The 89,478-nt window shown below is 39.4% G+C and carries 79 protein-coding genes, 1 tRNA gene, 1 other RNA gene and 2 pseudogenes (1 of these 83 only partly in view); 22 read left to right on the top strand and 61 right to left on the bottom strand.

Going from position 1 to position 89,478, the window contains the following annotated elements; all coding sequences use genetic code 11:
• The 7 genes and pseudogenes from D0T18_RS05540 to D0T18_RS05510 form a co-directional block, all read right to left on the bottom strand.
• Nucleotides 1-193: pseudogene (locus D0T18_RS05540) on the bottom strand (hypothetical protein); the annotation flags it as partial.
• Nucleotides 194-255: 62 nt separating this feature from the next.
• The gene (locus D0T18_RS05535; protein WP_240318295.1) at nt 256-483 is read right to left on the bottom strand and encodes a hypothetical protein; all 228 of its coding nucleotides are present in this window, start codon (nt 481-483) and stop codon (nt 256-258) included.
• A gap of 54 nt (nt 484-537) precedes the next feature.
• Entirely contained in the window at nt 538-1,269 is a 732-nt protein-coding gene (locus D0T18_RS05530; protein WP_116440627.1) for a hypothetical protein, read from the bottom strand.
• Nucleotides 1,259-2,353: a hypothetical protein gene (locus tag D0T18_RS05525; RefSeq protein WP_116440644.1), complete on the bottom strand. Its 1,095-nt coding sequence runs from the start codon at nt 2,351-2,353 to the stop codon at nt 1,259-1,261. Before D0T18_RS05525 ends, D0T18_RS05530 begins: the two co-directional genes overlap by 11 nt.
• Before the next feature lie 533 nt (nt 2,354-2,886).
• On the bottom strand, nt 2,887-3,654 hold the full coding sequence (locus tag D0T18_RS05520) for an ABC transporter ATP-binding protein (RefSeq protein ID WP_116440626.1): 768 nt from the start codon (nt 3,652-3,654) through the stop codon (nt 2,887-2,889).
• Nucleotides 3,655-3,701: 47 nt separating this feature from the next.
• Nucleotides 3,702-4,028: a hypothetical protein gene (locus D0T18_RS05515; RefSeq protein ID WP_116440625.1), complete on the bottom strand. Its 327-nt coding sequence runs from the start codon at nt 4,026-4,028 to the stop codon at nt 3,702-3,704.
• 344 nt (nt 4,029-4,372) lie between these two features.
• Nucleotides 4,373-4,600 (bottom strand): annotated as a pseudogene (locus D0T18_RS05510) (hypothetical protein); the annotation flags it as partial.
• A 411-nt stretch (nt 4,601-5,011) separates the two neighbouring features.
• Between D0T18_RS05510 and D0T18_RS05505 the strand changes: the two are divergent.
• Nucleotides 5,012-5,719, top strand: coding sequence for a cell wall hydrolase (locus tag D0T18_RS05505; RefSeq protein ID WP_116440624.1), 708 nt, complete (start codon nt 5,012-5,014; stop codon nt 5,717-5,719).
• The gene (locus tag D0T18_RS05500; RefSeq protein WP_240318293.1) at nt 5,646-6,995 is read left to right on the top strand and encodes a hypothetical protein; all 1,350 of its coding nucleotides are present in this window, start codon (nt 5,646-5,648) and stop codon (nt 6,993-6,995) included. Before D0T18_RS05505 ends, D0T18_RS05500 begins: the two co-directional genes overlap by 74 nt.
• Nucleotides 6,996-7,235: 240 nt before the next feature.
• Here the strand turns inward: D0T18_RS05500 and D0T18_RS05495 are convergent, their stop codons facing one another.
• From D0T18_RS05495 to D0T18_RS05440, 15 genes are all read right to left on the bottom strand, one after another.
• Nucleotides 7,236-7,481: a PHP domain-containing protein gene (locus D0T18_RS05495; RefSeq protein WP_116440623.1), complete on the bottom strand. Its 246-nt coding sequence runs from the start codon at nt 7,479-7,481 to the stop codon at nt 7,236-7,238.
• A 15-nt stretch (nt 7,482-7,496) separates the two neighbouring features.
• A complete protein-coding gene (locus tag D0T18_RS05490) occupies nt 7,497-7,739 on the bottom strand; it encodes a helix-turn-helix domain-containing protein (RefSeq protein WP_116432030.1) in 243 nt (80 codons plus the stop codon).
• Nucleotides 7,726-8,661 carry a hypothetical protein gene (locus D0T18_RS05485; protein ID WP_116440622.1) on the bottom strand — a complete coding sequence of 312 codons (936 nt, stop codon included), beginning with the start codon at nt 8,659-8,661 and terminating at the stop codon, nt 7,726-7,728. Before D0T18_RS05485 ends, D0T18_RS05490 begins: the two co-directional genes overlap by 14 nt.
• A 139-nt stretch (nt 8,662-8,800) precedes the next feature.
• Nucleotides 8,801-9,118 carry a hypothetical protein gene (locus tag D0T18_RS07130; protein WP_431306497.1) on the bottom strand — a complete coding sequence of 106 codons (318 nt, stop codon included), beginning with the start codon at nt 9,116-9,118 and terminating at the stop codon, nt 8,801-8,803.
• Between the two features lie 15 nt (nt 9,119-9,133).
• Nucleotides 9,134-9,418, bottom strand: a complete 285-nt coding sequence (locus D0T18_RS07125) for a hypothetical protein (protein ID WP_431306496.1) — start codon at nt 9,416-9,418, stop codon at nt 9,134-9,136.
• A gap of 83 nt (nt 9,419-9,501) precedes the next feature.
• On the bottom strand, nt 9,502-10,299 hold the full coding sequence (locus D0T18_RS07120) for a hypothetical protein (protein ID WP_240318292.1): 798 nt from the start codon (nt 10,297-10,299) through the stop codon (nt 9,502-9,504).
• The gene (locus D0T18_RS07115) at nt 10,284-11,453 is read right to left on the bottom strand and encodes a helicase-related protein (protein ID WP_240318291.1); all 1,170 of its coding nucleotides are present in this window, start codon (nt 11,451-11,453) and stop codon (nt 10,284-10,286) included. Before D0T18_RS07115 ends, D0T18_RS07120 begins: the two co-directional genes overlap by 16 nt.
• A gap of 48 nt (nt 11,454-11,501) precedes the next feature.
• Nucleotides 11,502-11,735, bottom strand: coding sequence for a hypothetical protein (locus D0T18_RS07110; RefSeq protein ID WP_205411952.1), 234 nt, complete (start codon nt 11,733-11,735; stop codon nt 11,502-11,504).
• Nucleotides 11,736-11,759: 24 nt separating this feature from the next.
• The gene (locus D0T18_RS07105) at nt 11,760-12,527 is read right to left on the bottom strand and encodes a DEAD/DEAH box helicase family protein (protein ID WP_205411951.1); all 768 of its coding nucleotides are present in this window, start codon (nt 12,525-12,527) and stop codon (nt 11,760-11,762) included.
• Between the two features lie 63 nt (nt 12,528-12,590).
• Complete coding sequence (locus tag D0T18_RS05470) at nt 12,591-15,167, bottom strand: ATP-dependent Clp protease ATP-binding subunit (protein ID WP_103014021.1); 2,577 nt, start codon at nt 15,165-15,167, stop codon at nt 12,591-12,593.
• Between the two features lie 151 nt (nt 15,168-15,318).
• Nucleotides 15,319-16,707, bottom strand: coding sequence for a DUF3027 domain-containing protein (locus D0T18_RS05465; RefSeq protein WP_103014020.1), 1,389 nt, complete (start codon nt 16,705-16,707; stop codon nt 15,319-15,321).
• Nucleotides 16,708-16,724: 17 nt separating this feature from the next.
• Entirely contained in the window at nt 16,725-17,114 is a 390-nt protein-coding gene (locus D0T18_RS05460) for a cold-shock protein (protein WP_012914139.1), read from the bottom strand.
• Between the two features lie 191 nt (nt 17,115-17,305).
• A complete protein-coding gene (locus D0T18_RS05450; protein ID WP_012914138.1) occupies nt 17,306-19,252 on the bottom strand; it encodes a sensor histidine kinase in 1,947 nt (648 codons plus the stop codon).
• Nucleotides 19,253-19,254: 2 nt separating this feature from the next.
• Nucleotides 19,255-19,995: a response regulator transcription factor gene (locus D0T18_RS05445; protein WP_004111521.1), complete on the bottom strand. Its 741-nt coding sequence runs from the start codon at nt 19,993-19,995 to the stop codon at nt 19,255-19,257.
• Nucleotides 19,996-20,073: 78 nt separating this feature from the next.
• On the bottom strand, nt 20,074-20,979 hold the full coding sequence (locus D0T18_RS05440) for a hypothetical protein (protein WP_102703073.1): 906 nt from the start codon (nt 20,977-20,979) through the stop codon (nt 20,074-20,076).
• Between the two features lie 51 nt (nt 20,980-21,030).
• On the opposite strand from D0T18_RS05440, the gene D0T18_RS05435 reads away from it, so the two are divergent.
• The gene (locus D0T18_RS05435) at nt 21,031-21,324 is read left to right on the top strand and encodes a WXG100 family type VII secretion target (RefSeq protein WP_004111519.1); all 294 of its coding nucleotides are present in this window, start codon (nt 21,031-21,033) and stop codon (nt 21,322-21,324) included.
• Between the two features lie 106 nt (nt 21,325-21,430).
• Here the strand turns inward: D0T18_RS05435 and groL are convergent, their stop codons facing one another.
• A complete protein-coding gene (groL, locus tag D0T18_RS05430) occupies nt 21,431-23,056 on the bottom strand; it encodes a chaperonin GroEL (protein WP_012914136.1) in 1,626 nt (541 codons plus the stop codon).
• A gap of 200 nt (nt 23,057-23,256) precedes the next feature.
• Entirely contained in the window at nt 23,257-23,925 is a 669-nt protein-coding gene (locus tag D0T18_RS05425; RefSeq protein WP_116440621.1) for a LytR C-terminal domain-containing protein, read from the bottom strand.
• Nucleotides 23,926-24,052: 127 nt separating this feature from the next.
• On the opposite strand from D0T18_RS05425, the gene D0T18_RS05420 reads away from it, so the two are divergent.
• From D0T18_RS05420 to D0T18_RS05365, 12 genes are all read left to right on the top strand, one after another.
• A complete protein-coding gene (locus tag D0T18_RS05420) occupies nt 24,053-24,769 on the top strand; it encodes a uracil-DNA glycosylase (RefSeq protein WP_004106746.1) in 717 nt (238 codons plus the stop codon).
• 90 nt (nt 24,770-24,859) lie between these two features.
• The gene (locus D0T18_RS05415; RefSeq protein ID WP_410310447.1) at nt 24,860-25,984 is read left to right on the top strand and encodes an AAA family ATPase; all 1,125 of its coding nucleotides are present in this window, start codon (nt 24,860-24,862) and stop codon (nt 25,982-25,984) included.
• Nucleotides 25,981-26,922 (top strand): DUF58 domain-containing protein, encoded by a 942-nt coding sequence (locus D0T18_RS05410; protein WP_004111506.1) that lies wholly within the window; start codon nt 25,981-25,983, stop codon nt 26,920-26,922. Before D0T18_RS05415 ends, D0T18_RS05410 begins: the two co-directional genes overlap by 4 nt.
• A gap of 1 nt (nt 26,923) precedes the next feature.
• Nucleotides 26,924-27,451, top strand: coding sequence for a hypothetical protein (locus D0T18_RS05405; RefSeq protein WP_004111504.1), 528 nt, complete (start codon nt 26,924-26,926; stop codon nt 27,449-27,451).
• The gene (locus D0T18_RS05400) at nt 27,451-28,587 is read left to right on the top strand and encodes a vWA domain-containing protein (RefSeq protein WP_116440619.1); all 1,137 of its coding nucleotides are present in this window, start codon (nt 27,451-27,453) and stop codon (nt 28,585-28,587) included. Before D0T18_RS05405 ends, D0T18_RS05400 begins: the two co-directional genes overlap by 1 nt.
• Complete coding sequence (locus tag D0T18_RS05395) at nt 28,584-29,699, top strand: vWA domain-containing protein (RefSeq protein ID WP_004111501.1); 1,116 nt, start codon at nt 28,584-28,586, stop codon at nt 29,697-29,699. Before D0T18_RS05400 ends, D0T18_RS05395 begins: the two co-directional genes overlap by 4 nt.
• Nucleotides 29,696-30,286 carry a DUF6466 family protein gene (locus D0T18_RS05390; RefSeq protein ID WP_102155209.1) on the top strand — a complete coding sequence of 197 codons (591 nt, stop codon included), beginning with the start codon at nt 29,696-29,698 and terminating at the stop codon, nt 30,284-30,286. Before D0T18_RS05395 ends, D0T18_RS05390 begins: the two co-directional genes overlap by 4 nt.
• A 110-nt stretch (nt 30,287-30,396) precedes the next feature.
• On the top strand, nt 30,397-30,585 hold the full coding sequence (locus tag D0T18_RS05385; protein WP_041160494.1) for a hypothetical protein: 189 nt from the start codon (nt 30,397-30,399) through the stop codon (nt 30,583-30,585).
• A gap of 1 nt (nt 30,586) precedes the next feature.
• A complete protein-coding gene (locus D0T18_RS05380; RefSeq protein ID WP_116440618.1) occupies nt 30,587-32,194 on the top strand; it encodes an alpha/beta hydrolase in 1,608 nt (535 codons plus the stop codon).
• Between the two features lie 62 nt (nt 32,195-32,256).
• Nucleotides 32,257-33,699 (top strand): adenylosuccinate lyase, encoded by a 1,443-nt coding sequence (gene purB / locus D0T18_RS05375; protein WP_116440617.1) that lies wholly within the window; start codon nt 32,257-32,259, stop codon nt 33,697-33,699.
• Nucleotides 33,700-33,714: 15 nt separating this feature from the next.
• Nucleotides 33,715-36,150 carry a lysylphosphatidylglycerol synthase transmembrane domain-containing protein gene (locus D0T18_RS05370; protein ID WP_004111489.1) on the top strand — a complete coding sequence of 812 codons (2,436 nt, stop codon included), beginning with the start codon at nt 33,715-33,717 and terminating at the stop codon, nt 36,148-36,150.
• Between the two features lie 206 nt (nt 36,151-36,356).
• Nucleotides 36,357-36,638 carry an HU family DNA-binding protein gene (locus D0T18_RS05365; protein ID WP_004119480.1) on the top strand — a complete coding sequence of 94 codons (282 nt, stop codon included), beginning with the start codon at nt 36,357-36,359 and terminating at the stop codon, nt 36,636-36,638.
• 89 nt (nt 36,639-36,727) lie between these two features.
• On the opposite strand, the gene D0T18_RS05360 is transcribed toward D0T18_RS05365, so the two are convergent.
• From D0T18_RS05360 to D0T18_RS05350, 3 genes are all read right to left on the bottom strand, one after another.
• On the bottom strand, nt 36,728-39,079 hold the full coding sequence (locus tag D0T18_RS05360) for a RelA/SpoT family protein (protein WP_103014015.1): 2,352 nt from the start codon (nt 39,077-39,079) through the stop codon (nt 36,728-36,730).
• 122 nt (nt 39,080-39,201) lie between these two features.
• On the bottom strand, nt 39,202-39,681 hold the full coding sequence (gene dut / locus D0T18_RS05355; protein ID WP_004111486.1) for a dUTP diphosphatase: 480 nt from the start codon (nt 39,679-39,681) through the stop codon (nt 39,202-39,204).
• On the bottom strand, nt 39,682-39,975 hold the full coding sequence (locus D0T18_RS05350) for a DUF4193 domain-containing protein (protein ID WP_004111484.1): 294 nt from the start codon (nt 39,973-39,975) through the stop codon (nt 39,682-39,684).
• A gap of 158 nt (nt 39,976-40,133) precedes the next feature.
• Between D0T18_RS05350 and sepH the strand changes: the two genes are divergently transcribed.
• Nucleotides 40,134-41,342, top strand: coding sequence for a septation protein SepH (gene sepH / locus D0T18_RS05345; protein ID WP_004111481.1), 1,209 nt, complete (start codon nt 40,134-40,136; stop codon nt 41,340-41,342).
• 133 nt (nt 41,343-41,475) lie between these two features.
• Here sepH and D0T18_RS05340 read toward each other — a convergent pair whose 3' ends face one another.
• The gene (locus D0T18_RS05340; protein ID WP_004111479.1) at nt 41,476-42,735 is read right to left on the bottom strand and encodes an alkaline phosphatase family protein; all 1,260 of its coding nucleotides are present in this window, start codon (nt 42,733-42,735) and stop codon (nt 41,476-41,478) included.
• A 161-nt stretch (nt 42,736-42,896) separates the two neighbouring features.
• Here D0T18_RS05340 and D0T18_RS05335 point away from each other — a divergent pair, with 161 nt between their 5' ends.
• Complete coding sequence (locus D0T18_RS05335) at nt 42,897-45,560, top strand: DNA gyrase/topoisomerase IV subunit A (RefSeq protein WP_064621594.1); 2,664 nt, start codon at nt 42,897-42,899, stop codon at nt 45,558-45,560.
• Nucleotides 45,561-45,596: 36 nt separating this feature from the next.
• Here D0T18_RS05335 and D0T18_RS05330 read toward each other — a convergent pair whose 3' ends face one another.
• Nucleotides 45,597-47,165: an InlB B-repeat-containing protein gene (locus D0T18_RS05330; RefSeq protein WP_410309483.1), complete on the bottom strand. Its 1,569-nt coding sequence runs from the start codon at nt 47,163-47,165 to the stop codon at nt 45,597-45,599.
• 205 nt (nt 47,166-47,370) lie between these two features.
• On the opposite strand from D0T18_RS05330, the gene D0T18_RS07035 reads away from it, so the two are divergent.
• Nucleotides 47,371-47,586 (top strand): hypothetical protein, encoded by a 216-nt coding sequence (locus tag D0T18_RS07035; RefSeq protein WP_116440616.1) that lies wholly within the window; start codon nt 47,371-47,373, stop codon nt 47,584-47,586.
• 4 nt (nt 47,587-47,590) lie between these two features.
• Here the strand turns inward: D0T18_RS07035 and D0T18_RS07030 are convergent, their stop codons facing one another.
• The 8 genes from D0T18_RS07030 to D0T18_RS05285 form a co-directional block, all read right to left on the bottom strand.
• Nucleotides 47,591-47,785 (bottom strand): hypothetical protein, encoded by a 195-nt coding sequence (locus D0T18_RS07030; protein ID WP_116440615.1) that lies wholly within the window; start codon nt 47,783-47,785, stop codon nt 47,591-47,593.
• Nucleotides 47,786-47,905: 120 nt separating this feature from the next.
• Entirely contained in the window at nt 47,906-48,133 is a 228-nt protein-coding gene (locus D0T18_RS05315) for a DUF3791 domain-containing protein (protein ID WP_004111475.1), read from the bottom strand.
• A 6-nt stretch (nt 48,134-48,139) separates the two neighbouring features.
• Complete coding sequence (locus D0T18_RS05310) at nt 48,140-48,634, bottom strand: DUF3990 domain-containing protein (RefSeq protein ID WP_012914120.1); 495 nt, start codon at nt 48,632-48,634, stop codon at nt 48,140-48,142.
• Nucleotides 48,631-48,873 (bottom strand): DUF3791 domain-containing protein, encoded by a 243-nt coding sequence (locus tag D0T18_RS05305; protein ID WP_012914119.1) that lies wholly within the window; start codon nt 48,871-48,873, stop codon nt 48,631-48,633. Before D0T18_RS05305 ends, D0T18_RS05310 begins: the two co-directional genes overlap by 4 nt.
• A 144-nt stretch (nt 48,874-49,017) precedes the next feature.
• Nucleotides 49,018-50,205, bottom strand: a complete 1,188-nt coding sequence (locus tag D0T18_RS05300; protein ID WP_116440614.1) for an MFS transporter — start codon at nt 50,203-50,205, stop codon at nt 49,018-49,020.
• A 116-nt stretch (nt 50,206-50,321) separates the two neighbouring features.
• Nucleotides 50,322-52,733: a DNA gyrase/topoisomerase IV subunit B gene (locus tag D0T18_RS05295; RefSeq protein WP_116440613.1), complete on the bottom strand. Its 2,412-nt coding sequence runs from the start codon at nt 52,731-52,733 to the stop codon at nt 50,322-50,324.
• 106 nt (nt 52,734-52,839) lie between these two features.
• Entirely contained in the window at nt 52,840-54,309 is a 1,470-nt protein-coding gene (locus D0T18_RS05290) for an RNA polymerase sigma factor (RefSeq protein ID WP_410310451.1), read from the bottom strand.
• Nucleotides 54,310-54,438: 129 nt separating this feature from the next.
• Nucleotides 54,439-55,305 (bottom strand): hypothetical protein, encoded by an 867-nt coding sequence (locus D0T18_RS05285; RefSeq protein ID WP_012914115.1) that lies wholly within the window; start codon nt 55,303-55,305, stop codon nt 54,439-54,441.
• Between the two features lie 194 nt (nt 55,306-55,499).
• Here D0T18_RS05285 and D0T18_RS05280 point away from each other — a divergent pair, with 194 nt between their 5' ends.
• Nucleotides 55,500-56,606, top strand: a complete 1,107-nt coding sequence (locus tag D0T18_RS05280; protein ID WP_004111463.1) for a polyprenyl synthetase family protein — start codon at nt 55,500-55,502, stop codon at nt 56,604-56,606.
• 97 nt (nt 56,607-56,703) lie between these two features.
• Nucleotides 56,704-59,094 (top strand): Stk1 family PASTA domain-containing Ser/Thr kinase, encoded by a 2,391-nt coding sequence (locus D0T18_RS05275; protein ID WP_012914114.1) that lies wholly within the window; start codon nt 56,704-56,706, stop codon nt 59,092-59,094.
• A 117-nt stretch (nt 59,095-59,211) separates the two neighbouring features.
• Here D0T18_RS05275 and D0T18_RS05270 read toward each other — a convergent pair whose 3' ends face one another.
• A complete protein-coding gene (locus D0T18_RS05270) occupies nt 59,212-59,919 on the bottom strand; it encodes a lysophospholipid acyltransferase family protein (RefSeq protein ID WP_012914113.1) in 708 nt (235 codons plus the stop codon).
• 75 nt (nt 59,920-59,994) lie between these two features.
• On the opposite strand from D0T18_RS05270, the gene D0T18_RS05265 reads away from it, so the two are divergent.
• Complete coding sequence (locus D0T18_RS05265) at nt 59,995-60,663, top strand: hypothetical protein (RefSeq protein WP_116440612.1); 669 nt, start codon at nt 59,995-59,997, stop codon at nt 60,661-60,663.
• Nucleotides 60,664-60,745: 82 nt separating this feature from the next.
• On the opposite strand, the gene secA is transcribed toward D0T18_RS05265, so the two are convergent.
• Entirely contained in the window at nt 60,746-63,541 is a 2,796-nt protein-coding gene (gene secA / locus D0T18_RS05260; protein WP_102703059.1) for a preprotein translocase subunit SecA, read from the bottom strand.
• A gap of 187 nt (nt 63,542-63,728) precedes the next feature.
• Nucleotides 63,729-64,400: a ribosome hibernation-promoting factor, HPF/YfiA family gene (gene hpf / locus D0T18_RS05255; RefSeq protein ID WP_004106803.1), complete on the bottom strand. Its 672-nt coding sequence runs from the start codon at nt 64,398-64,400 to the stop codon at nt 63,729-63,731.
• Between the two features lie 211 nt (nt 64,401-64,611).
• Between hpf and rnpB the strand changes: the two genes are divergently transcribed.
• An RNA gene (rnpB, locus tag D0T18_RS05250) (RNase P RNA component class A) lies at nt 64,612-64,985 on the top strand.
• 19 nt (nt 64,986-65,004) lie between these two features.
• Here the strand turns inward: rnpB and D0T18_RS05245 are convergent.
• From D0T18_RS05245 to eno, 21 genes are all read right to left on the bottom strand, one after another.
• Entirely contained in the window at nt 65,005-65,685 is a 681-nt protein-coding gene (locus D0T18_RS05245) for an HAD family hydrolase (RefSeq protein ID WP_004111448.1), read from the bottom strand.
• The gene (recN, locus tag D0T18_RS05240; RefSeq protein WP_116440611.1) at nt 65,669-67,453 is read right to left on the bottom strand and encodes a DNA repair protein RecN; all 1,785 of its coding nucleotides are present in this window, start codon (nt 67,451-67,453) and stop codon (nt 65,669-65,671) included. The genes D0T18_RS05245 and recN overlap by 17 nt, the downstream gene beginning before the upstream one ends.
• Nucleotides 67,454-67,507: 54 nt before the next feature.
• Nucleotides 67,508-68,431 carry an NAD kinase gene (locus tag D0T18_RS05235; protein ID WP_116440610.1) on the bottom strand — a complete coding sequence of 308 codons (924 nt, stop codon included), beginning with the start codon at nt 68,429-68,431 and terminating at the stop codon, nt 67,508-67,510.
• Nucleotides 68,432-68,521: 90 nt separating this feature from the next.
• Entirely contained in the window at nt 68,522-69,325 is an 804-nt protein-coding gene (locus D0T18_RS05230; protein WP_076002808.1) for a TlyA family RNA methyltransferase, read from the bottom strand.
• Entirely contained in the window at nt 69,322-70,422 is a 1,101-nt protein-coding gene (locus D0T18_RS05225; RefSeq protein ID WP_076002807.1) for an HAD-IIA family hydrolase, read from the bottom strand. Before D0T18_RS05225 ends, D0T18_RS05230 begins: the two co-directional genes overlap by 4 nt.
• A 144-nt stretch (nt 70,423-70,566) precedes the next feature.
• Nucleotides 70,567-72,195: a tetratricopeptide repeat protein gene (locus D0T18_RS05220; protein WP_116440609.1), complete on the bottom strand. Its 1,629-nt coding sequence runs from the start codon at nt 72,193-72,195 to the stop codon at nt 70,567-70,569.
• Nucleotides 72,196-72,348: 153 nt separating this feature from the next.
• Nucleotides 72,349-73,668: a tyrosine--tRNA ligase gene (gene tyrS / locus D0T18_RS05215; RefSeq protein WP_116440608.1), complete on the bottom strand. Its 1,320-nt coding sequence runs from the start codon at nt 73,666-73,668 to the stop codon at nt 72,349-72,351.
• 166 nt (nt 73,669-73,834) lie between these two features.
• Nucleotides 73,835-75,352 (bottom strand): argininosuccinate lyase, encoded by a 1,518-nt coding sequence (gene argH, locus D0T18_RS05210; protein ID WP_116440607.1) that lies wholly within the window; start codon nt 75,350-75,352, stop codon nt 73,835-73,837.
• A 37-nt stretch (nt 75,353-75,389) separates the two neighbouring features.
• The gene (locus tag D0T18_RS05205) at nt 75,390-76,604 is read right to left on the bottom strand and encodes an argininosuccinate synthase (protein WP_012914101.1); all 1,215 of its coding nucleotides are present in this window, start codon (nt 76,602-76,604) and stop codon (nt 75,390-75,392) included.
• Nucleotides 76,605-76,880: 276 nt separating this feature from the next.
• Nucleotides 76,881-77,420, bottom strand: coding sequence for an arginine repressor (locus D0T18_RS05200; RefSeq protein WP_032842537.1), 540 nt, complete (start codon nt 77,418-77,420; stop codon nt 76,881-76,883).
• Nucleotides 77,421-77,676: 256 nt separating this feature from the next.
• Entirely contained in the window at nt 77,677-80,298 is a 2,622-nt protein-coding gene (pheT, locus tag D0T18_RS05195) for a phenylalanine--tRNA ligase subunit beta (protein ID WP_004111426.1), read from the bottom strand.
• A gap of 5 nt (nt 80,299-80,303) precedes the next feature.
• Entirely contained in the window at nt 80,304-81,371 is a 1,068-nt protein-coding gene (gene pheS, locus D0T18_RS05190; protein WP_162861145.1) for a phenylalanine--tRNA ligase subunit alpha, read from the bottom strand.
• A 70-nt stretch (nt 81,372-81,441) separates the two neighbouring features.
• Nucleotides 81,442-82,350 (bottom strand): TrmH family RNA methyltransferase, encoded by a 909-nt coding sequence (locus tag D0T18_RS05185; RefSeq protein WP_116440606.1) that lies wholly within the window; start codon nt 82,348-82,350, stop codon nt 81,442-81,444.
• A 112-nt stretch (nt 82,351-82,462) separates the two neighbouring features.
• Nucleotides 82,463-83,437 (bottom strand): cation diffusion facilitator family transporter, encoded by a 975-nt coding sequence (locus D0T18_RS05180; RefSeq protein ID WP_410310497.1) that lies wholly within the window; start codon nt 83,435-83,437, stop codon nt 82,463-82,465.
• A gap of 291 nt (nt 83,438-83,728) precedes the next feature.
• Nucleotides 83,729-83,812: transfer RNA gene (locus D0T18_RS05175), tRNA-Leu, on the bottom strand.
• Between the two features lie 42 nt (nt 83,813-83,854).
• Nucleotides 83,855-85,531, bottom strand: coding sequence for a DUF501 domain-containing protein (locus tag D0T18_RS05170; RefSeq protein WP_049762351.1), 1,677 nt, complete (start codon nt 85,529-85,531; stop codon nt 83,855-83,857).
• 111 nt (nt 85,532-85,642) lie between these two features.
• Nucleotides 85,643-86,116: an FtsB family cell division protein gene (locus D0T18_RS05165; RefSeq protein ID WP_076002800.1), complete on the bottom strand. Its 474-nt coding sequence runs from the start codon at nt 86,114-86,116 to the stop codon at nt 85,643-85,645.
• A gap of 190 nt (nt 86,117-86,306) precedes the next feature.
• Complete coding sequence (gene folP / locus D0T18_RS05160; RefSeq protein ID WP_004111416.1) at nt 86,307-87,446, bottom strand: dihydropteroate synthase; 1,140 nt, start codon at nt 87,444-87,446, stop codon at nt 86,307-86,309.
• A gap of 53 nt (nt 87,447-87,499) precedes the next feature.
• Complete coding sequence (folK, locus tag D0T18_RS05155; protein ID WP_004119382.1) at nt 87,500-88,000, bottom strand: 2-amino-4-hydroxy-6-hydroxymethyldihydropteridine diphosphokinase; 501 nt, start codon at nt 87,998-88,000, stop codon at nt 87,500-87,502.
• Between the two features lie 258 nt (nt 88,001-88,258).
• A complete protein-coding gene (locus D0T18_RS05150; RefSeq protein ID WP_033888758.1) occupies nt 88,259-89,173 on the bottom strand; it encodes an L-lactate dehydrogenase in 915 nt (304 codons plus the stop codon).
• Between the two features lie 194 nt (nt 89,174-89,367).
• Nucleotides 89,368-89,478: the 3' portion of a phosphopyruvate hydratase gene (gene eno, locus D0T18_RS05145; protein WP_004111411.1), read on the bottom strand. 1,185 nt of this gene lie beyond the right edge of the window; only the last 111 of its 1,296 coding nucleotides appear in the window; its start codon lies off the right edge, out of view; its stop codon occupies nt 89,368-89,370.

The raw sequence follows: 89,478 nt of genomic DNA, 5'->3' as shown, positions 1-89,478 counted from the left end.
CAATCCAACCAGAGCATGGCGAAAGAAAATCGGCAACCGTCATAAAAGTCTTACGAAAACCAATCACCCAAGCCGGCAAACCCACAATAATAATAGAAGGCAAAACCGATCCTTCATACGCTTGATTACCAAGCATAGAAAAATTGTCTTTTACTGGAGCAAGCGCTTCCAAGACTTTACCTTGCTTTTTCAAAGTTTTTTCACGATTTAACCGTTCGCGTTCTTCTCGCTCTGCACGCAATTGTTCTTCGCGATTCACTCGCAATTGTTCTGCTTGCTGCGATATCGTATAGCCTGATTGCCATTTTCTTGCGCTTGAGCGCGCGCTTGTTCATACTGCGAGCGCAATTCGTTAAATTCGCGTTGACTTACGCCATTAGCGCCTTGCGTTCCAGAGTTGTGCTTAACAATAGTCAACACAATAACAGCGGTTATTGCTACAGCAACCACCATTAAAACAAGCATCACAATATTATCGAACATACGTTCTGTTAAACACTATTGAGTTGACTTTTGAAATATAATTAGACACGTCTTTTAAGCGCGTTCAAAATAAAGCAATCCACGTCCACACGTGCCGCTCCATAGGCAAACTGCAATTATAGTAAGCACAACAATGACGTATAACAATATGGATTGTCCAGGAATTACAGGCAAAGTTCCAGAAGGATACCATCGCAAAATCAATCCAATTTTACTTTGCAAACCTTGTGTGGCAATGTTCATCACCGCTAAAAAGACACCAAATGCAAGGCCGTAAAACCTTCCAAAACAGGCTAATCCAATCATTATGAGCACAATATCAATCCAAGCATTACCTAAAATCATCTGCAATGTACTCAATAACTGCAAGTCAATTATACGAACAATTAACACTGAAGCGCCGAATGAAACAAACAAACACAATAAAGCAGCACTCAATGCATATATTCGCAGCCTTTTCATCACGAAACGTTCCCACGATACCATAATCGGAGCAAGGCAAACGAATGCCGCGGTAATAAGCCCAACTACAATAACTTCATACAGAGGAACAACAAAATTAACAACACTACTACCAGATTGACATTGGAACGTTATACCTTCTACCGCATTATGCACATTAGCAGAATCTGGCAAACAAATATAACCAACATAAACTGGCAACTGCGTTACAAATGATCTGAATATAACAAGCATTAAAGAGGGAAGGACTACGGACAATAAAATTGCAACGATTGCAACAATATAATGCCTACCTTCAAGCCAAGCGCGAAAATTATTTTTCATGCTTATCACCAAGTTCCGATAAGACTTGTTGTGGAGTTATGAGGCATTGATTAAGTTCTTTAACATGATTTTTTACAAATTGTTTCAGCTTAGCATCATCAGCATTATTAATACTCATAGCCACTTTATCGTTTGCTTCACCTGTAATAAATCCATATGACCCATACACATCATTACTTATACGAGAAGGAAGCTGAGCAAGCAAAAATGCTGTAACAGAAGCGTTTGAATCAAGATTCTTTTTTACATATACTTCTTTCATAGCGCTTGATGCACATTTTGCAGGCACAAATCTTTGTAACACTTCTTGAGCGATACCAGTCATATCACCATATTTCTCAGAACGCCTAACAAATGTATCTGTTTGTTGTTGAATAACAGTAGCTTTAAGATTACGTAACTTTATTAAACCACTATTAGTAAGATTCCAAGATTTTTCAGTATTTGTTGGAGTAAACGCATTTCCAAGCACAAGCACAATTCCTTTGCCTTGCGAATCTCTCTGATTCTTAGGAAACCAAGAAGCAACAGTTTTCAGATGTTTAACAGCACGAAGTTTACGAATATAAGCTTCTTCAGGATGTACACAAACAGAAAAAGCAGTATCTTTAAACGTCGTACACTGAGGCACAAAAGGTCCAGAGCGAATCCAAGGTTTTGGACCCCACATAGCTATACAACAAGCGCATACTATTGGCATAATTAAAGAAATACTTATTGCTTTTATGCACCAATAAGATCCCTTTTGCCAAAAATATCTAATATGCGCGCAACAAAGAATGCATGAAACAATAACAACACACACAAAGAATATGCGCAAACCCACCAACCATGGGTTCATACGCAAACCAGGCTCAGCACCAATACCAGCATCCGACACTGGAAGTATTGCATATAAACTACTACCCCAATATCTAGGAAAAATATCTCCCTGAGGTATGGCGCCATTACGCATTATTATGACGCCATAAATACAGCACCAAATTATTGCAAAAGATAATAAAGCTGAGAATACAATTGCCCAACGATTGCCAATAATTACTCCTAAAGTAAAACCAATTGCAAAAAATGCACTTGGCGTCACACCTCCACATAATAGTGGAAAATACGGAAAATTTGTAATATTTACATCACTCTGAATTACTGTTGGCAATATACTTACGCAATATAACAAACTGCACAGTATAGCGCCTTTTAGTATAGGAATAGCGTAACGACTGGTTGATTTTCCTGCACACCACGCAGGATTAACCAAACATCTAGGCGAGCAAGCTTTACATGAACACCATGCGCCAAAAATGCAAGCAACAATATCAGACAAACAATGCATCCATGTGACATCAATTCTTAACCAAAGCGCATAATTATTATTATGCGCTAAAAAATTTGCCACACCCAAAAAAATAGGATATGCAATCAAAAATAAGCTAAAAATACAACTGCTTACTAGAGATAATGGGGACATAATATGTGAAACAATTGTGCACTTCTTATGACTTTTCGTAAAAAATCCGAATTCAGTTAAAAAGTTAGAATATTGACGCATATTTAATCACACCCCTACTTGCTACCACATTAACGAAATAAGAAACTATACATATCCAGTTACTGCTATTACTAATTTTTATGAAATTTAGATAGCAAATGTCTATACCCTGATTCCCATGGAGTTACCATAAGATCTTCACGATTAGCATATTGAAGAAGATTATCCATTTTCCCATCAAGCAATATAATTCCTTCATTAAGAACTATAACCCGATCCGCAATTACTGCTAAATCTTCTACTAAATGTGTACTGACAATAACAGTATGCTTTTGCGAATAAGACTTAAGAAAATTACGAATATCAATACGCTGCTCAGGATCTAAACCAACAGTAGGCTCATCAAGTATTAGTACTGCAGGCTGACTAGCAATCACACAAGCAATACCAGCACGCTGACGCTGACCTCCTGATATTTTAGCAACGATGCGATGTGCTTGTTTTTCCAAGCCAACCTGTTTGAGAGCATTCCAAGCAGCTTGATACGCAGCACTCCACGATAAACCTCGCGCCCATGCGGCATATTGAACATTTTTTAACACACTCGATGCATTCATAAGTTCAAATGATTGTGGCAAATAACCAATATTTGACCGAGCTTTAGCCCTTTCCGCACAATCAGTTACGTCAAAGCCATGAACAAAAAGTTTCCCACTAGAGGGAGCACAAATCGTCGCTATAACGTTAAGCAGAGTAGTTTTCCCAGCACCATTTGGCCCCAAAAGACCACATATGCCAAAAGATAAATCTATAGAAAGATTATGCAAAATTTGTTTTTTCCCATACGAAAAATTCACATTAACAAGTTGCACATCTGAGCCCGTATATGATTCTTGCATATCTCCCCACTTAACGTTATAGCAATTTGATATTTATACCAACTAGACTAATTACTTCCAACTTCCATGGTGACAGGGTTGCCACTAGGAGTATCATTAACCCCAAAAATACAGCCACCAGAATATTCAACGCCATCTTTTATCCAATTAGTAAGTTGATCTGGCCAAAAACGGCAAGCTATTCTCGCACGCACAAATTTTGGAGAATGATGGCATACCAACTTTGCTTGATTATTATGAACACTAGCCGTACAAGGTATACTTTCTCTGTCTATTCCAACTACAGAACCACTCATCTGAGCATAAGCTGACATTGGCATAGCATAAACAATAGCAGCAAGCGCAACTATTGCAAATCCTTTCTTTGCGAACATATTCGTATCTCCATTTTCAATCTGCTTAATAACGTATTCAGCCCTGAATACGTGATGCTTATTATATAATAACAATCTTGCTATATCAAGCTTAATTTTGGGAGTACTAGCTTTTCTTAATTATCCTTATGTCGGCAGTTATGACGTAGCATGCGTAGTACTTTGCATCATTTCATTACTTGGCGTAAAGGTCTTAATTTATTTTTCAAATAAAAAAGAATGTAATTTGCACAAATCTTTTTGTTTTCAATTATTCAGATATAAAAATAGCGTGCTGTCTACTGGGGAATAATCCAATAAACAGCACGCTTTGTTTTATTTGACTACATTAAAGAATGCAGGCACTACGCAATCTTTAGGGTCACATGGTCGCTAGTATTCTCACAATCCGCGATTACGCGAGCGCCATCATGCATCTTTCCAGAAAGCAGCAACTGCGCAAGCTGGTCGCCAATTTCTGTTTGAACCAATCTGCGTAACGGACGAGCACCATAAACTGGATCGTAGCCATGCTCCGCAAGCCAAGCGCGAGCAGAGTCACTCACATCCAAGCTAATGCGTCTTGCGCTAAGGTTGTAAACTTTTGTTCCATATCTACCTCACTTCCACGAAAGCTGTAAAACACATTTCAGTTAAGTCAAATCGCTGCAACTTTTGTTGCAACCTTTATTGCAACTCTCGTTGCAATTTCAAGCTTTTTGACGATACTTTCGAGTTCTAACGAGCTTTCACTTTCATGTATCTGATACGTATAACAGATTTTCCTATAACTTTATTCCTAAAACTTGAGTGTACTAGACTCAAGTTTTGAAATCAAGATTAAGGGCTATTTCCTAAAATCAATCACATGTTGCATATTTAAGGTGAAATTGCAATGTTTTACGAATATTTTATAGACTGACTTCTGCAAATAATATACAATATAAATATGTCGTCGGCGACATATTACAGGTAAAATTATCCACAATAACAATGAGGCTATTATGAATAAGAAACTTTTCAAAACAATTACAATTGCAGCTGTTTTATGCGTACTATGGCCTACATCTTCCGCTTTTGCCAAAGAATCATATGATGATAAATTATCAAATTTTGCAAATGCGTTACCTTATTACGTAAATAAAGAAAAGCTAGATAAAAGCGTGCAAGAAATAGCTCAATATCATCATTGGAGCAAAGAAAAAGTGCTCGATGCAGAAATGGAATTATTGCAAAATCCAAATATCAATAAATACCAACAAGATAAATCTTCCAGCCCAGCAACTATAGCGCTACCAAACGCTCAACATCGTGGTGATTTTTATTTCACTCCTGCAGGACTACATGGTCACACAGGCATTTACTCGCAAAAAAATAAAATTGTTGAGGCAGTAGGATCAGGAGAAGTAGCTAGAGAAAAACTAGCTTTCAAGACTCTTGTAGCTCCAGGAGCAATAATACGTTCTGTTAATACATCTAATGCCAATAGAGCAAAAGCTGCAGATCGAGCTCGAACTTATATCGGTCGTGGATATAATGATGCTTTCTGGCAACCGAATAAAAACGACTGGGGAGGACTACATTGCGCGCAATTAGTCTGGGCTTCTTATAAATATGGCGCTGGAATAGACATTGACGATGGCAACGATGAACTCGTCTGGCCTTGGGATCTTGAAAAAACAACAAAAGCCACAACATACAGAAAGCTTTGATGACAAGATGAAACAATTAAGCAAGAAGATAATTATTGTTTTACTATGCTTTTCTGCCGCCGTCATCGCATCAGCTATATTGTTTCTACTGTTTTGGCAGCAGATGCCTACACAAATTAGTTATAAACAAGCAAATCTTTCACATGCCGTTGGCGCTGTGGCAATAGGTGACATGACTGCCGGCAAAGAGAAGAAGCGAGATGGATTCATCGTATTACTCAACAACGATGGAACTTCTCAAACTATTACCACTTATGCCATTGAATCTCCTAACATATTATGGAACACTGATGGTTTGTATTTCGTAGACGCTAAATTTGACTATTTCCTTGCCCAAAAAAGTAACATGCGTATTGCAATTAAACATCACAAAAAATTACCTGCTGCACAAGCTGGAATTTTTGAAAATAATCAGCACGAAGTTATTAGTGTTCTTGACCACGGTTTTACTCGCACTAGGAAAAATCAACTCGAATTCAATAGTATTACCCTTGGCAAACCGCGAAATACAGATATTATGCAATCACGTATATATGATGTATCGAGCGCTTGCGGGAGTGGCACGTACACCATTAGCCCCAGCGACAATGGAACTAATAGTTTTAATGGAACAAATGGATTCGTAATAAAAAAACTCCAAGATTCAATACCCATAAAACATATACTCAAAAATTCTGAAACGACGGTACATAGTTTTTCTACGATAGGAAACGACACAGCTCCTTGCATTCGCAACACCATCATTTCGATTGGAGACACAACGGAATATAAAAAAGACAATCCTGAATTCACTTTCACCACGTACGGTATTAATCGGTGGAATACGCAATCAGGAAAATTCGATTTTATACCGCTAACCTTGCAAAATAAGCGCATAGCCTATAACTATGGGGAAAAACACGATTTTGAAAATATTTCATATGGGAATAGGACAATGCTCAATGATCGCGAGCTCTTAGCACTCGACCAAGGCACAGGCGTGCTGTATAAAATTAATACAATTACTGGGAAAACGCAAATTACATTTACCATCCCAGTAAATACTTCAAGCAAGTTCAATCCAAAAAGATATTGGATGCAAACCACTAAAAATGCTATAGCAATTTTAGATAACGCAAATGGAGAAAAGACACCACAATCTACATTGTATTTTCTTAACAAAAAGAATTTTAAACTACAACAAACCGTGCATTTTGATAACACAACAAGTAATCTTCTTGCTGGGAAAGTAGATGGATGTCATTTCAGCGATTTTGCAATTAATCCACAAATGTAGACGATTTGCCAAATTACAGTTTGACGAACTGAAAAATTGAATACTAAATTTGTAAGACGATAGAAAAAAGAAAAAATCTATCGTCTTTTTTCTTGCCTAATTTCCCTATGTTTTGCGATCAATAAATAGAGAAAACTCACTAATTAGCGAACTAGTATTTCATCATACTGTGCATTAATCGTGCTTAATTAACATTTCCCACTTCACCAGGTGTGTGCAAAGTGGGTGCACCTTTTAACGTTAACATCCTGTGCACTCGACCCTAAAGTGTACATTCTTATACCTTCCAGTTTTTATTTTACTGTCTAACTTATTACATAACTCAACATTAAATCTGTTGTGGTCTGTGATAGAAAATAATCCGACTTCATTTTCATCTAACTTGTTTAATAAAACTTCTGCATTATCTATGGTAGAATTACCCACAATACCATCACTCTCTTTATATTTACTAGCAATGGAATGGATATGTAAATCAAATTTCATATATATTTTCCTTTTCTAAATATCATTATTATTTTCTGTATCAAACTCACTTTGTATCTTAATGCACTCCACTATTTCATCAATGTCACAATCTAAAGCATTGCAAATTCTAAGTAAAACATCTGTAGTTACATTTTGCCCATTCTTCATTTTATAAAATGTACTTTTACTTACCTTCGCTTTTTTCATCAGCTCATTGTTTTTCATCTCTAAATCAATGAGTTTTTTGAACAGTCTTTTATAGCTAAATACCCTCATTTGTATTATCATCCTCTATAATTGCATTTAGAACCACATATGGCTCTTTTAGTTTAATAAAATCGTCTAATTTTGTTCTTCTTCCAAGATATAAAAAGTCCATAATATCATTAAATTCTTTTATTTCTTCACTATCCTCATCTATAATTCCATATTGCTTGTAATACGGCAATGCACTTTCAAAATCAATATATAAATGACCTTTCAAATCTATTTCATTTCCGATTTTCATAATTTTATCAATACACAACTCATACATATTGGGTGAACTAAATCTAATAAATTCTGCGATTTCTATCCCTTTATTTTTTGCAACCTCAGCAAATACTTTATCTGACATTGTGTCTAAATTAATCAAGTTGTTTTTTTCTTCTTCAACCCATCTGATTGCTTCTTCTTTATCAAATGCTTTAACAATAGCTAATGCCAATCTATCAATAACATGAATGTTATTGTGATATTTTTTATATAAAAATATTAACACCTTGTATCGCACTATTGGAGGTAACAATGAAAATGAGCGTAAAACATCACTTCTTGATCCAAATTCATAAGTTTCAAAATAATTTATAAGCATAAATGAAAGCATATCCAAAAGCTTATCCACAATTTTGTCAAATTCATCAGATGTAACATCTCCTAAATACTCAGTGTGAGTACATTGGTTGCCATCTTGTTTAATATCCTCTAATGCTTCTTTTAAAAACTTACTATTGTTAAGCTCCTCAATTTTTTCAGATATTTTTTTCGCTCCAACTGTCACTTTTTCACTTGAATCAATATCTAAAATTTTTCTCACTATTACTTCTGCGTATTGGCGAATAGTAGCAATTTTATTCCGATTAGATGTCTCTGAATAAAAAATATCCCCCATTAAATCTTTTGCTAATATTTGATATTTTTCATTATCAAATTTTTTCATTCAGCAACCTCCGTTCGAGAAAACTATTTTATTATATTATACCATGAAATATACTTCATTCATAAAAATATTCTCTTTAATCGAACTTTCACAAGTAAAAAAGAGCCGGTGCAGTCCTAAGACCACACCGACCATAAGTTTATCTCTCAGCTCCTTTTGATGTTTCTTTCTTTTCTTTAGGCTTTTCCTTATCTTCAGCCTGATATTTTTTGATAGCTCCAAGTACAGATTCTTTCTTTTCTTCTTGTCTTTTCATCTGTTCTTTTGCCTTTAAGAGTTTTGAAGAAAGTATTCTAATGTTAGTATGTTCCTTGCCGTTATCGTCAACGGAAGTTCTGATCTGTCCAAAGAGTTTTACAAAATCTCCCTGCTTAAAGTCTTTTGGAATATCACCCTTTTCTCCGTATGCGGAGCAATTATGATATACCTTATTGCCCTCATCATCTTTAGATGCCACAGAGAAGTTTACCACTTAAAAGGCTTCGCCGTTCTTATTTTCTCTTTCAACTACATCGATCTTTCCTACAATATTTCCAACGATATTGACAAGATTATCTTTCTCCTCTTGAACATAAGGAAGATCTTTAATCTGCCCCTGTTCTCTTAAATCTTCAATCATGTAATCAAATTCCTCATGCAGTAAATTAACGGTGTCATTGTCCATATAAGCCTCATAGAGCTTATCCAAAGCACTTTCATCGTTGATACCTTTTTTCCATGCTGATAACCGCCTTAACAAAGTCCTTGTGATTATCACTTACCATATCTTCTATCTGATTTCTCATTGTTTTGTAATCCATGTTTTTTCTCCTTTCATGGTAAAAGGGAGGTTTCCCTCCCTTATCGTACATATTCCTGTTCTTTTGCAGTTTGTTTTTCTTCTGTTTTACTTTCTTCCTGATAGGCTCTTATCTGTCCTAAGATAGATGATTTATCACCCGTTTTCTGTGCGGCTTCCTCTTTGGTATGCAAATTATCTTCAACATCATAGGTTGACTCAAAATAATCGCTGTCCTTAAAGTCATTGTCATATCCGTCAACAATTCCATCATTATCAAGTTCTTTAGAAAGTGGATCATAGAAGTTACCTTCATCATCAATTTCAAGTCCAATTGCTTGCTTTAATTCTTCTTCATCTACCGAAACAAAGGTATTAAACTCTCCATTTTCCATTTCAAATTTTATGACATCAAGAGCCTTTTCAACACTTCCATTTTCCTTTACATAATCATAATGACTTACTACAACATCATTTACATATTGAGTTGCTGTATAATTCTCAAGGTCTAACTCAAACTCTATGCCATGTCTTTCATCCGGTGTATCAGTACAAGCAATTCCTATGTGCTTTAAATCAGGATATAGAGCGTCAAACTCATCATAACTATGATTTTCTTCATACTCTCTGTTGCAGAAGTCAATGATGGCTCGTTTTACATCTTCTACAAGGGGATTATCATTTCTCTTTTCTTCCACTTCTCCCATATCAAGGAGCTTATTCAGTTCTGCCAAGCGAAGCACCTTATTCTTTAGTTCATCAGCTTTTTCAAAAGGCTTTTGTAATTCCTCTTTGGCATTTTCAAGCTGTTCTTTTGTGCTGAAGAGCTTTTCTTCAAGCCTCTTTAATTTCTCAGGCATTTTCTCAAGAGCATTATCAAGCCTTGTAATATATTACCGTCCGCACTCGTTCCAAGCTCTCCTGAATGCTTTGCGGCACCGTTTAAGCTGAAGTTATGCTCATTGGTGAAGAAGTTGTAACTTACCTCTAAATCCATGTTTCTATACTTACCGATAACTTTGCTTTCATTGATCTTTACTTTAGAAATAGCTTCAAGCAGCTTTTCTCCGGCTAACTTTTTGTCTAATATCTTCTCACCACCGATAGTAATAGAAGCAAACTTTTCCTCTCCTTCAGCTTTTGCTTCTACATCTTTAATATCTTTCTTTACAGTCTCAATAAGCTTTTCTGTTCTTGAAATTTCTTCCGGATAGTTTTTAGCAACCTTATCCTCTAATCTGTAACGGTTGGACTTATAGTTTGCTTCAAGCATTTTAAGTTTTGTAACCTCATTATCCAAATCCATCTTTTCCTTGATTTTCGGATCACCTGTAGCAAGGGCTTTAATCTCTGCATAGTTTAAGCTGCTTTCGTCCACATCTTCCGCCACTCTTACAGGAGTTTTACTTGTCATAATCTGAGAAATGAACTTCTGTTTATTCTCGATGGTCTGCCAAAGGTACGCATCAAAGGTATTCTCCGTTACATATCTGTATATGCTGACTTCTTTGTTTTCATTTCCCTGTCTTACAATTCTTCCAGCTCTCTGCTCAAGGTCGGCAGGACGCCATGGGACATCTAAATCATGAAGTGCAATCAGCTTGTTTTGCACATTCGTTCCGGCTCCCATTTTCTGTGTAGAACCCATTAAAATACGAATCTCACCTTTTCTTACCTTTGCAAAGAGTTCATCCTTTTGCTTATCAGAATTTGCTTCATGGATAAAGGCTATTTCTTCTTTCGGTATTCCCATTGCCACAAGTTTTTCTCTAATATCATCATAAATATTAAACTCTCCATTTCCTTTTGGAGTTGACATATCGGAGAAAAGAAGCTGTGTGGACTTATTTTCTCTTGTCTTATCCCAAATGGAAAAGACATTTTTCACGCACACATTGACCTTGCTGTCAGGATTGTCAGGAAGTAAAGGATTGATTAAACGCTGATCTAAGGCGAGTTTCTTACCGTCATTGGTAATTTTAAGCATATTATCTTCGTCAGGCTCTACTACCATGTTTCTCACATCATCAGCTCTTTCCGATAAGCTCTTTAGGATTTCCTTTTACTCTTCACTTGGCAAAGTTTTAATAACTTCATAGTGTGCTTCAGGTGTTGGAAGATTTAGCATATCTGCTGTCTGAATATCCGCAACTTCTTTAAACATACTCATTAGTTCAGGAAGGTTATAGAACTTGGAAAATCTTGTCTTTACTCTGTACTCTGTTCCCTCCGAAGATAATTCAAAAGCTGACTGCGTTTCACCAAAGGTAGAAGCCCAGCTATCAAAATGCTCCAAATTATTCTTTTTAAGGCTTTCATACTAAAGATAACGCTGCATAGTATAAAGCTCTGTCATCGAGTTACTGACAGACGTTCCTGTGGCAAAGACAATACCTTTTCCACCTGTCATTTCATCCATGTATCTGCACTTCATAAACATATTGGAGGACTTAAAAGCTTCAGACTGCCCAATACCTGCTACATTTCTCATTTTTGTATAAAGGTAGAGATTTTTGTAATTATGTGCCTCGTCAATAAAGAGCTTATCTACACCTAATTCTTCAAAGGTAATGACATCGTCTTTTTTAAAATCATCGTTTAACTTTTCAAGCCTTGTTTCCAGCTTCTTTTTCGTTTTTTCAAGCTGCTTTACCGTAAAGTTCTGATTTCTGTCATGCTTATATTCCTCCGCATAGTTTATAATTTCATCAATCTGATCTTGGATATGCTTCTCCTGATATTCCTTACTCATCGGGATCTTTTCAAACTGTGTATGCCCGATTACAACGGCATCATACTCTCCTGTGGCAATTCTTCCGATAAATCTTTTTCTGTTTTTCGGCTCAAAGTCTTTCTTATCTGTTATCACAATATTTGCCGACGGGTAAAGCTGCATAAACTCTCTGCCGATTTGACCTGTTAAGTGATTCGGTACTACAAATAAAGACTTGGAACAGATCCCAAGCCTTTTAGATTCCATTGCAGAAGCCACCATTTCAAAGGTCTTGCCACTGCCTACCACATGGGCAAGAAGCGTATTTCCTCCATACAGACTTCTTGCAATAGCATTTTTATAAAATTTATTCAAACAAAAAGCCCGACGAGTTTACGCGCCGGGCTTTTAGTGTATTCAGTTAGTTATTGTGTAACTTTACTTATTCTTATTGCTATCTTCTTTAGCTGCGCTATCTTCAGACTTATTATCCTCAGATTTATTTTCTTCAGTAGCAACAGCAGCAGTTGTGTCTATTGTCTCAAACTTTTCGCCTTTAATTGTGAACTCCCCCAGCAATCCTTCGCCTTCAGCATCCACCTTAATGTGTTCGCCGTCAGAAAGTTCACCAAGCAAAATCTTTTCAGAAATAGTATCCTCAATATCTCGCTGAATTACGCGACGCAACGGACGTGCACCAAGCAAAGGATCGAAGCCTTTCTGTGCAAGCAAATTCTTAGCGGCATCCGTAATTTCTAGAGACATGTGACGATCAAACAGCCTGTCGTTAAGCAACTTCACGTCCATGTCAACAATTTGACGAACTTCTGGCTCCGTAAGCTGACGGAACACAATAGTGTCGTCCAAACGGTTTAAGAACTCTGGACGGAAATGACGCTTAAGCTCAGAATTAACCTGATCTTTCATACGCTGATACGTGGAATCAGCGTTATTTCCAAGTGTAAAGCCAGTGTTTGCAGCCTTCGCAATATCGCGAGTACCAAGATTGGTGGTAAGAATAATAATCGTATTCTTAAAGTCCACTTTTCTACCCTGACCGTCTGTTAAGTGACCGTCATCGAGTACTTGCAAAAGCGTGTTGAAAATATCTGGATGAGCTTTTTCAATCTCGTCGAAAAGCACCACAGAGAATGGCTTTCTGCGAACTTTTTCAGTAAGCTCGCCACCTTCTTCATATCCAACATATCCAGGAGGAGCACCGAAAAGCCTAGACGCAGCATACTTTTCTGCAAACTCTGACATGTCAACTCTGATTAAGGCATTATCGTCATCAAACAAGAAGTTTGCAAGCGCCTTGGCAAGCTCAGTTTTACCAACTCCAGTAGGACCAGCAAAAATAAACGATCCAGAAGGACGTTTAGGGTCCTTCAAACCAACTCGAGCACGACGAATCGAGCGAGCTAAAGCAGACACAGCTTCATCTTGACCAACAATACGCTTGTGAAGTTCAGATTCCATTTGAAGAAGCTTCTGTGATTCCGCTTGAGTAAGCTTTACTACAGGAATGCCTGTAGTGCTTGAAACAACGGAAGCAATCATGTCTTCATCAACAACCATCTTGACATTAGACTCGCCTTCTCGCCAAGCCTTTTCCTTCTCTGCAGCTTCATTCTCAAGCTTTTCTTGATCGTCGCGAAGATTGGCAGCTTCTTCAAAATCTTGCTGCTTGATTGCTTCATCTTTCTTTTCAGAAATCTTAGCAATCTTATGGTTTAATTCTTTGAGCTCAGGCGGCTGAGTCAAGCGCTTAATACGCAAGCGCGCACCAGCTTCATCAATAAGATCAATAGCCTTATCTGGAAGGTGACGATCTTGAATGTAACGATCAGAAAGCTCAGCAGAAGACTGTAAAGCTCCATCGGTAATAGTTACATGATGGTGATTTTCGTAGCGAGAACGCAATCCTTTAAGAATCTCGATAGTTTCAGCAATTGTAGGTTCTGGAACTTGAATCGGCTGGAAACGACGCTCCAAAGCAGCATCTTTTTCAATATACTTGCGATACTCGTCAGTAGTAGTAGCACCAATTGTCTGTAGCTCTCCACGCGCAAGCATTGGTTTAAGCATATCGGATGCACCAAGAGCTCCATCAGCAGAACCTGCTCCAACAATAGTGTGAATCTCATCAATAAAAAGCACAATATCGCCGCGTGTTTTAATTTCTTTAAGCACTTTTTTCAAGCGCTCTTCGAAATCGCCACGGTAGCGAGATCCTGCAATCATTGAACCTAAGTCTAGAGAATAAACTTGCTTATTTTTTAACGTTTCCGGCACATCGCCTTCAACGATTTTCTGTGCGAGACCTTCTACAACTGCAGTCTTACCAACTCCAGGCTCTCCAATAAGCACAGGATTATTCTTCGTGCGTCGGCTAAGTACAACCATAACGCGTTCAATTTCTTCAGAACGACCTATAACAGGATCAAGCTTTCCTTCTTGAGCTTCAAATGTTAAATTGCGTCCAAATTGATCAAGAAGAGCAGAGCCGGATTGATTTCGCTTATCTTGCACACTTCCAGCATTAGCTAACTCGCCCTTCTCGCTACCATTAGGAGCATTATCTCCACGAATTAAATCAACAGTAGTGCTTCGCAAGTCTCCAAGATCAACTTCCATCTTTATAAGTACTTGCGTGCCCACACCTTCGCCTTCGCGTATAAGCCCTAGCAAAATATGCTCAGTACCAATATAACTGTGACCAAGCTGAAGAGCTTCGCGCAAACTCAGTTCAAGCACTTGCTTAGCGTGAGGCGTAAAAGGAATATGACCAGCAGGCGAAACAGTGCCTTTGCCGATCATCTCTTCAACCTGTTTGCGAGTGCCTTCTAGGCCTACGCCTTTTGAGCTTAACGCTTTCGCGGCAATGCCCTCACCTTCGCGAATAAGCCCGAGCAAAATATGCTCAGTACCAATATAATTGTGCTGAAGTGAGCGAGCCTCTTCCTGAGCTAGCACAATCACGCGTCGTGCGCGATCAGTGAACCGTTCAAACATAACTACCTTCCGTTCTTTTCTTTCATTCCATGGTAACGAGTCGCCATGACGCGAAGCGTCGTATATATTTATTCATTCGTACAGCATTCCATAGCATCACAATAATCATGAATGATGAACCTAAATATTCATATTCTCGTTTCTTGCATAATTACTTATGTTGTCTGCGAGATTTTCTTTTATATAATCGCATTGATGTGGATGCTGTAGTTTTTGAAGTGTCTTCAGATTCTTGTGACTCTTCCACTTTTCCTGTTAACGGTATTTCTTCTGTAACAGAATTTTCGTCTACTAAGTTTACTTCTGAAGAATCAGGATAATCTGTATCTTTTTGGGATTTTTCAAATTTTTCAGATTCATTAGCTACAGTCTCTTCAATTTTTTCAGTTTGATTTTCAACTTCAATTTCGCGATTTTTGTCATCATTATTTTCATATGATTTTTCGTCAATAGTTGAATTGTCTATTAAATCAGATTCAGATAAATTATTTTGTTCATCTTTGTCTGTTGAGGCTTCTTTTTTGTTGCGCAATTTTGAATCTAATTTTCTGCGCTTACGACGATGCATCTTACTGTCTTCGATTGCTTCCTCAATAAGCTCAACGTCTGCTCGCTCATCTCGTGGAGCTTGTTGCAAAATGTCAATATGATAATCGTCGTATGCAGGTTCAGATTGAATCCAAAGCTGCGATGGCTCAGGTGGTTCAATGTCAGAATGCTCACCACAAGCATGATCAAGCGATACAACTCGCCCATCGTCTGGGCTCCACATGTTTGCGCATACGCCAAACATAGAGCCTAAACTTCCAGCTAGAGGAATGAGGAATCCGCATGATGAACATGCTTTGCCATCGGCAATTTTTGTAGATAACGACTTTGGGCCATGTTGACCTGCGTACCAGCGTTTAGCTGTTTGTGAAATTGCTTCCGCAGTCATTACTCGTCTGCGAGACAGTCTTAGCGTTGAAACAGCTTCTTCAAGATCTTCGTCAAAATCATTATTTGCATCGCAAGATTCTTGATTTTGATTAATATCTTTTTCTGCGTTTGCGTTTGTGTCTGCATCTTCTTCGCTAGTATTAGCTTTAGCGTCATCTTCAGTTTTAGACTCAGAATGATCATCTGAATTTGTTGATTCTATATTCTTTTCAGAATTATTATCATCAATATTATTTACTTGGCGGAAGCCATCTTCTAGTCGAGAATCGTCTTCAGATGTGCCAATAGAGTCCATTACAGAAAGATCACTTGGTTTCAAGCGGTCTTTCCACGGAATCCATGGTGGTGAAAGCAAAGAATTTTCAGTAGGAACAAGCGTTGATTCGTTCACGGTCCAACGTTGCGTTTCTTCATCATGATACAACGTAACTGACCACTGCCAGCCTTCATACCCAACTAAATTGCTTACGAAACGAAAGTCTGTAACTCCGTTGCCAAGCTCTATAGAAGATACAAAATCTCCTACTGCATCAGTACGTTCTGAAGTTTCCACAGCTATACTTCTAGCTAGTTCTTGTGGATCCATCACTTCATCAGTCATAAATAATATTCCAGACACTATTCCTGAACGTCAAAATTATCTGCCACTGCACGCAACAATGTAGCAAGTTTTTTGCTTTCAGCAGTTGATGGGTAATGACGTCGACGCAAACCATTACCAGCAGAATCAAGAAGCTTAATAAGATCTTCTACAATAGCTGCCATATCTTCGGCTTTAGGACGAGTAGCCTTTACAAGCGATGGTGCTGTTGCAATAACATTCAAGCCCATAGCCTGTGGTCCTTTGCGACCTTCAATTACAGAAAACTCAACTCGTGTACCCTTGTGTAAACTTTTTACAGTAACTGGCAATGCTGCTGCTGGCAAGAAAACATCCTTACCATCATCTCCAACAATAAAGCCGTACCCCTTCTGCGTATCGTACCAACGCACGCGCCCATTGGGCATAACACACCTCACTCCAAATAATTCTCATTTCGCACGCTGAAGTGCACAAGGCATAAAGTATCAGCATATGCGATAGGTTTATAGATAGTGTACCAAATATTGTTATTACTTGTTTCCTTATTACATTGTAGCGCATACACGCGGGCAATAAAATTTTTTTAACCTACGCAAGTGTTGCTAATGCCAATATTTTAATCGCTAACAATTTTAGAAGGCTCATCGATTTCATTAACTGGCAGAACTACAGTAAGAGTTAGGCCATGAGCTTTAACATCTATTTGCTCAGACCCATCCATAGTGTCATCAAGATTAGTTTTAGAATTGGTCGATGCTTCTAATGGAGAAGATATAGTTGCGCAAATAAAACCATGATGTGCTTTTACTACAGATTGCGCAATTGCCATGCCCAAGCCAGTTCCACCTTTTTCTCTAGCTCTTGATGGGTCAGCAATATAGAAACGCTCGAAAATTCTAGACAATGATTCTTCTGGAACTCCAGGGCCATGGTCAACAACTCGAATTACAGCATACTTATGACCCGTATCAGTAGATTGGCTGACTTCCGCTGCTTCCAAAAACTCCTTCAGTGATTCTTTTACAGAAGGTAATTTAGATAATTCATTTGGAGTTATAGACGCCTTCATAACTCCTACTGCAATTTCTACAGGAGAATCAACAGGGGTGTATCTATGAATATTTCCTACGATATTTGTCATTACTTGGCGTAATCTAGCACCATCACCGAGTAGCGTAACAGTTGGAAGTGTACCAACATGGAATTGGAGCTTACGCTCAAAATCGCAATTTGTGCAACTCATAAGCTTCCACTCATCCGAAATAGTTAAATAGCCTTGTTGAACGGATCTAGCAGGATCAAGAGCATGTAGATCATTAGCCGCGTCAGAAAGTATTGGAGATAAGCTAACTTGCTGTGAAATATTAATTCCACGACCCTCATCAAAACGCGCCAAAGAAAGCAAATCTTCTACTAGTTCAGTCATTCTCTCGCTAGAAGCCTTAATGTGGGCAATAGAGTCATCTGCTCTCTCCTGCTCTCCTGGCATGTTGCGCCACATTGTATATAACTCAGCATATCCATGAATTGCAGCTAATGGAGTACGTAATTCATGACTTGCATCTGAAACGAATCGCTTCATTTTTTCTGTCATATCTTCTTGCTCATTAAATCCTCTTTCAATACGAGCAAGCATAGAGTTAAGAGAAGCTGCTAAAGATCCAACCTCAGTATTTTCAGGAGCAGATGGAACTCGTTTGCTTAAATCTCCAGAAGCAATTTTTGAAGCTGTTTTTTCAATTCGTTTTAACGGTCTTAAAGCTGATTGAATAATAATTGCTGAAAATACTGCTCCAAACAAAATAACTGCAATACTCACCATTATACAGTAACGAGTAAGTGTGCTAACGGTATCAATTTGATCGCTAAGAGATAAAGCAATATAGACATAACCGCTAACACTTAACTCTGAATTATAGCTATTTTTTTGACCCCACGTTAATACTAAAACTCTCCATGGAGCTGTTGCAGCCTTTTTAGTGATTGCATCGACTTTATTAGTATTCCCCTTGACGATTGCAGGTGCTGTGTAAGGCTTGTGGGTAACAATTTTTTTACTATCAAAACCGTCTGCAGGAAGTTTAGGAACCGAAACAACCGATCCTTTAATTGGTATTAATGGAGTAGAAATAATTTTATTATGCGTATCTCTAACTTGCATAAAGTAATTATTTGGACCTACTGAAGATTGATTTGAGTTTTTCATGCGCAATGAATCAACATTGTCATAAACAAATTGCGCTTGACTTGCTAATTGTACATCAGTTTTTTCTAGCAAATAATTTCCTACGAGCTGCTGAATTGATAGTGATATGCAAAAAGCGGCTACAGTTAAAATAGCGAGAGTACATGCAACTAAACGCGTACTCAGTGGTATTGCATTTATGCGACGACGTAGCCAGCAGGTTTTACGAGGCTTTTTGTTTTTTTTGTTATTTTCACTTAGCTCTATCGCAACACTTTTTCCAGCAGTTCTAACATCTGAATCATCTTTAGAGTTATTATTTGTGCTGTTGCTAATAGTTGATTCAGCGTTATTGTAGTTATTATTACTAGATTGCATGATCAGGCTTGACCTGCCTTAGGCTCTCGAATCATATAACCGATGCCACGTTTAGTTTCAATAAGAGGAACTACTTTTTGCTGTTTTCCTGAATCATCAGTAATTTCAATGCCATCAATCTTCTTTCTTAAATAAGAAATATAAGATTCAACGATTGCTGCGTCTCCGCCCCAATCGTACTGCCATACGTGATTCAAAATCTGGCTTTTTGACAGAACTCGACCTTCATTGTCCATAAGATAATGAAGTAGTTTGTATTCAGTTGGGCTAAGTTCGATTGGCACGCCACATCGAGTTACGTCATGAGAATCCTCGTTAATCTCAAGATCCGCAACTTTTATAATATGAGTTTCTTCATCAGGTTCTTGTGTTCTGCGAAGAATTGCTCGTATTCTTGCCACTACTTCTTCCAAGCTGAATGGCTTTGTAACGTAGTCATCTCCACCAACGGTTAGACCCATAATTTTATCTTGTGTATCGTCTCTTGCAGTTAGGAACAATACAGGAACTTTAATTCCATTTTGACGAATACGCCTCGTAACAGTAAAACCATCAATATCTGGGAGCATAACATCCATAACGATAAGATTTGGATTTACTCGTTCAATTACTTCAACAGCTTCTGAGCCGGATGCAGCAGTTTCTACTTCAAACCCAGCAAAATGCAAAGATGCTACCAAAAGTTCACGGATTGATGGCTCGTCATCGACCACGACAATAGATGCTTCAACGTTCTTACTCATATTGATTAGCATCACTTATCAAGCTGAATGTTTCCTGAATAATTGCTGAAAATAAAACAAGTTATCGAATATTTTTGTCTACCTGTGACGAGCGTGCCTTCTACGAGCTTTTCTAACACCAGCAAGTATTTGACGTTGTATGCGATTCTTTCTAAACAGAATAATCGCGACTATTGAGAATAATGCCAACAATATTAATAGCATAATAATTGTAGAAATAAGACTTGCAGAAGAAGTTGTTGACGTACGTTTTGCACGCATTATTTGTTTCATCATCATTATTGCAGATTGATCCCAATGCGTTCCAGTTGTGCTTACTAATGGCTTATAAGCTGCATCGGATAACGAGTCTACAGTATTTTTATTTTTGAGCCATTCATCGGAATTAGGCGAAACAGCTACAACTAATCTTCCATCATGAGTTGCTACTGCAAGCAGCACAGTATTTTTAGCTGGAAGCGTACTAATCAACAAATCACTAGCCCATTTTGATGGATTTTTTGTATTTCCAAAAGTAGACAAATATAAGAGCCTAACATTTACTCCTGTACGCTTTTTTGTTGTCTCAATCATGTCAGCAACTTTACTGACAGAATCCCCAAGCAAATTTTCTGTGTCTGTTATTGAGTCTGTTGCAACTATTCCAGAATTTTGCTCATTACTTTCAGCATATGCATTAATTGTATTTACTCTATTTAAAGGTAAAAATATGAGCGAATTTATTGGAAGAGTTGGAAGAATAAAAGAAAAACTAAATAAAAATGCCATTAATAAAAGCAATACGCGTTTAGCTAAAAATAGTTTTGAATGAGAATGCTGGTAGTTAAAATTTGCAATACGCGTGCAAGTTAAGCTTTTAACCACATTGGTGCATGAATCTTTTTCGTAGTTTTTTGATGGCATATATTCATAATAGCGTGACATCACACAAGTAAAAGTAGCATTATAAAAATCCTTGCTTAATTTATTTGGAATGTTTCGCAAAATAATTTATAAAAAGCGTTTATTTAGACGCAAAACAAATGGAGGGGAAATATGGCACAATTTCGAGTTGATTCAGAGCAAATTCAGCAGGCTGCGGCAGCCGTTGGAACCTCGGTTAGTGCAATTAGAGATGCAGTCAACGGGATGTATACCAATTTACAGCAATTGCAGAGCGTGTGGACTGGATCGGCGGCTACACAATTTGCGTCGACCGCTCAGCAGTGGCGAGCGGCGCAACAACAAATGGAACAATCATTAGAAGCAATTCAGCAAGCTATGCAACATGCGTCAGGAGTGTATCTTGATGCGGAAGCTCAAGCTACTTCCCTATTTGGAATGGGCTGAATAGTCTGAATAATCTAATGAAATATAAATGGCGGTATACTTTACTTGTGAGCATACCGCCATTTACTATGAGCTATTCAGCTATAAAATTTTTACAACTTTTAATTTAGTAGCCCATGTCGGCACCAGCTTGTGGTGCTGCAGCTGGTTTTTCTGGCTTGTTAGCAACCACAGCTTCAGTGGTTAAGAACAAACCTGCAATAGAAGCAGCGTTCTGTAGAGCAGAACGAGTTACCTTAACTGGGTCAGTAACGCCAGCAGCCATCAAATCTTCGTAAGTGTTGGTTGCAGCGTTGAAGCCTTCGCCTTCTGGAAGCTCACGCACCTTGTTGAGCACAACATCTCCAGAAACGCCAGAGTTCTGAGCAATCTGCTTGATTGGAGCTTCTACAGCGCGGAACACGATTGCAGCACCCGTCGCTTCTTCGCCCTTAAGCTCTGTGATTGCTTGAGACTTTTCAATCTTTGCAGCAGCCTGAACCAAAGCTACGCCACCGCCTGGAAGCAAACCTTCCTCAATAGCAGCCTTAGCGTTACGAACTGCATCTTCAATACGATGCTTACGCTCCTTAGCTTCAACTTCAGTAGCAGCGCCAACCTTAATAACAGCAACGCCGCCAGCAAGCTTAGCAAGACGCTCCTGAAGCTTTTCGCGATCGTAATCGGAATCAGTGTTCTCGATTTCTGCGCGAATCTGAGCCACGCGAGCATCAACATCTTCCTTAGATCCAGCACCAGAAACGATAGTTGTTTCATCCTTAGAAACAATAACCTTAGCTGCGTGACCAAACACAGAAGCGTCGATAGAATCGAGCTTTAAGCCAAGGTCGTCAGAAACAACCTGTGCACCGGTCAAAATAGCCATATCTTGAAGCATAGCCTTACGACGATCGCCGAATCCTGGAGCCTTAACAGCAACAGTGTTGAAAGTGCCACGAATCTTGTTCAAAACAAGTGTTGGCAATGCTTCACCATCAACATCTTCAGCAATAATAAGCAATGGCTTGCCAGACTTCATAACAAGCTCAGCGATGTGGACGATATCCTGCTGGCTTGAAACCTTGCCAGAAGTGAGCAAAATGTATGGATCTTCAAGAACAGCAGTTTGATCGTCAGCGTTAGTGACGAAGTAAGGGGAAATATAGCCCTTATCAAAGCGCATACCTTCAGTGAAGTCCAAGTCAAGACCAAACTTGTTGTTGTCTTCAACTGTGACAACACCATCCTGACCGACCTTATCCAAAGCTTCAGCAATCTTTTCGCCAACTTCAGGATCAGCTGCAGAAATCGTAGCAGTAGCAGCAATCTGTTCCTTGGTCTCAACATCCTTTGCAGAAGCAAGCAATTCCTTGACGATTGCTTCAGCAGCCTTTTCGATGCCGCGGCGAAGAGCGATTGGGTTGCTTCCTGCAACAACATTCTTCAAACCTTCATGCACCAAAGACTGTGCCAAAACAGTAGCAGTTGTAGTACCGTCGCCTGCAACATCATCAGTCTTCTTAGCTACTTCCTTAACAAGTTCGGCGCCAATACGCTCGTATGGATCTTCAAGATCGATTTCCTTAGCGATAGAAACGCCATCATTTGTGATAGTTGGTGCACCGTAAGTCTTATCTAATACAACGTTGCGACCCTTTGGACCAAGTGTAACTTTAACAGTGTCTGCAAGCTTATCCAAACCGGCGAGCATACCCTGACGGGCGTCTTCCTGGTAGGCAATAATCTTTGCCATAGTTCCTCCACATACGTTATTTATGAACTTTTCACTGCAATCTTGAGTAATAAGCCGTCAGCTGCTTATTATCACTCTCAAGGCTTGAGTGCTAATTTGAAGATTAGCACTCTATGTACCCGAGTGCCAACTTTTTTGGCGTTTATACATAAAAACCGGTTAGAAAATAATTCTAACCGGTTATTTTTATGCTAAAAATATTACTTGCAAAGCACAACTACAATCGGAGAAACGATTTGTTTTTCATTTTCGACAGCACTAATACCTAAAGTCTTTGCAATATCTTCAGCTGCAGCTTTTTGTGAATCGTCTTTATACCAAACAACAGACTCGCCTGGGACTTTACCAGTTGGATTCCCAGCTGTCACATTTGCGTATCCCGCTTGCTTTAACTTATCTGCTCCAGCAGCAGCATGACCGCTTATCTTGGTTGCGTTAAGAACTTTCACAGCAACTGATTTATCTAGTGAAGTTTGCGTCTTAGAATCATTTGCTGAATTATCCTTAGAGTCACCAGCATCTTTCCTATCTGATTTATTTTCTTCAGATTGATTATCGTCGTCATCTTCGCCTTCAGAAGATTTATCTTCGTCGCTTTTAACTGACTTTTTGTTTTCAGAAGTCTTAGAAGGCGATGCTGATTGAGATGATTGTTGCTGATGATTCCAAGGCAACGGAAGATGTGAGATTTCGCCAGAAGCGATAGCCCAAACTAAAACACCAACAACCGCTGCAACAATTAATGCAACAAAATAAGGAAGTATTACGGCATACCACGCAGGATTTCCACGATGAACTCCAATCGGTCCCTCTGGTGGCTCATCAAAAGCATCAGGCGTATACGACACGTTCTGATTATTTCGCGCCATAATTGCACTCCTTATAAAATCATTTAAACAATAATGAATCTATACTATCTAATGCTTAGCACAAAGCACAAATTTAGAAAATTTGATTGATTTCCTTTTATGGTATGCCTTGACATACAGTAGCAATATGAATCCTCAAAATATTAAACCCTTAAACGAGCTAATGGATCCTGATTGGGCTGAAGCATTAAAGCCAGTTGAGCCACAAATACGCGCAATGGGAGTATTTTTGCGAGAGCAGATAGAAAGCGGACATCATATTCTTCCTGCTAGCCACAACATTTTGCGTGCTTTTTCTATTCCACTAAAAAGCATTAAAGTTTTAATTGTTGGCCAGGATCCATATCCAACGCCGGGCCATCCAGTAGGCTTAAGTTTTTGCACAGCTGCAAAAGTGCGCCCACTGCCAAAAAGTCTCATAAACATTTATAAAGAATTAGTAAACGATTTAGGTGTAGAAACTCCAAAAAGTGGAGATCTAACACCGTGGACCAGGCAGGGTGTGATGCTTCTTAACAGATGTTTAACTGTTGAGGCCGGTAAGGCAAATAGCCACCAAGGAAAAGGTTGGGAGCCTGTAACCGATGCAGCTATTCGAGCATTAAACAATAGAACTGATTGCAATGGTAATCCATTGCCGCTTGTAGCTATTTTATGGGGTCGTAATGCGCAAAGTTTGGCTCCTTTGCTGACGAATGCAACTCTTATTACATCAGCGCACCCAAGCCCTCTTTCTGCAATGCGAGGATTCTTTGGATCGCATCCATTTTCAAGAGCTAATCAGGCCTTAATTAATATGGGAGTTTCGCCAATTAATTGGTCCCTAGATTCTCAAGAAATCTAATTGTCTTAAATATTGCAAATTATCTTATAAAGACAATAAAAATGCCATTTTTGAACATGTCAGTACTGCATATCGGTTAAAATGTCTCTTATGGCATTATTTCCACCGCAACCACAGAAGAAACCGTTAACCGATAAAACTTCAATTGCTTCTAAGCTTGGCATTGGATCAGCTGTACCTCAGCCGTCTGCTGTTTCTAATACAAGTGCGCAAGTCACTGCAACTATTTCGAGTGATGACATACGTCGTTGCCAACAAATTGCAAATATTTTGCGCGCACGTTTTGCACAAACCTTAGTCGGTCAAGACGCTTTACGAGAGTCTCTTATTCTTACTCTTATTGCAGGCGGACACATTCTTATTGAATCAGTACCAGGTCTCGCAAAAACTACTGCTGCTCAAACTCTTGCAACAGCTATGTCAGGTAGTTTCCGTCGTGTGCAGTGTACTCCGGATTTAATGCCAGCAGATTTAGTTGGTACTCAAGTTTTTGATTTTGCTTCCCAACATTTTACTACGCAAATTGGTCCTATCCATGCAAATGTTATTTTGTTGGATGAGATTAATCGTTCAAACGCAAAAACTCAATCTGCAATGCTTGAAGCTATGGCAGAAGGAGCAACAACTATTGGAGGCGAAAGAATTCCTCTGCCTCAACCATTTATGGTTATTGCTACGCAAAATCCAATTGAGGAAGAAGGAACATTTAATCTTCCAGAAGCCCAGATGGATCGTTTTATGGTAAAAGCAGTTATGACTTACCCTAATCCTGACGAGGAAGTTCGTATGCTGCAATTACTTACTCAACGAGGATCGGATGTCGTTGATCCTTCAAAGCTAAATACTCAACGCATAAGTTTGCAAGATGTTGTTTTTATGCGTACTGCAGCGCGTCACATACACGTTTCTGAAGCAGTTATGAAGTATGTAGTTGATCTTGTTGCCACTTCTCGCGGTGAAGGTACGCATCCACTTCCTACGATTAATTCATTGGTTCGTATGGGAGCTAGCCCTCGTGCATCAATTGCACTTATTCGTATTGCTCAAGCTCACGCTTTACTTTCTGGACGCGATTATGTGATACCTGAAGATATTAAATTGTTTGCGCATGAAGTGTTAAGGCATCGCATACTTTTAACTTTTGAAGCTTTAGCTGATTCTATTACTACAGATCAAGTAATTGATGCATTAGTTAAGACGGTTCCTGTGCCATGATGCGTACGAAGCGGTTAGTATTATCTGAACCTGCTAAAGCCGTGCGTCGCAAAATTGAGCTTTTGGATCAGCGAATTGATTTGCCTATTGCGCGTAAAGCTTTAGGCTTATTAGAGGGAGACCATCCTTCGCACAGACGTTTTGGCACAGGTGATGTTATTGACATACACGCGTGGCAGCCAGGAGATGAAGCTCGCATGATGAATTGGTCTGCGAGTGCTCGAACTGGACAACCTATGGTGTCTTCTAGAGAGCGTACTTCGTCTTCTCATACTTGGATTGCTTTAGATACAAGCATCAATATGAATGGAGCTTGTGTTTCTGGAGAATCTCTGTATGAAGTTGCGTCTAACTCTGCATGCTTTTTTGCATCTTTGAGTTTAAAACGTCATGATGCTGTTTCTTTGTTGTGTGCAGATGGAAAAAACGTTATCAATGTTCATTCTGCTAGTAATCTTTCTGATTTTGAGCGAAATCTAGATTATACGTTGCTTAATACTCGTAGGAATACCAGAGACATTGATGCGTTGCTTACTTCGTTACTAAAAAATATTGACAATAATGGTCTGGTAGTTTTAATAACTGATGAGTATGCATTACAAGCTCATAACTCTGAATCTTTGCGTAAAATTACGCAAAATCATAAGCTTGTAGTTATTGTTGTCTCTCCTATTAATCCTTTTGATTCTGCAATTGATTTGCAAATATTTGATGGAATTACTTTACGTAAAGTACCGGCGTTTTTGAAAAAAGAATCAAATAAAAATGAAGTCGAAGCTCGTAGAAATTTTAGAATAAACGCTTTATACGATATGCTGCTTGGTGTTCAATCTTCAATAATTTATGGTTCTTCAAGTGAAGAAGTTTTCCATATTTCTGCACAAAAAGTGAGCCGTACAAATTATCTTGCTGACTCATTTAACAAGGAGGTTGAATAGAATGAGCCTGGAAGATATTCAAAAGCCTTTACATGATGAAACGCTTTTTTTAATACTACTTTCTGCATCGCTTGTTGTTATCTTTATTGCTTTTGCGGTTTTATATTTTTCTTTTAAAAAGCCAAAAAAATTAACTGAAAGTAGCAACTCTACAGAAGCAGTTCACGTTCATAATGTAAACAAACAAGCTTGGCGTAAAGATATTGATGCGATTGTTGAGAAGTATCATAACAATGAACTTACTAAAGATCAGGCTTGTGCAGAATTGGCTTCTATTGCTAGATCTTATGTTTCGAAGATGAGCGGTGAAGATATTCAAACTCACACTTTGGGAGAATTGGCTTCTTTGCGTTTGAAATGGCGCAATAAAAAAGGTGCTGATATGTTACGCCAAACAATATCTGCTTTGTATCCTCCAGAATTTGCTGATCGCAAAGCAAACGAGCAAGCGCGAAATACTACTGTTGAGCAGGCTGCTGAATGGGTTTTAGTATTGCTTGAAGGCTGGCAAACGAAGGACAAACGTTGATGAGTAATAATGTTTGGGAATACATATGGCCATGGAGATGGCAATGGCCTTTGCTTTTTGTTGCAGGCGTTGTTATTTCTGTAGCAATTTTTGCTATCTTACTAATTTTAGATTCCATTCGTAGCAATATTTTAAAAAAGAAGTATAAGAGTCAAACTAGTAATATTACGCGAAAATTCTATACTTTTACTTTTGACAATGATCTACAAGGAACTACTACTAGTCATTCATGGTATATGTGGCGAATGTTTAGAAGGTTTGCTGCGGCTGCATTGGTAGTATCTTTATGCAGTTCGCTTGCTGTTGCTTCTAGACCAGCCCGAGTGTTTAATGCGAACGAGCAAGTTAGTTCTAGAGACATTGTTTTATGCTTAGACGTTTCAGGTTCTGCTTTACCATATGATCGCGAAGTAATTCAAGCGTATCTTAATTTTATTGAGCATTTTCAGGGTGAACGCATTGGATTAAGCATTTTTAACTCCACATCTAGAACAGTTTTTCCACTGACTGACGATTATCGACTAGCTAAAAAACAATTGCAATATGCTGCAAATTTGCTTGGCGGAGTTCAATCGCAAAGTCGTATTAATCGTTTACAACAACGCCAATATCAGGAAATTTCTGACTGGCTTGAAGGAACTCAAAATCGCAAAAACGCAACATCTCTTATTGGAGACGGTTTAGTTAGTTGCGCAGCAATGCTTCCAGGTTTTATTTATGGTTCTGCTCATAATAACCATAAAATACAAAGCCGTTTTAATAGAAGTGCTTCCATTGTTCTTGCTACAGATAATGTTGTTTCTGGAAAACAAACTTACTCATTAAAGCAAGCTTTAGATTTAACAAAGCAAGCTAAAATTACTGTCGACGGGTTATATTCCGGCGCAAAACAGAATGAGAATGATGATGCTACGTTAGAAATGAAACAGCTTATTGAATCTCATGGTGGAATTTTCCTTTCTCAACGCAATTCTGATTCTGTTATTAATTTAGTAAAAGAAATTGAAAAAAGACATACTGCAATTCCTCAAGGCACTGCTCAGTCTGCATTTAGCGACGATCCTGGTCTTTGGGTTTTGCTTACTGTGTTTAGCGTTGTGATTTGGTTAGCTATTGCAAAGAGGATGAAGCGATGACAACAACACTATTTTCTGCTACTACCCTACTGTTTGCACACGCTAAAATTGAAGCTTCTGACACTTCTCAAGCAGGTCAGTTGGTTTTTTCTCCATCATATGGCTGGATTATTGCGATTATTGCAATATTAGTTTTGTTGGCAGCAATGTTTTTTGAAATTGTGCCTATACGTAGGAAACCAGGATCAAGTGATGAAACTTTTTGCATGAGATTAAGACGTATTGGCATATGCATAATGCTAATAATTTGCGTGCTATCTCCAAGTATTATGCGTTCAACTTTACAAAGAGCAGTAAATGCAACAAACGTGATTATTGCTCTAGATATAACAGGTTCAATGAGAGCAAAAGACGCTGATTATGCAAAAAATAGTAAGATTGAGCGTATTGATGCAGCAAGGAATATTATTCGTCAAATAACAAAATCCTATGCTAACTCAAGTTTTGCTGCTATTTCTTTTGGTGCTTCTACGTCTGTCGATGTTCCATTAACGCCTGATGCTAGAGCAGTTGACAATTGGATAAATACTTTACGAACTGAACCAACTAGCGTAGCTACTGGAACTAGTCTTGACGCTCCTATAGATCAAACTTTGCTTACTGCAAAAGCTATACATGATGCTCATCCAGATGATACAACAGTTTTGTATGTTTTAAGCGATGGTGAGGAAACAACACAACGAAAGCGCCGCACATTTTCATCGCTCAGAGCTTATATTACTAACGCATTTGTTATTGGAATAGGCTCATCTAAAGGAGCTAAAATACCTTTGGAAAAAACACAGCTGCAACTTGACGACTACAGCGAAGACAATACCTCTAATCAATGGGTTATTGATCCTGCTACAGGAAATCCTGGGATTTCAAAGCTTGATGAAAAGAACTTGCGAAATATTGCCGATGAGCTTAGCGGCAAGTATATGCACTCATCTTTAAACGTAACATTTGGAGACGAAGCAAAACCAATTCTTTCACACCAATGGAGAATGAACGAGACAGCAAAACCTCGTTTGAGACCTGAACCAATTATTTGGCCGTTTGCAATATTTGCGTCGATACTTTTAATTTGGGAATTAATGTCGTGGTTTATAACTTCAAGGAAATTAGTATGAAGCACATGTCTAGTCGCACAATTATTCGCATTGTTACATTCTTGTTCTTGATTATTGCGATATTCGTAGCGTATTTTGCTATCGTAAATTGGAGAGCACAATACGCGTATAATACTGCTACGGATAGCCTTATTTCTAACATAAAATCTGCTAAGAGTATCGATAGCGACAAGAATGTGCTTTTAACTCAGCAACAGCAAACTGATGCGCAATTTGATGATGCTAAATCTCAAGAAATGATACTGCTTCCTCAACTTCGAAATAGTATTGACAAAAATGCTGAATTATCACGAAAGTTAACAGAAAAATTAAAGCAGAATCAAAACAATACTAATAAGCAACAGAAACCGAAAAAGCATAACAATCATTTTAAAAACGATAATTCTAACAATTCTTCTAAAGATAAAAAGCAGTCAGATTCGTCTAAGCCTCAATTGAGCAATGCTCAGCGCAATAAAGTTGAAAACTTGCTAAAACAGAACGATCATGTGGATTCTCAATCTTCACAGAATCAAGAAGACCAGCAAGGTTTAGAAAAGACAGAAAAACGTACTAAAACTGATGAAAGCAGCAATAAGCCTTGGTAATTAAATCTTCAACGATTATCTATAAGCGAAGCAATAAGCATTAATAACCTTTTAACCACATTGAATATTTTTTAGTGACTTTTCATTAATAAACGTGTGTAATAACGATTATGCACACATATTACGAATGGCAATGGCTTATACAACGCACTCAAGAGTGCGCTCGCTGCGTTATGGCAGAATCCGCAGCGACTGAATTAGAAGATTGGCAAGGGCTTGCAGCCGAACATTTTCGTCATAGTATGAAAAATATTTCTGCACAAGCGTATGCGTTATATAACATTCGCGGAGGAATATAGTATGTCTTGGAAAGTTAAGTCCTCTGTTGTAGGTGGAATGACGCTTAGCGTTGCTGATAGAGAAGCGTATATTAGTTTTTCCAGAAAACTCAATAATATTGCTAAAGAATTACTTACGCTAAAAAATTTATGGCTTAATGCAGCGATGGTTATTGCCGGTCAAAATTATGGTATACAAAAAGAATCAGGAGCATATATTCATGATTCTTCGCAATCATTTTTAACTGAAAGCATATGTCATGAATATGCTCATAAATGTTATTTAATGTCTCAAAATTTAGAAAATCTTGCTTTTCTTATTGCAAGAGCAAATAATTTGTATGAAGATGCAGAATTTCGTGCAAAAGACGAGTTAGACAATAAAATTTCTTTCTTGGCTCTTGCAAACCCTATTTTTGCTTTACATGTTTTATTGTCCGCAGGTCTCGCCGTTAATCAAGATAATAAAAATCATTCAGGTTTCCAAAATCTTGCTAGATGGTCCTACACAACTAAGAATATACAACAAGGAATTATTCGAGGTTTATCGCAGCACCTTATTTTAAATCCTATTACAAGTTTGCCAATATTTATTGCCGGAAATGCGAAAGGCCCCATAAATAAAAAAGAGCGTGAAACCTCACTAAACTTTTTATCCAATGCTCAAAAATATTTATCACAAGCTATTCCATTTATTTCTAGTGCTCTTAGCTTCGTAAGCGCGCCTATTAATGATCGAAAGCAAGGTAATAATTTACTTCTCACTAAAGTAAATGAGATGTGGAGAAAACCTGGATCTGTTCTTGCTAGACCTGGACGTAATCTGCTTGAAACTTTAGAAAATTTAACGGAACTTGGAAGCGAAAATTTGGGCGTTAGACCACCACTTGTTAATCCAGATGCTGCTACTATTGCAATTCAACGTTTTAGGCGCAGCGATGGCAGTTCGTCATGGTTAGTAATAATTCCAGGAACTGACGGTAAAGCACACTCTCCTTTTGGTTGGGCACAAAACGCAGAAGTAATGAGTCATAGTTCTTTAGTTAGAAAACAAGCTGATAGCACTCGAATGGTTGTAGAAGCTATGAAACGTTCTGGAATTAAATCTAACGAGCCTGTTGCTTTAGTAGGACATTCTCAAGGAGGTATTGTTGCAGCAAGCATTGCAAGCGATTACGCTAAGCAATACAACATACAGCATGTTGTTACTGCTGGATCTCCTATTGCAAATCATCCAATTCCTAAGAAAACTTGGGTTACCAGTATTGAGATGGACGATGAGATTGTGCCTTCTTTAGATGGCAAAGAGAATCCTCGTAGAAATAATTGGGTGACTATTCACGGTCATGCAATTCATGTTAAAGAATCTAAGTGTTCTTTACCTCCTGGAGTCACGCGTTTTTCTGGCAAACAATATTCGACTAAAAAATTCGATAATGACGGAATATTCGTTAATGACGTTCCAGAAGAAGGAACTTTAACTCATGATTTGCATTACCATACTGCAGCTTATGAAGATGCTCTTCAACTCGGATCTAAAAGTGTGCGCGAGCAAGATCGACATTTTCAGAATACTATTAATGGCAAATTGCAAAGTACTACATTGTGGCAAGGAGTAATGAAAAAATAAAATAATTAAATTCTTATTGAGTAAAATTAAGCTAATTCGCAGCATGATGTAACCTTAAAACTATGAAGCTTACCGATATTTCTCCTGCAATAGCTCTGACTCCTCTCGATGGGCGTTATCATAATCAAACATCCGCACTCGTTGAATATTTAAGCGAACCTGCGTTAAATCGCGAGCGCATGCGTGTAGAAGTTGAGTGGATGATTCTTCTCGCAAATGGTTATGAAGCTAATCAATTCCAGCCAATTGTTAAGGGTGTTAATCCTTTAACTGATGAAGAATGCTCATATTTGCGTTCTATTCCTGAAAATTTTGATGCTGAAGGAATTGCTCGTCATGCTGCGCATGAGGCTATTACTCATCACGATGTTAAAGCTGTTGAATACTACATTGACGATGCGTTAGACGAAGCAGAAAATAAGCTTGGTCGTGCTACTGAGCTTTCAAATTTAAAAACTTTAGTACATTTTTCATGCACAAGTGAAGATATTAATAATCTTTCTATTGCGCGTTGCGTAAAGCAAGCTGTTTTAAACGTTTATCGTCCGAATTTAGAAGCGATAGTTGATTATTTAGTTAAGAATGCTAACGAATATAGAGATTTATCTATGCTTTCGTTAACTCATGGCCAGCCTGCTACTCCAACTACTTTAGGCAAGGAATTGGCAGTGTTTGCATATCGTTTGCGTCGTCAACTTCGTCATCTTGATAATCAAGAGTATTTAGGAAAGTTGAATGGTGCTACAGGAACTTTTGGAGCTCATTTAGCTGCTTTCCCAGAAGTTGATTGGATTAGCGTATCTCAAGAGTTTGTTGAAAATAGAATGGGTATTCAATGGAATCCATTAACAACTCAAATTGAAAGCCACGATTGGCAGGCTGAACTTTATAGCACTGTAAGTCACATAAACCATATTCTGCATAATCTTGCAGTTGACGTATGGATGTATATTTCTAGAGGTATTTTTGTGCAAGTTCCTGTGAAGGGAGCTACAGGATCTTCTACTATGCCTCATAAGGTTAATCCTATTCGTTTTGAGAACGCTGAAGCTAATCTTGAGATTTCTTGCTCACTGTTTGACACATTATGTGCAACTCTTACTGAAAGCCGCTGGCAGCGTGATCTTACAGATTCTACTACTCAAAGGAATGTTGGCTCAGCTTTCGGTTATGCTCTTCTTGCTTTGAATAATCTTTTAGGCGGTTTGAAGTCTATTCATCCTAATAAAGAATTTATGGCAAAAGAATTAGACGAAAATTGGGAAGTTCTTGGAGAGCCAATTCAAACAGCAATGCGTGCTGAAGAAATTGCTGGCGTACCTGGTATGGAACGACCATATGAGCAAGTAAAAGAATTAATGCGTGGTCACCATATTTCACAAAGTGACGTAGAAGAATTCATTAAATCTCGTAACTTTGATGCCAATACTGCAGCTCGTTTGCAAGCAATGACACCAGAATCTTACACTGGATTTGCTTCACAATTGGTGGACTTTATTGATTAAGTAGACGGTAAAGCCATGCAATCTAGCATAAATCCAAATCTTGTTATTGAAGATACTCAGCCTAGCTTAGTACGTAGTTGGGCTGATTTGTTGTATGCAATATCATCAGTTGTAATTGGCGTTTTTACTTTGTTGTCGTCAATGTGTTTATCAGCAACGGCTGATGCTATGAAGATTGATGCACGAAGTGCTACTCAAATTATAGGATTATCTTTTAATAATCTTTCATTTGTTCTGATACAGCAAGGTCTTACTCTTATTGTTGTTGCAGAAGTTATTGCACACATGGTTTCTGACAGGCGTTGGATTGATACCGCTATTTCTGTTATTACGCTGTTTATAAGTTATGGTTCAGTATGGCTGTTATCTATTGCGATATTTTCTACACACAATATAGCTTTGATTGAATCTTTACAAATGCGGTCTAATAACACTTGGGCTGATTTGCTTCCAGACATGTATGCTGTTCTGGTTGCTTTTCTTACAGTTAGTGGTCCTAGACGCGAATATAAGCATGTAATGTGGGGCTGGAATGCTTTATTCATTGTTACAGCAATACTTCTATTTTCATCTTGGGATTCCTACTCTGCTATTCTTGTATCATGTTGCTTAGGAAGAGCAATTGGTACGCTTATTCGTTTCGCAAAAGGCACACGCAGTAAGGGTGCTTGGGGTGACGATATTGTTCTTGCTTTAAAAAATATTGGCATAGATAATCTTACTCAATTAACTCGTAGAACTCAGCAAGCTGATCATACTGGAGTTCTTCGTTCAAGTCTTGATGACGATTTAATTGAAAATTCAAGATTGTATGATGCAACAGACATCCACGGCATACGTTATGTAATTTCAGTATTAGATAATCAAGTTCATTTACCAGGTTATTTAAATCAATTATGGCAGTGGGTGCGTTTAGTAGATATACCAACTCGTAGAGATCGTTCTGCTAGACATTCTGTTCATCACCACCTTTCTATGCTTCTTGTTTTACGAAATATGCATTTGCCAACAGCGAATGTTTATGGAGTAAGCGACAGTGATAAATCTTCAATAATGGTTTTTCACGCTTCTAACGCTCTACTGCCTTGCAATTTGAACACTTTAACTATTGATGATGCAGCAAAATTAATGCGTTATGTAGATGCTGCTAACACTCGCGGTATTACGCATAGACGCATCACTCCTGAAACTATTGCTAGGCTTGAAGACGGAACACCAGTTATTGCAGGTTGGCAAAACGGCGACGTTGCCAGCGATGATACAAATATTGCACTTGATAAAGTTCAGCTTTTAACGCTTATTGCATCTTGCACAGATATTGACACTGCTCTTAAAGCTGCTATTAACACATGGGGTGCAGAAAAGTTATCTGCACTATTGCCTTTTATGCAGAAAGCTGCTATTCCTGCTTCCACGAGATCTTTGCCATCTTGGAATAAAAAAGTTTTCCAAAATCTTTGCAATAAGTTAAGTCAAATAGTTGCTTTACACACAGATGAAGAAGATTATGATACTGTGCGTTTAGCGCGCTTCAATATACGTTTCTTTGTTAGCTTGGTTCTTTCGATTGTTGCTGTCGCTGTTATTGCTACACAGTGGCATCCTCAGGAAGTATTTGCTGCCTTGCGTCACGCAGATAATGTAATGGTATTTATGTGCTTTGCTTGCAGCATGTTTGCTTGGATTGGATCTGCAATTACTCTCGGCTCATTCATGGATGATCAAAAACCTTCTGCACATGTTTTGTTTGCATCTCAAGCAGCTACTGGTTTCACAGCAGTTTCTATGCCTGCTGGTGTTGGTCCTGCATTTGTAAATATGCAATTATTAAAGAAAAGCGGGTACACTTCAGCTCAAGCTACAGCAATTACTAGTGCAGTATGGCTTATTCAAGCATTAATGACAACTTTAGTATTACTTTCTATAGGCGTTTTCACTGGTAAAAATGTGCTTTCTGGAATGATTCCTACTCATATGCTCATTACTTTCATTGGAATAATCACACTTATAGTTTGTGTTTTAATGGTTATTCCGTCCGCTCGTAAAGCAATTCGAAAGCATTATTTGCCAATATTATCTGATTACGGCCATCAAATTAAGGAACTTATTTCACATCCTATGCAACTTATTGCAGGCTCTTTTGGTGCTATTGTGCTTGTTTCATGCATTGGATTGGGTTATTGGATTTCTTTGCTTGCATTTGGATATTACGCAAATCCTTGGGAAACAATCTTACTATTCTTACTTGCTAACGCTGCTGGATCGGCAGTGCCTACGCCAGGCGGCTTGGGTGCTGTTGAAGCTTCTCTTACTTTCGCATTTACATCTGTAGGTGTTCCTCCAACAGTTGCTTTGTCTGCCACTCTTCTGTATAGGCTTATGTTCTACTGGTTGAGAATTCCGTTAGGCGCGTTTGCAATGAAGTGGCTCAGCAATAATGAGCTTATATAAGTGAGATTTACAAACATTTGTGTATTTTTATTAGCAAATATCGTATCTGTTTCTATGCAAGTGCGTTTTAAATAAAAAACAGCAAAAAATAAATAAAAAATATTAAGAAAAAATGCAAAAATGGCTACATTTGTAGGGAAAATGTACTAATATCTAGTATGAACGTGACCTTTGAAGAGAAGGTCCCCTGACACAAAGGATGCTGCATGGCATACAACAAGTCTGATCTCGTTTCTAAGATCGCACAGAAGTCCAACCTGACCAAGGCACAGGCCGAAGCCGCCGTCAACGCATTCCAGGATGTGTTCGTTGAGGCTTTACAGTCCGGTGAAGGTTTGAAGCTTACTGGTCTGTTCTCCGCAGAACGCGTAAAGCGTGCTGAGCGCACTGGCCGCAACCCGCGTACCGGTGAAACCATCAAGATTCCAGCTTCTTACGGTGTACGTATTTCCGCTGGCTCCTTGTTGAAGAAGGCTGTTACTGCCTGAAATTAAGCGTTTTTCGTATTTATTACATTAAACAAATACTATTTGCGCAAAAACAAAGATGGGCACTCCAAAGCTGGGGTGCCCATCTTTTATAGATTTCCTCGTTCCATTTTTCGCAAACGCGGCTCTGCGCTATCTTTTGCTCCCGTAATGCGGTAAACGTCAAAAACGCCTTCAATTTTACGGATAGCAGCAAGTAGAGTTGCTAAGTGCTGAGGATCTGCCATTTCAAAGGTAAATTGACTTGTTGCAACACGGTCATCGCCTGTAGCAATAGTTCCGGAAAGAATATTTACTCCATGATCTGAAAGAACGCGAGTAACATCCGAAAGAAGATGTTGTCGATCCAATGCTTCAACTTGGACCTTAACCAAGAACAAGCCTTTATCGCTAGTCCATTGAACAGGAATAACGCGCTCTGATTGAGTTTTTTGCAAATCGAGCATGTTCTGGCAGTCAGTCCTATGCACAGACACACCTTGGTTTCGTGTTATAAAACCAATAATCATATCTCCTGGAACTGGCATGCAACATTTTGCAAGCTTGACCCAAACGTCTCCAACACCCTTAACTGATACTCCCAAAGCACCGTTAGACTTATGGCTGCGCTCAACATGGCGTAAAGGCAATGCTTCTTGTTCTACTTCTTCTGCAACTTCATCAGCGCCCGCATCTTTTACTAAACGCGAAATAACATTCTGTGTAGAAACTTGACCTTCGCCAATAGCCGCATATAAAGACTCAACATTAGTAGGCAAATTCAATTCATCAGCAACGCCAATTAATGCCTGCTGCGTCATCAAAGTAGTTAAAGGCAAGTTACGTTTACGCATAGCGCGAGTTAGCTCATCCTTGCCCTCTTCAATCGCCTCAGAGCGGCGTTCCTTGCTAAACCATTGACGTATTTTATTTCGAGCACGAGGAGATTTTACAAAACTCAGCCAATCGCGAGATGGTCCAGCTGTATCCGACTTTGAAGTAAGCACCTCTACAGTGTCACCGTTTGAAAGTTTCGTATCAAGAGGAACCAAGCGTCCATTTACACGCGCACCCATCATGCGGTGACCAACTTCAGTATGCACAGAATATGCAAAATCAACAGGAGTTGCATCCTGCGGAAGCGCAACAATACTCCCCTTTGGAGTAAAAACATAAACTTCAGAAGCACCAAGATCTTGTTTTAATGAACCTAAGAATTCATCTGAATCTGGAGTCTCACTAGTCCAATCAGCAAGCTGTTGAATCCACTTAAGATTATCTGCTTCGCTAAGCTCTTTTTTGTCATCAATATTATTTTCGCGTTTTAAATCATCATTATCAGGCTTACTTAAAGCGCGACCAGCCTGACCATTAGCTTTGTACTTCCAATGAGCTGCGATGCCGAATTCAGCACGCCTATGCATATCCCATGTGCGTATTTGAATCTCTACTGGCTTTCCACCAGGGCCTACAACTGTAGTATGCAAGCTTTGATACATATTCAACTTTGGAGTTGCAATGTAATCCTTAAAACGTCCTGGAACAGGGCTCCATCGAGCATGCACTGCACCTAATGCTGCATAACAGTCACGAATAGAATCGACTATTATTCTCACACCAACTAAATCGTAAATATTAGCAAAATCATGACCTCGAACGATCATCTTTTGGTAAATAGAGAAATAATCTTTTGGTCGACCTTTTACCGATGCTTTAACATGTTGTTCTGCAAGATCTGCATTAATTTCTTCAAGAATTTGTCGTAAATAAACTTCACGCTGACCTGCTCTACGAGCAACTAAAACAACAATTTCATTATAAATTTTTGGATACAATACTTTAAAACTCAGCTCTTCAAGTTCAGTTTTAATTGCATTCATGCCTAAACGGTTAGCAAGAGGCGCATATACGTCAAGAGTTTCTCTTGCTTTTTTATGTGAACTTGATGGCTTAACATACCTCCAAGTACGAGCATTATGCAAACGATCCGCAAGCTTTACTACAAGCACTCGCACATCGCGGCTCATTGCAACAACCATCTTACGAATAGTTTCTGCTTGAGCACTTTCGCCATATTCCATGTTGGATATTTTTGTAACACCATCTACAAGACCTGCTACAGTATCGCCAAATTCAGCTCGACATTCTTCTAGCGTGTAATCTGTATCTTCTACAGTGTCGTGTAATAATCCTGAAGCAACAACAATTGGTCCCATTCCAAGATCTGCAAGAATTTGAGCTACAGCAAGAGGATGAATAATGTATGGCTCACCAGATTTGCGTCTTTGACCTGTATGCTGCTTTACAGCACGATCATAAGCTCTATGAAGAATGCTCATATCCTCATTAGGATGATGCCATTTGCACATGCTCAATATTGGCAATAATGGATTTTGAGAATCTTCGCTGATTTCACATCCGAGCCTATTGGATCCTTTTATATCCTCTTGAAGTTCACCCATTTGGCACCTCCTAGTACTTTTTACTATCCTACCTGCAATTCGCTCAATACACTACCAAAACAAAAAATACATACAATAAATCCGACTCAGTTTTAAAAACCGGTCGGATATTTATAAAAAGATTATTGTACGCCAGTGGAGCCAAAACCTTTATCAGAGCGATCAGATTCAGGTAATTTAGATGCGGGAATAAATCGTGCTTCTACATAACGTTGTATAACCATTTGAGCGATACGATCACCTTTATGGAATTGCACTGTGTTCTCAGGATCTAAATTAATAAGAGGAACCTTAATTTCACCACGATACCCGGCATCAACTGTTCCAGGTGCATTTAGCACAGTCACACCCTGTTTTGCTGCTAAACCAGAACGAGGATGCACTAAAGCAACATAACCTGCAGGTAAAGCTATAGCAACTCCAGTAGGAACAAGCGCTCTCTGGAAAGGACGCAAAGTAAAATCTTGGGTAGTTCTTAAATCGGCACCTGCATCACCTGCATGCGCGTAGCAAAGCGGCTGTAATGTAGATGTTTCATCATCGAGATACTTAATTAATACCTCAACCTGTTCGGGGCCAGTATAGGTCTCGTCATATGCCATTTAAGCTGCGCACTCCTTGCAAACAGGCTGACCATCAGCATTAGTTTCAGCTAACTGGCTGCGATGCTTAACTAAGAAGCATTCAGAACAAATAAATTCATCGCCTTGCATAGGGATAACAGTTACGGATGCATCTTCGTTACTTAAATCAGCACCTGGCAACTCGTAGTCTTCAGCAATAGCATTTTCATCATCGTCAATATCGCTGTTTGAATTTTGAGAACCTTTACTCAAAGCTTCCAACGACTCTTCGTCCTCATCTTTGCTACGAGGAGAATCATAATCCTGTGCCATTATGGTCCTTTCGTTTTTAAAGCTACTTACGCGCATAGCATACACGAATGCTACCCCGTATATTACACATTTTTTATTTTAAATAAAATGGTAAAGAATGCAGTGTATGGACTAAAGTATATAAATAGTATTGTTAAAAGCGAAGAAAGTGGTGCATAATGCTTGAAAATCCGCCAAAAGAGGCGAGTTTCGACCATATTGACGCAGACGGTAATTTGATTTTCATTTGTGAAAACACGCCGTTACGTATTCAAGTGGACGACACGCTGGAACGCGCCATCGCTGGTTCACATAAAATTACGAGTAAAAACAGCGATGAACATAACTCAGCAGATGCTGGCACAAATTCTATACAATCTAATGCAACATTGCCTATTTCGCAAATTCAGGCATTGATTCGCGCAGGAGTTGCACCTTCACATGTGGCGCAAAGATACAACGTTAGTGAAGCACAAGTTAGGCGTTTTTCTGCAGGCGTTGAAACCGAAAAGCAGTATGCAATTGAGCAGTTCCTTCTAGTACCTGCTCCTAAACAAAGCAATATGCGCACTATTGCAGATTTAATTGAAAGAACATTAGCTAAAGCACATATTGGCATGGAAACAGTGCAATGGAAAGCAACGCGCAGAGGATTAGAGCCATGGCGAATTACTGCTACTTTCAAAACTGCTACTCGCACTATTAAAGCTGAGTGGACATGGAACATGCATGACAACTCTGTTACATGCGCGAACCCTTCGTCTAGATTATTGCTTGGTGAAGATGTTAATGCAGCGGATACTTCTAAACAATCTCCATATGGTGGAGCTTATAGAGATACTGTAAGCATTAATTTCCCATTCAACACTGAAGAGCTTCCAGGAAATTCTATTCGTTCTGCCAGAATCGAACGAGCTGTTTCTCAATGGGAACTTAGAAACAGTGACAAACTTGCAGATGCACAAGCCCAATCTTCCTTCGAAAATCAGGACAATAATTCTGACATACAGCAAGTATTAGAAAAAGGCTATTCTAAGCGTTCTACTGAAACAAATACGCAATTTATTAAAGAAGATAATCCTCAGCAGACTTCGCTAATACAACCAGATGCTGAATTTATTAATAGAAACGAAACGAATAGCAAAATCGTCAATGCGTCTAATGAAGCACAAAAATCATTGGCTGCGAAAGTTCAAAATGCTGAAAAAGCAGATATTGTTAGTACGAATTTGCAAAAAAATGCTGCTGAAAGTAATCAAAATTCTGCTAAAAATAATCAAGAAATTAATACTAATGGCCAAGAAAAATCATCTTCTGAGCACAATAAACGTAAAGCTGGAAGAGCAGCAGTACCAAGCTGGGATGAAATATTATTTGGCGAAAGCTAAATAAGAAGTTTAAAAATAAATTTTTCGCTTATTAACAATATGTGTGACACTCTTAGTAAAATTTGAGTGTCACACATTTTATTTGCTAAGTTACGATTTATAAAATATTTTCAATAATAGAAGCAAAAATCGCTTACACTAAATCTATGAGGCACGGAATATCCATTTCCATATGAGTCATCGATCCATGAACGCTAGGTAAACTCATAGCTTTATCAGATTGAATGCGAGAATCAACAATTGTGTAAGCTCCACAAGCTTGCACAATAACATCGCCAATAACATCCTCTGCCCTGTTGTTTACTAAACCAAAAATACCATCGTCAATGGCTTGTTTTTTACTGCGTACAATTGCATTAGTTCCAAAATATTCACGCCAACGGTAAATAATATCTTCAGGATTTGCGTCACTGTTAGCATACAACATTACAGAACGAGGTTCACCGCCAACCATCGATACGCCTTTTATCAGCTCATCATGTTTAGCAATATCAATTCGCTTATTGGGATCGGATTTAATCATCCCATGATCTGCAGTAATAACAATTAATGTTCCAGGAGCACAATTTGCTCGCAAAAGACGCAACTGCTCGTCAATTTGCTCAAAAACAGAAACCCACTGCTGAGAATCCCAACCATAATTATGACCGGTTTTATCAGCGTCACGTAAATACATATAAGTTAAACCTGGAGTTTTACTGTTATTAGCAGCCTTAAGAATGCGAGCTCTAGGAGTTCCAGCAGTAATATAATTTGCTCCACGAAAAGCAGCTTTGGTAAGAGGAGTATTTTCAAACTTTGGTAATCCCACGCTATCTGCACGGACTCCATTAGAAACTAAACTTTCAAATATAGTCGGCTCTTGCTGCAAAACTAGCGGATCAGGCGCATCATTAAATTGAATAAGCTGCGCAAGTTTACCAGTTTGAGAATTCTTTTGCGTGTAACCGGTCATGCAAGTAAGACCAGGACATGTGCCTGTTCCAAAAGTAGCCATTGCAGCAACAGTTGTGCTTGGAACGCACGTGCTAATTGGTCGTTGATTTATTGATTCGTTAAGCAAGGATCGTAAATAAGGAGCGTGACCTTTGCGCATAAGAATATTCCAGTATCCTAAACCATCTATTAACACTACAATTGCAGAATTAGATTTAGGGAAACCAAGACTTTCTCGCAAAGCGTGTGGATCGTTATGAATAGCTGTTTTAACAGGAGCATCTATTGCATCACTTAAAGCTGGAAGAACCGAAGATATATGTAACGCTCCACCAAGATTTTTTTCATTAAAATCGTAAGAAAAATTTTCATTAACTGCGGAATTAGAAAAATCACCGTACTTAACATTACCAACAAATTGCAAAAGATCATTTTCAGACGGTATTTCAGCACTCATACTTACTATTGAACCACTTATATTGCATTGAACAAAACGCGAATAACAAATATTTATATAAATAACTAGTCAAATTGCTGAAAAATTCAGCAAAAACATGCTGTTTGTGCATATAAATTGGTAAGATTGATAGCCGTAATGTCATTCAAGGAGTTCTAAATATGCCCTCACGCCATCACTCAACACAGCAAGCTTTCGACCCAAGAAAAGTTAAAGAGCATATTGTTGAAACACCATTAAACGAAGAAATGAGCAAATCCTTCTTGGAATATGCTTATTCAGTTATTTATGCTCGAGCTTTACCGGACGCACGAGACGGAATGAAACCAGTGCAGCGACGCATTGTGTATCAAATGGGCAATATGAATTTGAGTCCTGATCATGCTTATATGAAATCAGCGCGTGTTGTTGGTGAAGTAATGGGTAAACTTCATCCTCACGGTGATTCTGCAATCTATGAGGCAATGGTTCGTCTAGCTCAACCATTTTCCCTACGCTTGCCGCTTGTTGACGGACACGGTAATTTTGGCTCTCTTGACGACGGTCCAGCAGCTTCTCGATACACCGAAGCGCGTTTAGCTCCTGCATCACTAGGTATGAACGCGGATATCAACGAAGACACAGTTGATTTTGTACCAAATTACGACAATAAACTAAAAGAACCTACTGTGCTTCCTGCAGCTATTCCAAATCTTTTAGTAAATGGCGCTTCTGGAATTGCTGTAGGCATGGCAACAAATATGGCAACGCATAATCTAGGCGAAGTAGTTGCTGCAGCAAAATATGTTATGAAACATCCTGATGCAACCCTAGATGATCTTATGAAACTAGTTCCAGGACCTGACTGGCCTAGCGGAGGAATTATCATTGGTCGAAGTGGCATTCGCGAAGCTTACGCAACAGGTCGCGGAGCATTCACTACAAGATCTACAACACATATCGAAAATATTACTGCTCGCAAAAAAGCTATTATTGTTACAGAACTTCCGTTTATGGTTGGCCCAGAGCGCGTTTTGGAAAGAATTTCTCAAGGAGTTAAATCAAGAAAATTAGACGGTATTTCAGGTGCTATTGATTTAACAGATCGACATAACGGAACTCGTATTGTTATTGAGATTAAGACAGGTTTTGATCCTAACGCTGTGCTTGCTCAACTTTTTAAGCACACTCCTTTGCAAGAGAGCTTTACCATTAACAATGTTGCACTTGTTGACGGTAGACCTCACACAATGGGCTTGCGAGAGCTATTAGACGTTTGGATTTCTCACCGCAGAACCGTGGTACGCAGACGCAGCGAATTTAGGCGCAAAAAAGCTCAAGAACGCTTACATTTGGTTGATGGCTTGCTTCTTGCACTTCTTGATATTGATGAAGTAATTCAGGTCATTCGTTCATCTGAAGATGCAGATAGTGCAAAAACTAAGTTAATTAAAGTATTCGATCTTGATGAAATTCAAGCACAGTATATTCTTGACTTACGTCTTCGCAGACTTACTAAAATGAGCCGAATAGAGCTCGAAGCTGAACGCGACGATTTGCTCAAAAAAATTGAAGAGCTAAATCAAATATTAAGTTCTGAAGCTAAACTCGACAACGTCGTAATAGCAGATATGGATTCTGCAGTTAAACAATGGGATACTCCACGCAGAACAATTTTGCTTGACGAAAATGAAGATGGTAGTTTTACTCCAGTAGCCTCCAGCATAAATAAAAACAGTGAGGATATTGCGATTAAAGCCGTTCAATCAGCAAATAAAATTACTTCAACTCAAGCAGATTTGGCTGCAGCAGCTAATGCAGCTCGTAAAACTGGAGAAGCTGACGCATCTTCTGTTGCAATGCAATTAAGTGACGAACCTTGCGCAGTAGCATTAAGCACTTCAGGGTTAATTGCCAGAACAAGCATTGCAGTGTTAGAACATTGGAATTCGCACAACAACAACGTATTTAACACTCCTTGTAAAACAATGTTTGCAACAACAACGCGTTCAACTTGTGCTCTTGTTACTTCATCTGGTCGACTAGTTCTAGCTCATGTTGCAGATTTGCCACAACTTAACTATGAAGAAGGAAAACCTGCGCTGCTCAACCACGGAGTAAAAGCACAAGAACTGCTAACTTCCACGCAAAGCACGGATCCAGTAAGAGGAGAACGCGTAGTTTCAGCAATAGCATTTGATGCCTCACAAAACGCTACTCCACTTGCAATTGGAACACGAAACGGTGTAGTTAAAAGATGGAATTTTGAAGCTCCAACTACCATGGATTCATGGAGCATAATTGACTTAAAAGACGACGACACCGTTATTGCCGCAGCTCCAGCAAAAGACAACGACAGACTCGTGTTCATTAGTAGTGATTCTTCATTACTTGCCTTTGACGCTAAACAAGTTAGACCACAAGGACGCACAGCAGGCGGAATGGCAGGCATTCGTTTAGCAGAAGGTGCTAAAGTTGCAACCTTCGCAGTAGTGCCAGAAAAATCAATAGAGTGGCATTACGAAGAAGGTGAAAATGGTTTATTCTCCGCTTCTGGAACAGTTGTATTCACCGTTGCTGGAGACAGTGAAGCTCTTCCTGGAACCGAAAACGGTTCTGCAAAGATTACTCCATTTGACATGTACCCAACAAAAGGTCGCGCAACTGGTGGCGTGCGCTCGCAAAGATTCCTTAAAGGTCAAGATACGTTGATACACGCATATGTTGGATACTATCCATTGCAAGCAGTTACGGAAGGCGGAAGCAATGTTGAGTTACCTAAACCAGATATGCGTAGGGACGCTTCTGGAACTGAGCTTGTTTCCCCAATTGCACATATTGGGTAGTAATGTTTTTGCTTGCTAGTTTTACATTTTTTAAAGCTAGTTTTTGCGAGCATGCTTGGAATATCTGCGAAGTGATTTTCTAGCTTCTACAAGTGCAAAAATTCCTGCAGTCACAGATGCAAACAAATAATTTATTACCATAGCTACTGAAGAGCCAGTTTTAGGAAGATGCTTAACAACGCGCTTAGCTTCCGGTTGCTCGGGTTGCGAAAGAGCTGGAGCGGACTCAGGTTCTGTCTCAGACTCAGAGGGTGTCAGAATCGGACCTGGAGCGACAGGGGTCGGCGACTCAGGAACTGGAACAGGAGTTGGAGTTGGCTCCGGCTCCGGCGCAGGAGCTGGTGGAGTTGGAGGCGTTGGCTTCTTATTAACAGTTACTGTTGCAACTGCTGTTGCAGTAGCACCGCCATTGTCCGTTACGCTAAACGTGATAGTGTAAACGCCTGGAACATTGTTATTAAAACCACCGTCACTAATACGCCTAACCTTAGTTGTTATAGAATTATCCTCAATATCACTAACAGACACAACAAGACTATTCAAATCGAGTGAATCACCCTCAGTAATAGTCTTATTCTGAACTGTAATAACTGGTAAGTAATTCTTAAAAATGGAGTAAACTTTCAAATTTTTGTTTACACTAGTGCTGGCAAGGAACACTGCACCAGTACCGTCTTGATCTTCATTCCACCCTTCAAAAGTGTACCCAATCTTCGTAGGATCTTTAGGCATCGACTGACTATCAACACTCTTATCGTTTATGCTCTTGCCTTCCTTAACTTGCACAGAAGCATAATGAGAATTAGCGCCATTTACAAAAGTAACTGTGTAAATCGTAGCTTTAGGAACAATGTTGTACGTAAAATGCGATCTACCAATCATCCTAGGCACACGCTGAACAAAGTCATAAAAAATGCACTGACCTTCAAGTGTGCCAGTTTTTACAGCTACATATTTGCCATCAGCATTTTTCTTAAAATATGGTGAGAGGTCAATCGTTACAGGATTTCCATTCTCCTCAAAACCCTCCATAACACTGATTGTATGACCAGCGCTTTCTTGCGTAATTTTGATAGGACTTTTGTATTCCTCTCCCACTTCAATAGTGAAAGGTCCAGGATTTTGATTGTCAAACGGTGAATCATTTTCCCCTGAGCGAAACTTATATTGTCCTAAATTACCTTTTACGACAATATCAGAAATTTTATTACCTTGGAAAGCAACACTACCAACTCCAGCAAGATAATACGGATTAGTATCTGTATCGTGCTCTTTTCCCTTATCATCAAGCACGCCTTCAAACACAACTTTTTCAATTTCATTAGCAACAAAGGCTGCATCGCTTACTGAAACCACATTTTTTGGAATAACAACGGTTCCTTTAATCTTATTCCAACCGAACGCACCGTATTCTATGATTTTAAGAGACTGCGGAAGAGTTACACCCTCAATATAAGTTTCGCCATCAATGTGCTCATGCTTATTCCCAACCTGCTTTGCACTTCCAGTAAAAGCACATTCATGAATAACTTCAATACCTTCAGGAATAACTATGTGATGATTTTTCTTAAGCTTTTCCTTGCCTTTGGCGCTAAGTCCATCCACATATTCATTTACTGTTTGATTCGTTTCAGGATGATAAACATCTTTCCTGCCACCAACAGTTTTACCATCGGCAGAAATATTAAAGTCGTCCTTCGTCCAAGTTAAAGATGCATCATCTGTAGTACCCGAATCAGTTGATGCTGCTTTAGATTCTGCAGATGCGTGTACGCTTCTATCTTCACGATTATTTGTTTGAAGATTAGTATTGCTTACATCTATAAGAGTTTGTGTAAGTCTAGCATTTTCAGAATTTTCAGCATCAATTACAGATTCAGAAGCTTTAGAAGATTTAGTAGATTTTGTGGTTTCGGCAGTTTTTGCAGTTTCGCTAGACTTGGAAGATACAGTATTTCCAGAAGGTTTTGCGGAAGTGCTATCTAAAGCAGACCCCCCAATGGGCGTATTAGAAGCTGCGTTATAAGAAGTTACGGAAGAAGAACCTTCTGTAGAGGAAGTTTCTCTGTATTAGAAGCTGTGGTAGAAGAATTTACAGTCGTATTAACACCAGAAGAAGCTGAAGTTTCGGCAGCATTCGCACTTTGTGCCATGCAGAAAGCACAAGCAGCAGTAGCAATACCCATCATAGTGCTAGTCAACATAAGACCAGTTCTCTTATTCATTTACCCTCTTAAAAAATAGATAACGAGATAATGTAAAAACGTATACACATTGTACGCTTTATAGTCGAAATACAAATGCAAGCATGGTATATCACACAATCGTTTAATTTATTACAAAAGTCATGCATTAACACACATTTTAGAATTATGCATCTCATCAAGCAAATCTTGAACCAAATATCCGTCGCTCATACAATGCATATCCGAAATACCATTACGCATCAAATCGTAAGTAACAGAATGGTAAAACACGTCAAGCGCCTGCTCATAACTCAACCCAGCACGCTCAGCCAGAAGACTTACAACCCTAGCATACTTCTTTTGCAACAAAATAGGATTCGCCTTCAAAATCCATCACTCCCCTAAAAACTTACTATTTACACACTCGCTTTTTATGTATGTAAGACACAAATCAATAGCTTTTTGACTTCTAAAACATATTTGATTATTAGGTTTTTCATATTTTAGTCTGCCTAAAGCTTCAGACTTAGTAATTAAATCATCAAAAAACAATTCAAGTGTGTTATAAACCTTATCGTTTGCTACACCGCCAATTACTACATCAAAACTGCTTGTATCATTTCCAGAACGAGCATTAAGTATGAAATTAAGCCATTCTTCAGAATATGAATCAAACTTAAGAACAGATAATTCATTAAGAACATTATTGTCAAAATTATAAGAAGAAACAAAAGCATCTTTGTCCTTGCGAATAAATTTCTTCGCCCAATTATCAGCCTGACTACGTATTGATGTAACGTAGAATCCTGCGCCAAAATCAACATCTTTACGCGAATGCAATACATCTGGAAATTCAACAGGCATAAAAGAACCGTGATAAACAATCATACTTTTACACCTTTTTCGCGCATGAAGGAAATAATATCGTTTGTAATATACTCTTTGCCTTGAGTGTGCAAAACGTCATAAGATGGAACAATATAAGACATAAGAATATTACTCTTCTTAGTCAAAGCATCATACGTATCGCGAGGGTTTTGATTAAGCTTCTTAGCAACATTTTCAATACAAAATATTGCAAAATCAAGCTTATCTTTGTCAAAGACTTCTTGCTTAATATCATTCATAACCCCTCCTTTTGTAAAAACATTATTAGAAATACATCTACTAGATAATGCGTATACAACAAGTTCTAACACACCTAGCACACATAACACATCTAACACAAGTCTACATCAAAAAAATATAAGCAATCGCGCACACAAATGCTTTCAGACTCGAGTTACGCAAGTTCGAAGCAAGCGCACGTGCATAAAAGTCATTACAGCGAGAAGAATAAGCAAATAAGCCGGAAGAAGCACCATAGAAACATTCTGCGCAATTAGTCCAAAAATCGCAGGCATTACCATAGACCCAATATATGCGCTTGCCATTTGCATGCCAACAATAGCTTGAGACTTATCTGCACCAAAATAATGCGGCGTGGAATGAATAATGCATGGGTAAACTGGAGCGCAGCCTAGTCCAATAATTACAAATCCTGCAATAAGCTCAATATGATTCAGCAAAGGCAGCAACAATACCAGAATGCCCATAAGCATTACGCACTGCCCAATACGAATCATCGTTGCATCGTTAAAACGCATAGTAAGAAATCCGCTTACAAAACGACCAACTGTAATGCCAACATAAAACAAGCTTGCCCAACCTGCCGCAACAATGCGGCTAACTCCTCCATGCAAAACCATGTAACTACTAGCCCACAATCCTGCAGTTTGCTCCAACGCACAATAGCAAAAGAACATAATAAGAATATTCTTAGCTCCTGGAATGCGCAAAACTTCTGCGTAAGATAGCATCCCAGAAGATTGTTTCTTTACCTCAGTAAGATTATGCGTCTCTGCCTTTTTATTATTATTTTTCCACAGCGGCAAACTTATGAATAACACAAGAGTGAGAGCAATTTGTATAACAGCAATATACTGGTAGCCTGCAGGCCAGCGCTGACCGTGAGAAAGTGCGAAACCCATAACATAAGGACCTGCGGAAGCACCAATTCCCCACATGCAGTGAAGCCAGCTCATGTGCCAGCTTTCATAGTGAATTGCAACGTAATTATTAAGAGCCGCATCCACTCCTCCAGCACCTAAACCGTATGGTATAGCTAGAAAAATAAGCACAAGATAATTCGGAGCAAAAGAAAAACCTAGTAACGCTAAAGCTGTTAAAGCAACTGAAATAAGCGTAACCTTCCCAGGGCCAAACTTATGCGTAAACCTATTAGATAGCAGCGCAGAAACAATTGTTCCTGCAGAAATAACCATTGATATTCCACCAGCCCAAGAAATTTGCGCACCAATATCATGACTCATCGTAGGCCACGCAGCTCCAAGAAGAGCATCCGGCAAACCCAAGCTTATAAAAGCAAGATAAATAACAGCAAGAAGAAGGTTAACCATAAAAATTCCCCAACACTAGTACTTCATATTTGTAATGCCAACGCGACTTTATAAAGCAATATAAAGGAATACAAATATACAAGGCGACATAAAGCGACGCGAGCGGCATACCGATATCAGGTATCGATTTTGGAACGATCGAAGTCGTCTGCGTTATCAACAATAAACTGCTTGCGCGGAGGAACATCATCGCCCATTAGCAAATCAAATACTTCACTCGCCTGCTGAGCATCTTCCATACGAATCCTTCGAAGCATACGAGTTCTAGGATCCATGGTTGTGTCTGCAAGCTGATCTGCATCCATCTCACCCAAGCCCTTGTAACGCTGAATATCGCTGTTAAAATCAATGCCTTTAGCTTGCAAATCATCAAGCTTTCCAGCCAATTCGTCGTCTGAATACGTGTAAATATACTCGCCCTTGCGCTTTCCAGCGAGCGCAATCCTGTGAAGAGGCGGCACTGCAGCATAAACATGGCCGTGCTCAATAAGCGGACGCATATAACGATAGAACAGCGTTAGCAGCAAAATACGAATATGCGCGCCGTCAACATCTGCATCGGTCATCATAACAATCTTGTTATAACGCGCTTGCGAAATATCGAAACTTGCGCCAGATCCTGCTCCAACAACCTGAATAATTGCAGCGCACTCTTTGTTGGAAAGCATTTGTGCAAGACTTGCCTTTTGCACGTTCAAAATCTTACCGCGAATTGGAAGAAGAGCTTGGAAAGCAGAGTTTCTAGCAGCTTTTGCAGTGCCAAGTGCAGAATCGCCCTCGACGATGAAAAGTTCTGCAACATCGTCGTTTCCAGGCTGGCAGTCAGAAAGTTTCGGCGGCATTGAAGCAGACTCAAGAGCGTTCTTTCTGCGGGTAACTTCCTTAGTTTTACGCGCTTGAATACGCGCATGCATTTCGGAAACTATTTTTTCCAAAACTCTAGAAGACTGCTCTTTGAATCCTCTCTTAGAACCGGTAATCATCTCACCGAATTGAGCGTCAGTCATTTTGGTAACGATTGGCTTAACTTGAGCAGTTCCAAGAACATCCTTAGTTTGACCTTGGAATTGAGGCTCAGCAATGCGAACAGTTACGACTGCTACCAATCCTGCCATAATGTCATCGCGCTCAATTTTTGTGTTGGCGTCTTTAAGATTTACTTTAAGCTTTCTAGCATTATCTTCCACGGCTTTACGAATTTGCTTAGTTAATCCCTGCATAAAGCCGTCAACGTGCATACCTCCGCCAGAAGTTTCAACAACGTTTACGAAACTAATAATCGTTGAATCGTATCCGTTTACCCAGCGCATTGCAATATCAACACCGCATTTTCGAGTTACTTGCTGCGCGTGTAATTCACCAGAAGAGTCAACGGCTTGCGTTTCTTCTATATAAGTATCTTCGCCAGAAATGCGCCAAATATCGGATACTGCTTCACCTTTTGAAAGAAAATCAACGAAATCTTTAACACCACCGTTGTGCAAAAACTCAATAACGCGAGGGTGACGCTTATTCTGCACTGAGTTAGCAGACTCAGCATTTGCAATAGATTGTGCTGTTGATTCTTCAGATTTATTGTCTTCAGACTCGCTATCTTCAGACACATACTCAGACTTATCTTCATCTTCTAATGCTGTTTCAGATTCTAATTCTTCAAATTCAGGCACAGAGTCATCGATATTATCAGGCTGATTTTCAAGAAGATTATTTTCCGCAATATTATCTTCTGCAATATTATTTTCTGCAATATTATTTTCTGCAACATCATCTTTAGTAGAATCAATTTCTTCAATATTTGCAGATTCACCTTCAGGAACATGCTCGTCAATAACAGTAATTTTTAAGCCTGGAACCAGGAAACTTGTTTGACGCACGCGAGCAATAAGCTGCTCATAGCTGAAATGCGCAGTCGAATTAAAAATTTCTGGATCCGCCCAGTAGCGTACACGAGTTCCGGTAGTTTTTGGCGAAACAGTGCCAATAATTTCAAGCTCAGTAGGCTTGTTCTTACGCGTACGCTTAAATGGAGAGACTGGAGATGGATGCTCTGGGTCAGCATCGCTATACACACCAGGATGCCCTTGATGGAACGCCATATGATGCGTTTTACCGTCTCTATCAACTTCAACATCTAAACGCAAGCTTAAAGCGTTTACAACAGAAGATCCAACACCATGCAAACCGCCTGCAGCATTATAAGAAGCGTTACCAAACTTTGCTCCAGCGTGAAGCTTAGTTAGAACAACTTCAACGCCAGTGAGCTTTGTTTTTGGCTCAACATCTACTGGAATACCACGACCGTTATCTGCAACTTCAATAGATCCATCATCGTGAAGAGTAACAATAATATGGTCACAAGCACCAGCCAAAGCCTCGTCAACCGCATTATCAATAATCTCCCAAAGGCAATGCATTAAGCCTTGACTGTCTGTAGTGCCAATATACATGCCTGGACGCTTTCTTACAGCATCCAAGCCTTCAAGCACAGTCAAGCTATCAGCATCATATTGCTCTTTATGAGAGACCACTTCTACCCCTTGCACTTATTAAACGTACAACCGATTATTTTAAGCAATAAGTGTCGTACTATCGCAAAAGCAACAATACGACACTTTGTAATATAACTTCACACAATCACTGATCTAAGAAGTCACGCAAAGTTTGCGATCTAGAAGGATGACGCAGCTTAGACATTGTTTTAGACTCAATTTGACGGATACGTTCACGAGTAACACCATAAACGCGACCAATATCGTCTAAAGTTTTTGGCTGACCATCTTCCAAGCCGTAGCGCATCTTAATAACTCCAGCCTCCCTAGGAGCCAAAGTTTCCAAAACTTGCCTGAACTGTTCTTGAAGGAGCGAGAACGCAACAGCATCAGACGGTGCGATTGCGTCAGTATCTTCAATCAAATCACCGAACTCGGAATCACCATCCTCGCCCAGAGGAGTGTGCAAAGAAATTGGCTCACGACCGTATTTTTGTACTTCCTGAACCTTTTCTACTGGCATATCTAGTTCGCGAGCAAGCTCATCCGGCGTAGGTTCACGACCTAAATCTTGAAGCATTTGACGCTGAACCCTAGAAAGCTTATTAATAACCTCAACCATATGCACTGGAACTCGAATAGTACGAGCCTGATCTGCCATAGCACGCGTAATAGCCTGGCGAATCCACCAAGTTGCGTAGGTTGAGAACTTAAAGCCCTTCTTCCAGTCGAACTTTTCAACTGCACGAATCAAACCAAGGTTACCTTCCTGAATTAAATCAAGGAAAAGCATGCCTCGACCGGTATAACGCTTAGCAAGAGAAACAACAAGACGCAAGTTTGCTTCAAGAAGATGATCTTTAGCTTTCTTGCCATCTGCTGCAGCCCACTTAAGCTCACGTTTACGCTTAAACTCCATTTGATCAATTTGAGTATCAAGCAAATGCTGAGCATACAATCCAGCTTCAATACGCTCTGACAAATCAACTTCTTGCTCAGCATTAAGCAAGCTAACTCTACCTATCTGCTTTAGATAATCCTTAACAGGATCCGCAGTAGCACCTGTAGCAATTACACGACGCTTAGGATTACCAGATGGAGTTAGATTATCGTCATCGTCATCATCACGTACAACAAATGCGCCTTTTGCTTGTGGCACTTGCGGAGCATCATGCTTAATTTCGTCGTGATCATCAATTTCATCAAGATCTTCAGACTCTTCATCATCAAGATCATCTGCAACGTCAATATCGCTTAAATCGTCAACATCAGATATATCTTCTGGCTGAATATCGTCCAAATCATCAAGATTCAAATGTTCATCATCAACATCAAGATGTGAATCGTCATCTAAAGAATCGTCAATAGATAATTGATCTTGAGATTCAATGTCTACGCTATCTTCAGTTTCGTCATGTTCAGCATCAGCCGATACTGATTCAGTATCAATCTTGTTGTCTTCAGTTTTCTTTGAGCGAGAACTGCGCGTCTTGCTATCAGCTGACGAAGTTCGAGTACTGGTTTTACGCGCAGCGCTAGCCTTGCGAGTTTTTACAGGCTTAGTATCATCTTGCATTTCGTCGCTGTCGACCGTTAATCCAACTTCACTCGTCAAACTGTTCCTCCTGTATTATCCCCTTGTAACGCATATAGGCATAGTTCATGCAAGGGCAAGTTTTACCTTAAGTAGTAAACCATTTAAGCAAGACGATTATTCCACAACTAATTTTTGCGGCGTGGCGAATTATTCAATCCATGCTGGCTCAAGACCATTTTCGAATGCTCCACACACTATTTTTGCCATAGAACAATCAGGATCAATGCGCAATGCACAATCACAATAATATTTTACTTCTCCGAGCCTAAACCACCAGCTGATATAAGCTAACAAAGCGTAAACTTGCACAGATAATTTTGGAATGCTTCTAGTAATAATAGCCATAGATTTTAAAATTTTGCACGCGAAAATAGCTCTCTTTATATCAGGCTTATTATTTGTTTGAGTGAATTTTGCTTCTAAACAATGCCGCAAATTACGAGATACTTCAGGTGTATGAGGGCACCAAGCAAATTCCGACAAAGTTTTTTCGTCATACCATTCTTGATTTTCATCCAGAATAGAAATAAGCATTGCATCACGAACATTAATATTATGCAACATTGCTATTGGCAGATTTACTAAATCATATCCAAACATTTTTTCATCGTAAGCAAACATGTTGTACCATCGCATAAGTGCTCTGCTTGCAATATCTCTAATAGCATATTGCTTGCCATTTTGATCAACATTTTCTATAAAAGCTTCCGAAACTGCCGGAACCCAATATTCTAATCCTTTAATCCATTGCGCACTATCACTACAGTTGTTGTAAATATATTCCTTAGAAAAAGTCATAAAAAAACTGCACTCTTTGGAAGGATATATAGTCCCATTAATATCTGAAATTTCTCTTCCAGCAAAACTTTCAAAATCTTCTGAACCTGCAAAATCTAAACAACCATTAAAAGAATTAGCACTTTCACCATAAATTTGCATAAGACTTTGCATATCAAAGTCATCAATACAATTATGCGATATCTTCGTTTTCAAATCATCCTCTACAATTTCCATGCATACTCCCCCTCATTTTTTACATGATTCTTTATTTTGATAATCAAACTATGCAATAGCATTTTTGATATATTGAAGTTTCTCAAGATATGAGTCAGCATTCAATAAAAAACTATTTCCGCGGTGAAAAGCTTATTAAACCATAATAATAACTGCGTTTTGTAATGTTCAGCCCTGTGGATAACTTTCATAATATGAGCACATTTATAGGCAACAATTACAGTCTTAACGATATTGAATCTAGAATTACTTTTTTAATTTCTCAGCAATTTAATACGGGATTAGAAAATAATCTTTCATCCACATGTGCGCAAATACTACAGCAAGTAATAAAGCAAGCTATTGTTTCAAGCGAAGGCGGAAAACGTCTTAGAGCTCTTCTTACGATTTCAGCATTTTACGCTGCATCAAAAGAAACCAATATTCAAAAAATCCATGAACAGTCTGTATTTGACATAGCTTGTGCTCTAGAAGTATTTCAAACAGCTGCATTAATTCATGATGATATTATTGACGAATCTTATTTAAGACGTGGAAAGCCTAGTGCGTATTGTGCATTAAGTAAAGTTTGCAATAATAAGCATATTGGCACAGGCTTAGGTTTAATGCTGGGAGATCTACTTGCCACAGAAAGTTTCGATATTGCAAGAAATCGTGCGAAGAATTTTACTTATGGCGAGGAATTGTTAGCAGCATTTGCGTCTATGCAAAGAAATGTTGGTATTGGTCAAGTATTGGATTTGTCAATAGAAATGATGCAACTAGATAATCCAATACAACTTGCGGAATCATCTTTGAATGTTTTTAGATGGAAAACAGCCAGTTACACTACTGTTGCTCCATTAACTCTCGGCTTTCTTGCAGCAAATATGCAACCAACTGAAGCATACAATCTTGCTAATTCTATTGGCAATTCGTTAGGTGTTGCTTTCCAAATTGCTGATGATTTGCTTGATATTGTTTCAGATAGCAAGATTACAGGTAAGCCTATTGGCGGTGATATTAGAGAAGGTAAGCGTGCGGTTCTTCTTGCAGATGCTTTGCAATACGGAAACGATAACGAAAGAGAAATACTATTAAAAGCTTACACGAGTAGTACTCGAAGCGAAGATGATGTAAATAAAATAATACAGATTTACCATACTTCTGGTGCTATTGAAAAATCAAAAAAGCGAATTGAGAATCTGTGGAATGATTCACAACAAGCAATCGAATCAAGTACATTGAGCGACAGTGGAAAAGCTATTTTGCATGAAATTAGCAAACGATTTATACCTGAAGCATGGCGTAATGTACAATAATATCTAGCAAATAACGCTCGAAATTAGCTTTCTTTACTATCTTGCTTGTACACTCGTAAGTAGTAAAAATGGTTTTACGCGTATAAGGATTGTGACAATGGATGAAGCTACGCAGGCGCAGCCAGGTATGCGCATTGAAAATCGCTATCGCATTGTGCGCAAAATAGCTCAGGGTGGCATGGCTACTGTGTATCAAGCAGAAGATGAACGCCTTGATAGACCTGTAGCAATTAAAATCATGCACACTCAACTTGCTCAAGGGGTGCATCGCCAGCAATTTATTGCTAGATTCCGCAGAGAAGCAACTTCTGCTGCAGCAATTGCAAATCCACATATTGTACAAGTTTATGATACAGGCGAATATGACGGGCTCGATTATCTCGTAATGGAATATGTTCATGGCGTTAATTTGCGTTATGAAATGAATATGCAAGGCACATTCAGTGTGCGAGATACGCTGCGTCTACTTGCAGAAACTTTGGATGGTCTCGCTTCTGCACATAATGCTGGAGTTGTACATAGAGATATTAAGCCGGAAAATATTTTAATTAACGATCGAGGTCATGTTCAAATTACTGATTTCGGTTTAGCTAGAGCAATTTCGCAAGCAACACTATCTTCTACAGGATTACTTCTTGGCACAGCAGCTTATCTTGCTCCTGAACTTATTGAGCATAATCTTGCAACTCCTCAAGGTGATTTGTATTCAGCAGGCATGATGGCTTGGGAAATGCTTGCAGGAAGAGTGCCTTTTACTGCAGATAATCCTGTTACGCTTGTTTTCAAGCATGTGCATGAAAACACTCCTTCAATTGCTACAGCTTGCCCTGGAATTAGCGAAAAAGTTGCACAATTCATAGCAAACCTCACTGCTCGCGACATGAACGAACGACCTAAAGATGCAAGTGAAGCATTAGCAAAATTACGTGCACTTTCTACACAATTAAACTCTGAAGATTGGCAATACAAAGCAGAAGAACCACAAGAGTTTTCAGAAGAAACAGACTTTTCTCCTATTAATAATTTGCTTGTTTCCCCTGAAGCAAATTATTCGGACAAATTGAATCCTAATAATGACTCAGATGCTACACGAGCAATAAATACTTCAGGCTCTAATTTTTCTGCTAATTCCAACTCTTTATTGCAAAATGCTACAGACGAAACTGTTGCAATACCTAGAAATAATTCTGTAAGTGAACTCGATTCACACAAAAATAATGATTTACATAATCCTGAAGTCAATAATGTAGCAATAGACAATTCACTAGCGAAGTCCGACAGTGCTTTCGATGCGAATAATCTTCAAAAAACACAAGCTATGCAATGGAGTGCTGCTAATGCAAAAGATGTGTCATACAATTCGCAAGATAATTCTTTAGAAGAATTTGACGATAGCAATATGCCAACAATTGCTATTAGCTCTCGCAATTTTAACAACAACTTAAATGCAGCAAAACCGTTTGGCATGTCAGATAAGGAAAAAAACTTAGGAAACAAGCCTAATCGTTCTTCTAAAAAGCGTGTTTTCCTTATTGCAGGTTTAAGCACAGCTGGAGTATTAGCAATTGCTGCTATTGGTGGTTTTTGGTATTTCTTAGGTCCTGGCAGTTATTGGACGCTGCCTAAGCCCGACGACCTTCAATGCAAAAATTATGCATCTTGCAAAATAACTGATGTCAATTGGCAACAATATGAGCACACGCTTAAAATTGCTGGAATTCCTTACAAAGTTTCAAAAGATTATAGTGACGATGTGCCAGAAGGAAAAGTAGTTTCAACAAATCCTGATGTCGTCGGCAGCCATATTCAAAAGCACAATAATAGCACTCTTAATGTTGTGATTTCGCGTGGAATTCGTAAGGCTACAATCCCGGACGATATTACAGATCCAAAGACTTACAATGGCAAAAATCCTTTGAAAACATTGCGTAAAGCAGGATTTACTAACATTGTTCACGATAAGTCAGGAGACACGTATTCTATAGACATACCAGCTGGCAGCTTAATTGATATTAACCCTAAACCTGGCACACGCATGAACCATAACGAAGAAGTAAGTGTTTTACTTTCCAAGGGACCTAAGCCTGTGCAAATGCCAGATATTGTTGGGAAAACAAAGAGTGAAGCTGACTCAGCTTTAACTGACGCTAAGCTGGATGTAAAGTACGAAGAAGAAAATAGCGATACTGTAGCAAAGGGTAAGATTATCCGCGCTTCCGTTGAAGCTGGTTCTGACTTACATTGGGGCGATAGTGTTAAAGTTGTTGTTTCTAAAGGTCCAAAAACTGTTACATTGCCAAACGTTTGCGGAAAGAACAGTGATGAAGCTAAAAGGATTATTGAAAATCTAGGACTGAAAGTTCGTATTTCTGCTCCACTTGGTGATTTAATGCACGTAGTGCGCTTCCAATCCCCTGGAGCTGGAAGTGAAGTACCATTGAAGGATTCTAATGGAAATCCTTCTATTATCACTCTTACAGTAATATAAGCGTGTTTTAAGTATTATAAAAGCGGCGGAAGCTAAATAACTTTCGCCGCTTAAATATTTGAATATAAATAAAATTTAAATATCTAATAACGCTAGCCTAATAGCATTAGAATTATATTATTTATTTTCATTACTTTCTTCACGTTTTTTACGCATACGTTCTTTTACAGTTTGAGCATATTCATCAACGTATTCTTGACCACTCATTTGCTGAATAGACTTAGTTACTTTATCTGTAATTTCACGTAAACGCTCGTGGGTAATCTCGCTTTCGTCACAAACACGCTCTACTTGAATAGGCTCGCCATAAATTGCCTTAGTTTTACCTTTTGCAGGAATAACTTGACCATGCACTTGCAATTCTCTAGTTCCAATAATTGCAACTGGTATAATCGGGCAACCTGTTTCAAGAGCAAGACGTGCAGCACCAGTATGACCGCGATATAAACGACCGTCTGGACTTCTTGTACCTTCAATATGAATACCAAAAAGCTGACCTTTTTCTAATATTTCACGAGCATGATTCAAGGCGCCAAGCGATTTTGCGCCTCCAGAACGATCTACAGGAAAAACGCCAACAGAAGTAAACCACCACTTCTTGAAACGACCCTTTAAACCTTTGCCTTCAAAATATTCTGCTTTACCCATAAAGTGAATCATACGAGGACAAGTCAATGGCAGAAGCGCGTCATCAATAACAGCAAGATGATTTGCAGCAATAATAGCTCCACCCTTTTTAGGTACATTTTTAACACCTTGCGCTGATGGATGAATCCTCATGCAGGCAATACCCCCAAGTCCCTTCACGAAGAACCAGTACAACATACCATATCCTTTCTTGCAAGTCCAATTTCGAACATTTTAAGCATAGAATCAGGAAGACTTGCTACAGTATAGTTCATGACTTCTTCTAAGAATACCAACGACCCTCGCCGTGATGACGAGTTAACGTCAGAATCATTAAAGAATAATCAAAAACAAAACAATAGAAATTTTGATGATGATTGGTCATCTTTTATTGCAGAGCATTCTGACGATATGAATGATATTGCTAATTCACGTAGCGCAAAAAGCTTTGAAAAGCACGCTCAGAAAGAAGAAAAAAAGAAAGAACGCAACAGTATAGCAAGCGATAATAATTCTAAAAATCAAAAAAATGCTATAAAAAATAAATTTAGCTTAAACAATCTAAGCAGCCATAAATCCTATATTATTCCTACTAGAATGCAAGACCCTCACACGATTATAACTGCTAAAGGTCCTCGTGATAACGCACGCACAAGTTGGCTTGATTTAGATAAGACTATGGAAGACTATGGAGATGATTTTGTGCCCCCAAATCCACAATTTTATAACGTATCTTTAGTTAATGTAGTTTTGTGGATTCTATTTGTTATAGGTATCTTCGGTGTTATTGTAAGTGCTTTTATTCCTGCTATAGCAAACATTGTTGGTATTATATGCGGCCTATTAATGCTACTTAGTGGAGCAGGATTACTTATGAATCGCAAAAAACCTGATCCGTATAAAGAAGATTACAGCGATTATGGAGATGGTGCTCGAGTATAGCTAATAATCAATCGAATATAATAAAAGGCGGCATGATTATAATCACACCGCCTTTTATTTATTTTACTTAGCAGCTTTCAAGTTACTCAGCTTCATTTTCAGATTCGTTTTGACCATGGCAAAGCTTGTACTTACGACCAGAACCACATGGGCACTCTTCATTCTTATTTGTTCCTGGGAATGTACGACCATCAGACCATGGAGTCTTCCATTCTTCATTCTTTGGTCGCATGCTCAACGGAACATCTCCCTCAGCATGACTCAAAGGTGCAGGACCAACAATACCAGCAGCCTGATCTTCAGCATCTACCTCAGACGAAGCTTGTGCAACATCTTCATCAAGCTCATCGTCAGAAGAAATATCTTCAGTAGAAGCAATCTGATTGATATCAATGTGGAATAGAAGCTGAATGCTTTCTTCCTTAATTGCCTCAATCATCGAATTGTACATCTGGTAGCCTTCACGCTGATATTCAACGAGCGGATCACGCTGACCCATACCACGCAGACCAATACCATCCTTCAAATAATCCATCTCATAAAGATGTTCACGCCACTTGCGATCGAGAACAGAAAGAACAACGCGACGTTCAATTTGACGAAGTGGATCAGCGCCGAGACGATCTTCGATGAGAGAGTAAACCTTTACTACACTGTCGACAATCAAATCACGCAAAGCAGAAACAGCTTTTTCGCCCTTAAGATTGATAATCGTTTCACGCACCTGATCCCAATCAAGAAGTACAGGCATTACAGAGTTAAGAGCATCTTTTAAGCCGTCCAAATCCCAATTCTTTGGCTTATCAGAACCGTTCATTGCGCCACGCACATAACTTTCTACGGTGTCACTGATGAACTTCAAGATGTCCTCGTGAATATCTTCACCCTTAAGAACCATCTGACGCTCTGCATAAATCACAGTACGCTGCTTATTCATAACATCGTCATACTTCAAAACGTTCTTACGCATTTCAAAGTTACGAGCTTCAACAGTCTTCTGTGCCGTGCGCACACCGTTAGAAACGTACTTAGACTCAATTGGTTCGCCTTCTGGCAATCCCTTAGCCATAACACGAGCAACAAGCTGAGTGTTGAACAGGCGCATCAAATCATCTTCCAAGCTTAAGTAGAAGCGGGACTCGCCAGGATCACCCTGACGACCAGAACGACCTCGAAGCTGGTTATCAATACGACGAGATTCGTGACGCTCAGTACCAAGCACATACAAGCCACCAAGATTCTTAACTTCTTCGTGCTCGTCCTTAACTTGCTCTTTAACTTCAGCTAAAACGCCTGGCCAACGCTTCTCATACTCTTCAGGAGTATCGTCTGGAGAATATCCTTCAGCCTTCAACTTAGCATCTGCAAGGAACTCAACATTGCCGCCAAGCATAATATCGGTACCACGACCTGCCATGTTAGTAGCAACAGTTACAGCACCCTTACGACCTGCAACAGCAACAACAGCAGCTTCCTTAGCATTCTGCTTAGCATTCAAAACCTGGTGAGGAATGCGAGCAACGTCAAGAAGCGAAGAAAGAATCTCAGAAGATTCAACAGAAGCTGTACCAAGCAACACAGGCTGACCCTTTGCATGGCGCTCAGCAACATCTCGCACAATAGCAGTAAGCTTTTCTTTCTTTGTGCGGAAGATCAAATCGTCCTTATCTTTACGAATTACTGGACGGTTGGAAGGGATTGGAAGAACACCAAGCTTGTAAGTTCCCATGAACTCTGCAGCTTCAGTCTCAGCAGTACCAGTCATACCAGCAAGCTTGTCGTACATGCGGAAGTAGTTTTGCAAAGTAATAGTAGCAAAAGTCTGATTTTCTGCCTTGACTTCCACGTTTTCCTTAGCTTCAATTGCTTGATGCAAGCCCTCGCTATAACGACGACCTGGAAGAACACGACCAGTATGCTCATCGACAATCAAAACTTCGCCGTTTGTAACAACATAGTCACGATCTAGAAGGAAAAGCTCCTTAGCTTTCAAAGCGTTATTCAAATAACCAATAAGAGCTGTATTGCTTGGCTCATAAAGGTTATCGATGCCCAAGTAATCTTCAATTTTTGCGATGCCAGGATCAAGAATACCTGCGGTTTTCTTCTTTTCATCAATCTCGTAATCAACATCGCGAGTAAGCTTCAAAACAAGCTTTGCAAATTCACGATACCAATGAGTTACATCACCTTCAGCAGGACCTGAAATAATAAGTGGCGTACGAGCCTCATCGATAAGAATGGAATCGACCTCATCGACAATTGCATAGTGATGACCGCGCTGCACAAGCTCGCTCTTTTCCCACGCCATGTTATCACGCAAGTAATCGAAGCCAAACTCATTATTTGTACCGTAAGTAATATCAGCATTGTATTGCTTACGACGCTCTGGCGGCTGCTGGTCTGTAATAATGCATCCAACACTCATGCCAAGGAATCTATAAATACGACCCATAAGCTCGCTCTGGTAGCTAGCAAGGTAATCGTTGACTGTGACAACGTGCACACCTTTGCCTTCCAAAGCATTCAGATAGCTTGGCAAAGTAGCAACCAATGTTTTACCTTCACCAGTTTTCATTTCTGCAATATTGCCCCAATGCAATGCAGCGCCACCCATAAGCTGCACATCAAAATGACGCTGGCCAAGCGTACGCTTTGAAACCTCTCGCACAGTAGCGAAGGCTTCAGGCATCAAATCATCAAGCTTTGCACCATTGTCTAAACGCTGCTTGAATTTAGCAGTTTGACCCTTCAATTCTTCATCGGAAAGCGCGGAAATTTCATCTTCCAACGCATTCACAGCCTTTGCTACGTTCTCAAGGCGCTTCAATTGATGGCCTTCACCCATACGCAAGGCTTTATCGACGATATCTACCACGTTTTGCTCCCTTAGGTCATGTCTATGACGACGGCCTAGCCAACATAGACGTAAACTGTGCCTATATTACGCGACGGCTACGATTTTTATAAGTTAGCGAGTCTGATTACTACATAAAAATGCCCGCCCAACATTGTGCTAGACGGGCATGCGCACTTATTCGCGCATTTTAGATGTGTTTTAATTATTACTTTTGCTTAGCAACATTTTCAGGTGTATCAATTTCAAATACGCCATAGCTCCAACCATGTCTGCGATATACTACAGATGGTCTCATAGTTTCTTTGTTTACGAACAAGAAGAAATCATGCCCGATAAGCTCCATCTCATACAAAGCCTCATCTATGCTCATAGGCTCTGCAATATGTAACTTACGACGAATCACAATAGGAGTGTCGCCAACACTTACTTCCACAGATTCACCAGGACCTAAATCGGAAGCAACAGCAGCATCTGCGCTATTAACCTCATTTTCTTCTGGCTCTTCAACAGTAGTCTCAATCTCAGGCTCTACAGCACCCATGTCTACAGGAGTCATTTCCGTATATCCACGACGATGATCCTTACGACGATCGCGAGTGCGACGCAAACGAAGCGTCAACTTATCAAGCGCCATATCTAATGCACTAAATTGATCAGTGCTAGAAGCTTCTGCGCGAATCACTGTGCTTCCTGCAACAACAGTAATTTCAACTCGCTTTGCTGTGTCAGCCTGCCTTGGATTGCCTTCATGAGTCAACACGATTTGCACGCGCTGCGCATCAGGCGCAATGGCGGTCACACGATTCATCTTACTTTCTACAACGTCACGGAACCTTTGATTAATCTGCGTATGACGACCAGTAATGACGATTTCCATGCGAAACCTCCCCATATAGACTCGAACCTTAAGCTCGATTTGTACAACCCGACTGCCACGATGCCGTCGGTTCTTCTATTATATCTGCTAAATCCATACAAACCTAGCGATTTATTAAATTAAAATAAAAAAATTAACGTTTATTACGGAATTTCTTATAAAATAACGAATTTTTTACGATATTAATATCATCTGCTATAATTGGGAAGGTTGAGGTTTCACGATGGCCGCGGTCACAATGTTCATTCGGAGTGGCTGAGGAACTTCCGGGCTCCACAGAGCGCAATGGCGGATAACGTCCGCCCAGGGCGACCTGAGAGATAGCGCAACAGAGAATAGACCGCCTGAACGTTTCGTTCGGGTAAGGGTGAAACGGCGGTGTAAGAGACCACCGGACTTCTGGTAACAGTAAGCCGCATGGCAAGCCTCATTGGGAGCAAGGTCAAGCAGAAGACGCTTTAGAGCTGCTCGCTCAAGTCTTCGGGTAGACTGCTAGAGTTTGGCGGTAACGTCAAATCGAGATGGATGGCCATCCGCATGCACTTGTGTATGCGACAAAACCCGGGGTATGTGAAACCTCATCAACTCAACCAATAGCATATTTTCAACTTATATCGCTGATTCTTGGAGCGAAAGAAAAATCAGAAAATACTGCTAAGCATTTATTAAACGACGAATCTAAATCAATTTTTACGTTTGAATTATCAACTACCCCACATGTTTGCATACCAGCTTGCTGAGCTGAACATAAAGCTGTAGCAGAATCTTCAAAAACTACACATTTAGCTGGATCTACTTTAAGTTGATTAGCAATATCGATATACGTTTTAGGACTATGCTTACCTTTTTCAGATAAATCTTCTCCAAAATGAATAAAATCAAAACAATTAAAAATGCCAACTCTTTTTAAAGCTGGAATACACAAGCGTTTAGAAAGAGTTGTAACAAGAAAAAGCTTTATACCATTAGAACGCAAATAATACACATATTCATACGCGCCTTTTCTTAGCGGAAGATGATTAGCATAAGCGTCAAAAGCCATATCTGACCACTCCTTCATCAAATCTTCAGGAGCATCAGTAAATCCGTAATTTTTAATAACATATTCTGCAATTTGTCTAGGATTCATTGTTGCAGTCGTATTCGCAAAGATTGAAGGAACGTTCATACCACGTTTCGCAAAACTTACTCGATCAATATCATCCCAAACGCTTAAAGAATCAAGTAATGTGCCGTCAAAATCAAAAATCGCTGCAACAATAGACGAATTATTTTGTAAATCCATCAATGATCTTCCTACTTGCACTCAATAGCTCACGAGCATGTTCTAATGAAGTTTTTGATTCACTTCCATCAAGCATCCTAGCAATCTCTTGCTCACGCATCAAATCATTAAGCTCAATAACAGAAGTATCCGCAACTATAGCAGAAGAACTATTCTCACTATTCTCAACAAGATTTTTTTGTACTGCAAATTGTGCATCTGCAAAAGAAGCAACCTGAGCTAAATGAGTAACAACAATAACTTGAGCATGTTGAGAAAGTTGAGCCAAACGTTTACCGAGTTCTACTGCCGCAACACCACCAACACCAGAATCTACTTCGTCGAAAACAAATGTCATATTTTCTTCGTCGCAATCTGTCAACTTCGCAACAACAAGCTCAATTGCAAGCATAAGCCTACTTAATTCACCACCAGAAGCACTTTTGCTCATCGGCAAATCTGAAGAAGCAGGAAATGGTCGGAACAAAAACTCTACATCATCACATCCGTTAGAATCAAGCGGAATAGAACCAGATAAATCTTCGCAACGCCTATTTACACTGATAATTAATTGAGCACCTGGCATAGCCAAAGAATGTAATTCTTCACTAACTAAAGTGCCAAAATCATGAGCTGCATTTAAACGAGTTTTATATAATTCTTCAGCAAGTTTAAGAGCATCATCATATCGTTGAGCACACTTAGCACGCGCTTTGGCAATAGCTTCAGGAGAATCATCTAAATCTTCAAGTTCAAACTGAGCTTTTTCGGACCAATCAAGTACGTCATCTAATGTTGGACCCCACCTACGAGTTAAATCAGTAAGATCATGAATACGAGAATTTAAATCATCTAAATCTTTTTCACTTACATCGATATCCAACTGTTGAGCAAGCTGCATTACAATATCGTCAAGTTGAGCATGAATATCGTCAAGTTGATTTGCAATAGAATTGAAAGAATCATCTACACGAATATTTCGTAATGCTTGAGAAGCTTTATCTACAAGAAAACAAGCATCTTCAGATGATTCTGAAGCACCATAATCTATTTGACTGGAATCAAGGGATGCGAGCGCAATGCTCACTGCTTTAACAATTTGAGCAGAATTCTCAATTCTTTCTCTTTTTGCACGCAATTCCTTATCTTCATTAGGAAGCGGATTCACATCTCGTATTCGCGCTAACGATTCTCTAAGGTAATCTGCACGTTGCCGCGAAGAAGACGCTTGATTTTCTAGTCGATTACATGTTTCTTTAGCATCTTTCCACGCTTGATACGCACATGCGTATTGCTTAAGTAATTCACTATTTTTAGATACAGTATCAAGCAATTCGCGTTGTTTTGAATTTGTTGCTATACGTAATTGGTCACTTTGTCCATGAATAACTATCAATCGAGAGCATACTTGTTCAAGAACTGTTTTTGGTACTGCGAAACCAGAAATTGTTGCTCTTGAACGACCTTCTTGCGGTACTGTTCTAGAAACATACATATCTGATTTATTTTCGTTATTTTCTGAAGGCTCTAATTCAATACCGGATTTTCCAACAGCATCTACTAATTCACTTGTTTTAGGAATACTAAATATGCCTTGAACCCATGCTTCTTTAGCATTTGGAGAAATCCTTGCAACTTCTGCTTTGGATCCAGAAATAAGCTTGATAGCACTTAAAAGCATTGACTTTCCAGCGCCTGTTTCACCCGTAATAGCTGTCATGTGAGACGAAGGAGTAATAAGCGCATGTGAAATTGGCCCAAGATTACGTATTTCTAACTCTTCAAGCACGCTGTACCTCGTTTTATAAATGCTATATTTAATATTATTTTCTACTTAAATAATTCATTTTAAAGAATTATTATTGTGCTCACGCCATCCAACTATTGGCAAATCAAATTTTGTAACTAAACGCTTCGTAAAAGGAGCACCAGAAAGTCTAGCTAATAATAGGTCATCTTTTGATTGACGAACTTGAATCCTTGATCCTTGAGGAAGAGCGCGCTGTCTTCTACCGTCGCAACAAATCCAACCTCCAGAAGACGATTCATTAAGAATATCAATAGTAAAAGTAGAACCGGCACCAATAATTAGAGGACGCGCAAAAAGAGCATGAGCAGCTAATGGCACTAGTTGTAACGCTTCTACATTTGGCCACATGATTGATCCACCTGCTGAAAATGCGTAAGCTGTGGAACCAGTAGGAGTTGAAACTATTATACCATCGCAACCAAAAGATGACATTTCAACATCGTCTACTCGTATTGAAAGTTCTACCATTCGACCTCTGTCTTCGCGATCAAGAGTTATATCGTTCAACGCCCAATCACTTAAAGGCTTACTTTCGCCAGGAAGCCACACATCTACATGAGCTTCCATTCTCCTGTCAATAGTGTAATCCTTGTTTGCAATCCTACGAATTGCATCGTTAATTTGAAAACTTTCAAATTCTGCCAAAAAACCAACATGACCAAGATTTATGCCGATAATTGGAACAGTAGTACAATGCACTAACTCAGCAGCCTGAAGCATGGTGCCATCTCCCCCAAGCACCACAACTATTTCCGTATTTTCGTCAACTATACGAGTAGTTTTTTTAGCAAAATCAGACACAGACGCACTGTTGAATACATCAACAACGAATCCAGCTTTAATAAGTTGAGTCTTGACTTGATTTACCACATCACTGTGAACATCAATCCTAGCGTGAGTAACTACAAGAGCACGACGAGCCGCCGAAGCGGAATTAGTATCGAAATGTTCCTGCATATACAGCCCCTTCGTACTGTTTAAACACAACTACTACTATTGTAATTGTTAGGATACATATTGAAGAATGCTAAACATTCAATGATTAATTTATTTCTCGTAACGCGCATAAAGAAGATACTCCGTATTGCCATGCGTTCCTTCAATAGGAGATTCGCAAGAGGAGATAACCTTTAGACCGTTTTGGTTTGCACAACTTTTTATTGTTTCTAAAGCTTTAATTCTTAAAGTTTCGTCAGTTACTATTCCACCTTTTCCAAGGTTTCCTTTTCCTACTTCAAATTGCGGCTTAACTAAAAGCACAATATCTGCATGCAATTGAGCTATTCTAGAAATTACTGGAATAACAAGCGTTAGAGAAATAAAAGAAACATCCGAAACTATAAGATTTGGCTTATATGGCAAGTTCTCTTCGTACACATCTCGAATATTTACTCCACTCATTTCAATTACATGTGAATTGTTAGCTATTTTTGGATGCAATTGACCATGACCAACATCTAAAGCTATTACAGAATGAACACCTCTTTGCAAAAGAACGTCGCAAAAACCGCCCGTTGATGCACCTATATCTAGAGCTTTAGTTGATTTGGAAGTAGTTAAACCATTTTTAGAAAACGCTTCGAAAGCACCTTCTAACTTAAGTGCTCCACGAGAAACGTATCTAATACAAAATTGCGTAGTTTTTGATTCGTCGATTGTTATTGTATGTGAATTGTTTACTAAAAATGAGGATTTCGTAATATTTCGATTGTCAACACTCACTACGCCAGCATGAATTAAACGCTGAGCAGTTGTCCTACTTTCTGCTAAACCACGACTAACCAAAGCGCAATCTAAGCGTTGTGAAATATTGCTATTTGAAAGTTTACTTAAATCCTCATTCACAGTCATAAGGAAAACTCCGGAAGAGTATAATTTTCCATATTTTCACCGCAATCTTGCAAGCTCCATGCCAGCGCACAAGCAGCTCTTAAAGCATTGCAATCGTTAGTGTTGTTAACTTCAATAATATTATTATTCACAACTCTTGCTATAGCATCTTCACAAGTAAAAGTACTACCGTTAACTCGTTCAGGAGCGTTGTGAGATTCGTTTAATCCTCGCAAGTCTTTAGAAACAAAACTTGGACGCAAATGTTTTGGCGCAAGCATAAGCATGCGAGGATCTGTAACTCCAGTAAGAACAAGTAGAGAAGCATAGCCTCCTCTTGTTCCAGCCTCAATATCAGTATCTAAACGATCTCCAACTGCTAATGAATACTCAATACTAATTACAGGATTCCCATACTCGTCTTTTTCAGTGTATTCTTCACATTCAGAATCATCATGCTTAGCATTAGCAGCAACCAAAAACCTTGCTTCATCATACATTGCAGATTCTGGTTTTCCAGCAGACGAAATAGGCTCTACACCCGTAGCATTAATAACAGCTTGAATCATGGAACCGCATCCAGGAGCAATACCATGCTCTCTTGGAATAGTTAAGTCGCGGTTAGTAACGAAATATTTTGCACCATGCTCAACAGCGAAAGAAACTTCCGCCATTTCTTGCCAAGTCATTTGAGGATACCAGCCTTGAATAACAGCTTTAGGATTATCTTCGCACGAATCTACGAGTTGTAATCCTACGCGTTGCACTTCTTGACGCAAATGTTCAGTGCCGAGAACAAGAACTTTAGATCCTTTCTCAACATTGTGAGCTACCATCCTTGCTGCAACAACAGAAGACGTTATAATCTGCCATGGTTCTACTTTTAAGCCAAAACTTTCCAGTTGTTTTGCAACAACAGATTGGAAACGCGAAGAATTATTAGTTGTATATTCAATTGCCATTCCATTTTTTTGCGCAAACAAAATGGAATCAGACGCATATTCAACAGCATTTCCACCACGATATACAACACCATCTAAATCAAGCAGTGCTAAACGAAATGCATCGCTTAACGGACGATTACATGAAGAAAAATTCTTTTTCGTTTCAACTTGCATACTATACCTCATTTAAGTTTGCTAAACACTGCACTTAATTTAGATTCAAATTTTTCAAATATATTTTATAAATATCAACTCTCGAAGCAGCAAGTGCCCGGCTTACTTAAAAGCAGCCGGGCGCAAATATTCAAATGTTACGAACTACTCTTCGTCAGCGTGAACAGCACTCATCTCGATTGTATCCGTATTATCCGCATTCTCAGAGTTACTTGTCTCTTCTGAGTCTTCTGAGTCTTCTAAATCTTCAGAATCTTCAGTTGCTTCAGATTCTTCACCAGCATATTCATCAGATTCTTCATCAGGAGCAAATTGAGCATCATCTTCACTCATGCCAATTTCATCCATCATGTCATCATTCAAATGCTCTAAATCATAGTCGATAACAATATCATCAGGATTTATATCTTCGTCATCAACATCAGCATACTGTTGCTCAAGCTTATCAAGCAAAGACTCTAATTCAATTGCTTCGTCACTACGCCCGGCTTCTTCCAAGAAGTATTGTTCTGCTTGAACTGCACGCATACGATACTCCCCAGGAAGACCCTTTGAACGACCCATTGCATGAACCAATTCAATAGCCTTATCAGCATGACCAGTATCAGCCAAAACACCTGCATAAACGAGGAACATTTCGGCTTTTACTTCTCCCCTTAAGGTTTTTGCTTCATCTGACATGCAAATTTCTAAAGCCTTATCTAGATTTCCCATACCGCGCTCGCAATCGGCAATAAATGGCAAATAATCAAGGTAACCATTCATTCGCATTGCAGTGCGGAATTCCTTAGAAGCAAGCTTGTAATCGCCCTGACGATAGGCCACAAAAGCTAAAGTTTCGCGAGCAAAATCAATACGAGAAGCTTGCTTAGCAGCCCACTTTGCATGTTCTAATGCAAGTTCAGGATTTTCTTCTTGCAAAGTATAAGCTGCAAGAATATGAAGACCAATATTTTCAGCATGCTCCTTTGAAAGACCGCGCAAACGCTCGCGATCTTCTTTAGAAAGCATTGCCCATTCCAAACCTTTTGGCATCTTAGGCTCACCAGGGCGACGTGCTGTATAAGGATTTTGAGATGGATAAGAAACAGTTCCGTCAGAATTGCGGCGTGGACCATCTTCAAAGCGGAAGTTACTACGCGAATTTGCGCTACGATTATCTCTGCGATCGTCACGACGATCAAAACGACGCTCAGTATCTCTGCGCTCATCGCGACGATCGTCTCTGCGGTCATCACGGAAGCCACCCTTAGAGCCTTTATGGAAATCGCCATTGCGATGGTTCTCACGACGATTATCCCTGCGATCGTCACGATGGTTAAAACGATGTTCACCATCAAACTTCTTGTAGCGTGGGTTGCCACCTTCTTCACCAGAATGTTCAAAATCTCTAGAGCGACGATCATCGCGACGATCATCTATACGATCAAAATGACGGTTACGATCAAAGCGACGATCATTATCGCGATTCTCTGAGCGGAATCCGTCCTTCTTAAAACCATTCTTCTTAAAACCACCGCGACGGTCATCTTTACGATCGTCATGACGGTTAAAACGACGATCACCATCACGCTTTACGTCAGAGTGGAAGCTCTCTTCACGGTCATCATCATTACGGCGGAAACCACCCTTCTTAAAACCGCCTTTATGGAAACCATCCTTATGGAAACCACCGCGACGCTCGCTACTTTTACCACCATTGCGATGACCAAATCCACCACGTTCACCAAAAGATTTCTTACCACTCCGCGAGTGTTCGCGTTCTTCGCCCATTCTGGCATACCTCTCATCTATGTGCAATTTTATTACAAAATCACATTTTAATTATATTCATAAAACAACTAAACATCTGCTGAAGCAAGCTATAGCATACATCAAGCAGCAAGCTTACAACAGATGTATTTTTTAATACATCACAAACATTTATTAAGCGCGCTCTACGGCACCGATAGCTTTCTTGCCACGGCGAAGCAAAGCGAAACGACCGTGCAAGAAAGAGCCCTCACTTAACACATCGTCGACACCACTTACACGTTCATTATTCAGATACAAACCGCCTGCTTCAATAGCACGACGAGCTTCAGAAACAGTGCGGAACAAACCAGCGGCAACTGCAGCCTCAACAACACGATCTGCAACTTTAGCCTTAGCGAAATCTAAACTACCGTCTTCAGCCTTAACCTTAACACCATCTAAAGCAGCTTCAAGAGTCTGCTCATCAATATTGCAAAGATCACCACGTCCAAACAAAGCGGAAGAAGCTTCAATAGCCTGGTTTGTTAAATCTTCACCGTGAACGAAACTTGTAACTTCCCACGCAAGCACGCGCTGAGCTTCACGACTTCCAGGATCATCCTGAATTTGCTGAGCTAAACGCTCAATTTCATCTTTTGGCAAGAAAGTGAACACCTTAAGCAACTTAACAACTTCATCATCAGGCTGATTGAACCAGAACTGGTAGAAGCGATAAGGGCTAAGCATAGAAGGATCAAGCCACATGGCATTACCTTCTGACTTACCAAACTTACGACCTTGATTATCTGTAATAATTGGGCTAGTAAACACGTTTACGGATGCGCCACGAACCTTACGAATCAAATCCATGCCGGAAGTGAGATTACCCCACTGATCCGAACCGCCAAGTTGCAAAGTTACGTCGTAATTATCAAACAAGTACAAGAAGTCGTTGCCTTGCAAAACTTGATAGCTAAACTCAGCAAAAGAAATACCTTCATCGGAATTTAAGCGACGAGCCACAATATCCTTAGAAAGCATTGTTCCAACTCGGAAGTTCTTACCAACATCGCGCAAAAAGTCGATAGCAGACATCTTAGAAACCCAGTCGTAATTGCTGACAAAACGAACAGGATTTTCACCATCAAGAGGCAAAATTCGACCAATCTGCTTACGCAAGCGTTCAGCCCAGCCAGCCACAATATCCTTAGAATTAAGAGTGCGTTCTCCGCTTTGACGAGGGTCACCAATCAAACCAGTAGCACCACCAACTAAAGCAATAGGATGATGACCTGCAGCCTGCAAGTGACGCATATTAATAAGCTGCACAAGATTACCAATATGCAATGAAGCAGCAGTAGGATCGTAACCGCAATAATACGTTAATGGTTCTCCGTCAAGCGCTTGAGCAAGCTGCTGCTCATCAGTAGATTGTGAAATTAATCCACGCCACTTAAGCTCTTCAAACAAAGAAGCAAAACCTGCTTCCTTGTAGTTCCTGACCTGAGCCATTCGTATCTCCTTAATACAGAATACCGATAAATATCGGGCGCTTTGCGCGTCCACAAGCCTTTCAATTTTTGCAGCACATGGCGACACGCATAATAAAAAAGTGCCAAATATTGTAAAGTACAATATTTGGCACTATAACGTGACAGCTAATAATCTAATTTTAAAATTATTTTATAGGCGAGATATAAGCAGAACCATCGCTTTTTGAATTTGCAAATTTATAATAATTATCCATTGCATTTTCAGCCTCTACAATTTGCTCTTTAACTCGCGCGAAGGCTGTACCGCCACGACCGCATCTGGCAGACACAGATCCAGCACTAGTCAATATTGTTCTGATATTCGCAATTTCTGCGCTATCAACAAAACCGCTTAGAATATTTGAAAAATCATCATCGCTTAAATCAGCAAGATCTCCCCCAATTTCCTCAGCTCGCTTTACACACAAACCAGACAAAGTATGAGCATTACGGAATGGAACACCCTTTTTTACAAGCCATTCTGCAATATCTGTAGCAAGAGCGAAACCAGTAGAAGACTGTTCATAAAGTCTATTTAGATCAAATTTCATAGTTTCTACCATTCCAGCAAAGGCTGGAAGAAGCACTTCTAAAGTGTCAATTTGATCAAAAACAGCTTCTTTATCTTCTTGCAAATCGCGAGCATAAGCAGTAGGAAGACCTTTAAGAGTTGCCATTAAACCAGTTAAATCGCCTATTAATCTACCAGCTTTACCGCGAGCAAGTTCAGCAATATCTGGATTCTTTTTTTGAGGCATAATCGATGAGCCAGTTGAATAAGCATCATCTAAACGAACAAATGCAAATTCTTGAGTATTCCAAATAATAATTTCTTCACTTAATCGTGATATATCAACGCCAATCATTGCTGCGATGAATGAAAATTCTGCGACTAAGTCTCTACTTGCAGTTGCGTCTATAGAATTAGCGCAAACTTTAGAAAAACCAAGCTCTTTAGCTACTTCTTCTGAATTAAGACCAAGAGTATTGCCTGCCAAAGCTCCTGCTCCATAAGGGCTTTCATCTGCACGCAAATCCCAATCTATGAAGCGATTTACATCTCGTAAAAGCGGCCAAACATGTGCCATTAACTGATGCGCAAGCAAAATTGGTTGAGCATGTTGCATGTGAGTGCGACCAGGCATCACTGCGTCTTTTGCATTTTTTGATTGATTCAGCAACGCTTGGCAAACTGACAACAATAATGATGCAATAACGCGCGCATGCCTACGCAAAAACATACGTATTAAAGCTGCAATTTGATCATTCCTAGATCGACCTGCACGAAGCTTTCCACCAAGCTCATTTCCAGCAATTTCAAGTAAACCGCGCTCTAATGCTGTAGCTTCATCTTCATCTTCCTCAATGGGTGCAAAAGTTTCATCATCTACACGCTTTTGCAATTCATCTAATGCACAAGATAAATCAGCATACTCTTTTTCGTTAAGAAGACCTGCACGATGCAACGCATGCGCATGAGCTCTAGAACCAGCAATATCATCATCCGCTAATCGCCAATCAAATTGTGTGGACTTGCTTAGTTTCGCCAGCTCTGCTGAAGGACCTGAACTAAATCGTCCACCCCACAATGCAATAGGGTGATTAGTATTATTACTTTCATTATTTTCTAGTTCTGCGGCTGCTGCTTTTGTTGCATCGTGCATAGTTTATTACCTTTATATCTTTTTTATATATATCGTATTAGTTGTTGTTTGCAACGCGCATATCTCTTGCTGCTGCAACCTTGCTAGACAATCCGTAGATTTCAATGAATCCATTGGAAGCACGCTGATCAAATGTATCTGAAGAATCATACGTTGCTAAATTAAAGTCATACAATGATTCCTCAGAACGACGTCCAGTAACTACAGCTTTGCCAGCATACATAGTCATTCGAATCTCTCCAGAAACATGCTCTTGAGTTTCATTAATAAATGCGTTAAGAGAACACACAACTGGAGAGAACCACTGACCATCATAGACAAATTCAGCCCACTTTTTATCAAGAGCACGCTTTAACCTATGCTGCTCACGCTCCAGGCAGCAATTTTCAAGCTCTTGGTGTGCAACAATTAGAGATTGAGCACCTGGAACTTCGTACAATTCACGAGATTTAATTCCTACAAGACGATCTTCAATAATATCGATTCGTCCAATTCCTTGCGCTCCAGCTCTTGCATTCATTTCTTCAATTGCTTGCAAAGGCGTTACACTATGACCGTCAATTGCGACTGGAATACCTTTTTCAAAAGTAATTCTAACTTCATCCGGTTCTTGAGATTCAAGAGGATTTTGCGTATAAGAATAGCACTCTTCAGTCGGAGCATTCCATGGATCTTCTAGGAAACCGGTTTCAATTGCACGACCCCACACGTTTTGGTCAATCGAATATGGGCTTTTCTTGCTTTGTTCAATTGGAAGCTTGTGCTCATTAGCGAATTCTATTTCAACATCACGAGTAAGTGACAAGTCTCGAATTGGGCTAATAGCTTTTAATTCTGGATCCAAAGATTGGATTGCAACTTCAAAACGAACCTGATCGTTTCCTTTGCCGGTGCAACCATGCGCAATTGTGTCTGCATCAAATTGATGAGCTGCATTCACTAAGTGGCGAGTAATCAAAGGCCTAGAAAGAGCAGAAACCAATGGATACACGTCTTCATACATTGCGTTAGCTTTTAATGCAAGCATGCAATAATTATCTGCGAATTCTTCGCGAGCATCGACAACATATGCCTCAACTGCACCACAAGCCAAAGCACGATTCTTAATTACTTCAAGCGCTTCACCGCCTTGACCAACGTTTAGCGACACAGCTACAACGTCTTGACCTGTTTGCTCTTTAAGGTATGGAATTGCTACCGAAGTATCGAGGCCACCTGAATACGCCAAGACAATACGTTTTTTATTAGTCATTGTGACCTCCCAGGTCATGTATTGAATAAATAAACAATAAAGAGCATATTATACATCTAAAATAAAATCAACAGATGCGCCAAAAAATTATTATATTTTTATCATCTTCGAAGAGTTATTATAAAATATAAAAAAATATATCAATTATAGTTATACATATAAAAACGCGCGCAGCTCAACAATGCACTGCACGCGTATAAATCTTTTCGTTACTGCAAAATTATTTTTTTAATGCAATATTTAATTAAATAGCCACAATATTTTTTAATAAATTGTTTAACGAGAAGCTACTGAAAGCATCCAATTTGCTCGATTTTCAGCTTCTTCATTTGAAACGCAAACCATAATAACTGTATCATCTCCAGCAACTGATCCTAAAATACCTTTCAAAGGCTGACGATCTATAACACTTGCAACATATTGTGCAGCGCCTGATGGAGTGTGAATAACAACAATATTATTTGCATGTCCAACTTCAGTGACAAGACCTGCTAAAGTGCGAGCAACTTGCTGATCAATTCGCACAGTATCCATAGCATGACGATTGCCAGTACCATCGCCAAGCACATACGCAATCCTGCCATCCGTTAATCGAATTTTAACGGCATTTAACTCATCTAAATCTCGGCTCAAAGTAGCTTGAGTAACATTAAAACCATGACGCGCCAACACTTTAGCGAGTTGAGATTGAGAAGTAATCACTTCTGCCAGTAACGCTTGTTCAATAGCGTTTAAACGCGCTGCTTTTGTTGCAGGACGTTGCTGTTTTATTGACACTTCGTTATTTGATTCTGCATCCGTTTCTGGATTCATCATAATTTTATCAAAACCTTTCATAAACATATTTTCAATTAAATATATACGAATATGTGTATACATATCTACATGCATAAAAAATTATTTATGTGTTCTTCGTCACACATATCTATTATGCATGAAAATGCTATATTTTATTTAAAAAATAGATGTTACTTTACATAAAAAGAAAAAGAGCTAATAATACAATAAATGCGATTATGCATACTACTATTAGAACGTATGCACAATCGCATTAACTAAAATATATTATATTTTACACTCGCAAAGTTGCGTGCAAGACTTCAGCAGCATCCGTAATCTTCTTACGAACTTCTTCCATCTCTTCGCCAGAAAGTGTTCTATCATTTGCTCGGAACGTTACGGAATAAGCAAGAGAACGCAAACCTTCTCCAAGCTGCTCACCCTCATACACATCGAACAACTCAACAGATTCAAGCAAATCTCCAGCAGACTTTTCAATAGCAGACTGCAATTCATTCGCTTTCAACTCAATTGGTGCAGTGAAAGCGAAATCTTGCTTTACAGGAGGGAAAGTCGAAATTGGTTTAGCTTGAACAGGCTTCATAATCATATTCTTAAACAATTCAGTTAAATCAAGCTCGAATGCTGCAGAATGCTTAGGTAAATCTAGCGCTTCACAAACATGTGGATGCAATTCGCCAACAACACCGAGATTGACGCTTGAACCATCTTCAGCAAGAACACAAACTTGAGCACTACGACCAGGATGCCAAGAAGATGGAGCATCTTGAGCTTTAAACTGTTCGAGAATGAACTTAACACCAATTCTCTTACCAACTCGCTGGAGTGCTTCAACAGCATCGCTCCAATCAACATCTCTATGAGTACCAAGCCAACCAGTTTCTTCAGCATGACCAGTTAGCAAAGCAGCAACATGCAAAGGTTGTTCCGGTAATCCAGCATCCAACGCAGCAAGCTCAGCATTAGAAGGTCTAACAGAACCAGGTAATGCAGGAATTGCAGGAGCATTTGGATCGCTAAAGTACACATGACCAAGCTCATACATGGAAATATCTGTTAAACCACGATGAAGATTGCGTCGAACAGTACCAGCCAAAGTCATCAAAACAGAACGACGAAGCCAAGGCCTGTCTCCAGCTAAAGGATTAGCAATACGAACACTTACTTCAGCAACTTCATCCACATTTTGACGGAAAGCTTTAATATCTTCCTCACCAACAAATGGATAGCTTAAAGATTCAACAAAACCAGTTTCCGCTAACTCATAAGCAATAGCTCGTCTAGTTTGCTGTTGCGCAGTTAAGCCAGTTCGACCAGTAACAGGAACAGCAGGAACCTTAACAGGAATCTCATCATATCCAACAAGTCGAGCAATTTCCTCTACTAGATCGCAAGGCTCATTCAAATCAGGACGCCAAGTTGGAGGAAGAACGGAGAAGGATCCATTTCCACCACCAGCAACAGAGCAACCAATATCGGTAAGAATATCGCTAATGCGATTCAAATCAACATCCAAACCGGCAACTCGCTGCACTTCATTAGCTTTAAACACAATCACATTTCGCGACTGAGTATTATTGACATCACACGGCGATGTAGATGGCTTAGCTCCACCAAACTGTTCCAAAAGATTTGCAGCCATTTGTGCAGCTGCTGGCTGCAATTGGGTATCAACGCCACGCTCAAAACGACGAGAAGCCTCAGAAGGAATCTTATGTCGACGAGCAGTACGAGCAATTGAAACGGGATCAAAGTGCGCTGCCTCAATCAAAATATTTTTCGTTTCACTCGTAACTTCGCCATACATGCCGCCCATAACACCTGCTAAGCCAAGCACGCGTGAACCATGGTTTCCACGAGGAGAATCGCAAATAACTAAATCCTCAACATGCAATTCATGATCTTTGCCATCCAAAGTCGTAAGATGTTCGCCCTCATGTGCACGACGAACTACAATTGGACCTTCAATTTTGTCTAAATCATAAGCATGAAGAGGTTGACCCAAATCAAGCATGACATAATTAGTGATATCAACAGCAAGAGAGATACTGCGCATACCTGCACGCGTTAAACGACGCTGCATCCAACGTGGGCTTGCACAAGTGGAGTCAAAACCGTGTACAGCACGCGCATAATATCGATCACAACCAGGTACACCATGAATTGGATTAGTATCTTCAATACTCACGTCAATATCTGAAGTCTTGTGACCTTCATCATTAATTTGCGATACCTGCTCATTCAACTTTGAAACAGGATCCGTATAAACAGCACCAGTTGAATGATGATATTCGCGAGCAACACCACGATAAGAGAAAGCATATCCACGATCAGGCGTTATGTTAATCTCCAAAATCGGCTTATTAAGATGCAACAACTCCATTACGTCGTCGCCAGGCTTCAACTCATCGTATTCAGCCTTAGAGAAGCCATATTCACGCAACAAAATAATGCCATTGTGGCTATCTCCCAAACCAAGCTCACGCTCTGAAGCACACATACCGTCAGAAATATGACCGTAAGTCTTACGCGGCTCAATCTTAAAATCTCCAGGCAGAACAGCACCAGGAAGAGTTACAACAACCTTTTCACCGGCAGCCATATTAGGAGCACCGCAAACAATGCCACGAGGAACTTTCTTGCCGTTCTCGTCAACATCGTTGTATTTATCTCCAACATCAACATGGCACCAATTAATAGTTTTGCCATTTTTCTGCGGTTCAGGAGTAGCGTCAACTACGTAACCGACAACAATTGGACCGGTAACTTGAGAAGTATGAATTTCTTCTTCCTCTAGACCAACACGAACTAAATCTTTAGCAAGCTGTTCGTAAGTTAAACCTTCTGGCACTTCAACATGATCTTTGAGCCAGTCAATATCTACCATTGGCATGAGTTTTACTCCCCCATTACAAACTGTTCACTGAAGCGCTTATCGCCTTCAACCAAATCATGCATATCGTTAATATCGTGGCGAAGAAGCAGAGTCCTCTCCAAGCCGACACCAAAAGCAAAACCGGTATACACTTGTGGATCTAAACCTGCAGACTTCAACACATTAGGGTTAACCATTCCGCAACCGCCCCATTCAATCCAGCCTGGACCGCCCTTTTTATCTGGGAACCAAAGATCCAGCTCAGCACTAGGCTCAGTAAATGGGAAGTAGCTTGGTCGCAAGCGGCTCTTTGCATCTGGACCAAACATCGCAACAGCTAAACGATCGAGAACACCCTTTAAATCAGCCATTGTTAAATGCTTATCTACAGCCAAAGCTTCACATTGATGGAAAACTGGAGTATGCGTTGCATCCAGTTCATCAGTGCGGAACACTCTACCAGGAGAAGCAATATACAGAGGAACTCCACGCTCAATTAACGCACGTACTTGATCAGAAGAAGTTTGCGTGCGCAAAACCATATTTGAACCGACAAAGCCTGCAGCATCCTTAGCTTGATTACCCTGAACGTAGAAAGTATCTTGCATTTGACGCGCAGGATGATCCGGACCAAAGTTCAATGCATCGAAATCAAACCATTCAGTTTCAACTTCTGGACCCGCAGAAATCTGCCAACCCATAGACACAAAGAAGTCTTCAAAATCCTCAATAATACGAGCAATAGGATGACGAGCACCTAAAGGCTTACGATTAATTGGAAGAGTCATATCTACAGTTTCTGCAGAAAGCATGTTAGCCTCTTCAACAGCTTTAATTCGCTCTGTAGCTTCTGCAAAAGCTCGACCAAAATCAGCTCGCAAAGTTGACATCACCTTGCCAACTTCCTTCTTTTGATCCGCAGGCAAAGAACCAATTGCTTTACTTGCAACAGTCATCACTGACTGCGCGCCAGCATACTTAGTTTTAACAGCCTTCAGCTCTTCCATAGTTTGAGCAGCTGTAACGCTAGCAATACCTTCTTTTACTGCTTTAGTTACAGCTTTAATATCGAATGGCTTATTATCGGTCACAGCACCCTTCCTATCTGTGTTATACGTATATTCATTGTTTATATACGATATTGCAAAATATTGCCCAAAGTTATATTTTTCGCTCATGACTCGACATAGCCAAGCCCATAAGCATTACTGCTGCACTTGTTGCAAGGTTCATTGATTCCGCTTTTCCATATATTGGAATTATTGAAATATCGTCAACCTGTTGCAATACTTCTTTAGGTAAGCCTCTAGCTTCATTGCCAAATAAAATAGCCAAAGAACTGCTAATAACCTCGGAATTGACTAAAATTTTTGGAAATGGCACAGGTTTAATCTTGTCAGTTCCGTAAATATCAGCTGCAATAACTCGAATATTTGATTTTGCAGCGCATTCGAACCAGTCTTGAACGCTTAATTGCACTACAGGAAGATGAAATAGTGAGCCAGCAGTCGAACGCACAAGCTTAGAATTCCACCGACTTACGCAATCATCAACAAAAACAACAGCATCGCATCCAGCAACATCTGCAACACGAATAATAGCACCAGCGTTGCCAGGATCTCTTACCTGCCAGCAAGCTGCAATACGAAGAGGCTTAAAATCGTTTTTTACTTTCACTTGTGCTGATTGTTGCAAATTTTTAAACTCACTAAAATAAATATCGTCCAAAGATTTCGAATTAACAACCGCAACAATTCCCTGTGAATCAGCACTAATTTTTTGCATAATATTCGACTCAACAGGATGAACATAACAAGATTGAGATAAAGCTTCTTTAACTATTTCCCGCAAAGAAGAAAATTGGGAACTTTCCTTTTCATTACCTTCACAAGCATCTTTAGTAACATAAATATCACATAACGAATCTGTGACATAACGTACAGCTTCGCGCACACTTTGCGGACCTTCAACTAAAAAACGCTGCAAATCATGCGACTTTGCGCGACCTAAAGAAACGAGTCTGCGCACGCGCTCACTGTGAGTATTATCAATTAGTTCTTTTAACGGCATAAATATAACTTTACTTCAAAAACAATTACGACACAGGAAATACGCATTCACGTATTTATGCAAACTTGTCACGTTCTTTACAACAAGACTTATAAGCAAAACCTTATAAACTCTATTCATGATGCTCTGAAGCACTAGAAGTGGTATAACCCTTAGGCTCAAGCTGGAAAGTAGTGTGAGAGACAGAAACAGGAAAATGCTCGCGCAAGCAGTCCTGAAGCTGGGAAAGCACCTGAGAGCATTGAGTCATTGTCATATTAGGATCCACAACAACATGTGCCATAAAAATCGGCATACCAGTAGAGACAGTACTAGCGTGCAAATCATGAACTGCAAGAACATGAGGAACATGCTCTAGATGTTCACGAACTTTGTTTAAATCAAGACCTTCAGGAGTCTGCTCAAGAAGAACCTTAACAGCATTCTTAAGAAGCTTTAACGCACGAGGAATCATAAGAAGCGCAATAATACCGCCAGCTAAAGCATCAAAACCTGCCCAACCTGTACTCATCATTACAATAGCTGAGACTACAACTGCAACAGATCCAAGAGCATCGTTCATAACCTCAAGAAAAGCAGCACGCATATTCATATTGTCTTGCGATTGAGACATAAGAATTACAAGAGAACCTAAATTCGCAGCTAAACCAAGGATACCAAAGAATAGCAGCTGATTTACATCGTGAATGCCTTGATGGCCACTACCAAAAAGACGCATTCCAGCTTCAACAAGAGCATACACTCCTACAAGCAGTAAAATAAGAGCTCCCGCAGCAGCTGTAATAACCTCAAGACGCGCCCAACCCCACGTGCGCTTACTATTTGGACGACGACGCATAAGAATTGCAGTAACTGTTGAAGCTGCAAGAACCGAAATGTCTGTAAGCATATGACCTGCGTCTATAAGAAGCGACAAGGAATTGGTTATGAAAGAACCAATTACCTCAGCAAAGAACACAGTTGCAGTAAGAGAAAGCGTAAGAAGCAAACGATGCTGATGTGCATGACTTGCGTGAATTGCTTCTGCTTGGGAAGCTGCGTTGGCGTTATTGTAATTAGTATCGGAAGAGTTGACATTTGCATTCACACTGCTTGAGCGTGAACCAGTGCCGTTAGTTTGAATTACATCGTTATGATTATGCACTTTCCAACCTCCTAAAATATTAAAATATTTGGGCGATATCGTTTCTCAATATCATTCGCATTTTGCCTTATACGCAATGAACCCCAGCCTAAGCCGGGGTTCACTATTATCAATTACTTTGTCTATAACTATGTAATCACAAGCTGTCGACATGCACGCATTATGGGTTATAGGTAAAACCAACAGAAAAGCAAAAGGCGCCACACAGCTAAAAACTGTGCAGCGCTTTGTTTGTGCCTCCGGTGGGACTCGGACCCACAAGCCCGTAAGGGCGTCAGATTTTAAGTCTGATGCGTATGCCAATTCCGCCACAGAGGCAGCAATCACTTATTATGCCATATATCTAAGCAAAGAACAAGCTCAGCGTGTGGCGAGTAACTTTCTTCCCAAATCAAGCGTAATTCCGTCAAGCAAACCATGCTCACTTGCAACAAACGTATCCAAAACCCCACCGTGATCCTCATACGCAGCTTTTGCTAATCTCTCCAACACACGGCTCCAAATCACTGCTCCACCGCCGACAACATCCACACGCCCTGGGTGAATCGTCGCATACGTGCGCCTGCAGTCCCTAGGCATACGCAAAAAGCGATTATTAACAGCATAAGCCTGCTCTAATCCAATATGCACACCATCGACAGCAGTATGATCATAATGCTGCAATCCCATAGTCAAAGCAGCCATAGTTGTCACAGTTCCAGAAACGCCAATAATAGTACGAGCTCGCCCTGCAGGGACAACTTTGAAAGCATCATCAATATGCTTGTCAATATCTTCAATCGCAGCTTGAATTTCCTCTTCCGTAGGAGGATCAGTATGCAAATGCCTTTCAGTCATTCTAACAGAACCAACATTCATGGAGTATGCTGCAGAAACCTTGTGCGCCGGCAAGCAGTCCCCATCCCCTCCAAGCACTAACTCAGTAGAACCTCCACCTAAATCAACTACGAGATACGGTGGCTGCAACTCATCGCGAGACACAACGCTTGTTGCACCAAGGAAGCTAAGAGCTGCTTCTTCAGTACCACTAATAACTTCAGGACGAACACCAAGCTCATCAATCATCATTTGTTCAAAAATCTCACGATTTTCAGCATCTCGTGTAGCTGAAGTTGCCACAAAACGAATCGCATCAACTGGATGTTCTTTCAAAACTTGCGCAAATTCGTGCGCAGCATCCCTCACTCGCTCCAAAGCGTCATCTGCGAAACGATGAGTTTCGTCAATTCCCTGACCTAGTCTAACAACGCGAAGCATACGAGGTACAATATCTTTCATTCCATGCTCAGAAACTTGCGCAATTTTTAGTCGAATAGAATTCGTACCACAGTCAATTGCGGCAACCTGTACTGTTTTTTCTGCACAAGTAGTCGTGTCGCTTTTCACAGCTTCACCCTCTGCAGTTTTATCTTTTGCAATCGTTTCGTCTTCCACAACAACTTCCGTTTCAGTAGCATATGCATCATCGCTCCACGGAGTAGTACAACGGCACACGTTAGGATCAAACTCATCTTTAATGCGCTCTAGCACCATGTCACCAATCGGATTTACACCTTTGCCCATTACCAATGTTTGCGCGAGCAAAGCATGCAAGCATTTAACACGAACTGGCATTCCACCAGCGCTCATCTGACTAATATGCTCTTCACTATCCCCCAAAGACACAGCTAATTCATGACGGAATTCCAAATAATACTTATGCGCACGCTCATATTGTTTCTTCAGATCTTCGTCCGATTGTAATAGCTCGTTATATTCTCGCATAATACCGTCTGCTTCTACGCGAGACACCGCTTTTACAGCTTCAGGACTGGTAAGGTAGCATGTAGTTGGGAATGGTGTGCCATCTTCTAAGCATGGTCTAGTAATAACAGCAAGAGGTCTACCACAAACGCAACGCGCACCAACAGCTACCATTCCTCTAGGGAATCTTCCAAGTTGCTTTTCAACAATTGTACGCTCAGCATCACTTGCAGGTGTAGTAAATAAACGTTTCACAGCTTCTTCTGGAATATATTTCTTATTACTGTTCTGCATTTTATCTGAACTTTCTTGGCTGTTAGCCATGCGTTTCTACTCCTGTTAAAGCTGTTTTACAAATAAATAATCTTTTACTTTATCAGTTTATATATTTTATCAGTTTATATGTTATAAGGATGGCACAGTATCTGGTTTGTCTGCTTTATGTATTGCATACATTAAGTCACTATACCAAGGCAAGACTGAATGAGTCTTAGTTTCGCTATTTTCTTGAGCAAATTCATTCGGAACTTTTCCAGTTACTGCTTCAGGATGCTCTACGCGAACAGCCTGCTCACCGGGAAAAATAAAGCCGAGACGATCTCTAGCTTGAGCGGTAACGTATGCTTTGTCTTTCCATCGGTCAATATTATTATCCAACGTACGTTTTTGTTCACGTAAATCACTTTCTTCACGCTGAAGTGCATGAAGCTCAGACAAGCTTAACGCATAATTTCTAACTGTTGAAATGCATTCAATTGAACTAACGGTAACTACAAAAACCATAAATAAAAACACGAGCGGTCCTGAAAGTAGTCGACGCTGTTGCAATGGTGCTACATCTTCACCTAATGCTGTTTTACGACGCTTTTTCATAACCATACTCTCTAAATTACTTGATGTATTCGACGTGAAAACATCATGTATTCCGCTAATATCTTACGTGCTTTAGATGCAAAATGCTGTTGTGCCACATTTACAGTCACGCTACATTTACAGTAACTCACATTTATTCGTTATTAAAATTAAAAAAACTGACGAACAAAACTGCAAAAAAAATATTCAAATTTTTCTACTTAAACCAGTAATTTCTATTAATAACATCGATCATTTCAACTAATTGCTTTGTTTCTGCAATATCATGAGCACGTATTACACGTCCACCAGCCATAAACATCGCTGTTTCTGCAACTAAAGTGACAGGCAAACGATCTTCTTTATCTAAATTAAAAAGCTTCTTACCAAAGCCTTTTCTAGAAATCGCAACCAGTATTGGTCGACCAAAACGATGCAATTGATTAATATTGCGCATCATTGCATAATCTTGTTCACCATCAGCAACCTTTGCATAGCCAATTCCTTGATCAAGAATAATCCTATTTAAGTCAACTCCTCCATCAACAAGCATTTTTAAATTATCGCTAAAGAATTGACACATAACCTTTGTTAAATTGTCATATTCTGTATCTCTATTGCTATGCATTGTTACTAATCCAACGTTAGAATCTGCCATAAGCTTTACTTTTTCTGGAGAATCAAACGCACGAACATCATTTATAATATCTACGCCAGCTTCAATTGCAGCTTCCATTACAGGTAACTTGTAAGTGTCTACTGCTACAGCAATTTGAGGATAATTTTTGTGAATATACTTAATAGCAGGTATAACGCGACTTATTTCCTCTTCTGGAGTAATTTCTAAATAACCGCCAGGTTTTGTAGTTTGACCGCCTACTTCTATAACATCAGCACCAGCTTCAACTATTTCTTTAATATGGCTATTTACTTCGTCTTCACTTTGGTACTTGCCGCCATCATAGAATGAGTCAGGAGTAATATTCAAAATCGCGTAAACTATCGGCTTGTCAAGTGTATCAAAGCAGAATCGCCCTGCATTCCACACAATTGCTTTTTGCTTTAATAGCGAGCGCAAACTTGCAAGTAATTCTTGATCTTCGTACCATGCTTTTTCGCACTCTTGCATAAAAGGTTTAAGAGCAATAAGCGGCAAAATAAAGTCAATAGAAGACTCGGAAACTTTGATAGCTGTATCAAAATGATCGAGAAAATCAGCTACTTTGTTTAAATCGTTTTCACTAATATTTTCCCACGTGCATAAAATTTTTTGATTTACGCAAAGATCCTGCAGTAACGCTATATCTGCAATATTTTTAGAAGACGCATTCTCCAAATTGCTTTCAATAATTCGCATTTGTATTCTTTCTTTCTAAAACCTCATATTTAAAACTAAATTTATATTCCAAACTAATTAAAAACTTCGCTACTTTCAATAATATTAATCCAATTAGTGTCGCTAGTTTTATTAAGCTTATCTTGTATAAGTTCATGATAATTTGCATCGTCTGCGCTTATTTCAAGCAAAGGAACTAATACAAATCTGCGATTATCTCTTTCTTTGTGCGGAATCGTAAGATTTTCACTTTTTATAGTTTGACCACCAAAATCAATAATATCCAAATCGATTGTTCGAGGACCCCAACGAACTATGCGCTTTCTGTGAAGACGCTGTTCAATATCATGAATAAAATCAAGCAATTCAAAAGCTGTTAAATCAGTGTCCAAGCGTAAAGCAATGTTATAAAAACTGTCTTGCACTACGTCACCAACTGGTTCAGTTTCATACACTGAAGAAACGATAATATTGCTTATATGCGAATTTTGCTTCAATAGCGAAACAGCTTGACGCAAATTAAGTAATCTATCACCTATATTACTTCCAACACTTATGTATGCACTAGAAATCATATTTCCCCCAAAAAAAATAATTCAATTTATAGTTAAAAGTATATATCATGAACAGTTAGGACTAGCCAACTTTATGAATTCAAACAATAAATAATCTAATATCAAAAATTTTTATAACAAAAATGTCGCTGTAAATTCAATACTCTTGAAGAGCAATCAAACCTACAACGACATTTTCCAATACGCTTTTATCTAAAATCTGTAAAAATATTTTAGATTCAAAAGTAGTATTTTTTAGTTATTTTATTTTTGACTTATCTATTCTGCTTGAGCTTTACTCAAAATTGTATCTGCAGAATGCTGCAACTTTTGCAACTCTTCTTGAGTCAAATCAAGCTGGCATTGCTTAACAATTCCTTCTCTACCAACAATTGCTGGGTATGAAAGATAAGAATGGTATTCTTCGCGATAGTTTGAAACAGGCATTTGCTCTTTAGAATCCGAAAGAACTGCATCCACTAAACGAACTGCAGCAGCAGCAATACCGTAGTTTGTGTACTTCTTTCCGTAGAACACAGTAAAACCGCCTTCACGAGTTTCCTCATCAATAGCGTCTAAATTCATGTTCTTTTCTTTAATAAGCTCTGTTATAGGCTGCTCAAAGACTTTAACAGTAGACCACGCAACGAATTGCGAATCACCGTGCTCTCCTAAGCTATATCCCTTAACAGCCTTTGGATGCACGCCAAAGAACTTGCCTACTGCACGATGCAAGCGCGCAGAATCAAGCAAAGTGCCAGTTCCAATAATCTTTTCGTAAGGAAGACCAGTAGCTTCCTTGTAAAGCTGGCAAATAGCGTCGCAAGGATTTGTTATGTCGATTAAAACACCGTGGAATCCAGAAGCCTTAATCTTTGCACCAACTTCTGCAACTTCCTTACGATTATACTTAAGCTCTGCAAAACGATCTGGATGAGGAACGTCTAAAAGCTTTATGTGACCCAAGGCGCTTACGATTACCTCTACGTCTTTTAATGCTTCATAATCATTAACCGTAATATTAACGTTAAAAGGCACATTATCCATTGAATCTTCAAAATCCAATGCGTCGGCATTCACCTTTGCCTCGTTTGTATCATAAAGGTACAAATCATCAGCGTGACCGCCAACAACAAGTTGATGCGCTACTGCTGCACCAACGTTTCCCATGCCTATAACTGCGACTTTTCTCATATGAAACATCTCCTTCCGTTTTTAGTTTTCCATAAAAAATAGCACTATTTTGATGAGAATAAAAGTAATGTTAGAAAAATTTATATATTTTTTCAAAAAATCGCTAAAATATACGAAAAACGGTCAGCCGTAAACACGACTGACCGTTAAAACTCAAAGACTCAAGAAGCCACTAAGTTACTTAAAACTAAAAGTTACTTCATATACTTCTTGCAAGCCTTGAATGCGCTGTAACCAGCATACTGAGCGGTAGAACCAAGCTCTTCCTCAATCTCAAGCAAGCGGTTGTACTTAGCAATACGCTC

The sequence above is a fragment of the Gardnerella swidsinskii genome (assembly GCF_003397705.1).
Classification (GTDB): domain Bacteria; phylum Actinomycetota; class Actinomycetes; order Actinomycetales; family Bifidobacteriaceae; genus Bifidobacterium; species Bifidobacterium swidsinskii.
Note: the sequence above shows the minus strand (reverse complement) of the source record. Positions and strands in the feature narration are given on the sequence as shown.

Coding starts and splice junctions, on each gene's coding strand:
- D0T18_RS07120 (WP_240318292.1), bottom strand. CDS start 10,299: ATGCCTGAGAAATTAAAGAGGCTTGAAGAAAAGCTCTTCAGCACAAAA.
- D0T18_RS05450 (WP_012914138.1), bottom strand. CDS start 19,252: ATGCAATCTAGTAATAATAACTACAATAACGCTGAATCAACTATTAGC.
- folP (WP_004111416.1), bottom strand. CDS start 87,446: ATGCGAATTATTGAAAGCAATTTGGAGAATGCGTCTTCTAAAAATATT.
- D0T18_RS05360 (WP_103014015.1), bottom strand. CDS start 39,079: ATGGGTGAACTTCAAGAGGATATAAAAGGATCCAATAGGCTCGGATGT.
- D0T18_RS07115 (WP_240318291.1), bottom strand. CDS start 11,453: ATGGTAGTAGAGCCTGACGAAGATAATATGCTTAAAATTACCAATGAC.
- D0T18_RS05390 (WP_102155209.1), top strand. CDS start 29,696: ATGAAGCACATGTCTAGTCGCACAATTATTCGCATTGTTACATTCTTG.
- D0T18_RS05200 (WP_032842537.1), bottom strand. CDS start 77,420: ATGATGAATCCAGAAACGGATGCAGAATCAAATAACGAAGTGTCAATA.
- D0T18_RS05535 (WP_240318295.1), bottom strand. CDS start 483: ATGTTCGATAATATTGTGATGCTTGTTTTAATGGTGGTTGCTGTAGCA.
- D0T18_RS05470 (WP_103014021.1), bottom strand. CDS start 15,167: ATGTTTGAACGGTTCACTGATCGCGCACGACGCGTGATTGTGCTAGCT.
- D0T18_RS05170 (WP_049762351.1), bottom strand. CDS start 85,531: ATGCAGAACAGTAATAAGAAATATATTCCAGAAGAAGCTGTGAAACGT.
- hpf (WP_004106803.1), bottom strand. CDS start 64,400: ATGGAAATCGTCATTACTGGTCGTCATACGCAGATTAATCAAAGGTTC.
- D0T18_RS05275 (WP_012914114.1), top strand. CDS start 56,704: ATGGATGAAGCTACGCAGGCGCAGCCAGGTATGCGCATTGAAAATCGC.
- D0T18_RS05205 (WP_012914101.1), bottom strand. CDS start 76,604: ATGACTAATAAAAAACGTATTGTCTTGGCGTATTCAGGTGGCCTCGAT.
- purB (WP_116440617.1), top strand. CDS start 32,257: ATGAAGCTTACCGATATTTCTCCTGCAATAGCTCTGACTCCTCTCGAT.
- D0T18_RS05225 (WP_076002807.1), bottom strand. CDS start 70,422: ATGCAAGTTGAAACGAAAAAGAATTTTTCTTCATGTAATCGTCCGTTA.
- D0T18_RS05490 (WP_116432030.1), bottom strand. CDS start 7,739: ATGAGGGTATTTAGCTATAAAAGACTGTTCAAAAAACTCATTGATTTA.
- D0T18_RS05285 (WP_012914115.1), bottom strand. CDS start 55,305: ATGGAAATTGTAGAGGATGATTTGAAAACGAAGATATCGCATAATTGT.
- D0T18_RS05465 (WP_103014020.1), bottom strand. CDS start 16,707: ATGACTGATGAAGTGATGGATCCACAAGAACTAGCTAGAAGTATAGCT.
- tyrS (WP_116440608.1), bottom strand. CDS start 73,668: ATGGCTCAGGTCAGGAACTACAAGGAAGCAGGTTTTGCTTCTTTGTTT.
- D0T18_RS05305 (WP_012914119.1), bottom strand. CDS start 48,873: ATGAATGATATTAAGCAAGAAGTCTTTGACAAAGATAAGCTTGATTTT.
- D0T18_RS05520 (WP_116440626.1), bottom strand. CDS start 3,654: ATGCAAGAATCATATACGGGCTCAGATGTGCAACTTGTTAATGTGAAT.
- D0T18_RS05380 (WP_116440618.1), top strand. CDS start 30,587: ATGTCTTGGAAAGTTAAGTCCTCTGTTGTAGGTGGAATGACGCTTAGC.
- D0T18_RS05245 (WP_004111448.1), bottom strand. CDS start 65,685: ATGGATTTACAAAATAATTCGTCTATTGTTGCAGCGATTTTTGATTTT.
- D0T18_RS05445 (WP_004111521.1), bottom strand. CDS start 19,995: ATGAGTAAGAACGTTGAAGCATCTATTGTCGTGGTCGATGACGAGCCA.
- D0T18_RS05420 (WP_004106746.1), top strand. CDS start 24,053: ATGAATCCTCAAAATATTAAACCCTTAAACGAGCTAATGGATCCTGAT.
- D0T18_RS05165 (WP_076002800.1), bottom strand. CDS start 86,116: ATGGTTATGAAAAAGCGTCGTAAAACAGCATTAGGTGAAGATGTAGCA.
- D0T18_RS05500 (WP_240318293.1), top strand. CDS start 5,646: ATGGCAACGATGAACTCGTCTGGCCTTGGGATCTTGAAAAAACAACAA.
- folK (WP_004119382.1), bottom strand. CDS start 88,000: ATGATTTCTAGTGCATACATAAGTGTTGGAAGTAATATAGGTGATAGA.
- D0T18_RS05335 (WP_064621594.1), top strand. CDS start 42,897: ATGCCCTCACGCCATCACTCAACACAGCAAGCTTTCGACCCAAGAAAA.
- D0T18_RS05300 (WP_116440614.1), bottom strand. CDS start 50,205: ATGGTTAACCTTCTTCTTGCTGTTATTTATCTTGCTTTTATAAGCTTG.
- groL (WP_012914136.1), bottom strand. CDS start 23,056: ATGGCAAAGATTATTGCCTACCAGGAAGACGCCCGTCAGGGTATGCTC.
- argH (WP_116440607.1), bottom strand. CDS start 75,352: ATGCACGATGCAACAAAAGCAGCAGCCGCAGAACTAGAAAATAATGAA.
- D0T18_RS05495 (WP_116440623.1), bottom strand. CDS start 7,481: ATGAAATTTGATTTACATATCCATTCCATTGCTAGTAAATATAAAGAG.
- D0T18_RS05220 (WP_116440609.1), bottom strand. CDS start 72,195: ATGGGCGAAGAACGCGAACACTCGCGGAGTGGTAAGAAATCTTTTGGT.
- D0T18_RS05405 (WP_004111504.1), top strand. CDS start 26,924: ATGAGCCTGGAAGATATTCAAAAGCCTTTACATGATGAAACGCTTTTT.
- D0T18_RS05400 (WP_116440619.1), top strand. CDS start 27,451: ATGAGTAATAATGTTTGGGAATACATATGGCCATGGAGATGGCAATGG.
- D0T18_RS05395 (WP_004111501.1), top strand. CDS start 28,584: ATGACAACAACACTATTTTCTGCTACTACCCTACTGTTTGCACACGCT.
- pheT (WP_004111426.1), bottom strand. CDS start 80,298: ATGCCAATGGTAGATATTGACTGGCTCAAAGATCATGTTGAAGTGCCA.
- D0T18_RS05410 (WP_004111506.1), top strand. CDS start 25,981: ATGATGCGTACGAAGCGGTTAGTATTATCTGAACCTGCTAAAGCCGTG.
- D0T18_RS05365 (WP_004119480.1), top strand. CDS start 36,357: ATGGCATACAACAAGTCTGATCTCGTTTCTAAGATCGCACAGAAGTCC.
- D0T18_RS05505 (WP_116440624.1), top strand. CDS start 5,012: ATGAATAAGAAACTTTTCAAAACAATTACAATTGCAGCTGTTTTATGC.
- dut (WP_004111486.1), bottom strand. CDS start 39,681: ATGGCATATGACGAGACCTATACTGGCCCCGAACAGGTTGAGGTATTA.
- D0T18_RS05265 (WP_116440612.1), top strand. CDS start 59,995: ATGACTTCTTCTAAGAATACCAACGACCCTCGCCGTGATGACGAGTTA.
- sepH (WP_004111481.1), top strand. CDS start 40,134: ATGCTTGAAAATCCGCCAAAAGAGGCGAGTTTCGACCATATTGACGCA.
- D0T18_RS05185 (WP_116440606.1), bottom strand. CDS start 82,350: ATGCCGTTAAAAGAACTAATTGATAATACTCACAGTGAGCGCGTGCGC.
- D0T18_RS05270 (WP_012914113.1), bottom strand. CDS start 59,919: ATGTTGTACTGGTTCTTCGTGAAGGGACTTGGGGGTATTGCCTGCATG.
- D0T18_RS05280 (WP_004111463.1), top strand. CDS start 55,500: ATGAGCACATTTATAGGCAACAATTACAGTCTTAACGATATTGAATCT.
- D0T18_RS05415 (WP_410310447.1), top strand. CDS start 24,860: ATGGCATTATTTCCACCGCAACCACAGAAGAAACCGTTAACCGATAAA.
- D0T18_RS07030 (WP_116440615.1), bottom strand. CDS start 47,785: ATGAATAAGAGAACTGGTCTTATGTTGACTAGCACTATGATGGGTATT.
- D0T18_RS05235 (WP_116440610.1), bottom strand. CDS start 68,431: ATGCAGGAACATTTCGATACTAATTCCGCTTCGGCGGCTCGTCGTGCT.
- D0T18_RS05230 (WP_076002808.1), bottom strand. CDS start 69,325: ATGACTGTGAATGAGGATTTAAGTAAACTTTCAAATAGCAATATTTCA.
- D0T18_RS05310 (WP_012914120.1), bottom strand. CDS start 48,634: ATGATTGTTTATCACGGTTCTTTTATGCCTGTTGAATTTCCAGATGTA.
- D0T18_RS05425 (WP_116440621.1), bottom strand. CDS start 23,925: ATGGCGCGAAATAATCAGAACGTGTCGTATACGCCTGATGCTTTTGAT.
- D0T18_RS05460 (WP_012914139.1), bottom strand. CDS start 17,114: ATGCCCAATGGGCGCGTGCGTTGGTACGATACGCAGAAGGGGTACGGC.
- D0T18_RS05485 (WP_116440622.1), bottom strand. CDS start 8,661: ATGAAAAAATTTGATAATGAAAAATATCAAATATTAGCAAAAGATTTA.
- D0T18_RS05340 (WP_004111479.1), bottom strand. CDS start 42,735: ATGAGTGCTGAAATACCGTCTGAAAATGATCTTTTGCAATTTGTTGGT.
- D0T18_RS05435 (WP_004111519.1), top strand. CDS start 21,031: ATGGCACAATTTCGAGTTGATTCAGAGCAAATTCAGCAGGCTGCGGCA.
- D0T18_RS05150 (WP_033888758.1), bottom strand. CDS start 89,173: ATGAGAAAAGTCGCAGTTATAGGCATGGGAAACGTTGGTGCAGCAGTA.
- D0T18_RS05530 (WP_116440627.1), bottom strand. CDS start 1,269: ATGAAAAATAATTTTCGCGCTTGGCTTGAAGGTAGGCATTATATTGTT.
- D0T18_RS05370 (WP_004111489.1), top strand. CDS start 33,715: ATGCAATCTAGCATAAATCCAAATCTTGTTATTGAAGATACTCAGCCT.
- D0T18_RS05350 (WP_004111484.1), bottom strand. CDS start 39,975: ATGGCACAGGATTATGATTCTCCTCGTAGCAAAGATGAGGACGAAGAG.
- D0T18_RS05515 (WP_116440625.1), bottom strand. CDS start 4,028: ATGTTCGCAAAGAAAGGATTTGCAATAGTTGCGCTTGCTGCTATTGTT.
- D0T18_RS05385 (WP_041160494.1), top strand. CDS start 30,397: ATGCACACATATTACGAATGGCAATGGCTTATACAACGCACTCAAGAG.